This is a genomic window from Streptomyces sp. NPDC045021, assembly GCF_056432645.1.
In genome coordinates this window covers 1084445-1199787 of record NZ_JBWKIQ010000001.1, presented here as the reverse complement: position 1 = coordinate 1199787, position 115343 = coordinate 1084445, and the positions used below count along the sequence as shown (strand labels likewise).

85 protein-coding genes and 16 pseudogenes (1 of these 101 cut by a window edge) are annotated in these 115343 nt (G+C 68.7%); 55 read left to right on the top strand and 46 right to left on the bottom strand.

Annotated features, from left to right (window positions below; translation table 11 throughout):
- On the bottom strand, window positions 1-64 hold the 5' end (the start) of the coding sequence (locus AC07DC_RS05285; RefSeq protein WP_478911973.1) for a type 1 glutamine amidotransferase domain-containing protein. The gene continues 632 nt to the left of window position 1, outside the view; 64 of the gene's 696 nt are visible here — the first part of the coding sequence; it begins with the start codon at window positions 62-64; its stop codon lies beyond the left edge, outside the window.
- A gap of 402 nt (window positions 65-466) precedes the next feature.
- Entirely contained in the window at window positions 467-2236 is a 1770-nt protein-coding gene (locus AC07DC_RS05280) for an MOSC domain-containing protein (protein WP_478911971.1), read from the bottom strand.
- Window positions 2237-2996: 760 nt separating this feature from the next.
- Between AC07DC_RS05280 and AC07DC_RS05275 the strand changes: the two are divergent.
- The 4 genes and pseudogenes from AC07DC_RS05275 to AC07DC_RS05260 all read left to right on the top strand — a co-directional run.
- Window positions 2997-3282, top strand: a pseudogene (locus AC07DC_RS05275) (SDR family NAD(P)-dependent oxidoreductase); the annotation flags it as partial.
- 498 nt (window positions 3283-3780) lie between these two features.
- Window positions 3781-4398, top strand: coding sequence for a VOC family protein (locus AC07DC_RS05270; protein WP_478911969.1), 618 nt, complete (start codon window positions 3781-3783; stop codon window positions 4396-4398).
- A 322-nt stretch (window positions 4399-4720) separates the two neighbouring features.
- Window positions 4721-5176, top strand: a complete 456-nt coding sequence (locus tag AC07DC_RS05265; protein WP_478911967.1) for a universal stress protein — start codon at window positions 4721-4723, stop codon at window positions 5174-5176.
- 1244 nt (window positions 5177-6420) lie between these two features.
- Window positions 6421-8304 carry a putative Ig domain-containing protein gene (locus tag AC07DC_RS05260; protein ID WP_478911965.1) on the top strand — a complete coding sequence of 628 codons (1884 nt, stop codon included), beginning with the start codon at window positions 6421-6423 and terminating at the stop codon, window positions 8302-8304.
- A gap of 139 nt (window positions 8305-8443) precedes the next feature.
- Here AC07DC_RS05260 and AC07DC_RS05255 read toward each other — a convergent pair whose 3' ends face one another.
- Window positions 8444-8650, bottom strand: a complete 207-nt coding sequence (locus tag AC07DC_RS05255; protein ID WP_478911964.1) for a hypothetical protein — start codon at window positions 8648-8650, stop codon at window positions 8444-8446.
- 588 nt (window positions 8651-9238) lie between these two features.
- On the opposite strand from AC07DC_RS05255, the gene AC07DC_RS05250 reads away from it, so the two are divergent.
- Together AC07DC_RS05250 and AC07DC_RS05245 are read left to right on the top strand one after the other, a co-directional pair.
- Window positions 9239-9442, top strand: coding sequence for a helix-turn-helix domain-containing protein (locus AC07DC_RS05250; RefSeq protein ID WP_478911963.1), 204 nt, complete (start codon window positions 9239-9241; stop codon window positions 9440-9442).
- A 349-nt stretch (window positions 9443-9791) separates the two neighbouring features.
- Window positions 9792-10923, top strand: a pseudogene (locus tag AC07DC_RS05245) (YibE/F family protein); the annotation flags it as partial.
- A gap of 33 nt (window positions 10924-10956) precedes the next feature.
- Here the strand turns inward: AC07DC_RS05245 and AC07DC_RS05240 are convergent.
- Window positions 10957-11376 (bottom strand): hypothetical protein, encoded by a 420-nt coding sequence (locus tag AC07DC_RS05240; protein ID WP_478911961.1) that lies wholly within the window; start codon window positions 11374-11376, stop codon window positions 10957-10959.
- A 698-nt stretch (window positions 11377-12074) separates the two neighbouring features.
- Between AC07DC_RS05240 and fxlM the strand changes: the two genes are divergently transcribed.
- From fxlM to AC07DC_RS05225, 3 genes and pseudogenes are all read left to right on the top strand, one after another.
- Window positions 12075-14141, top strand: coding sequence for a methyltransferase, FxLD system (gene fxlM, locus AC07DC_RS05235; protein WP_478911960.1), 2067 nt, complete (start codon window positions 12075-12077; stop codon window positions 14139-14141).
- An 828-nt stretch (window positions 14142-14969) separates the two neighbouring features.
- Window positions 14970-15374 (top strand): CBS domain-containing protein, encoded by a 405-nt coding sequence (locus AC07DC_RS05230; RefSeq protein ID WP_478912618.1) that lies wholly within the window; start codon window positions 14970-14972, stop codon window positions 15372-15374.
- A 51-nt stretch (window positions 15375-15425) separates the two neighbouring features.
- Window positions 15426-15548 (top strand): annotated as a pseudogene (locus tag AC07DC_RS05225) (cation:proton antiporter); the annotation flags it as partial.
- Here AC07DC_RS05225 and AC07DC_RS05220 read toward each other — a convergent pair.
- The 6 genes and pseudogenes from AC07DC_RS05220 to AC07DC_RS05195 all read right to left on the bottom strand — a co-directional run.
- Window positions 15520-15831, bottom strand: a pseudogene (locus AC07DC_RS05220) (alpha-amylase family glycosyl hydrolase); the annotation flags it as partial. The pseudogenes AC07DC_RS05225 and AC07DC_RS05220 sit on opposite strands and share 29 nt — an antisense overlap.
- A gap of 206 nt (window positions 15832-16037) precedes the next feature.
- A pseudogene (locus AC07DC_RS05215) lies at window positions 16038-17084 on the bottom strand (IS110 family RNA-guided transposase); the annotation flags it as partial.
- A 238-nt stretch (window positions 17085-17322) separates the two neighbouring features.
- Window positions 17323-17546, bottom strand: a pseudogene (locus AC07DC_RS05210) (alpha-amylase family glycosyl hydrolase); the annotation flags it as partial.
- A 102-nt stretch (window positions 17547-17648) separates the two neighbouring features.
- Window positions 17649-18443 (bottom strand): ABC transporter permease, encoded by a 795-nt coding sequence (locus AC07DC_RS05205; RefSeq protein ID WP_478911958.1) that lies wholly within the window; start codon window positions 18441-18443, stop codon window positions 17649-17651.
- A complete protein-coding gene (locus tag AC07DC_RS05200) occupies window positions 18440-19378 on the bottom strand; it encodes an ATP-binding cassette domain-containing protein (protein ID WP_478911956.1) in 939 nt (312 codons plus the stop codon). Before AC07DC_RS05200 ends, AC07DC_RS05205 begins: the two co-directional genes overlap by 4 nt.
- The gene (locus tag AC07DC_RS05195) at window positions 19375-20532 is read right to left on the bottom strand and encodes a serine hydrolase domain-containing protein (RefSeq protein WP_478911954.1); all 1158 of its coding nucleotides are present in this window, start codon (window positions 20530-20532) and stop codon (window positions 19375-19377) included. Before AC07DC_RS05195 ends, AC07DC_RS05200 begins: the two co-directional genes overlap by 4 nt.
- A gap of 230 nt (window positions 20533-20762) precedes the next feature.
- On the opposite strand from AC07DC_RS05195, the gene AC07DC_RS05190 reads away from it, so the two are divergent.
- The 3 genes from AC07DC_RS05190 to AC07DC_RS05180 all read left to right on the top strand — a co-directional run bounded on the left by AC07DC_RS05190 (window position 20763) and on the right by AC07DC_RS05180 (window position 23273).
- Window positions 20763-21950: a sensor histidine kinase gene (locus tag AC07DC_RS05190; protein WP_478911952.1), complete on the top strand. Its 1188-nt coding sequence runs from the start codon at window positions 20763-20765 to the stop codon at window positions 21948-21950.
- Window positions 21947-22615 carry a response regulator gene (locus AC07DC_RS05185; protein WP_478911951.1) on the top strand — a complete coding sequence of 223 codons (669 nt, stop codon included), beginning with the start codon at window positions 21947-21949 and terminating at the stop codon, window positions 22613-22615. The genes AC07DC_RS05190 and AC07DC_RS05185 overlap by 4 nt, the downstream gene beginning before the upstream one ends.
- A gap of 331 nt (window positions 22616-22946) precedes the next feature.
- Window positions 22947-23273, top strand: a complete 327-nt coding sequence (locus AC07DC_RS05180) for a DUF6191 domain-containing protein (protein ID WP_478911949.1) — start codon at window positions 22947-22949, stop codon at window positions 23271-23273.
- 539 nt (window positions 23274-23812) lie between these two features.
- Here the strand turns inward: AC07DC_RS05180 and AC07DC_RS05175 are convergent.
- From AC07DC_RS05175 to AC07DC_RS05150, 6 genes and pseudogenes are all read right to left on the bottom strand, one after another.
- Window positions 23813-24298, bottom strand: a complete 486-nt coding sequence (locus AC07DC_RS05175; protein ID WP_478911947.1) for a terpene synthase family protein — start codon at window positions 24296-24298, stop codon at window positions 23813-23815.
- Window positions 24299-24393: 95 nt separating this feature from the next.
- A pseudogene (gene leuA / locus AC07DC_RS05170) lies at window positions 24394-26191 on the bottom strand (2-isopropylmalate synthase).
- Window positions 26192-26345: 154 nt separating this feature from the next.
- Entirely contained in the window at window positions 26346-27656 is a 1311-nt protein-coding gene (locus AC07DC_RS05165; RefSeq protein ID WP_478911945.1) for a benzoate/H(+) symporter BenE family transporter, read from the bottom strand.
- Window positions 27649-28242, bottom strand: coding sequence for a helix-turn-helix domain-containing protein (locus tag AC07DC_RS05160; RefSeq protein ID WP_478911943.1), 594 nt, complete (start codon window positions 28240-28242; stop codon window positions 27649-27651). Before AC07DC_RS05160 ends, AC07DC_RS05165 begins: the two co-directional genes overlap by 8 nt.
- Before the next feature lie 615 nt (window positions 28243-28857).
- The gene (locus tag AC07DC_RS05155) at window positions 28858-29496 is read right to left on the bottom strand and encodes a hypothetical protein (protein WP_478912659.1); all 639 of its coding nucleotides are present in this window, start codon (window positions 29494-29496) and stop codon (window positions 28858-28860) included.
- 333 nt (window positions 29497-29829) lie between these two features.
- Window positions 29830-30000: pseudogene (locus AC07DC_RS05150) on the bottom strand (helix-turn-helix transcriptional regulator); the annotation flags it as partial.
- A gap of 262 nt (window positions 30001-30262) precedes the next feature.
- Between AC07DC_RS05150 and AC07DC_RS05145 the strand changes: the two are divergent.
- The 3 genes from AC07DC_RS05145 to AC07DC_RS05135 all read left to right on the top strand — a co-directional run bounded on the left by AC07DC_RS05145 (window position 30263) and on the right by AC07DC_RS05135 (window position 32470).
- Window positions 30263-30796: a hypothetical protein gene (locus tag AC07DC_RS05145; RefSeq protein ID WP_478911942.1), complete on the top strand. Its 534-nt coding sequence runs from the start codon at window positions 30263-30265 to the stop codon at window positions 30794-30796.
- 634 nt (window positions 30797-31430) lie between these two features.
- Entirely contained in the window at window positions 31431-31748 is a 318-nt protein-coding gene (locus AC07DC_RS05140; protein ID WP_478911941.1) for a hypothetical protein, read from the top strand.
- Between the two features lie 380 nt (window positions 31749-32128).
- Window positions 32129-32470 carry an MmyB family transcriptional regulator gene (locus AC07DC_RS05135; RefSeq protein ID WP_478911939.1) on the top strand — a complete coding sequence of 114 codons (342 nt, stop codon included), beginning with the start codon at window positions 32129-32131 and terminating at the stop codon, window positions 32468-32470.
- Window positions 32471-32482: 12 nt separating this feature from the next.
- Here the strand turns inward: AC07DC_RS05135 and AC07DC_RS05130 are convergent, their stop codons facing one another.
- Window positions 32483-32671 (bottom strand): hypothetical protein, encoded by a 189-nt coding sequence (locus AC07DC_RS05130; RefSeq protein ID WP_478911937.1) that lies wholly within the window; start codon window positions 32669-32671, stop codon window positions 32483-32485.
- A 1344-nt stretch (window positions 32672-34015) separates the two neighbouring features.
- Here AC07DC_RS05130 and AC07DC_RS05125 point away from each other — a divergent pair.
- A complete protein-coding gene (locus AC07DC_RS05125) occupies window positions 34016-34426 on the top strand; it encodes a hypothetical protein (protein ID WP_478911935.1) in 411 nt (136 codons plus the stop codon).
- Between the two features lie 12 nt (window positions 34427-34438).
- Window positions 34439-34990, top strand: a complete 552-nt coding sequence (locus AC07DC_RS05120) for a BBE domain-containing protein (RefSeq protein WP_478911933.1) — start codon at window positions 34439-34441, stop codon at window positions 34988-34990.
- Between the two features lie 48 nt (window positions 34991-35038).
- Here the strand turns inward: AC07DC_RS05120 and AC07DC_RS05115 are convergent, their stop codons facing one another.
- Complete coding sequence (locus tag AC07DC_RS05115) at window positions 35039-35269, bottom strand: hypothetical protein (RefSeq protein WP_478911931.1); 231 nt, start codon at window positions 35267-35269, stop codon at window positions 35039-35041.
- A 109-nt stretch (window positions 35270-35378) separates the two neighbouring features.
- On the opposite strand from AC07DC_RS05115, the gene AC07DC_RS05110 reads away from it, so the two are divergent.
- The 3 genes from AC07DC_RS05110 (at window position 35379) to AC07DC_RS05100 (ending at window position 39380) form a co-directional block, all read left to right on the top strand.
- Window positions 35379-35711: a sortase domain-containing protein gene (locus AC07DC_RS05110; protein WP_478911930.1), complete on the top strand. Its 333-nt coding sequence runs from the start codon at window positions 35379-35381 to the stop codon at window positions 35709-35711.
- A gap of 199 nt (window positions 35712-35910) precedes the next feature.
- Window positions 35911-37029, top strand: coding sequence for an effector-associated domain 2-containing protein (locus AC07DC_RS05105; protein WP_478911928.1), 1119 nt, complete (start codon window positions 35911-35913; stop codon window positions 37027-37029).
- Window positions 37030-37604: 575 nt separating this feature from the next.
- Window positions 37605-39380: an aKG-HExxH-type peptide beta-hydroxylase gene (locus AC07DC_RS05100; RefSeq protein WP_478911926.1), complete on the top strand. Its 1776-nt coding sequence runs from the start codon at window positions 37605-37607 to the stop codon at window positions 39378-39380.
- On the opposite strand, the gene fxsT is transcribed toward AC07DC_RS05100, so the two are convergent.
- The 4 genes from fxsT to AC07DC_RS05080 form a co-directional block, all read right to left on the bottom strand.
- Window positions 39377-43831 (bottom strand): FxSxx-COOH system tetratricopeptide repeat protein, encoded by a 4455-nt coding sequence (fxsT, locus tag AC07DC_RS05095; RefSeq protein ID WP_478911924.1) that lies wholly within the window; start codon window positions 43829-43831, stop codon window positions 39377-39379. The genes AC07DC_RS05100 and fxsT overlap by 4 nt on opposite strands.
- Entirely contained in the window at window positions 43828-44670 is an 843-nt protein-coding gene (locus AC07DC_RS05090) for an AAA family ATPase (RefSeq protein WP_478911922.1), read from the bottom strand. Before AC07DC_RS05090 ends, fxsT begins: the two co-directional genes overlap by 4 nt.
- 203 nt (window positions 44671-44873) lie before the next feature.
- Window positions 44874-46469: a VMAP-C domain-containing protein gene (locus AC07DC_RS05085; RefSeq protein WP_478911921.1), complete on the bottom strand. Its 1596-nt coding sequence runs from the start codon at window positions 46467-46469 to the stop codon at window positions 44874-44876.
- Window positions 46470-46538: 69 nt separating this feature from the next.
- The gene (locus AC07DC_RS05080) at window positions 46539-47759 is read right to left on the bottom strand and encodes an alpha/beta fold hydrolase (RefSeq protein WP_478911919.1); all 1221 of its coding nucleotides are present in this window, start codon (window positions 47757-47759) and stop codon (window positions 46539-46541) included.
- 235 nt (window positions 47760-47994) lie between these two features.
- On the opposite strand from AC07DC_RS05080, the pseudogene AC07DC_RS05075 reads away from it, so the two are divergent.
- Window positions 47995-49081, top strand: a pseudogene (locus AC07DC_RS05075) (IS630 family transposase).
- A gap of 39 nt (window positions 49082-49120) precedes the next feature.
- On the opposite strand, the gene AC07DC_RS05070 reads toward AC07DC_RS05075, so the two are convergent.
- Window positions 49121-49603: a hypothetical protein gene (locus AC07DC_RS05070; RefSeq protein WP_478911917.1), complete on the bottom strand. Its 483-nt coding sequence runs from the start codon at window positions 49601-49603 to the stop codon at window positions 49121-49123.
- Window positions 49604-49809: 206 nt separating this feature from the next.
- Between AC07DC_RS05070 and AC07DC_RS05065 the strand changes: the two genes are divergently transcribed.
- Complete coding sequence (locus AC07DC_RS05065; RefSeq protein WP_478911915.1) at window positions 49810-50145, top strand: hypothetical protein; 336 nt, start codon at window positions 49810-49812, stop codon at window positions 50143-50145.
- Here the strand turns inward: AC07DC_RS05065 and AC07DC_RS05060 are convergent.
- The 3 genes from AC07DC_RS05060 to AC07DC_RS05050 are packed head-to-tail and all read right to left on the bottom strand — an operon-like array spanning window position 50126 to window position 51578.
- Window positions 50126-50683 carry a TIGR03086 family metal-binding protein gene (locus tag AC07DC_RS05060; RefSeq protein WP_478911913.1) on the bottom strand — a complete coding sequence of 186 codons (558 nt, stop codon included), beginning with the start codon at window positions 50681-50683 and terminating at the stop codon, window positions 50126-50128. The genes AC07DC_RS05065 and AC07DC_RS05060 overlap by 20 nt on opposite strands.
- Before the next feature lie 2 nt (window positions 50684-50685).
- Window positions 50686-51219, bottom strand: a complete 534-nt coding sequence (locus AC07DC_RS05055; RefSeq protein ID WP_478911911.1) for an SRPBCC family protein — start codon at window positions 51217-51219, stop codon at window positions 50686-50688.
- Window positions 51216-51578 (bottom strand): ArsR/SmtB family transcription factor, encoded by a 363-nt coding sequence (locus AC07DC_RS05050; protein ID WP_478911909.1) that lies wholly within the window; start codon window positions 51576-51578, stop codon window positions 51216-51218. Before AC07DC_RS05050 ends, AC07DC_RS05055 begins: the two co-directional genes overlap by 4 nt.
- 457 nt (window positions 51579-52035) lie before the next feature.
- On the opposite strand from AC07DC_RS05050, the gene AC07DC_RS05045 reads away from it, so the two are divergent.
- Window positions 52036-52569, top strand: coding sequence for a YbaK/EbsC family protein (locus AC07DC_RS05045; RefSeq protein WP_478911907.1), 534 nt, complete (start codon window positions 52036-52038; stop codon window positions 52567-52569).
- 1450 nt (window positions 52570-54019) lie between these two features.
- Here the strand turns inward: AC07DC_RS05045 and AC07DC_RS05040 are convergent.
- Window positions 54020-54409 carry a ribosomal protein L7/L12 gene (locus AC07DC_RS05040; RefSeq protein ID WP_478911905.1) on the bottom strand — a complete coding sequence of 130 codons (390 nt, stop codon included), beginning with the start codon at window positions 54407-54409 and terminating at the stop codon, window positions 54020-54022.
- 1071 nt (window positions 54410-55480) lie between these two features.
- A complete protein-coding gene (locus AC07DC_RS05035) occupies window positions 55481-56056 on the bottom strand; it encodes an integrase core domain-containing protein (protein WP_478911903.1) in 576 nt (191 codons plus the stop codon).
- 634 nt (window positions 56057-56690) lie between these two features.
- Between AC07DC_RS05035 and AC07DC_RS05030 the strand changes: the two genes are divergently transcribed.
- From AC07DC_RS05030 to AC07DC_RS04995, 8 genes and pseudogenes are all read left to right on the top strand, one after another.
- Window positions 56691-57317, top strand: a complete 627-nt coding sequence (locus AC07DC_RS05030; RefSeq protein ID WP_478911901.1) for an expansin EXLX1 family cellulose-binding protein — start codon at window positions 56691-56693, stop codon at window positions 57315-57317.
- 124 nt (window positions 57318-57441) lie between these two features.
- Window positions 57442-57972, top strand: coding sequence for a SigE family RNA polymerase sigma factor (locus tag AC07DC_RS05025; RefSeq protein WP_478911899.1), 531 nt, complete (start codon window positions 57442-57444; stop codon window positions 57970-57972).
- The gene (locus AC07DC_RS05020; RefSeq protein ID WP_478911897.1) at window positions 57969-58733 is read left to right on the top strand and encodes a hypothetical protein; all 765 of its coding nucleotides are present in this window, start codon (window positions 57969-57971) and stop codon (window positions 58731-58733) included. Before AC07DC_RS05025 ends, AC07DC_RS05020 begins: the two co-directional genes overlap by 4 nt.
- Before the next feature lie 218 nt (window positions 58734-58951).
- Window positions 58952-60496: a sigma-70 family RNA polymerase sigma factor gene (locus AC07DC_RS05015; protein WP_478911896.1), complete on the top strand. Its 1545-nt coding sequence runs from the start codon at window positions 58952-58954 to the stop codon at window positions 60494-60496.
- Between the two features lie 323 nt (window positions 60497-60819).
- Window positions 60820-61466 (top strand): annotated as a pseudogene (locus tag AC07DC_RS05010) (carbohydrate-binding protein); the annotation flags it as partial.
- A 460-nt stretch (window positions 61467-61926) separates the two neighbouring features.
- Complete coding sequence (locus AC07DC_RS05005) at window positions 61927-64296, top strand: non-reducing end alpha-L-arabinofuranosidase family hydrolase (RefSeq protein ID WP_478911894.1); 2370 nt, start codon at window positions 61927-61929, stop codon at window positions 64294-64296.
- Between the two features lie 885 nt (window positions 64297-65181).
- Entirely contained in the window at window positions 65182-67122 is a 1941-nt protein-coding gene (locus AC07DC_RS05000; protein ID WP_478911892.1) for a sensor histidine kinase, read from the top strand.
- Entirely contained in the window at window positions 67119-67481 is a 363-nt protein-coding gene (locus AC07DC_RS04995; RefSeq protein ID WP_478911891.1) for a DUF742 domain-containing protein, read from the top strand. Before AC07DC_RS05000 ends, AC07DC_RS04995 begins: the two co-directional genes overlap by 4 nt.
- A 424-nt stretch (window positions 67482-67905) precedes the next feature.
- Here the strand turns inward: AC07DC_RS04995 and AC07DC_RS04990 are convergent, their stop codons facing one another.
- Both AC07DC_RS04990 and dhaM read right to left on the bottom strand, forming a co-directional pair.
- Window positions 67906-68205, bottom strand: coding sequence for an HPr family phosphocarrier protein (locus AC07DC_RS04990; protein ID WP_478911889.1), 300 nt, complete (start codon window positions 68203-68205; stop codon window positions 67906-67908).
- A complete protein-coding gene (dhaM, locus tag AC07DC_RS04985) occupies window positions 68189-68581 on the bottom strand; it encodes a dihydroxyacetone kinase phosphoryl donor subunit DhaM (protein ID WP_478911887.1) in 393 nt (130 codons plus the stop codon). Before dhaM ends, AC07DC_RS04990 begins: the two co-directional genes overlap by 17 nt.
- Window positions 68582-68640: 59 nt before the next feature.
- Here dhaM and AC07DC_RS04980 point away from each other — a divergent pair, with 59 nt between their 5' ends.
- The 11 genes from AC07DC_RS04980 (at window position 68641) to AC07DC_RS04930 (ending at window position 80833) form a co-directional block, all read left to right on the top strand.
- Window positions 68641-69417, top strand: a complete 777-nt coding sequence (locus AC07DC_RS04980; protein ID WP_478911885.1) for an IclR family transcriptional regulator — start codon at window positions 68641-68643, stop codon at window positions 69415-69417.
- Window positions 69418-69796: 379 nt separating this feature from the next.
- Window positions 69797-70570, top strand: coding sequence for an MIP/aquaporin family protein (locus AC07DC_RS04975; RefSeq protein WP_478912616.1), 774 nt, complete (start codon window positions 69797-69799; stop codon window positions 70568-70570).
- On the top strand, window positions 70567-71565 hold the full coding sequence (dhaK, locus tag AC07DC_RS04970) for a dihydroxyacetone kinase subunit DhaK (RefSeq protein ID WP_478911883.1): 999 nt from the start codon (window positions 70567-70569) through the stop codon (window positions 71563-71565). Before AC07DC_RS04975 ends, dhaK (AC07DC_RS04970) begins: the two co-directional genes overlap by 4 nt.
- A gap of 167 nt (window positions 71566-71732) precedes the next feature.
- Entirely contained in the window at window positions 71733-72374 is a 642-nt protein-coding gene (gene dhaL, locus AC07DC_RS04965; RefSeq protein WP_478911881.1) for a dihydroxyacetone kinase subunit DhaL, read from the top strand.
- Window positions 72371-74053: a putative PEP-binding protein gene (locus AC07DC_RS04960; protein WP_478911879.1), complete on the top strand. Its 1683-nt coding sequence runs from the start codon at window positions 72371-72373 to the stop codon at window positions 74051-74053. Before dhaL (AC07DC_RS04965) ends, AC07DC_RS04960 begins: the two co-directional genes overlap by 4 nt.
- A gap of 184 nt (window positions 74054-74237) precedes the next feature.
- Window positions 74238-75230 carry a dihydroxyacetone kinase subunit DhaK gene (gene dhaK / locus AC07DC_RS04955; protein ID WP_478911877.1) on the top strand — a complete coding sequence of 331 codons (993 nt, stop codon included), beginning with the start codon at window positions 74238-74240 and terminating at the stop codon, window positions 75228-75230.
- A gap of 46 nt (window positions 75231-75276) precedes the next feature.
- Window positions 75277-75945 carry a dihydroxyacetone kinase subunit DhaL gene (gene dhaL, locus AC07DC_RS04950; RefSeq protein WP_478911875.1) on the top strand — a complete coding sequence of 223 codons (669 nt, stop codon included), beginning with the start codon at window positions 75277-75279 and terminating at the stop codon, window positions 75943-75945.
- Between the two features lie 252 nt (window positions 75946-76197).
- Entirely contained in the window at window positions 76198-78234 is a 2037-nt protein-coding gene (locus AC07DC_RS04945; RefSeq protein ID WP_478911873.1) for a sensor histidine kinase, read from the top strand.
- 137 nt (window positions 78235-78371) lie between these two features.
- The gene (locus AC07DC_RS04940; RefSeq protein ID WP_478911872.1) at window positions 78372-79349 is read left to right on the top strand and encodes an aldo/keto reductase; all 978 of its coding nucleotides are present in this window, start codon (window positions 78372-78374) and stop codon (window positions 79347-79349) included.
- 614 nt (window positions 79350-79963) lie between these two features.
- Window positions 79964-80437, top strand: a complete 474-nt coding sequence (locus tag AC07DC_RS04935) for a VOC family protein (protein ID WP_478911870.1) — start codon at window positions 79964-79966, stop codon at window positions 80435-80437.
- Between the two features lie 36 nt (window positions 80438-80473).
- Window positions 80474-80833 (top strand): UBP-type zinc finger domain-containing protein, encoded by a 360-nt coding sequence (locus AC07DC_RS04930; RefSeq protein ID WP_478911869.1) that lies wholly within the window; start codon window positions 80474-80476, stop codon window positions 80831-80833.
- A 34-nt stretch (window positions 80834-80867) separates the two neighbouring features.
- Here AC07DC_RS04930 and AC07DC_RS04925 read toward each other — a convergent pair whose 3' ends face one another.
- The 4 genes and pseudogenes from AC07DC_RS04925 to AC07DC_RS04910 form a co-directional block, all read right to left on the bottom strand.
- On the bottom strand, window positions 80868-81803 hold the full coding sequence (locus AC07DC_RS04925) for a DUF5996 family protein (RefSeq protein ID WP_478912614.1): 936 nt from the start codon (window positions 81801-81803) through the stop codon (window positions 80868-80870).
- Between the two features lie 660 nt (window positions 81804-82463).
- Entirely contained in the window at window positions 82464-83495 is a 1032-nt protein-coding gene (locus AC07DC_RS04920) for a right-handed parallel beta-helix repeat-containing protein (protein ID WP_478911867.1), read from the bottom strand.
- A gap of 217 nt (window positions 83496-83712) precedes the next feature.
- Window positions 83713-83832: pseudogene (locus AC07DC_RS04915) on the bottom strand (IS5/IS1182 family transposase); the annotation flags it as partial.
- 127 nt (window positions 83833-83959) lie between these two features.
- Window positions 83960-85096: an alpha/beta fold hydrolase gene (locus tag AC07DC_RS04910; protein ID WP_478911865.1), complete on the bottom strand. Its 1137-nt coding sequence runs from the start codon at window positions 85094-85096 to the stop codon at window positions 83960-83962.
- A 301-nt stretch (window positions 85097-85397) separates the two neighbouring features.
- On the opposite strand from AC07DC_RS04910, the gene AC07DC_RS04905 reads away from it, so the two are divergent.
- A complete protein-coding gene (locus AC07DC_RS04905) occupies window positions 85398-85547 on the top strand; it encodes a hypothetical protein (protein WP_478911863.1) in 150 nt (49 codons plus the stop codon).
- Between the two features lie 667 nt (window positions 85548-86214).
- Here the strand turns inward: AC07DC_RS04905 and AC07DC_RS04900 are convergent.
- The 4 genes and pseudogenes from AC07DC_RS04900 to AC07DC_RS04885 form a co-directional block, all read right to left on the bottom strand.
- Window positions 86215-88128, bottom strand: coding sequence for an autotransporter (locus AC07DC_RS04900; RefSeq protein WP_478911861.1), 1914 nt, complete (start codon window positions 88126-88128; stop codon window positions 86215-86217).
- 24 nt (window positions 88129-88152) lie between these two features.
- Window positions 88153-89856 carry a sigma-70 family RNA polymerase sigma factor gene (locus AC07DC_RS04895; protein WP_478911859.1) on the bottom strand — a complete coding sequence of 568 codons (1704 nt, stop codon included), beginning with the start codon at window positions 89854-89856 and terminating at the stop codon, window positions 88153-88155.
- Window positions 89857-89898: 42 nt separating this feature from the next.
- Window positions 89899-91275, bottom strand: a complete 1377-nt coding sequence (locus AC07DC_RS04890; RefSeq protein WP_478911857.1) for an alginate lyase family protein — start codon at window positions 91273-91275, stop codon at window positions 89899-89901.
- Between the two features lie 531 nt (window positions 91276-91806).
- Window positions 91807-91950 (bottom strand): annotated as a pseudogene (locus AC07DC_RS04885) (ATP-binding protein); the annotation flags it as partial.
- 133 nt (window positions 91951-92083) lie between these two features.
- Between AC07DC_RS04885 and AC07DC_RS04880 the strand changes: the two are divergent.
- From AC07DC_RS04880 to AC07DC_RS04860, 5 genes and pseudogenes are all read left to right on the top strand, one after another.
- Window positions 92084-92317: pseudogene (locus tag AC07DC_RS04880) on the top strand (GNAT family N-acetyltransferase); the annotation flags it as partial.
- 1124 nt (window positions 92318-93441) lie between these two features.
- On the top strand, window positions 93442-99669 hold the full coding sequence (locus tag AC07DC_RS04875; RefSeq protein ID WP_478912613.1) for an RHS repeat-associated core domain-containing protein: 6228 nt from the start codon (window positions 93442-93444) through the stop codon (window positions 99667-99669).
- Window positions 99670-99834: 165 nt separating this feature from the next.
- The gene (locus tag AC07DC_RS04870; protein ID WP_478911856.1) at window positions 99835-100386 is read left to right on the top strand and encodes a hypothetical protein; all 552 of its coding nucleotides are present in this window, start codon (window positions 99835-99837) and stop codon (window positions 100384-100386) included.
- Between the two features lie 230 nt (window positions 100387-100616).
- Window positions 100617-101402, top strand: a complete 786-nt coding sequence (locus AC07DC_RS04865) for an alpha/beta fold hydrolase (RefSeq protein ID WP_478911855.1) — start codon at window positions 100617-100619, stop codon at window positions 101400-101402.
- A 297-nt stretch (window positions 101403-101699) separates the two neighbouring features.
- Window positions 101700-102173 (top strand): hypothetical protein, encoded by a 474-nt coding sequence (locus AC07DC_RS04860; protein WP_478911854.1) that lies wholly within the window; start codon window positions 101700-101702, stop codon window positions 102171-102173.
- Between the two features lie 1773 nt (window positions 102174-103946).
- On the opposite strand, the gene AC07DC_RS04855 is transcribed toward AC07DC_RS04860, so the two are convergent.
- The 3 genes from AC07DC_RS04855 to AC07DC_RS04845 form a co-directional block, all read right to left on the bottom strand.
- Window positions 103947-104588, bottom strand: coding sequence for an LbetaH domain-containing protein (locus tag AC07DC_RS04855; RefSeq protein ID WP_478911853.1), 642 nt, complete (start codon window positions 104586-104588; stop codon window positions 103947-103949).
- A gap of 633 nt (window positions 104589-105221) precedes the next feature.
- Complete coding sequence (locus AC07DC_RS04850; RefSeq protein ID WP_478911851.1) at window positions 105222-105824, bottom strand: hypothetical protein; 603 nt, start codon at window positions 105822-105824, stop codon at window positions 105222-105224.
- A 94-nt stretch (window positions 105825-105918) separates the two neighbouring features.
- A complete protein-coding gene (locus AC07DC_RS04845; protein WP_478911849.1) occupies window positions 105919-106302 on the bottom strand; it encodes a DUF6928 family protein in 384 nt (127 codons plus the stop codon).
- 339 nt (window positions 106303-106641) lie between these two features.
- On the opposite strand from AC07DC_RS04845, the gene AC07DC_RS04840 reads away from it, so the two are divergent.
- Window positions 106642-108183, top strand: coding sequence for an APC family permease (locus AC07DC_RS04840; RefSeq protein WP_478911847.1), 1542 nt, complete (start codon window positions 106642-106644; stop codon window positions 108181-108183).
- Window positions 108184-108279: 96 nt separating this feature from the next.
- On the top strand, window positions 108280-109962 hold the full coding sequence (locus AC07DC_RS04835; protein ID WP_478911846.1) for a flavin monoamine oxidase family protein: 1683 nt from the start codon (window positions 108280-108282) through the stop codon (window positions 109960-109962).
- 122 nt (window positions 109963-110084) lie between these two features.
- On the opposite strand, the pseudogene AC07DC_RS04830 reads toward AC07DC_RS04835, so the two are convergent.
- The 3 genes and pseudogenes from AC07DC_RS04830 to AC07DC_RS04820 all read right to left on the bottom strand — a co-directional run.
- Window positions 110085-110246 (bottom strand): annotated as a pseudogene (locus AC07DC_RS04830) (ArsR/SmtB family transcription factor); the annotation flags it as partial.
- Between the two features lie 99 nt (window positions 110247-110345).
- On the bottom strand, window positions 110346-110759 hold the full coding sequence (locus AC07DC_RS04825; RefSeq protein WP_478911844.1) for an arsenate reductase ArsC: 414 nt from the start codon (window positions 110757-110759) through the stop codon (window positions 110346-110348).
- Window positions 110760-110795: 36 nt separating this feature from the next.
- Window positions 110796-111017: a hypothetical protein gene (locus tag AC07DC_RS04820; protein ID WP_478911842.1), complete on the bottom strand. Its 222-nt coding sequence runs from the start codon at window positions 111015-111017 to the stop codon at window positions 110796-110798.
- A gap of 30 nt (window positions 111018-111047) precedes the next feature.
- Between AC07DC_RS04820 and AC07DC_RS04815 the strand changes: the two genes are divergently transcribed.
- The 3 genes and pseudogenes from AC07DC_RS04815 to AC07DC_RS04805 all read left to right on the top strand — a co-directional run.
- Complete coding sequence (locus AC07DC_RS04815; protein WP_478911840.1) at window positions 111048-111362, top strand: ArsR/SmtB family transcription factor; 315 nt, start codon at window positions 111048-111050, stop codon at window positions 111360-111362.
- Between the two features lie 53 nt (window positions 111363-111415).
- Window positions 111416-112225: an aquaporin gene (locus AC07DC_RS04810; protein ID WP_478911838.1), complete on the top strand. Its 810-nt coding sequence runs from the start codon at window positions 111416-111418 to the stop codon at window positions 112223-112225.
- Window positions 112226-112239: 14 nt separating this feature from the next.
- Window positions 112240-112365, top strand: a pseudogene (locus AC07DC_RS04805) (NAD(P)-binding protein); the annotation flags it as partial.
- Between the two features lie 32 nt (window positions 112366-112397).
- On the opposite strand, the gene AC07DC_RS04800 reads toward AC07DC_RS04805, so the two are convergent.
- Window positions 112398-112757, bottom strand: a complete 360-nt coding sequence (locus tag AC07DC_RS04800; protein ID WP_478911836.1) for an ArsR/SmtB family transcription factor — start codon at window positions 112755-112757, stop codon at window positions 112398-112400.
- Window positions 112758-113005: 248 nt separating this feature from the next.
- On the opposite strand from AC07DC_RS04800, the gene AC07DC_RS04795 reads away from it, so the two are divergent.
- Window positions 113006-114367, top strand: coding sequence for an NAD(P)-binding domain-containing protein (locus tag AC07DC_RS04795; protein WP_478911834.1), 1362 nt, complete (start codon window positions 113006-113008; stop codon window positions 114365-114367).
- A gap of 56 nt (window positions 114368-114423) precedes the next feature.
- Window positions 114424-114894 carry an ArsI/CadI family heavy metal resistance metalloenzyme gene (locus tag AC07DC_RS04790; protein WP_478911832.1) on the top strand — a complete coding sequence of 157 codons (471 nt, stop codon included), beginning with the start codon at window positions 114424-114426 and terminating at the stop codon, window positions 114892-114894.
- A gap of 105 nt (window positions 114895-114999) precedes the next feature.
- Here the strand turns inward: AC07DC_RS04790 and AC07DC_RS04785 are convergent.
- Window positions 115000-115287, bottom strand: a pseudogene (locus tag AC07DC_RS04785) (fascin domain-containing protein); the annotation flags it as partial.
- Window positions 115288-115343 lie beyond the last annotated feature (56 nt).

Below are 115343 nucleotides of genomic sequence, written 5' to 3'. Positions count from 1 at the left end.
ACCTCGTGCCGTCCTTCAACACCCAGTAGGTGGCTCCGCTCACGATGAAAAGCACCTTGGCCATGGCAAAGATCTCCTCTCGGCCGCGTACCGGGGTTCGGTGGGATGACCTATGAAACCGACTCACCGCCGCCGGATATCCCCCTTGTGCCACTTTAGGCACGCCTGCGACCATGCGCACCCGGATGCTCTGTCCACTACAGCTGACCGTCTGGGTGGCGGTGGTGCATTCGTCGCTTCAGTATCGTTGTGCGCGCGAGGAGCCTCGGCGGCCTCGGATGCGGGTGGCCGTCGGCGGTGGTCGCCGAGCTGCAGTACGCGCCAGTTGGGCGTTGTAGCGAGGCGCGAGCATGGCAGTACCGGCGCGGGGGCAGCCCGCGGGTCGGCCCTGGCACGAGCACGGTGCGGCGCCGGGAACGGATACGGGCGCAGCAGCGTGACGCCCTTGGCTGCGGACGCAAGCCGGTCACATGTCCAGGACCAAGTCGCCAGGCGGCGTCGAACAACAGATGAGGGCGCTTCCCTCGGCGGGGAGGTCTACGGGCTCGGGGGAGTAGTCGACGTGGCCCGAAAGCAGCCCCGTCTCGCAGGTGTGACAGACCCCGGTGCGGCAGGACCATCGCACGGGCACGTCGCATGCCTCGGCGAGTTCGAGCAGAGTCCCGTAGTCACGGTGCCAGGGGACGGTCAGCCCGCTGCGAGCGAAGGACACTGACGGCCCCGCTTGTCCGCCGGGACGAGGGGCCGGCTGGTGCGGTGCCCCGGCGGATCCCGCCACCACACCGGGGGTGACGGCGGACGCGGCCCCGAAGATCTCGGTGTGGATACGCGAGGACGGCAGGCCGCAGGCCTCCAGGGCTTCGGACAAGTCCTGCATGAACGCGCCTGGACCGCAAAGGTAGGCGTCCGCGTTCGGAGGCAGCTCGAGGGCGCGGATCCGCTCGCCGCTGAGCCGCCCCGTCATCGTGTAGTCGATACCTGGGCGATCAACGCTGCGCGGACGGCTGTAGGAGACGAATGACCGGCCTGCGGGCAGCCGGGAGAGCAGCGCGTGCACTTCGTCGGCGAAGGGGTGGTTCTCGCCGTCTCGAGCCGCCTGCAGCCACCACACCGGGCGCCGTGAGGGTTTCGCAGCCAGAGCGTGCAGCATGGCCAGGACCGGAGTGGCGCCGACACCGGCGGACAGCAGCAGAACAGGAGTATCCGCGTCCGCCAGCAGGAACGTACCGCGCGGAGCGGCGACATCGAGAACATCGTCCACTTTCACGTGCTGAGAAAGGTAGGTGCTGGCGAGACCGTGCGGTTCCTGCTTGACACTGATGCGGTATGTCTCGGCACCCGGTCGGCCCGACAACGAGTAGTTCCGGATGACTGGGGAGGCCTGTGGGTCCGGCCGCATGCGGACTCCGAGGAACTGCCCCGGGAGCGCGGCTGGGAGCGGTTCACCGTCAACTGACGCCAGAGTGAGCGAGAAAATACTCGCGCTCTCCGGTTCGATGCGGACGACTTTGAGCGGGCGGAACCCGGGCCATGCCGGAGGCGGGCTGGTGGCGCTGAGCCCACTGTTGCCGCCGACGGCGCCAGGGCCGCGATCCGCGTCGTCGAGCAAGGCTCGCAGCGACGTCTTCCACCCAGGGCTCAGTGCTGGGATGCGCAAGGCGCGTTCGAGCTGCGGCCGGGCGTGACCGGGCAGGTAGAGCAGCGCGTCCATCTCTGCGACCGTCATCTCCTCGGGGCCGGAGACGACTTTTACGATCTCGTCTCCGGCCCGCACCTGCCCTTCTGTCAGCACGCGCAGGTAGAAGCCCGGGCGGCGGTGGGACACGAGTAGGGCGGGCATCTGAGGTTCTCCCAGCCGCAACCCCACCCGGTAGCACGTCACGCGGGGTTGTGTGACCTCGAAGAGCGCACCGCCGATCTCGTAGCGGTCGCCGATGCACACCTCGTCGTCGGCGAGTCCCTCCACCGTGAAGTTCTCGCCGAACTGGCCGTACGTGAAGTCGTCCCGCTTCAGGTGCTCCTGCCAGTGGCGGTAGGAGTCCAGCTGGTAGACCAGTACGGCACGTTGCTCGCCGCCATGCCCAGATAGGTCGCCTTGTCCGTCGCCGTCCAGATTGAGCCGCCGCACCATCAGAGGTCCGGCGACAGGGTGCTTCCAGATGCCGGTATGCGTGGTCCTGCCATGCCAGGCAACGTCTTTCGGCATGCCGACGTTCACGGCGATCAGAGTGGCCATACGATGTCCATTCTCTCGAGCGCAGCCGCCGTATGGGTGTGAAAGTCGACATTACGCCCGCGAGGCGCGTACATGCGCGGGTCTCGACTGGCCCGACTGGCGTTCGATGACCCCCAGTGGGCCTGCTCTCTGGAGTGCGGCTCGAAATCGCCCTGAGCTGAGCGGGGCGTGTGCCGTCGCGCGGCCATCGCCCGGTTGGCGCGCCCCTGCGGCGTCACGGGCACCTGCCCGCGGCGATGGAATGCGCCATCAAGGAGACCTCCTCGCACGGTTCAGCCGACTGCCGGCTTCAGCGGGCCCCAGGCGGTGACGAGGAGGGCCATCCGTATGCCGCACGGAACCCGCTAGCCGTATACCGCACGGAACCCGCTAGGCGTGGCGCACCGGTCCATACACATCGGCGAACGCCAGCACGTGCGCGACCACGACCGCGGATGCGCCGGACGGGTGATTTTTTGGGGTGTTGCTCGAGGGCAGTGACGGTGAGGGTCATCCAAGGGCGCAGAGGCAGGGTGCCCGGGACCTTCTCGTGGAGCTCGTCCTCTCGGGCCCGTCCCTGTCCCAGCAGCCCAGGCGTCCGAATGCGATCTCGGCGTGCGGCTGGCGTCGAACCCACAGACGCCGCCGACCCGGTCGGCGCGCGGTCTGGGCCGCGCGATCGCGACGCCGTTCGGTCCCCCTCACCGCGGCCGGCTCCGCCCTGCAGCCGCATACGCGTGCCTGCCGGACCTGTGCAGCTTCTCCCGCATCACCCAGCTCGCCGTCGAGCAGATGCTCGCTGACCAAGGGTGGACTCCAGTCCGCCACGAAGGCTCTCGCGATCGAGTACGCCGCTCGCGGGATCCGCAGCAACGCGATCTGCCCGGGTGTCATCAGGACGCCGATGCACCCCGAGTAGCACCACCCGGCCCTGGGCCGCACTGCATCCGGTTTGGGGCATGGGCGATGTCGACGACATCACCGACGCCATGCGGTATCTGGAGAACCCGCCCTTCGTGACCGGCGAGATTCTCCACGTCGACGGCGGTCAGAGTGCCGGCCACTGACGCCTCACCGCACGAGCCGTACTCCGCCACCGCACGACGCTACAGGCGTCCTCCGGCCTGTGCAGTTCCCCGAGGGTGCGGTCGCTTACCCGTACAAGCGGATCACGTCCCAGTCTGGGCCGGCGCAGGTCGGAGCCGCCGACTGAGGTTTCGGTCAGCGGACGGTGAGCGGGTTGCCCTGGCCCGCCGGGTTCGGGGGTGTACTCACCGGAGCCGTGCTCGGGCGAGGGCGGGGAGCCTGGCGTGCCCGGATGTCCTCCACGTCCCTGGGTCGAGGTTCCGTGGGACACCCGGGTGGTCGTCGTGACCAGGTGCTCTTTGCCCAAGCTCCTCCATCGTCACCCGGTCCGGGATCGGACTGACACGTGGGGCCGCTCGGGCCTGTGACCTTCTCTCGCCCACCTCGACCCATGCGATTTCCTGGGGTGCCCCGGCGACCGGGCCGTGCGAGTCTCGCCTTGTCGGCAGTTTCGGACGAGCGCAGGAGGCCCGCGGGGCATGGACATGAGACTCGAAGTCGTCGTGGTGCCGGTGGCCGATGTCGACCGGGCCAAGGACTTCTACACAGCGTTGGGTTGGCGGCTCGACGCCGACCTCGCCACCGACGAGAACTTCCGGGTGGTGCAGGTGACCCCGCCCGGCTCGCCGGCGTCGGTCATCTTCGGCACCTCGGTCACCTCCCAGACACCGGGCTCGGCTCAGGGACTCCACCTGATCGTCAACGCGATCGACGCCGCCCACGACCATCTCAAGCAACTCGGCGCCGACCCGAGCGAGGTGTTCCACGATGCAGGTGGCGTCTTCCACCACGCCGGAACCGACGCCCGCGTACCAGGCCCGGATCCGCGACGCAGCAGCTACGGCTCGTTCCTGTCATTCAGCGACCCGGACGGCAACGGCTGGATCCTGCAGGAGATCACCACCCGGCTCCCGGGACGAATGGACCCCACGGTCACCACCTTCTCCTCCTCGCCGGACCTCGCGGCCGCGCTGCGCCGCGCCACAACCGCACACGGCGAGCACGAGACCCGCACCGGTGCGCAGGATCCGAACTGGCCGGACTGGTACGCGGACTACATGGTGCGCGAGCAGGCCGGAACCGAGCTGCCTTCGTGAGCGCCTGCAGCGAGAAGTTCCCGAGGACCGGGGAGTCCAAGCGACGGCAAGGCACCGCACGTCACGGCCGCCAAAGCGCAGGAGACAGACGGATGAGCAGTGACTCCGACCCCATCGCGATCGGCGGCGGATCGCCTGCGCACGGCGTCCGCCGGACAACAGGGATGGGGAGTGATCGAGCGCAGAGCGTGCCCTCATCGCGGGCAGAGCACCTGCCTGGAGAGCGTCAACCGGTGCAGTGGCAGTCTCACCCGCTGCCGGAGGCAGTCGAAAGCACGCAGGACGAAGTGACGAACGTTCCCAACGGACACGGAGGTGCGCGATGAGCGACGCGGCCGTGGTAGACGCCGCACGGATCGTGGTCGGCGTCGATGGTTCCGAGCCCTCGAAAGCTGCCCTGCGGTGGGCCGTCCGGCAGGCTGAACTGTCCGGTGATGCGGTTGTGGCGGTGATCGCCTGGGACTTCCCGCGCAACTGGACCGGCTGGCCCCCGCCTGGGGACCTTTCGTTCGACTGGGAGGACAGCGCCCGCAAGATCCTCACCGAAGCCATCGATCAAGCCACCGGGCCCGATCATCCTGTCGAGATCCGTACCCGAGTTGTCCAGGGCCACCCGGCTGCCGTGCTGCTGAACGAAGCCGAGAACGCCGCGCTGCTGGTTGTGGGGAACCGCGGGCACGGCGGGTTCTCCGAAGCCCTGCTCGGCTCCGTCGGACAGCACCTCACTCAGCATGCCACCTGCCCTGTCCTCGTCGTCCGCGGCCCGCAACCCCGCTGAGGCGGACACGCGCTGATCAGAGGTCTGGACCGGCGAGGTGGCTGATTCAAATACGCGGGTCGTATCTTCCAGAGCCCCAGCATGCTGCACAGGACTGGGGGTCTTGAAGGGTCTTCCCCTTCCCATGGCAGACGCGGCACAGGTCTCCCTCTCGCCTCGGGGTTGAGGAGTCGCTCCACGTGGTCTCCCACTTCCAGAAGAGCCACACACCTACGACGATCAGCCCAATGACCACCAGGGGTTCCATATCCAGCAGGGAACCCCTCCCAGGGGCAGGCCGTCAACCTCCCTACCGCGAACGCCCCGGTGGCAGATCTGCAGGCCCATCAGCTGCGGCCAGGCGGTGCGGGCGTGTTCGGTCAGCCCAGCTCGGGCCGTGCGATATTCCCTGGGAGCTGCCGCCGACAGCACCCCACGCGCTGCCGACGGCAGGTTGGTGAGTCGGCACGAGTCCAGCACCGCGCATTCAAGGACCCCCTTGAGTGCTGCTGCATCCGCGCCGCTCCACCGCCTACGGACCGCCACCCCTTATCGGGCGTCATGAACTGCCTGTGCGGCAACGGCTTCGGGGTCCGTGGTGCCAGGGCAGGCCGATTCAAGGCGAGTACGTCCCCACAGACCCCGGGTACGCCCCCGCCCTAGGCTTCGGCCAAATGACATTCATTTTTATATAGCCATGGGCCTGCGCGACGGACCAAGGGAGGGTCAAGGTCCGGCAATGGATTCGGGAGGGCGGTCTGGTGGGGACTTCCTGGGTTGTGGGGCGACCTCAAGTGGTATCCCGGCGCGATTGGGAGCCGTCCGTGGATGTCCTGGGCGACGTTCGGTGTTGATGAATGTCTGGTGGGGGCGTCAGTCCGCGCGACCCGAACTTCGAAGCCGAACCAGATGGCTTTGAGGGGTGCTTGGGGCTCTCGGGGGTGGCAGGAATCCTCTTACTCTTTCTTTACTGGTGGACACCACTTCCTGGGGTGGCACCTCTGCCAACATGTCATGCGCACGGCATCGCGCCGTGGCTCCACATGGTCCTGATCTGATCCTGACCACCCCACGTCGCCGTCATACGAGGTGACTCGGGGCCGGAATCAGCAGGCGGCAGCACGTGCACAGCTCCCCCACCCCCACAGCGGCACGAGATCCGGCGCCTCCCCACGAGGGCAGCGTCGGTCGCCGTCCCCCCTCGCCAGGAGGCCAGTCCCTTGCGCACCTCTTCTCCCCCCATGTCCCGGCGCAGATTCAGAAGCATGGCGGTGGCCGTTTCCGCTGCCACGCTCATAGCGGGGGCCTTCGCGGTCGCCGCGCCCGAAGCGGTGGCCGCACAGCCCGCGCCCGAAGCGCCCGCCGCGCAGCCGGCGCAGAGCAATCCCGTTGCCAATCCGTACAGCCCCGCGCACGACCACGCGTACCGGCACGGTGCGGTGCCGACCCTGCAGCAGCACGCCAAGATGAAGACCTGGGCGGACTCCCAGGTTTCCCCGGCCGTCGCGACCGGACCGCAGACGCTGTCCTACGGTGGCGGGATCGACGGCATCGGTGTCCAGAGCGGTCACTCGAAGGTCTATCTGGTGTTCTACGGCACCCAGTGGGGCACGCAGGGCACCAACAGCAGCGGGGACGCCACCTTCTCCGGCGACTCGGCAGGAGCAGCGCCTGTCGCGCAGGAGATGTTCAAGGACATCGGTACCGGCAGTGAGCTGTGGTCGGCCGACCTGACTCAATGGTGCGACGGTCCGAACGTAGCGACCGGTGCGACGAGTTGTCCCTCGAATGCCAACTTCGTCCCGTATCAGAGCGGTGGCGTGCTGAGCGGTGTGTGGTACGACAACGCGGCTGCCTCGCCGAGTGCCGCCACAGGCCACCAGTTGGGTGTCGAGGCCGTGAAGGCCGCCAGTCACTTCGGGAACACCACGGCCGCGGCGAACCGGGACGCGTACTACGTGATCCTGTCACCGCATGGCACCAACCCGGACAGCTACCAGGGCCAGTACTGCGCCTGGCACGACTACAACGGTGACACCACCCTGACCGGCGGCGCGGTGCCCTCTACCGTCGGCAACGTCGCCTTCAGTAACCAGCCGTACAACATCGACTCGGGCGCGGGCTGCGGCGTCGGGTTCGTCAACTCCCCTGGCACCCTCGACGGCTGGACGATGACGCTCGGCCACGAGTGGCAGGAGATGATGTCGGACCAGAATCCGGCCGGCGGCTGGACCAACCACACCGGTAGTTCGTACGACGGCCAGGAGAACTCCGACGAGTGCGCCTGGATAGCGCCGGGTGCGACGGGCGGAGCGGCGAACGTCCGCATGGGCACCGGCACCTTCGCCGAGCAGGCCAGCTGGTCCAACGACACCAACGCGTGCGCCATCACTCACCCGATCGTCGGCGGAACCACGGGCAACACCGTCACCGTGAACAACCCCGGCAACCAGAGCAGCACCGTCGGCACAGCCGTGTCGCTGCAGGTGACGGGCTCCGACTCGGGCTCGGGCCAGACCCTTACCTACACCGCGACCGGCCTCCCGGCCGGGCTGAGCATCTCCTCCGGCGGTCTGATCACCGGCACGCCCACCACGAGCGGCACCTCTTCGGTCACCGTCACCGCCAAGGACAGCACAGGCGCCTCCGGCAGCACCTCGTTCAGCTGGACCGTCAGCAGCACCGGCGGTTGCGCCACCCCGGGCCAGAAGCTGGGCAACCCCGGCTTCGAGACCGGCACCGCCGCCCCCTGGACCGCCAGCTCCGGCGTGATCGACAACGCCGCCGGCGAAGCCGCGCACTCCGGCAGCTGGAAAGCCTGGATGAACGGCTACGGCAGCACCCACACCGACACCCTGTCCCAGTCGGTGACCATCCCGGCCGGCTGCGCCGCGACCTTCTCCTTCTACGCCCACATCGACACCGCGGAGACCACGACGACCACGGCCTACGACAAGCTGACCGTCCAGGTCGGCACCACCACCCTGGCCACATACTCCAACCTCAACGCGGCCAGCGGCTACACCCTCAGGTCCTTCAACCTGTCCAGCTACGCCGGACAGACAGTGACCCTCAAGTTCACCGGCACCGAGGACTCCAGCCTCAAGACGTCATTCGTCATCGACGACACCGCCCTGAACGCCTCCTGACACCACCTCATCACCAAGACTGTGGGGGCGCGTCCGTCAGGATGGGCCCCCACAGTCGCCGCACTACGGCACTACGGCACTACGCCACAGGAGGAAGCATGCGTCCTCGACCGGCTCTCCGACACACCCCGCCCTTCGTCTACGCTCTGCTCGCCCTCGCCCTCGCCCTGGCCGTCGGCACGGCCAGCGGCTGCTCGTCGACCAGCAGTCCCCCCGCCTCCAGCAGCCAGCCACCGGCGACTTCGGGGGCCACAACGACAGGATCAGCGTCCACCCCGAGCACGGTGACGCCGAAACCGATCACCCTCGACGAGCATGCCGAGGGCACCACCGTGCACGTACGCACCGGGACGACTGTGGTGATCCGACTGCACAACACCTACTGGTCAACCCCCGCCAGTTCCAACCCGCCCGTACTCGCCCCCGCTGGTGGTGGCGAAATCAGCCACAGTGCGACCTGCCCACCCGGCGGCGGCTGCGGCGAAACCTCAACCCACTTCATCGCACAGCAACCAGGCACCGCACACGTCACCGCCCACCGCAGCTCCTGCGGCGAAGCTAGGCGATGCCCACCGGGCCAAGGCAGCTACGACGTCACCGTGGCAGTCACCGGATGACACCGCGCTCCGCGAACCTGGGCCGTGATAGGCATCATTTCGGATCGAGGTGACCTACGGCCCTCCGAGCTCGCCGCATAGCTCCCGTACTGCGGCCTCGCCCTCCCTGCGAGCGTGATCACTCGTCCCTTTCATCGGCTGGCGCAAGAAGCGTACGCACGGGCCGGAAGATGGAACCTAACGGGGATGTGCCTGACCAGCAGTCGTGTCAGAGAACAATGAGGCCCGCCACGTCGGATGGAAGCGGCGGAAGTACTGACGGGACCCCGTCCGTTACGCGATGATTGCTCTCCGGATTCTGCGTCAAGGAGTTGGCCGTGATCAAGGGCAAGCAGGTCGTCGGCGTGCCACGCACCAAGCTGTCCGCCGAACTCAAGCATGACTACGAGGCGGGGTCTTCCATCAGGCAATTGGCCCAGGACGCTGGGCGTTCGTACGGCTTCATCCACCGCATGCTCGCTGACGCCGGTGTCACGTTGCGCGCACGCGGCGGCGCCACCCGCGTCAAGCGCGCAGGCTGACCCGGACACGGCTCGGTTCAACCCGTTGCGGGCGTTAACCGGGCGCCTGCGTATCTGCGCCCCGGTGTGACGTGCTGGTCCATGGTGGGCGGGCGCTGTTGGTGGCGCCCGCTCGGTCCTGCCCGAGGTCAAAACGCGACCGGGGCCATGTGGCTGCGCTTGCCCGGCGCGTTCCAGTAGCACTCCGATCGGCAGCGCTGATGCGGCTATCCCACTGAAGTCGATGGAGTGCGAACCGCCGCGGTGCTCTCGTTCCAGACCCGGAATTCAGCCAGCGGGACAACGAGACCGTCCAGCGCCTCGGATCACGGGTCTGGTCGGGGTCCGCGTCTCAGGCGCGCCGGTGAGGTTGCAGGCGTGGGCCGGTTTCTCTTGCGATGATCGGCCCGTGGACTCCCCTGAAGCTCATGTGCACAGCCACGGCCACGGACCGTGCCGCCGGTCTCCCAGCATCTGCGCAAGATCATCGCCGCCATCCTCGTCCCGTTCGCAGCGGCAGCGGTCGTGGGCCTGATCGTGCTGTGGCCTGGTGGGGCGCCCTCGCACCCCCGTACGGGTGCGGGTTTCGACCAGCAGACCCGGCAGGGCACAGTCGTCAAACTCCTCGACGTGACCTGCAAAGCGATCAACGCTGCACCCTCCACCGCCACAGGTCCCAACAGCGACAACTGCCAGAAGGCGACCATCGAGGTCGCCTCGGGCCCCGACAAGGGCACCACCTTCACCGAGATCGTCAGCACGACCAGACCCGCCGCTACACCCAGGGCCAGGGAGTCGTCCTGTCCTACGCCCCCAACGCCCCGCCAGGGCTGCGCTATTCGGTCACCGACGTGGACCGCGGGCTGCCGCTCGCTGTGCTGGCTGCGATCTTCGCGCTCGCCGTGATCGTCGTCGGGCGGATGCGCGGCGTCATGGCCCTGGTCGCGCTGGTCATCTCGTTCGCGATCCTGACCCTCTTCATCCTTCCGGCGATCCTGCACGGCGACAATCCGCTGCTGGTCGCCGTGGTCGGCGGCTCCGCGATCATGCTCGCCGCGCTGTACCTATGCCACGGTGTCAACGCCCGCACATCCGTGGCGGTCGTGGGCACCTTGTGCTCGCTGCTCCTGATCGGGTTCCTCGGCTCGGTCTTCCTCGACTGGGCCCACCTGACTGGCAACACTTCCGACGAGACCGGCCTCATCCACACCCTGTACCCCAACCTCGAGATCAAGGGCGTCCTCCTCGCAGGCATCATCATCGGCTCGCTCGGCGTCCTGGACGACGTCACGGTCACCCAGGTCGCGGCCGTGTGGGAACTGAAGGACGCCGAGCCCGGCGCGCACTGGCGGAAGCTCTACAGCGCCGGCATGCGGATCGGCTGTGACCACATCGCATCGGTCGTCAACGCCCTCGTGCTCGCGTACGCGGGCGCCGCCCTCCCACTGCTGCTGCTCTTCTCCATCGCCCGCAGTGGTGTCCTGAGAGTGGCGAGCAGTGAACGGGCACTGTCGCGGGACACGTGCCCTGTGCCATCACACTGCCCCATCACCTCGTTGTAGGGGAGCGCACATCCTCGTGCGGGAGCGCGCGTCGGTGATGGAGAAGCGGGAGACCTGTGAGACGTGGGAGCGTGAGGGGGAGAGTGAGACGGCGGCTGACAAGAGCACCGGGCATCCAGCCGACAACGCGGCCACGCCGGCCGGATCCGCGCTGCGCGGGGTGGTCGTCACATCGGTCTTCGGCGCGGTGGCGGCCACGACGGTGCGGGGGACGGCGACGCCGACGGCCAGGGCGAGAGGGCCGGCGGCCACGGCCGCCCACACCCCGATCCGGGCCATCGAGACCCGGCGGTGCGTTGCCCGCACCACGGCAGGTGCGGCCGCAGGGGAGCGCAGTTCTCGCGGGGTATCCGGAGATTCCGGCGATGGGCGGTTGCGGGTGAATGGCGGCATGCCGGGGCTCCCTGGAAAGAGGCGGTGGGGATGCCTCCAGAGAACCCGACGGACCTAACCACGAACGTAACCATGAAAGGGGGTCAGAAATCACGTTTCCGTAACGCCCCATGGTTGGTTGTCGACCAGGCGTGGTTAGTTGCCAGGAAGAAGCCTCTCCATGGCTGGTCAGGGGCTACTTGGCTTGCCCATCGGGCAGGTCTGCGTGCGCGCCGGGGGAGTGAGATCTGGAAAAGATTTTTGGAATTAACCATGGATCCGAGCGCGGTCGTCAGAGAACTAACCACGGATCGGATGGAAACTAACCACGAATCCACAAAAACTACCCATGGGATTCATGGAAGCTAACCATGGTTGACGAACTAACCACGGAGTCCGAAAGAACCAACACCGGGGTCTAGAGGTAACTGACCACGGCATCGGCCCAAGGAGCCACGGGCTGCATCGGCGCCTCCCACGGTGTGCAGACACGCGTGTCCCGTGCCACGCCGTAGGCGGCGCCATCCCGGGGTGCCATCGAACTTCGTGACCGGGGCGGTGGCCCGTGCGCGCCCCCGAGCCACTGCGCAGCGTCCGTTATGTTCCGCACGGCGCAACGGGCCTCTGCGCAACCGCCCTTTGCGCAGTGCCCGATTTGCTCCGCACTGCGCAATGCGCAGCCACTGCGCATTGCGCAATCGGCCCATGCGCACGGCGCGATGGCCGGCCTCGACGACGGCGTCACCAGGCTCGCCCACACCCGGCTCAAGGCCGCCCACGCCCGCATCGACACCGCACGGCGTCCCTCGCAGTACGAGTTCGACCTCACCCGCGGACTGACCGGCCTCGGCGCCTACCTCCTTCAACGCGACCCCGACGGCGACCTCGTCCGCCGGGTCCTGTCCTACCTGGTCCGGCTCACCGAGCCGGTGCCAGCCGCCGACGAGGCCGGGGCGGATGCACCAGGCTGGTGGACCCACGACAGTTCCGCCCACGTCCGCGATCCCGCCTTCGCCGCCGGCGAGGCCAACTTCGGTGTGGCGCATGGCTGTTCCGGACCTCTCGCATTCCTGGCCCTGGCCATGAGACGGAACGTCGTCGTCGAGGGACATGAGGCCGCCATCACCTGCATCAGCCGCTGGCTGGAGAACTGGGAACAGCAGGCTTCGGCGGGACCGTGGTGGCCCGAGCGGATCACCGTGAACGAACTCCCACCGGCCACCCCAGTCAGGACGGACCCCTGCGGGGTGCAGACGCTCATCACCGCCCAAGGCGACGCGCACGACAGCTCCCTCACCCAGTTGCCCGACTGGCCGGCCGCCTTCGAGGACGCCGGACGCACGCTCGCCGACCTGGCCCACCACGGGCAGCTCAGCCGGGGGCTGCGGGCCGTCCTCACCGACCATCTGCTGTTCACCTTCAACCGGCTCGGTATCTCCGCGACCCACCAGAACGTCCTGGCGACCGCTGCCACCCGCGTGATCTTCCACCGGGAACGCATACCCGGCGACCCCCACCGAAGCAGCCGAACCGACCCCGCCCACCCCACTACAGTCAGGCCAGTGACCATGCACTCCACCGACGCCCCGGCCCTCGACCCGCACGATCTGCGCGAGGCCCTCATCGCCAAGATCGACAGCATCGGGACCTTCCGCACCGACCGGGTCAGGGAAGCCTTCCGCGCCGTGCCCCGGCACGTCTTTCTGCCCGGCGTGGACCTGGCGACGGCCTATGCGCCCAAGCCCGTGGTGACCAAGCGAGCCGAGGACGGCACCGCTGTCTCCTCCGCCTCCAGCCCCAACATCGTCGCCAAGATGCTTGAGCAGCTCGACGTCCACCCGGGCCACCGCGTCCTGGAGATCGGTGCGGCCACCGGCATCAACGCCGCCCTCCTGGCGGAGCTCGTCGGCCCGACCGGCTCCGTGGTCACCATCGAACTCGACGAAGACCTCGCGGACGGCGCCCGTACCGGCCTGGCCGCCGCCGGATACGACCAGGTCGAGGTGATCTGCGGCGACGGCGCCCTCGGTGACCCCAGCAGCAAGATGTTCGACAGGATCATCGTCACCGCCGGGGCTTGGGACATCTCCGCCGCCTGGTGGCAGCAACTCTCCGTCGGCGGACGCATCGTCGTACCCCTGCGGCTGCACGGCAGCGGCCTGACCCGCTCGCTCGCCTTCGACCACACCGACGACGGCCTGATGCTCAGCACCAACGCCGCCGTGTGCGGGTTCGTGCCCATGCGGGGCGCCTCGGAGATGGGCGAACGACACGTCCGCCTCGCCGACGACGTCATCCTTAAGCTCGACGCCGACGACCTTCCCGACGAGCCCGCCCTTGCCCAGGCCCTCAGCCACCCCGCCCACGAGCAGTGGACCGACATCGAGGTCCGTCACGACGAACCGGCCGCTCACCTCGACCTTTGGCTCGCCACGATGAACAGCGGCCTCAGCTTCGGCCGGCTGTCCATCGGCTCCGCCGCCCGCGACCTCAACCTGGCCGACCCCGCTATCCGGTGGGCCGGAGCGGGCCTGTACGACGGTGGCACCCTCGTCTATCTGACCGCCCGCCCGGCCGGTGAGGACGCCAACGAACTCGGCCTCATCGCGCACGGCCCGAACAGCGGCAAGCTTGTCGGCCAGGTCACCGATCTCCTGCACCTTTGGAGCCGGAAACGACCCGCGCAGCCCGTCGTCTCTGCCTACCCCGCCGGTACACCCGCCGGCCAACTCGCCCCCGGTACCCGCATCACCCGGCCCGAGACCCAGCTGACCATCGGCTGGTGACCAAGCGCGAGGCAGCGGGACGGCCGAGCTTCGGTACATAAATGCTCGGTCGGTGAACGGGAGTTCTTACAGACACGGTGGCTTTTGGCTTCCGGCTGTTCGGGAGACTGCAACCACACTCGGCGGCCTGGTCGGGTCCGGGGATCTGTCGGGCGGTTGTGTACGCCTCGACCGCGAACCGGGCCAGCGCGGCCGAACCTTCGCACGTGATCGGCGGGGCGCACTGCGACTGCTGGCGGGAGATTTCCAGGACGGAGGCGCCGCGTCGGGCGCGCTCGATGTTGGTGTACTCCTGTTCCGGATCGACTTCGATCGTCTGCAATGCGGCTCCTCGGGCAGGTGAGCGTAAAGGCCGGCCTTCAGCCGTTCCGCTGTCGGTGGGTTGGTCCGCCGGTACGGGAGGGTTGCCGCCCACCCCGTTCCGACATGACTAACCACACTCCCTAAGTCGAGAGGGGTCCACTCCCAACACACGCGAACGGCAACATCTATTGCGACTTCCGTTGCGTCTTCTGTTGCGTCTTCTGTTGCGACATCTGTTGCATTGCTCCGGGCTGGGTCTCGTCGTTACCGCAGGTCAGCTGCCCATTTGCGAGGGGGTACTACGCTGACTTCCCCTCGGCTGTGCCCCCTTTTCTGTACCTGGTGTTGATGAGCGTTGATGGAGTGTGGGTGGGGCGGGTGGCGGCTGGCGGTCGGGTCATGGTCTGGCTGCGCTGGCTGAGGGTGGGCGTCGGCCGGTTGCCGCCGCGTCGGCAGGGGCGGCGACGCAGCACGGCAAAGGGCCCCGCACCGTGGGTGCGGGGCCCGTTGCTGGCCTGCTAGCGCCTGGGCAGCCAGACGGTCGCCACCGTCCTGGAGGACCTGCCGGATCCGCTTCCCGCCACCACCCGGCTCACGGACGCCGCCGGCCTGCTGAGCCTGTCCGACCTCGGGGTGCTGCCCGTGCTGGACTCCGGCGGCAATTGCCTGGGCACGCTCACCGCCCGCACCGTTGCCGAAGCCCTGGCCGAAGGAACGGGCGGTGAATCCGATGTCCCGTCCACCGCGGGCGAACTGGCCGAATTCCCTGGCCCCGTCACTGTCGACATGTTCCTGGCCACGGCCCTGCACGTGCTGGTGGCCGCTCCGGGCACCGGCCTGCCGGTCCTGGACCAGGACCACACCCAGTTGGTGGGATGGCTCACCCACCAAAGCGCCCTGCGCGCCCTGGGGCCACCGTCCCCGGCGTGAGGGAGCCAAGGGCCCGCTGCTCACCGGGTCCGCGGACCGTTCGGTGTCGCCCTGCTCATAGCGGTGTTGGTGTCCGGTCTCGCCGCCCGCTCCGTGCTGTCCACGTCTCTGCTGTTCCTGGTCGCCGGTGCCGCTGTGGGCGACGGTGCTCTGGGCCTGGTGCACATCGCCCCGGGAGGCGGCCGGGGCGGACGTGCGCCTCGGCGACGAAGACGCGGGGGTCGGGGTAGCTGTCGGCGATGGCGCGCCAGTTGCGGAAGATGTCGTGGACACCGTCGCGGTCCCAGTGCGGGTGGTTCTCCTGGTCCTCACTGGCGATGACGGAGAACTCTGTCAGGCCGAGGTTCGGGAGGGCCGGGTCCTTGGCCATGCCGTGGGCGACGTCGATGCGGAAGCCGTCGACTCCCAGGTCGAACCAGAAGCGCAGGACCGACTCGAACTCGGCTCGGACCTCGGGGATGCCCCTATGATCCGTCAAGCGCCTAGTGCTCTGGCCGGAAAGGTTTGCCTGGTTCGCGGCGGCCGGCGCGGTGCATCGCAAGGCGGAGGATCGTCCTCGTACCGGGCGTACTCGGACGACTCCGACAACGCAGCGAGGTGCCGTGCCGGGCGTCGCGAACCGGTGAACCTTTCCGGCCAGAGCACTAGGGAGGACGCTGCGGCCGCCGAGGGTCGGATGTGCCGGTAGAGCTCTCGTGCGACATAGCGTTTGAGGCAGCGGATAATCTCGCGCCTGAACATACCTTCGGCGGTGCGTCGTTGCAGGTAAGCCCGAGTGCGTTCGTCCCAACGAAGGCGGGACTGGACGATGCGGTAGAGAGCGGCGTTGGCCTGCCGATGGCCACCGCGGTTCAACCGTCGTCGCTGGGTCTTGCCGGAGGACTGCTCGACCGGCCTGACTCCGCACAGTGCTGCGAAGGATGCCTCGTCCGTGAGCCTATCGGGGTTGTCGCCCGCAGCGATGAGGAGGACCGCAGCACTGTCAGGGCCCACTCCCACCACGTCCAGGAGCTGCGGCCGACTGGACCGGACGGCCGTGGTAGTGCGCCGGGTCAGCTCTTTGATCTCCTGGGCGAGGTGCTGGATCCGGCGGGCAAGCAAGGACATCGTGAAGACAGCCTCGCCTCGGTCGTCGTCAAGTGCCGCGCAGGTGGCGATAAGAGCCGGGTTGGTCAGGCCGGTGAGCAGTTCGCGCAATTCCGGATCGACGACCAGAAGCACGGCCTTCAGCTGGTTCAGCGCCTGGGTGCGCGCCTTGACGGCCGATTCCTTGGCCAGCCGCAGGACCCGCATGTCCGCTGCGGGTCCGTCCGCGGTCTTCGGCGTGGTCGTCGCCCGTCCCGATAAGACGGCTCGTGCGGCCGCGTCCGCGTCGATGGCATCGGTCTTGCCGCGCTTGCGCCGAGTGGCGCGGTCAGGCTGATTGATCTCGACGACGTCGATGTTCTCTCGGCGCAAGACCCGGGTCAGGGCAACTCCGTAAGATCCGGTGCACTCGACGCCGGCGCGTCGGATGATGCCGAACGATCGTGCCCAGCAGATGAGCTGGCGGTAGCCGACGGCCGTGGTGGGGAACTCGCGGTGTGCGAGGGAGGCTCCCAAAGGGGTAATTGCTGCGGCGACGTGGATGTCCTTGTGGGTGTCGACCCCCAGGATCACGTCTTCGGCCAGGGCAGGATCGTGCTGCGTAGTGAGTGCGGGCTGGGGCATGCTGGTGACGGTCACAAGGCTCCTCGGACTCGGGCGGGTGGCCGACGCCGGTCCGGTGGGCGGTCAGAACTGTGATGGTGCTTTATGCAGCAAAGCCCCTATCGGGACACGCTCACCAGGCCTGCGGCAGCAATCGCCGCTGAGGACCGGAAGCCGACAGATCCTAAACAGGGCGCTTGCGGCCAGTTGTCCCACGGGTCAGGCTTCCGGTCCCCAGCGGCACACCATGATGCTCACAGTTGTCCCAGTTGAGGTCGGGCTGTTCGGGGGCGAAGAGGTGGAGGTACCACTGGACGTCCGGCGTGCGGGTCCAGGCGGGGCCGCCGAAGGCCGCGCGCCAGTCGTTGGGGGCTTGCTGCCGTCCTCCCCCCTCCCCTTGCGGAAGATGAACCACTCCCTTTCCGGGGATCTGGGCGCTGCCGCCAACGCCTGCTGGAACCAGGGGTGCTGGTCGGAGGTGTGGGGACGATGTCCAGGATCACCCGTAGGGCAGGGCAGGACGTTCATCCCGCTCGCCGTGGCGCCAGCCACCCTCCCGGGCGCGCACGGGCTCGCCCGAGGAGGTCAGGCGTCACGGGAGACGCGCCAGGCGCCGAGGCTGAGAAACACGATGAGGTATATCGCGAGGTCCAGGTAGGCCAGTCCGAGGGATGGCACGCGAAGTGCTGCCTTCCCCGCCGGTGCGTGTACCTGGCCGAGCACCTCCGCGGCGTTCGTGAGCAGCAGCCGGGAGGGCAGATACGACCAGCTCTCCAGGGCTCTGCCGACCGGGTAGAGGAGCCAGATCAAGCCGAACAGGGCCGCGACCGCTCCGGTGCTGTAGCGGATGATCGCGCCCAGTCCGAACCCGACCATCGCCACGACGAACAGGTAGAGGCCGGAGGAGGCCAGGGTTCGCAGCACGCCGGGGTCTGCGAGGCTCACATCCAGGTGCTTGCCCGACAGCATCAACTGGCCGAGGAAGAACGTCGCGAAGACCAACAGCTCCCCGAGGACCAGTGTGATGGCGCCGACGACGAGGGCCTTGGCCGCGAAGACGGTCCCGCGCCGCGGTACGGCGGTGAACGTCGCACGGATCATTCCCGTCCCGTACTCCGTGCTGATCGCGAGCACTCCGAGCACCCCGAAGGCGAGCTCGCCGAGCTGGAATCCGGCCAGGGAGTCGCCTACCGCGTCGAAGGAGGCTCGCTCCTGGGCGGTCATCGTGGCCCAGTTGCTCGCGACGGAGGAGGTGTCGACCATTCCCAGGACGACGGCGAAGAGGATCGCCCCGAGCATTGCAAGATAGGTCGAGCGGACCGAGCGCAGCTTGATCCATTCGGAGACGATGACGCCTGGCGGGATGGTGATCGCGGTCATCGGCGGTCGTGCCTTCCGTTGTCGGTGGTGGGGGTGGCCGCCCGGTACTCGACGGCGTCCTCGGTGAGCTTCATGTAGGCCTGTTCCAGCGAGGCCTGCCGTTGGGCCAACTCGTACACGGCGACCCCGTTCGCGGCGGCGAGCTGGCTGATGCTCTCGGGGGTGAGGCCGGTGACGGCGAGTCCGCCGTCGGGCTCGGGAACGACGCTGGCGCCCTTGGCCGTGAGCAGTTCGGCGAGATGGCCGCTCTGCGGGGACCGGACGAGCACGTCGTTGAGCGCGCTGGACTGGATGAAGTCGGCCATACCGGTGTCGGCGATCAGGCGACCACGGCCGATGACGATCAGATGGTCGGCGGTGAGCGCCATCTCGCTCATCAGGTGGCTGGAGACCAAGACCGTGCGGCCTTCGGCGGCCAGCGACTTCATCAGCCCGCGGATCCAGTGGATTGCCTCGGGGTCCAGCCCGTTGACCGGCTCGTCGAACATCAGGATCTCCGGGTCGCCCAGCAGCGCCGCGGCGATTCCCAGCCGCTGCTTCATGCCGAGCGAGAACCCGCGGATCCGTTTGCTGGCGACGCTCTGCATGCCGGTCCGTTCGAGAACCTCGCTGACACGGCTGCGCGGGAGGTCGTTGGTCACTGCGAGGCTTTCCAGGTGGCTCCTCGCGCTTCGGCCGCCGTGGACCGCGCCCGCGTCCAGCAGCGCCCCCACCACGCGCAGCGGCTTACGCAGGGATCGGTACGGCCGGCCGTTCACCAGGGCCCGCCCCTCGGCCGGGGTGTCCAGGCCCAGGATCATCCGCATGGTGGTCGACTTGCCGGCGCCGTTGGGGCCGAGGAAGCCGGTGACCCGCCCCGGAAGGACCTCGAAGGACAGGTGGTCGACGACCAGGGCCGATCCGTACCGTTTGGTGAGTTCTGCAGCTTTGATCATCGGTTCTCCTCGATCGGGGGAGTGGGCTTCGGCGCGCTGCAGGGCGGGACCGGCTTGCCGAGGGCGAGCGTGAAGGCGTTCTGGAGAAGCGGGTGGGGAGGGGCCGCCTGGTTCACGGTGCCGGTGATGGAGATCCGGCGGGTCGGCGAGTACATCTGGAACGCCCCCCAGGCGCCGTTGTGGAACCAGAACCTCTCCCCGCCGGCCCCGGTGCCTGTCTGGATGCCGAGCCCATAGGTCCCGCCGCTCTGCGGGGTGGTGGTCAGCATGGTGCGCAGGGTCGTGGGGTGCCGGAACACCGTGCCGCCGAACAGGCCGCGCATGAACGTGGTCAGGTCGGCGCTGGTGGAGACGAGGCCGCCGCCGCCGAAGGTGTCGAAGGTGGGGTTGAAGGAGCGGGTGTCCACGGTCCCCCAGTAGGGGTGCGACAGGGGGCCGCCGCGCGCCTTCTCCCAGTGCTCCAGATAGGTGTCCGTCATCCGCAGTGGATCGAGTATCAGGGAGCGGTAGGCGTGCGCGAGCGGCTTGCCGGTGACCCTTTCGATGATGAATCCGGCCAGGACGTATCCGGTGTCGGAGTAGTGGTAACCCGCGCCGGGCCGGGAGTACGGCGTGCCGTTGGTGATCGCCCACTCGACGAGTTCGCGCGGAGTCCAGGTCTTGTGCGGGTGGGCGAGCACGTCGTCCTGCCACCGGGGGTCGGTGGCGTAGTCGTACAGGCCCGCGGTGTGGTTCAGCAGCTGCCGGACGGTGATCCGCGAGCCGTAGGAGACTGCGTTCGCCACGTTGACGCGACTCACCAGGCCCGCGTCGAGGTACTTCCCGATCGGGTCGTCGAGTCGCAGCTCGTGCTGTTCGACGAGCTTGAGGACCACGGCGGCGGTGAACGTCTTGGTCAGGCTCGCGATACGGAAGGTGTCGGTCGCACGGAGATTCCGGCCGCCCGACGTGAACTTTCCGCTCGCGCCGTTGAAGTGCCTACGCGGCCCGGTGACGTCGAGGATCGCGCCGGGGACCGGTGGCTGGACGGCGGCATCGACGACGCACTGGAACCCGTGCCGCGGCGGCGTGGACGCGGCCGCTCCGGCCACCGTCGTGACACTGACACAGAGCGCGGCCCCGACGGCGACCACCGTTCTTGCGGACAGGCGCATCCGATACTCCCCTTTCGCGGTATTGGCGGCACTCTTCTCCACGACCTTCGTCCGGGAAGCGCGCCGTGCCCTCAGGCTGCCGGGCGTGCGGGGTCGCAGTCGTCTGCCCACAGGGCACTTTCAGCGCTCTCCCCAGAGGCCATGCGGCCGTGATCGGGAGCGGTCGTATGCCTGCGGGCATAGGCCGCCGGGCCGACGAATGACCCGGCGGACGCCGTTACCGTGGGCGTATGCACCTTGAGCCGCGCCCCCCGCTGATCAAACGGCTGCGCCCCAGCCACTGGCTGGCGCTGGACTACCTGGCCGCCGCCTTGTACGCCCTGTTCGCCCTGGCCATGCTGACTCACCACCAGAGCGCGGCCCGTCTGCCGCTGGCCCTGGCCGGGACCGGGCTCGTCGCCCTGCCGGTCGCGCTCCGGCGGCGCCACCCGCTCGCCGCGTACGGGGCGCTGCTGACGGCGCTGCTGGCGACTCCGGTGACGGAGGGGATGGGTGTGATGGCGATGTCCCCCCTGGCCTACGTCCTCTACCTGGTGGCGGTCGCTTGCTGCCGGCGTGCCGCGCTCGCCGCGCTCGCCGTCTCCCTGGCCGTACTGCCGGCGGTGATGCTCCCGGTCCACCCGGGCGCGGTCGTCCCCTTCGCGCTCGCCTTCATCACCGCCTGGACGGCCGGGTACGCGGTCGGCCAGCACCGCAGGTACGGAGAGGAACTCCTGCGGCACCGTTCCCGGCTCGCCGAGGCCGAACTGGACAAGGCCCGACGAGGCGTCGTCGAGGAGCGGATGCGGATCGCCCGCGAGCTCCATGACGTGGTCGCCCACAGCATGAGCGTGATCACCGTCCAGGCCGGGTTCGGCCATCTGGTCATCGACGACAAGCCCGCCGAGGCCCGCGCCGCATTGAGCGCCATCGAGACCACCGGCCGGGAAACCCTCGCGGAGATGCGGCGGCTGCTCGGAGTGCTCCGCGCGGAGGATCCCTGCCGTACGGCAGGGATTCCCGCGCTCGCCCCCGCCCCCCGGCTCGCCGACCTGGACCGGCTCCTCGCACAGACCGCCAAAGCGGGTGTGCGAGTCGATCTAACGATCACCGGCAGCCCCCGCAATCTGCCCGCCGGGATCGACCTGTCGGCCTACCGGATCGTGCAGGAGGCACTCACCAACGTCGTGAAGCACGCCGGCACTACCGCCGCCCGCACCACCATCGACTATCGGGAGGACGAACTCGCCATCGAGATCACCGACCACGGCCAGGGCTGTCCGGCCGGCTACGGCCACTCTTTCGGTCATGGCCTCATCGGCATGCAGGAGCGGGTGCACCTCTACGGCGGCCGGTTCCAGGCCGCGCCACTGCCAGAGCGCGGTTTCCAGGTCACCGCCCTGCTGCCCCTCACCGCGAGCGCGGAGAGCGCCGCATGACCATCCGGGTGGTGGTCGCCGATGACCAGACCCTCGTCCGGGCCGGCCTGTGCGGCATCGTCGAGACAGCACCCGACCTGACGGTGGTCGGCGAGGCCGGTACCGGCATCCAAGCAGTCGAACTGGCCCGCCGACAACGGCCCGACGTCGTCCTCATGGACGTCCGGATGCCCGACATGGACGGTCTCGAGGCGACCCGCCTGATCACCGCCGGTTCACCCGGACCAAGTGACGTACGGGTGCTCATGCTCACCACCTTCGACCTGGACGAGTATGTCTACGGAGCGCTGCGCCGCGGGGCCAGCGGTTTCCTGCTCAAGGACACCCCACCGCTGGAACTGCTCTCCGCCATCCGGGTCATCGCCGCCGGCGACGCGCTACTCGCCCCCGGCATCACCCGCCGGCTGATCGGGGAGTTCGCCGCCCGGCCCGCCACCTCGCCACCGCCGGGAGCCGACCTGCTGAAGGCGATCACCAAACGCGAGCGCGAAGTTCTCATCCTGGTCGCGGAAGGCCTCTCGAACACCGAGATCGCCGAGCGGCTGCACATCGGGCCCGGGACCGCCAAGTCGCACGTAGGCCATCTGCTGACCAAACTCGACGCCCGCGACCGGGTCCAGCTCGTGATCCTCGCCTACCGCACCGGCCTGGTCACCGCCGCCTGACCAACGGCCCCCGCGTGGAGGGCAGCAGCCGATGGCCTCTTCCACGACCAGCCCGGGCACCGATCCCCAGCAGCCAGACGTCCTGGGCGAAGGCAAAGTCCTGCTGGCCTGGGCCGGCTGCCCGTCCTGATTCTGCCGGCGAAGTTCGTGACCGACGCCATGGCCGACATCCCTGACAGCTTGCCGCCCGACCTCGCCTGATCAGGCTGCTTGGCCAGCCGCACGGACGCCACCGGCGATGGTGCTGCCGGAGGCCGGACGGAACGGGCGCCGGGGTGGTGCAGGCGCCCCGAAGCTGGCCGGACGTTCCTTCGGCGAGGAGGATGCGTGCATGGAACTCATCATCTTTCTGACGCTGCCGGGATTGGCGATTCTGCTGACGCTGGTCGCCTTCGTGGATCAGGTCATGCTGCGTTTGGGGCGCGCCGGGGCACTGCCGTGGCGCGGGGTCGGGCGCGAGGGCCAGGTGTCGGCGACCGGGTTCGAACAGCTGCACGCGACCTTCTCGGCCGGCAAGGAAGCCGAGATGGAGCAGCGCAAGACGACACTCATGCTGCGGGACGACGAGGGGGACGGTGCGCCGCCCCGGAGCCGGGTGGACCTGGACGCGGGGACGGCGCTCGTACGCCTCAGCCCACACGGACCGACCGGCGCCTGACGCGGCGCCCGGCGAGCCGCTCGCGGCGCGCCACGCCCGCTTGGACGAGAGTGACGCCGGTCCGGGTGGTGCGAGAATTGGGCAGGCCCGAGGGCCCGGGTGACCTCTGGGTGGGGATGCTGACCGCCAACACCATGACGATCAGCCGCGTTGTGCCTCCAGAGATGCCGGCTGTCCGCTTCTGCGGGAACTGTGCGACATCCCGTGACTCCAGCGACGGCCTGAGCGGTCGCCGGCGCTGCCAGTGGCGCTCGCGCCACTCATGGCCGTTCACCGCGAGGCGCCGACGCACAGGTCGGCCTGGGGTTGGTGGGGTCTGTACACCGAGAACCCGGGCCCTCCGACGGCGAGCGCGGCATTGTCCGGACCCACGTCGGTCACGCCTGACGATCAGCCAGGCTGGACGTGCGCTCCAGGTCGGCAGCGCGCAGGTTGGAACCGAGATGAGACCCGCCCGGTACGAGTGAACGCTTCGCAGGTGAAGGCACGGGGCCTTTTCCACGGTCGCCGGAGGCCTGCTATGAGGTGGAGCATGCCGCTCAGCGACACCTTGACTCGGGATTTTCACCGATGCCGCTGTTGGACTTGGGCAAGATCACTGCCGACCTGTCCCAACTGACCGGCATACTTCTGGTCGCGAGGGACCAGTCGTAGGTCACTCGCAACTGGCGGGTCATGGCTCTCAGATAGCGGTCGGTGCTCATACGCTCGTACGGGTCGCAGGACAGGCGCCCGAAGAGGCCAGGTATCCCGGCGGTAGTGCGCTGGAACTCCTTGGCGAGCTCGCTGACCCTGCGACGGATCTCTTCGATCACCTCGTGGCGGGGGCGACGACTTTCGGTCTCGAGGACGAGCACCAGGTTGTGCGTGTCGCCTCGGGTCTCCTCGTGCTCGACAGAGTGCACGTCGTTGCAGTGGACGAGAATGTCGATCTGCAGCTCGCTCAGTCGGCGCAGCGCCGGATCGGCCAGCACCCGTTCCGGCACCTCGTATCGACCGGTCCGTTCCGTGGCGTCGAGGTACACGTACGTCGCCCTCGGGAGGGCGGTCATGGCGCGGGGCCGCCCCATCGGAACGGCCCCGCGCTGCACTGCAACTGACGGCCGGTCAGGCCATTGGGTCAGGACTGGTCGCGGAAGCTCCGGTTGACCGCCGACACGACTGCCTTGAGAGAGGCGGTGACGATGCTGGAGTCCAGGCCCACACCCCAGAAAGTGCGCCCGTCGATCGAGGCCTCCACGTACGCGGCGGCGCGGGCGTCGCCGCCCGTGGACATCGCATGCTCCTGGAAGTCCCCGACCCGTACGTCGATGTCGAGCTCGCCGAGCGCCGACACGAAGGCGTCGATGGGGCCGTTGCCGATCCCGTCCATGGTCCGCTTCTCGTCGTCGAGCAGCACCTCCACCGAGAACGAGTTCTTTTCGTCGATGACGGTGGCCGACTGGTGGGACACCAGGGACATCCGGCCCCACGGCGTGATCTCCCCGTCCTGGCCGACGATCCCCGCCTCCGGGGCGTCGACGGGCAGGTACTCCTCGACGAACGCCTCCCACATCCGTGCCGGGGAGACCTCGCCCCCCTGATCGTCGGTGCGGTTCTGGACGGCCTGCGAGAACTCGATCTGGAGGCCGCGCGGCAGGTTCAGCTTGTGCTCGGACTTCATGATGTGGGCGATGCCGCCCTTGCCGGACTGAGAGTTGACCCGGATCACGGCCTCGTAGGAGCGGCCGACGTCCTTGGGGTCGATTGGCAGGTACGGAACAGCCCAGGTGAAGGCCTCCACCGGGGTGTCGGCGGCGGCCGCCGAGCGCTCCAGAGCCTCCAGGCCCTTCTTGATGGCGTCCTGGTGCGAGCCGGAGAAGGCCGTGTAGACCATGTCGCCGCCGTACGGGTGGCGCGGGTGCACCGGCAACTGGTTGCAGAACTCGACCGTGCGGCGGATGCCGTCGATGTCCGAGAAGTCGATCATCGGGTCGACGCCCTGGCTGAAGAGGTTCATGCCCAGGGTGACCAGACACACGTTGCCCGTGCGCTCGCCGTTGCCGAACAGGCAGCCCTCGATGCGGTCGGCGCCGGCCAGATAACCCAACTCGGCGGCTGCCACGGCGGTACCCCGGTTGTTGTGCGGGTGGACGGACAACACGACTGCGTCGCGCCGGTCCAGGTGGCGGTGCATCCACTCGATCGAGTCCGCGTACACGTTGGGGGTAGCCATCTCGACCGTGGCGGGCAGGTTGACGATGACCTTGCGGTCCGCGCTCGGCTGCCAGACATCGATGACCGCGTTGCAGATCTCGGCGGCGTAATCCAGCTCAGTGCCGGTGTAGGACTCGGGGGAATACTGGAAGCCGATGCCGGTGTCCGTCATGCGCTCGGCGAAATCGGCGCACAGCTGCGCGCCGTTCACCGCCAGCCCGGTGATCTGCTCGCGCTCCATGCCGAACACCACGCGCCGCTGGAGCGTCGAGGTGGAGTTGTAGAGGTGGATGATGGCGTGGTCTGGCGCCGCGCACCGCTTCGAACGTGCGCTCGATGAGGTGGCGGAGGGTCGGTACGAGCACCTGAATGGCGTCGTCCGGGATCCGGTCCTCGTCGATGAGCTGACGGACGAATTCGAAGTCGGTCTGACTGGCCGACGGGAAGCCGACCTCGATCTCCTTGTAGCCCATGGCGACGACGAGATCGAACATGCGCAGCTTCCGGTCGGCTCCCATCGGGTCGATGAGGGCCTGGTTGCCGTCCCGCAGGTCGACCGCGCACCACTGCGGCGCCTTGGTGATGGTCTTGCCGGGCCAGGTGCGGTCGGTCAACTGGACGCCCTGGAAGGGCAGGTATCGCCCGTAGGGCATCCCGGATGGCACCTGGAGCGGGAAGTCGGGGTAATTGCTGGTCGGCTGAACGGAGAACTGCGTGTTCATTCGTAACCGTTCCTCGGTGGTTTCGTCGCGGCGGCGGGCCGACTGTGTGGCGCCTGGCCGAACTCCGCGACGAGGAGGTCGAGCCCTAGAGGCCCTCGTCGCGGCAGATAAGGAGGAGGTCGGTGCGGTGTATGTCGCGCATAGTGATCCATCCTTACGGCCTAGTATCCTGGGACCGCTGAGCTGATGGACTGTCAACTCGTTGACTGGGCAAGGTAGGTGACGTGTTCGAAGATTCGAGGGCGGTAGCGTGGGACGGCACGGCGGATGGCCGCGGCCGGCGCGGTCGATGTCCGCGCATCGCCGCGATGGTCAGTGCCCCGGCCAGCAATCCCCAGAACGCCGAGCCGACGCCGAGCAGCGTCACACCGGACGCGGTGGCCAGGAAGGTGATGACGGCAGCCTCCCGGAAACCCTCGTCCGAGAGTGCGGAGGAAAGCGAGTTGCCGATGGCGCCGAGCAGCCCGACCCCGGCGATGCCGAGGATCAGGGCGGTGGGCAACGCGGCCAGTAGTGAGCCGACGGTCCCGCCGAAGACGCCCACGCACAGGTAGAACAGCCCGGCCCAGACTCCGGCCAGGTAGCGTCGGTCGCGGTCCTCGTGTGCTTCACGTCCCGTGCAGATGGCCGCTGTGATGGCCGCGAGGTTCAGGCCGAAGCAACCGAAGGGCGCGAGCAGCACGTTGGCGGCCCCGGTGCACGTGATCAGGGGCGACACCGGCACTCTTTCGTAACCGTCGCCCCGCAGGACCGCGACACCCGGCAGGTTCTGCGAGGCCATCGTCACCACGAACAGCGGCAGCGCGACGCTGACGGTCACCTGCCAGGAGAACGTCGGAGCCGTGAAGACCGGTTCGGCGAACGCGAAATGGATTTTGCCGGGCTGCAACGAGCCCTGCGCCGCCGCGACCGCGACCCCCACCGCGAGCGCCCCGAAGATCGCGTACCTAGGCAGCAGCCGTCGGCCCGTCAGGTAGACCGCGAAGATGGAGAACACGACGGCGAAGTGACCGTCCATGCTGCTGAACAGCCCCGTACCGAACCGGACGAGCACCCCTGCCAGCAGCCCCGCGGCCAACGGCACCGGTATCCGGCCCATAACCCGCTCGAACCAACCCGTCAGTCCACTGAGCAGAATCAGCACGGCCGAGACGAGGAAGGCTCCGATGGCCTGCGGCATCGTCACCCCGTCGAGCCCGGACGCGAGCAGGGCGGCACCCGGAGTGGACCAGGCTGTGACCACCGGCGCCCGGTAGCGCAGGGAGAGCCCGATGCAGGTCACTCCCATGCCGACACCGAGGGCCAGCATCCAGGAGGCGAGTTCGCGCGGGCCCGCTCCCGCTGCCTTGGCCGCGGTGAAGACGATCGCGGCGGAGCTGACGACTCCCACCAGCACCGCGATCAGGCCGGCGGCAACGGCGGAGGCCGGTGCGACCCGGCGTAACGTCCGATTGATGTCACTCACCGGGCCGGTCCTCACCGGAAGCGCCTGCCCGGGAAACCCGTATCTCGGAATGCGAGAGCGGGGCGCCCACGGTTGGGTAGCGCACGATCAGGACGGCCTCGACGTCTCCGGACGGCGCGCAGTACACATGGGGGACGTCGGCGGCCCAGTGGGCGTGTTCGCCGGCGCTCACCAGGCGGGGTGACGAGGCGTCGCCAACGCGCGCGGTGCCCGCCAGAACGACCAGGTGCTCCTCGGTGCCGGCAGCGTGGGCGGCGGACTCCTGGATCGCACCGGCGCGGATCCGCACCCGGTACACCTCGCTGGTTGCGGCCGGGTGCTCGAAGCGCTCGGTGAGGACCGCGTCCACGGCGCTGCCCGAGATGCAGGCTCCTGCTCCGGTACCCGTCAAGATGGAGCTGAGCGGGATGTGGAGCGCGGTCGTGAGCGCGTACAGGGTTTCCAGCGTGGGGTTGCGTTGGCCGCTCTCCAGCTCCGAGAGAGTGCCTTTGCCGACCTTTGACCGCCGGGCCAGTTCGGACAGCGACAGTCCCCGCTCGTTCCGCAGCTCCCTGATGCGGTGACCCACCTGGTCAGCCAGTTCCACGAATGCCCTCCCGCCTCTCGGTCTCGTTGACGACGGTGCCCACGAGACCTATCGTTCCATATTCAGAACGTTCCGTTTGCAGAACATGAACACTGATGCGTACATCCACCGGCTCCTAGGCACGAGATCACGCGGCCCGGAACCGCAGGCACTCGCCGAGCCGGCCCGAGAACCAAGGAAATGGCATGACGTCGCCGAACGGACCCTAAGCGCTTGGTTCAGCACGACGCTCCACACGTGCGCTCGAGAGTGGCGGCTACCGGCTGCCACCTGGTCGGAGTCGAGGGCGACCTTCCCGGTTCACCTGCCCGGCCCGGTCGACTGTGGCAGCGTGCTGCTCACCGCGAACAGGTGACGTTGGCGCCTGGTTCGTCCCCGGTCGTCCGGGCATGATTCCACCATGCCCGGCAGGGCGTTCAAGGAATCCGGTTCATCCCCGCGCCCCCGGGGCGGACGCCCTGCTGCCCACCTCCACGAACCCGATGGGCAGCTCATTCCCGGTCGTCCGGACCGGACTTCGCCGACTACCTGCGCAGCGGGCCGCGTGGGGGTAGGCCAGTGCATCGTGTCCGATACGGTCGGCCGGATCGCAGCGTACTGCGTCGGGCCCCGGGGCTATCGGAGGCTGACCAGTGCTGTTTCCCACTGGGCGTTGCTCGTGCCGGTGAGGCTGCAATCGTCAGAGTGGGCGGCGCGGCGGAAGGCGACGGTCAGCCGGTAGGAGGACAGTTGGAGCTCGGGTAGCCGCTGCCAGCCGGAGGTCAGCCGGGGCGCGGGGCCGCTGTTGCTTCCCACCGCGGCGAAGACAAGGTCTCCGGGCGTGCAGCCGTTGCTGATGCCTACGGTGATGGGGCGGCTGCTGTGGTTGTCGTACGGGCCGAAGCCTGCGGCTTGGCCTCGGGCCGCCGTGATGGCGTGGAATTCCTCGACGGCCACGAGGTATTTGCTTGCTTGCGGCCACGTGATGTGGAAGCCGTCGCCCGGTCGAACGGGTTTGCCTCCGAACGAGGCGAAGACCAGGGTGCGGTGACGGTACGCGTCGGTGACATCGGCGACCATCGCATAGCGGTTGCCTCGGGAGTCGGTGACGGCGACCGTGCCCGGGGTGGTGCTGGTGAGCATCAGCGCCACCACCACCGCATCGCCTGACTGTACGGGCCTGTCCACCCGCAGCGTTGTGCCCGTGGAGGAGATGATCTGGGCATCGGCGGCGACCCGGGCGACATAGCCCGATTCCGCGGAGGGCCGGGACACGGTGCCGCCAGGGCCGGGCCACAGAGCTGTGGCCAACGCTGTCAGACAGACGGCCACCCTTGTCGCCACGAAGACGGCCGCAGCTCGAGCCGTCCGGATGGAGGCAACCGGAGGCGGAGTGAGTGGACCCCGCGCTCGAGCTTCTCCCTCCGGCGAGGAGAGACCTGGCGGCTCGCTCTGGGCGGCTGACCCGCCAGGAACAACGGGCGTTGGCCCATAAGCGGTGCGTTCGACGGATGGGAGCGGGCCCCCAGCAGGCTCTGGGACGGACTGCGGTGCTACGTGACCGGCCAGGCGCATCAGTTCTTCATAGCCGATGCTGTCCAGCCGGAGCGCCTCGGCGAGCAGTTGGACCGACTCGCGGCGCGGCCTGGCGACCTTGCCGCGTTCCAGGTCGCCGATCGCCCGCACACTCAGCCCGGAACAATCGGCGAGCTGCTCCTGCGTCAGTCGTGCCTCAGTGCGCCGGGCATGTAAAGCCGCCCCGAACCCGTCCGCTTCCACCCTTGCCCCCCGGCATGGTCCCCACCCTGCATCAGCCGCGTACACCCTACCGGGCGCGCCCGGGAAACTGCCGATCCTTCTGCCGATTGAACTTCTGCCTGGTCAACGCCTGTCGCTTCATCAATGATCTGGCTGGCGCTGCAGAACCGCCGCCCCGCAAAACGAGGGGCGAAAGCAACGTCTCCGTCTCACTGGAAGCGATTCCCGCAAGATCTGAATCGACGGGTGGCCCCGGGGAGGCCGGGGCATCGAAGGAGGAAAGATGAAGATCGACTTCAAGTCCGCTGCGGTTGCCGGCGCACTGGCGCTGGCGACCGCAGCCACCACCACAATCGTGACAGCTTCACCGGCCCTCGCCAGCTACGGCTGCACCGGTGGCGACGGCTGCAACCACCAGACCGGCATCGCCTTCGACGACAGCCAGTACCTTGCCAACAAGAGTTGGTGGGGGCCGTTCACAGTCTTGAAGATGCAGACGGACGGCAACTTCGTCCTGTACTGCCAGGGCCAGGGCTCAAGTCGCGCGGTCTGGGCTTCAGGCATCAACGTCAACCCGCTCGCTGCCAAGGTGATCTTCCAGAGAAGCGGCAACATCTCCACCTGGCAGTACCACTACACCAACTACAACTACCCGGTGTGGGATGCGACATGGATCACCAAGACCGACTACCAGGGTTCCTGGCAGGCCGTCGTGCAGGCCGACGGAAATTTCGTCATCTACAACAACAACCGTGACCCGATTTGGTCATCCAACACCTACCACGCCTGCCCGGGAACTGGGGGTTACTGGGGGTGAGGACAGGGCTTGACTCCGGATCGTCGACACCGGTTGCCTTGCGGCCTTCGCCAGAGCAGCTGAACTTTTGTTCGTACGGCCCCCGGGATCAATCGAACCGTGGTCATCGGTGAGATTGATCATGGTCCCCAAGGCATCCTCTTCGGCTGTCGATCTTCAAAAACCCAACGTATGTTGAAGATCGCCGGGCGGGCCGCCGGGAGGGTCCCAGAGCCTTCAAGGACTCCTTCAAAAACGAGGGTGGTTCAACAACCCCCGACCACCGTCTTCTGACAGGATTCCGGGCGCGAGCACGCCACTTGAAGACACGCAGTTCGAACTCCTGATCGCCGAGCTCGCCGTCCTTACCGAGATCCGCATCGGATACGCACGGGTGTCCACCGGGGACAAAAGCTCGACCGCCAGCTCGACGCCCTCGCCGCGCGGTCGGCTGCCGCCGGATCTTCGCCGGATGGTGGAGCGCGGTCGGTCGCCCCCTCGACGAGGAGGCGCCAGCCACGGCACGGCACGCTGGCGCACGGGGGAGCTGACCACTTCCGGGTTTTCAGAAAGGGGTCGGCTGACGCCTGGAGCGCTTCACTGATCGCCGCGCACGGAAACATCACGCGGCGACCTGATCGAAGGGATGAACCACATGCGAATGAAGAGGATGGCCAGCACCCTTGCCGCCGCGACCCTGGCCCTGGCCGGGCTCGGGATCGCGACGGCCCCGGCGGCGAACGCCACCACCCGCGTCAGCTGTAGTTACGCCGGACACATGGCCGTGCTGGGCGGGGTGCAGTGCTTCGGCTCTACCTGGGATTACAACTGGATAGAGGTCGACGGCTGGGGCCAGCTCTGCCCCAAGAACGGCGGCACCGTCCAGATCCAATTCAGCGGCAACAACTACGTCAACAACTACTGGGACAGGTGTTCGCCCTGGGGAAACATCTACCAATTCAACGTCGTCTAAAGGCGCAAACCTGGCCGCCGTCCATGTCGACTGGTGTGTTTCCTCGCCCCGGCCAGCTCTAGCCGGACCGGGGACGTCGAGCCTTGCGGAATGATGTGGCCCAGTGGCCTGTTCCGGTCCCGTAGGCGCGGAACCGGCCACCCGCGACCGGCGGACCCCCGCTCGGGGGTCCGCCGGTCGCGGCGGTTTGCGTTACGTAACGGCCCCGGGGACGGCCCACCTGACCGCCCGTTGTGGCGGAGGCATAGTTGCCCGAGTAGTGCTTCATGCCGTGCACCGAGCGAACCCGGCGCCACGGCTCCGATTCGTCGAAGTCCATCAATCGAAGTCGCGTGCAAGGGAGTTGACGAGTCGATCCGTCCACGTCCCGGATCGACGCCGTGGGGCTCGTGTGCCTGGTCCGGCCCGTTCTTGCCGGGCGAAGCCCCCATGACCGCCAGCTCGCCGACCTCGTCGGCGAACTCACGCTGAAGTCACCGGAGTTCTCCACGTGGTGGAACGATCACAGGGTGCTGCGCCGGACCCACGGCGCCAAGCACTACCATCACCCCCTGGTCGGCGAGCTGCACTTCTCCTACGAGTCCTTCCAAGTGCCTGGTGACACGGACCAGACGCTGTGCGTCTACAACGTCGAACCCGCCTCCGACACCATCCGAGCCCTGCAGCTCCTCACCGGCTGGACAGCCCCACAGCCGACGGGGACGCCGGAACGAGGTGCGTAGAGGGCCGGGCCGCTACAGCTCGCGGTTCCGGCCGAGCTCAGCTCCTCGCCTCCCTGCTGACAGGACGGCAGTGACGCCGCTCCCGACGGCCATCGCCAGCGCGTCCACGACGAGCGAGGCGCGATGGTGGTCGGCCATCGAGTAGCCGACGACCTTGAGAGGCTTTCCAGCGCGCCGGCAGAAGTCGCAGGGGCGGAACAACCGAGAACACCACAGTGTTCATCATCACCAAAGTCATCACCATTCCAGCTTCCGCACCGCCGCGAAGTGGGGACTTGGGGGCGTGGCGGTCGGAGCCGCCGGTGCCGCGTGCTTCTTCGGCGGTTGCGAAATCGTCGCGGCGGGGTTGGGATTGGGTGCTCTGGGATCCTGGGCCTTCTCGTGGTGACCTGACCCCCGGCCGTTCGCGACAGATGCGGAAGTGAACCAGTATGGCCAAATACAGATGGCGCACAAGGGCGAGAGGCGTCCTCCCCTTCACATTCGGACGGCTCTTCCCTAAGGGCTCGAAGGACTGCGGTGCGCATGAGTGGTATCGGCACGACGAGTTCGAGTACCTGTGCTATCACTGCGCCGTGGGCGTGAGGCCAGCCACCAAGGCAGACGGGCACGCGCCGATCCCCGATTCTCCGGACCGTCTGTGACACGCGAGAAAACCAGTCTGTCCTCTGTCTTGGTGAGATGACGGGCAGGCGCTAGTTGCAATGTCGCAACCGGGGCGACGGACATCCACAAAGGCTGTCCGCCGCCCCGGTTTCATCTCATGGGCGAGCCGGCTGGAGCGGGTTAGGGTCCAGCGGCCCCATATACCCGCGGGTAGATCCCGGCGGGGCGCCGGCGAAGCGCTGGCATTTGAAGCAGTCCTTTCGGGGCTCGGCGTTCTCCCGGTCCTTCGAGACGGTGCAACGCCCACTCGTACGAAGAGCGTCCCGACGTGCCCGTGCAGGAATTCAGTCGGAGCCCGGTGGCGGCGATGGCGGTGCCGACGTCGCCGCGGTGACGGCCCGTTGAACCCAGGTGCCCTCGTCAGCGCGAGGCGGGGCACTGTTCCTCCCGCCCACCGCCGCACCCGGCATATCCGGTGTAGGAACAACAGAGATGGCAGCCCATGACCGTGCGTAACGTCAGGTTCAAGCTGGCTTTTTCCCAGATCAACTGTAGGGGCTGCACCATCAAGCGCATCCGGGGCATCGCGTGCGCCGACTGCGGCAGACAACCCGAGCCGTGGGAAGTGAACACGGCCAGTCTCGCGCGTCGGCAGGCTGCTGTGAGGACGCAGGCGATGCTGTCACGGCAGGTCGTCCCAGCCTTGGAATGCACCGACGCCGTCGAGTTCCTGCATGCCGACACCTTTGCGCGCCTCGACGCTTGGAGGGACCGCTTCCTCGAAGCAGCGGCGGCGGCAGCTGAAGGAAGCGCGCAGGGGGCGCGAGACCTTGAGAAGAGCGTGTCGGACTTCATCGAACTGCGTGCCATGGTGCTCGGCGCTGACGAAAGGCGCTGCGCCGTGGCCAGGTTCTCCTCAGGGGTACCTGTGGCGGCTTCGTGCTCGCGGAAGTCGAGGGCATCCGCATCCTGGAGGGCGGTCGGGGTATCGGGTCCACCGTGGACCGGAAGAGGGAAGGCCGTTCGCAGACCTTCCACACCGTCACCCCCGACAGCGAGAGCGACCTGTTCGGCGGCCTGCTGGGCGGCAAGTGCAACTTCGGGATCGTGACCGCACTGACTTTCGGCCTGTTCCCCTGCCCGCAGCTGTTCGCCGGCGGCCTGTTCTTCGACGGCGCACGCGCGGCCGAGGTCCTGCACGCCTACGCTGCCTGGGCCGCCACGGTCCCCGAAAGCGTGACATCCTCGGTGGTGCTGCTGCGGCTGCCCGCCCTGCCGTTCGTGCCGGAGTTCCTGCGCGACCGCTTTGTCGTCCACATCCGCGTCGCCGCGATCGGGACCGCTGCCTAGGGCGAGGCGCTGGTGGCCCCGCTGCGCGCGGTCGGCCCGATCCTGGACACGCTCGCCGACCTGCCCGACGAGGACTTCGCCGGCATCCATGCGGATCCGGTCGATCCCATGCCGTTCCTGGAACGCAGCGCCATGCTGCGCGGCCTGCCCCAGCAGGCCGTGGACGCGCTGGTCGCCGCTGCTGGCCCTGATGCCGACTGCCCGGTCCAGATGGTCGAACTGCGGCACCTCGGAGGAGCCCAGAGTCGACCGTCGAGGGTGCCCAACGCCGTCGGGAACCGCGACGCGGCCTTCAGCCTGTGGATCCTCGCCGCAGGACCCCCGCGGTATGCCCCGGCGCAGATGCGCTACGTGGACGGCCTGTTCGCGCAGCTCGCGCCCTGGACCACGGGCTGCACTTACATCAACTCCGTCTCGCCGGACGAGGGTCCCGCGGCGATCCAGACCGCGTACACGCCGACCGATTACCTGCGCCTTCGATCGCTGAAGGACACCTACGACCCGCACAACCTCTTCCGCCACAACCAGAACATCACCCCGGCCAGGGACAGCATTCCCTCCTAGCCCATGCCCGGCTCCCCGCCCCGCTCACGTCCCCAAGGGCCGCATCCGTCAACGGCGGCCGGAAACAAGGGAAGCCATGCGCGTGGGACCGATGACTCCACGGTCGCGGTCGGCCTCAAGGCGGCGGGCCGCCTCCACGAAAGCCGTGACAGCAGGCCGCTCGTGCGGGCCAGGCCAGATGTCCGCAGTGACCACGTCGGTCGGCTCCTTGGGCACCACGGAGAAGAAGACCTTCAGGTCAAAGGCGGTGGCCAGCAGCGTGTTCGGCGGCCACCGCACCCGGCGCTCCCACCCAGGTGGTCATCTCCTCGCTCGGAGTGGACAGTTCCCTGATGCGGCTCGGGCTAACGCCGACCGGACCGTGCAGGTCCCCCCGCCCGAACAGGGCATGACCGCCGGTTGGTACAGCGACAGCGCCGTACCCGGCGAGCGCGGCGCTTCCGTCGTTATCGGCCACAACGACACCCGGTTCGGCAAAGCCGTCTTCCAGGATCTCCAGAAGATCAAGAAGGGTGCCGACATCACCATCCGCGGGGCGGGCGGGAGGAGCACCCACTTCACCGTGACCGCCTCCCGGACGGTCAGCAAGAAGGCCTTCCCCACGGAGCAGGTCTACGTACCCCCCCCGTCCCCACCCTCCGCCTCCTCACCGGTGACGGCTCGATGGACGGCCCAGGGCCACCCCGTTGACAACCTCATCGTCTACGCCGCCCTCGCCTGAGCCCGGAAGATCCGGCCGGGGATCCCGAAGAACCCCCGCCGCCCGAACCCGGCTGCGCTGCCGACCGGGAATGCTCCAGCCGTACGGGCGGGACGAACCGGCCTCGACCCGCCCGTCGCCCGCAACCCGCTGCCCGGAAATCCCGTACGGCACAGGCCGGTTGGTTCACAGTGGCAGGGGGCGAAGAGGGGAGACACGGATGCGGGCGCTTGTGGTCGGGGTGGAGTCGTACGAGGCGGGGTCGGCGTGGAGCCTCGACGGGCCGGTGCATGACGCGCTCGGGTATGTGCGCTGGCTGCGGGACCTCGGCCTACGGGACGAGGAGTTGACGCTGCTGCTGTCCCCGCTGGAGCGCAACCGCGAACTCGCGGACGGTGCCGGGCTGCCGTACCGGCCCGCCGACCGGGACACCGTCCACCGGGTGCTGACCCGGGAGCTGGCGGTCGAGCGCAGCGACTGGCTGTTCGTCGCCTGGTCCGGACACGGCCTCATCGACGCGGAACAGAGCCGCCGGCTGCTGTTCGCCGATGCGGTGCAGCGGGATCTGCGCAGTCTGGACCTGGAGGCGGCCCTCGCCCTGTACCGCTCGGACGGCGCGCCCGGACATCCCCGCCAGCTCTGGCTGTTCGACGCCTGCCAGACCTACGCCGACCCGGCGGCGACGGCCGGGGCGCTGCCGCCCGATCCCCTTCCCCGTGCCACCCCGCGCCAACAGGCCGACCAGTACATCCTGTTCGCCTGCGGTCCCGGCCGGACGACCCGCAACGGGCTGCGCTCCGGCGTCTTCAGCGCCGAGGCGTTGCGGCTGCTGTGCGAGCACCCCGAATGGCGCCGCTCCCCCCAGCCGCTCGCCGGGGCGCTGCGCGACCGGTTCGGGACCAGCACCTCGCTCTGGTTCGAGGGGGACGGGGAGGCCCGCAGAACCCGGGGCAACCACCCGGAGCCCCCGCCCTCGTCCCCCGCCCCGGCCCACACCGCTCCCGGGTGTCCCGCGCCGCGGAAAAAACTTGTTTTGGCCGATAGGCGCCGTCTGCACGACGCGCTGGCGGCCGTCGGGGTATTGGGGCACCCGGAGTCGCGGAGCCAGGTGATCGGGCTGCTTCCGGACGAGATAGCCGGAAGTGTCGCCAGATCAGGGGTGATGCGCCTGGAAATCCTGGCTCTCGTGGAAACCTGCCTGGCGTTCGGAGACGGTCTGACGCACTTGTGGGCGGCGGTGTCCCTGGTGGATCCGGGGACAGCGGCGCTCGACGGACTGCTGGAGGTGCTCCGGGATTATCCGGAGTGGTTCACTCCGCCGCCGTCGAACGGGAGTTGACGCCCCGGAATTCAGCCACCTCGTGACGGGCGGGCATCCAGGCTGCCCGGTACGGGATGTTTCCAGAGGTGCGTGCTTGGGACATCATGTAAGGGCGGATCAAAACCGCACGGATCCCCGGGGGAGGTCTACGGCAGTGGAGAAGCCGGAATCCGCCATCACGTCGGACCTGCCCGATCTCACGGGCACGTCCCTTGACGAGTTGCGCGCTCAGCCTGGCGACCGCAAGGCGGCTGCCAAGAAGCGGCTCCTTGAGGACGTCGGTCGGCCTACCAGAAGTGCGTCCACCGGTGGGGCGAACAGCTGGGCCTTCTGATGCCCCGCTCCGGTCCCCCTGCAGAGGGAAGGTATGCGCCCTGAGTCGCCGCCACGAATCGGAGTCGCCGCACGAACCAGAGCCGCCGCATGCACATGAGCCGCCGCATTCGACAGAAGCGCCGCACGAGTCGGAGTCGCGTCATTCACTGACACCCCGGCAGTTCCATGAACTCGCCGCCGGCGAAGGCAGCACCGCCACCCTCACCGCCCTCGCGCACGCCGAGTTCAGCCACCGCCTGCTGCTCTTCGACCTGCTGATGGACGCCCTTACCCCGCTGACCGGGGTGACCGGCCCCCTCCCGGCCGCCCAGCGCGCCTGGGATCTGCTGGCCGCAGCCCAGCGGCGGAACCCGGCCGCTGTCGAGGAGCTGCTCCTCCTTCCCGAGACCGGCCTCTGGTTGAACCGGCTTCTCGCCCGGCTGCGCACCACCCGCACCGGCGACGCCCCGCTGTGGGCCGAGACCGGGCATCTGCACGCCCTCGCCGCCACCGCCGCCGCACGGGCGGACCTCGCCTTTTCGTTCCGCGTCCCGGCCCACCGGGGCAGCGTCTGGCTGCCCACGCTGGGACTGGCCCAGCTCTCCACGGCGCACCGGCACCAGTACCCGTGGGACACGGCCGAGGTGCGATCCGGCGGCGGGCGGCTGAGCGTCACCAGCCGGTACGGACAGCTGCGGCTGCCTGCCCGCCTGGACCGCCCGGCGGAGGGCTGGCAGCATCTGCGCCGGCTGTCCCTCGTCCCTGGCGGCACGCACCGCATTCCGGTCGACGACCTGGGCGCCCACCGGATCGCGCCGCTGCCCGCCGGTGCCCCCAAGCGACTGTCGCAGAGCGCCTACGCCTCCTGGACCGGACTGCTGCAGCAGGCGTACGAGCTGCTGACCACCGTCGACCCGCCGACCGCCGACGCCGCCGCGCTGCTGCGCTCGTTCCAGCCAATGCCCGCCCACGAACCCTTCCGGGTGCGCAGTGTCACCAGTGGGCACGGCGTCGGCGGAATCGCGTCCTCACTGCCCGGGTCGGTGGCGGTCTGTGCGGCCACGCTGGTGCACGAGCTCCAGCACAGCAAGCTCAACACGCTGATGCATCTCAGCCCGCTGTACGAGCCGCCGCCGGCGGACGCGGCGCAGCCGGAGCGGCTCTACTACGCCCCCTGGCGCGACGATCCACGGCCGCTCGGCGGGATGGTCCAGGGCGCCTACGCGTTCACCGCGGTGGCACGGTTCTGGCAGGCTTCCGCGCTGCGCCCCGGATGCCCGGACAGCGGTCCCACCGGCTCCGGTGATCACAGCATGTTCGAAAGCGCCCTGTGGCTCGATCAGCTGGCGCGGACGCTGCCGGGGCTGCTGGCCGACCCCGCGCTGTTCCCGGTGGGGCGCGCCGCGTTACAGGACCTGCTCAGCACCGTCGGCCGGCTGCGGAAACGATCCGGCGACCGCCCCGAGGAGGCACTGGGCCGCCGGATGGCCGCCGATCACCGGGCGTCGTGGCGGGTAGCACACGTCCTGCCCCATCCCGCGGACGTGGCCCGGCTGACCGCCGCCTGGTGCGCGGCACGGGACCGACCGCCCGCGCTGCCGCCGCGCCGGCCCCCGCCGGTGCGGGACTCCGGGGCGCGGCACCTCGACGCGCGCACCGTGCTCGTACGGATCGGCCTCACCGACCCCGCGGCCCTCGACAAGATGCGGGACAGCCCCGGCGACACCGTTCCCGGGATCAGCGGGGCCCGCCGGGCGGACCTGCTCTGGGCCTGCGCCGAACCCGCCGCAGCCTTGCGGCTGTACATCGAGGACATCAACAGCGCCGCGGCCCGGCCCGGAGCGTGGAGCGGGCTGCGGCTCGCCCTGGCGGATGCCGGCCGGGCACCCGATGCCGTCGGTGCCCTGGCGGCGGCGCCTGAACTCGCCGCCGCCGTGCACCGTGCGATACGAACGGCCGCGGGCCGTCCGCCGGAGCCGGTCGCGCTGGCCCGCTGGCTGAGCCGGGCGACACCGGCGGACCCGGCTGCCGAGGGGCCCTCCGGCTCGTCCTAGATCGACATGGGGTCGATATCGCAGTTCGCCCGCCGCCAGGCGAGGGTGTCCCGGCAGGCCGGGTGGTCCGGCCCCAGCTTCTCCTTGATGTCGTCGAGCGCCTTGCGGTGAGCTTCCTCCGCCTCCCCGGTCCGGCCCAGCGCCCGCAGGTCGGACGCCGTGTTGCCACGCAACACCAGCACCGTGGGGTGGTCCTCACCGAGTGCCTCGATGAGCAACGGCAGTGTCCGCTGGTCGAGTTCGAGCGCCGCAGCCGCCTCACCCTGGGCGAACAGGTCGTTGGCGAGGTTGACCGCGCAGACCAACGGGTGCGGATGCCTGTCACCCAGCGGCTTCCGGAACCGGGCGATGGCCGACTCGTTGAGCTTTCGCGCCTGGTCCACCCGATTGAGCAGCCGCATCGTGATCGCCGTGTTGGCGTCGGCCGCCACGGTGTGCGGATGGTCCTTGCCGAACACCTCGGCGTACAACGCCCTGGTCCGCTCCCCCAGACTCAGCGATTCCTGCAGCTCGCCGTTCTGCCGCAGGTCGATGGACAGGTTGAGCGAGGCCTGCAGAGCGTCCGGGTTGCGCTCGCCGTACCGCTCGGTCAGGGCGTCCCGGGCGATCCTGCTGTTGGCCTCGGCGGCCGTGTGGTGACCCGCTTTGCGCTGGGCGAGCCCGAGCCGGGACACCGCCCGCAGCGTGGACGGGTGCAGGTCGCCGAAGGTCTCGCGGAAGGTGTCGACCGCTTCCTCGCAGGCCTTCTCCGACATCGCGTATTCGCCGAGCTCCTGACGGTCCAGGTTGAACGACGCCTCGGAGTCGAGGGTGGTGGGCGCATCGGCGCCGAACACCTGCACCTTGGTGCGCCAGCTGCCCTCGTCCAGGTCCCGTGCCCGGTGGAAGAGGCCGTTGACGCGCAGGGTGACGGCGAGGTTGTGGGCGTGCAGCAACGTCTCCGGGTCCTCGTCACCGTACGACCGGACGGCCCTGCCGTAGACGTCCTCGTCGAACTCCAGCGCACCGCGGAAGTCACCGCGCGCCCTGCGGTCGCCGGACACCTGGCCCTTGACACGCAGGTACTCCTCCTCCGCGTCCGGACCGGCCGTCTCCAGCGTGGCGAGCATGCGCTCGCCGAGGTTGGCGGCTTCGGCGTAGCGGCCCATCGACCACATGACGAACCGCAGATGACGGCCGAGGATCAGGCTCTGCTGGTCGTCGTCGCCGAAGAGCCGGCACCAGTTGTCGTAGGTCTCGCCGGCGAAGTCCAGCGCCGCCTCGTGATCTCCCCAGTAGAAGAGATATTCCGCGATGTTGTACACCATCTGGCGCACATTGCGGTTGGGCGACCGGGCCGCCTGGGAGGCGATGACATGCGGATAGAGCTCACCGAAGCGCGGCCAGCTCTGCGGGGCACGCGGGTCGCTGGGGGCGTTCGCCGTGAGCAGCAGATGCGCGCCGTGCCGGAATTTACGGCGCTGCTCCTCCGTCATGCGTGCTTCGAGCACCGCCTGGACCAGCCGGTGCATCTGGATCGAATTGGTGCGGTGATCGATCTTCGCCAGGGAGTACCGGCTGATCTCGCGGATGGCCCGGCTCAGCCGGATCGGGTCGGTGAAGATCCGGTCCAGGTCGGGGGCGATCGGTTCGGAGGCGGCGTTGGAGAAGAACTGCCGGGAAATCGGTTCGGGTGCGAAGTAGGCGCAGAGTTCGAGGAGTTGAATGGCGCCGGCGTTCTTCCCCTCGACATGGTCGAGGGACACGTTCCACGCGGTGGCGACGGTCTTCTCGTACTGCGTCGGCGGCGATACCGCCATCAGTTCCGCGCTTTTCTCCTTGAACACCCGCAGATATTCAGCCGGCGGCATACCGGTCTCGGCACGCCACGCCGATGCCTGCTCCACCGCGAGCGGCAGGTCACCGAGGACGGCGGCGAGCATGTCCGCGTCTTCGGTGGACAGGTCCGGATTACGGCGCCGGAGCAGCTGAATACTCTCTTCGCGTTCGAACACATCGACTTCCAGCGGGTGCGCCAACGTGTTCCACTGAGGGTTCCGAGATGTCACGATTACGGAGCCTACCGGTCCGCCCTCGGGAGTGCTCGGGAAGTATTCCTGGACGGCCGACGGGCTCTCTGCGTTGTCGAACACCAGGAGCCAGTTGCCGTACGGGTTCCCGGTGCGCAGAGCCTCCAGCACGGCCGGGACTGCGGTAATTGCCTCGGCGCTCACCGGGAGATGCAGACGCCGGGCCAGTTCGACAAACGCCTGCTGAATTTGCGTGGGCCGCTCGGCGGGAATCCACCAGACAACTTCGTACTCTGCGGCGTGCCGGTATACGTATTCCAGGGCCAGCTGTGATTTCCCGACGCCGCCCATTCCGTGGAGAGCATGGGGAAGCACTGCGGTCGGGCCTTCCCGCAGGCCGTGTTCCAAATTGATCAGCAGCTCTTCCCGCCCGGTGAATACCAGATTCCTCGGGGGCATGTTGCCCCAGACGGCGGGCATGGCCGGCCGCGCGCCGCCTCCGGCCGGGTGTTGCAGGGCCAGGCTGTGTGCCGGGGCGGGGACCGTACTCACTAGTGGGCCTCCAGACATGGGAGTGGTGCCATTGGTGTTGTCGGGGAGTGTCTCATCGGCGGGCTCCATTGCAGCGGTGCCACCGGCCGGGGTAACGGGCGTGTCCTGGCCCCTCGGAGGGACGGTTTCGACATGCTGGGCGATATGCTCGCCGAGTCGTCGGGCGCGGTGCAGGTGAACTCCGGAAATCGCCTGCAACGCGGCGTGCTCGGCCTGGCGGAAACGGAGATTGTCGGCCGTGGGCTCGACGGATTCCATGGCCTGGGTATGGCGCGGTTCATTAATTTCACCATGCAAATAGTCAAGAAGTTCACGCGCCGCCTCATTGCGGGGCGCTAAAAATTCAGCTGCCTTCTTCAGAGCCCGCTCCGTGGCCGTCCTGCTTCCTGCGGCGAGCAATTCCTCACGGACTCCGTCCACAAAGAGATACGAATGGCCGGCACAACCCGGCAGAGGTTCGACCAACGGGCTGATGAGCAGCTCCGCGAGATGCGCGCGCGACGCCTGCGGCATGGTGTGGCGCTGCACCTCCGTCATCGTCTCCAGGTCGAGCTGCACCGCGGCCAGCCGGGTGGCCAGCGCGAACGCGTCGAGCGAGGCGCGGGTGCGGAACCTCGCCACCAGCTCGGCAGGCGTCTGCCGCCGGGCGGGGACCGGCGGGGGCGGCGGCACCGGCCGCGTGCTGGTGAGGACCGCCGCCATGTCCGCCCAGCGCAGGGTCGTCCCGGAGACGAAGCGGGCCCAGGGGCCGAGCCACGCGGCGCCGATTTCCAGCACCGGGACCGGCACGACCCGGTCGGGGTGGCCGGTCAGCAACGACGCCGCCAGCGGCTCGGCGGCCTGCCAGTGCACCTGCCCGTTGGCCGACCAGGGTCCCGCGGCACGCAACCGGGTCCGTACTGGGAAGAGCCCGGTGTGGTGCCACAGCCGCTGTGGCAGCATCTGCAGCACCACCACGGGCTGGCACTTCCCCCACGCCGCGGCCAGCTGCTGCGCGGCCCCGGAACGCCAGGCGGGCGCGGCACCGTCCGTCAGCAGGAACACGATCCGTCGGCCCGTCGGATCGGTGAGGGTACGCGCCGGGCGGGGGCGGGCATCCGTCCCGGGGCCGCGCAGCACCGCCCGTCCGGCGTCGGCGGTGTCGAGCGACATCACCTCCAGGTCGCGCAGTCCGCCGTACCGGCGCAGCACCGAGCGGAAGCGCTCGATGCCGGACCGCCACAGGACCATGTGCGGGGCGTTGTCCACGACGAGGACCGCGCTCCAGTGCCGTTCCGGTTCGGGCACGAGCACCGGCGGCAGATGGGAAGCGACCGCGATGCGCTCGGCCGTGGCGGGCTCGTCGATGACCTGGGAGTGGGCGGAGTCGAGGAAGGTTCGCAACGGGCGCAGCGCACGGCCCAGGGCGAGGTGGTCCGGTCCGCGCCGCCGGTTGGCCGCGGGCCGGCCGGCCGGAGTCCCGGGCGCGGCGGGTTCCCGGGCATCGCCGGGCACGGGCGCGTCCCCCGTGCCGGACCCGCCGTACTGCGGGCCGTTATCGCCCACGGGGGCCGGCGAGGATCCGGCGGCGGGTGTCTGCTGCTCCGGTCCCAGGTCCTGTTCCCCCTCCGGCTCCTCCTCCAGCTCCTTCTGCTGATCCTGCTCCGGGGCGTTGTCCGGGTCGTCGTCGGGCAGCCGGCCGTGCGGGGGCCGCGGCCCGGCGTCCGCGGTCTGCTCCTGCGCCGGGCGCTCCCCGCCGGCGAGCCAGGGGTGATGGGCGGCCAGCCACAACGAATCGGCGACCTCCCACGGATACAGCTCCGCGAGGAGCAGCCGCCGGCTGTCGGACGGTCCGGCCGGCCCGTCCCGGCCGTGCCGGGCACCGCCGGCCGCCGGAGATTCCGCGGTCACGAGGTATCCGCCCCTTCACCGCCCAGCGGGTGCCAAATTGCGGCAAGGACCGACTGCCATTCCTTCGCATCGGAACCGTCCTGGCGGTAGAGGCCCGAGGTCGCCAAATGCGCCGCATTCAGCAACTGATCGGCCGCGAGTCCGCCCACCCGGGCACTTCGCCGGAGAAATTCCTGGATCAACTCCTCCTGTGCGGTGCCGAGCAGGTCACCGAAATGCCCCGACACGAGTTCCGCCAAGGCTTCCGCATCCGGATCCGGAATATCGAGTCGCAGACAGCGCCGCATAAATGCCTCGGGGAACTCCCGTTCACCATTGGACGTCATGACGATCACCGGGAAGGAATGGGCTCTGACCAGTCCCTCCCGGACCACCGCGGTGCCGCCAGGATCAGCCGTATGGACGCTCACGGTTCCTTCCGTCTGCTTCACCCGGACGAGTGGTGGCACCTCGAACCAGGCGTCCTCGAAGAGGGTCAGCAGATCACTTGGAAGGTCGGCGTCGCACTTGTCGATCTCGTCGATGAGGACGACCCGCGGCAACCGGTAGGGGAGCAGCCCGGTGCCCAGCGGGCCCAGCTGCACAAAGTTCCCGACGCTGGGGTGCCCGCCGGGTTCCTCGCCGTCCCGGCTGTCCTGGGTGGTCTGCGCGCGCCCGATGGCGTCGTATTCGTACAGCCCGGAGGCCAGCGTGGTCCGGCTGGTCACCGGCCAGTGCAGCACCCGTCCAAGCCGCAGCTCCCGGGCGATGCGGTAGGCGAGCCCGGATTTGCCCACGCCCGGCCGACCGGTGATCAGCAGCGGCCTGCGGAGCAGCAGCGCGGCGTTGACCAGCCGCACCTCCTCTGCGCGCGGGGTACGCGGCCGTCCGGGCGGGCCCAGCCGGCGGTCGGCCTCGTCGTCGGCGGGCGGCTCCGGCATGGTGACCGCGCCGCGGAAGCTGCGCCAGGGCGGACCCTCGGGCCAGCTCCGTTCCTCGTACGGCATGTCCGGTAACAGCTCTCCGGTTCCCCGGTAGAGCGGCCCGCCGTAGTGCGCCGCGTTCACTCGGCCCCCCCTAAGAACGTGGCGGGAGCGCTCTGCCCGCCCTCGAGAAGATGTTCGGGATCGTCCCAGATCATGCTCAACGACCGGATGGCGTCAACGTCCCGGTCGTGTATCGCGCTTGCCTCACTTGCGGCGGTGGCATGGACGGCAACATCGGATTTCCACTGTTGTGCACGCTCGGGGAGACCCGCCAGCCCTTCATTGGCCAAGCTCTCACGGATCATGCTGCGAAACACCTCCGACGCGGGGTCGTCGCGGTGATACACCACTATGGGTACCCCGAGGTCGAGGGCGAGACTCATCTCCCGCAACCCCAACTCGCTGTCACGGTGCGGCGGCCGGCTGAGCACCAGGCCGACCACATCGTCGTCCCGCCCGATCTTCGCGTCCAGCCGGGCGAGGTGTTCGGCGTCCGTCAGCCCCTCCGGATCGCATTCATGCACCAGTCCCGGCCCCTCGCCGACGCTCCAGTGCGCCCAGCGGGCCCGCCATGCGTTGTGGAAGGCGAGACGCTGCACCCGCTCCAGACTGTGCAGCCGGATCTCCCGGTAGCGGCTCAGCAGGGAGTTGGGGAAGCCCAGCGACGGATCACGGTCCCACCACTCCACGGGCTCGTTGAGAAGCTCCGCCGGGAGGAAGATCTCCAGGGCGGCGTTCTCGGCGCGGGAGTGACGTAAATGAGTCATATGGGTGAGAAACTCTGCCATAGCCGACGGTAGTTGGGTTCGCGTTACAGCTTCTCGGGGCTCGGTGCGGGAGTCCTGGTGTAGTGCGTTGGACTCGGCATACTTCACACAGGCGGAGAGGTAGTAGCGCTGCGCTCGACCGGTCCGGCGTCTGCCCACCCCTCCGTGCGGCGTGCGGTCCGGCTCGACCTTGACATAGGTCCTGATCAGCGGCCTGACGGGGGGAGCCGGCTGCGGGTGGCCGGCGGGCCCGGCCTCCGGGGCGGCGGGGCCGTCGCCAAGGGCGGTCCGCAGTGCCGCGAGCGGCTCCAGCAGATGCCACTCCTGCGAGAAGTGATCGTTCCAGGCGCGCAGCTCCCCCAGGCCCGAGGCAACTTCGGGGCAGTGTGCCAAGTGCTCCAGGAAGGCCATGGCGGGCAGCAGCCCGCTCGGACGGCCGTTCTGGTCGGCGAGATGCACAAAGGCCTGCCACGGGGTGGCGCAGTGTTCGGGCAACGACACCAGGCCGTCCGTGGCCCGGTCCACCAACGCCCCGAGCTCGGCCATCTGGACTTCCAGCACCCGGCGCAACGGCCGCCAGTCGGGCCCGGGGAACGCCAGCCGCGCCTTCCACTCGGCCAGCAGCAGTTGCAGCGGAGGTTCCAGCGCGGGCGTCACCAGGCAGGTGGCCTCCACCAGCCGGTCCATACCGTCGTCCAGCGCCGCGCAGGCGTACACGACACTGACGAATTCCTGCCGCGGTACAGCGAAATTGACGGCGGTCAGGCCGGGGATGTGCAGATGGATCATCTGGCGCCACAGGTCCCGGCTGCTGTCGTTGATGAGCCGCACCGCCGGATCTTCCAGAGCCTTGATCACCGCGCGCAGGACCCGATGCTGTACGGCATCAAACCCTCCCGTGGCCACGCGCGTCCCCCCTCGCACCGTGACATGTGCCCGAACCACGATGAAGGCCCAGATTAAGGGCTTCCCCGATCAACCGGGAAGCGTTTCGGAAAGCGCCCGGTAGAAATGGTCATTGGCCCAGTACGCGCTGTGCGCCGCGGAGACCGGCTGCCGGTTGTCCACCGGCAGATCGGTGATCCGCGGGTCATGGCCGAAGGCCTCGGCAGCGAGGTAGGAGAGCAGGTCACGGCGGTCGTAGACATTGAGCCACCGGGGAAACGTCTCCGGCAGCACGGTTCCGTACGGAAGGGACGGCAGCGCGTCCAGTTCGTACAGCAGCGGCGCCTGCGAACCGACCGTCACCAGCATCTCCACCGCTACGTCCGGCCGCGGGCCGGCCAGCAGGTCCACGGCGATGATCCCGCCGAGACTGTGGCCGAGTACGACGACCGGCCCATGGTCGGGCAGCGCGCGGATGGTGTCGGCCACCAGGTCACGTACCGCCTGACCGCGCGTCAGATAGCTCACGATGTCGCCCAGGAAGCCCACCGAACGACCACTGAGCGCGGCCCGCCGGGAGACCACCAGCCGGGAGCCCAGCGAGCGCTCGAAGAGCCGGGCGGAGAACCCGAGCGCCGAGACCAGCGCCTCGCTCAACCCCCTTACATCACCGCCCAGTTCGCTCGTGCAGACCTCCACCAGATCGTCCCGCGCCGCGACCGGCACGGCGCCGGCCTCCCGGGCCGGGTGCGCCAGCGCCCAGGCCGTCAGCGCCCGCGCGATCAGCCGGGGCAGCGCGTCCCCCTCGGCGGGCGCCGCGACCAGCGCCCGCCGCAGCTCAGGAGCGGCCAGCAGCGCCGCGACCGCGCCGGCCACCGAGGGTTCGGGACCGACGGCGGCCCAGGCCCCGCGCACCGCTGCCGACGTCTCCAGCCCCGCCAGTAACGCCAGCAGTTCATCGCCGCCGGACGCCACACCTGGCGTGAAACCGACGGGGCCGCCGCTGGACGGGCGCTCCGCGAGCGCGTAGACGCCGAGCTCGGCGAACGGATCGGCGTACAGCATCGCCCAGCGCGCCCGGTCCTCGTCCTCCCCGGGGCCGCCGGACTCCTGCGCTTTCCGCCCGCCAGCCGCTGCCGCGTACTCCGGATACCCGGGAATCGAAACGCCGCCGGCCCGCAGATACGACCCCAGCGCGGACCCCCAGTCGCACGGCTCCACCCGCACATCGGGCCGGACCCGCACGAGACGGGCGCGTATCGCCTCCAGCGCAACGGTGTAGGACGGCTCGCGAACCCCCGTGCCATGCACGAACAAAACCGTGACCACGCTGTCCGACCCCCTCGAACTCACCTGGCGCACCAGTGGTTCGGCCAGGATATCGACGGCCGAGGCTGTCTGGTGGGAAGGCACAATCCCAACCCCCGAAAGTCGGGGCGGCCATTGCGCCTTCCCACCACAGACGGGGTTACTGACTTCGGCGGTTTGAGGTGGTTGGCCAGTTTCTGTGGCTGACTGATGGTCATATGCGCGGTATGCCGTCTCTATGCGGTATGCGGATGGAGGCGGGTTGACGGCGATGGGCCGTCAACGCCGTGAGGCGGTGCGGTTGGAGGCCGCCGGGTTGTTCGCCGAGGGGATCAGTCCTCTCGAGGTGGGCCGCCGGCTGCGGGTGAGCTCGAAGTCGGCCTACCAGTGGCAACAGGCCTGGCGTCAGGGCGGTGCTGCGGCGCTGGCCTCGTGCGGACCGGTCGGGCAGCGCTGCAAGCTGTCGGTGCGGTGCGGTGCCAGGAGAAGCTGGCCGGGTACCTCGAGGAGGGGCCGGCCGCACACGGTTGGGACCAGGACCAGGTCTGGACCGGCGCGCGGGTGGCCACGCTGATCGGCAGGAAGTTCCACGTCTCCTACAGCGTCTCGGGGTCCACCCGGCTGATGCGCAGGCTCGGCTTCACCCCGCAGATGCCGACGCGGCAGGCCGCGGAACGCGACGAGCAGGCCGTCACGGCGTGGAAGGAGGCGACCTGGGAGCAGGTAAAACCACCCGGGCGGCCTGCCGGGGCTGGATCTGCTTCGAGGACGAAGCCGGGTTCACCCGCCGGCCGCCGACCGGACGCACCTGGGGACGGCACGGGATCACCCCGGTCGTGAAAGTCAGCGGTCGCGGCTCGGGGAGGGTCTCGGTCGCCGGGCTGCTCGCGATGCGCCCGGGCTCGCGAACCCACCTGTGCCACCGGCTGCGGCGCCACACCGGGCGCAAGGGCGAGCGCCGCAGCCTGTCCGAACGCGACTACATCGACCTGATCGACGGAATGCACCAGCTGGCCAAAGCGCCGCTCGTGCTCGTGTGGGACCGGCTGAACACCCACGTCTCCCACACCATGCGCGATCTGATCAACGCGCGCGACTGGCTGACGGTGTGCACGCTGCCCGCCTACGCACCGGAGCTGAACGCGGTCGAATACCTGTGGGCCCACGTGAAACGCAGCCTCGCGAACCTCGCCAGCGTCGCCCTCGGCCGCCTCGAAACCTGAGTCCGCAACCGACTCAAACAACTGCAGTACCGCCCCGACATCCTCAACGGCTTCATCGCCGCGACCGGACTCTCCCTCGACCTCCCACCACCGTCACCCTGAAACGCCGAAGTCAGTATCCGTGTGAACGGACAGAACCAGTCAGTGTGAGGCGCCGACGATACTGACCCAGACAGGGAAGGGCGCGGTCTCTGGTTCGATCTCGGACTGCTTCGAGTGGCTCTGCGCATCGTCCAGATCTGCCCAGGCGATGACACCTGGCTCACTTTCGGTCAGAAACCCCTCGACCACCGGACCGAGATCGTCGCAAGCCACATACGTACCGCTAAAAGGCAATGCGTCCGGGGGCACAGAAGCAGTCGAGCACCGGAGCTGCCCGGCCTGCTCGTCGTGCCACACATAGAACGTCGCCACCCCGGGAAAGCCCAGCTCGCGAACGCGGCCCCGGATGGCTAGAGCAGTCCGCTCGAAGGCAGCCACCACCTCGGAAACGGACAGCGATTCCCTGTCCCCGTCCGCCGCACTCAGCCACCAGGTGTTGGTCTCCCACTCCACCCGCCGGTCGGTCGGCTCAAGCACCAGGGGCTCGTCCGCTACCTCAGAGATCCACGTCAACAGCACCACAGCAGTATCCCTGCCCGGACGTCAACAACCACCATAAGAAACGATGTCCAAGTCGCCCCTCAACGGCACTGCCTGCCCCTGAACACCTGACCGATCGAGCCCAACTCCAGTCACTTCAGCACCAAACGAGACGACCTCAAAGGCGCTTGACCGGCACCGCGAATATATGTGGTCGGCATCACTGACCACGGCGACCCTTCGTCCCGTTGCCTGACCGGCCGGGCCTTACCCACTCATTGATCGACCCCGACCCCGGTGGTCGCCCCAACCGCACGGTCGTCGTGGCGGAGTCCGCGGGCCTGGCGGCGGGGCTGCTGCTCCTGGTCGAGGCCCTGGACATGGACGGCTACCACGTCTTCCACGCCGCCCGCGTCGACCTGCTCCGCCGCCTCAGCCGCACGACGGCGGCGGCACAAGCGCACGACAGGCGGCGGAACACACCGACGACGACGCCGAGCGGGTGTACCTGCACCGCACCAGCGATGTCCTGCGCTGACCCCGCCGACGGTGTCTTCCGGCTCGTCAGGGCTTGCGGCCGATGAAGGCGAGCAAGCGAGTCCGGACATCGGCTCCCTCCGGCACCTTGACCCGCGGCCCGTACTGCCCGCTCGCTCGGAGCACATCGTCGAGCGGCAGCATCCCGTCGAGCAACTGGGCGCATTTGGCGGGATCGAGGTTTTCGTCCTGGCCGGTGGCCCGTGCCAGGTCCCAGGTGTGCATGAAGACATCAGGGGTGTAGAACTGGTCGACCGCCTGGGCCAGTGGGATCTCTCCGATGTGCGGGTTCGACAGCAGCTTGTGTGCGGTGGCTGGATCGTCGAGGAGGGCCTGCACTCCATCGCGGTGCACCACCCAGGCGGCCACCGGGTCGTCGTCCACCGAGGGCCCTTTCGGCAGTTCGACCCCGGCGCCGGCTTTCAGGAAGGCGGGGAACCACTCGACGAGGTGACGGACAACGTCCCGGGCAGCCCACCCCTCGCAGGGCGCCGGGTTGTCCCATGCCTCTGGATCCGTGCCGCGTACGCGGTCGGTGAATACGCGTGCCACGGTGCGGTGCTCATCGGCTGCTGTTCTCGTCACGATCAAGATCCCGTCTCGGTGTGTCGGTCGACGCCGTTGCCCTGTTGGCCGCCGAGCAGCTCGTCAAGCCGCTCGTGGCCATCGCGGACGCCGTAATCCATGCCGCTCTTGAGCATCGAATCGCGGGCTTCGATGGAGTCCATGAGCGACTTGCCGGTGACCAGGGTGCGACCACCGAGGTCCTCGAAGACGGCCGTCTCCAGGCTGACGCCGTCCGGAAAGCCCTCGTAGGTGAAGGTCTGCACGATCCGTTCGTTGGGGCGCACCTCGTGGAACACTCCGTGGAAGCCGTACTCGGTTCCGTCGTCGTCGCGATGCACATAGCGATAGGAGCCACCGCTGCGCGCGTCGTACTGGTCGATCCGCATCGTGAGCCGACGAGGGCCGAGCCACTGGACGACCAGATCGGGGTCGGTGTACGCCCGGAACACGCGATCCGGCGGAGCGTCGAACTCTCGGATGATCAGGATGGTGGGCAGATCGGGGTCGGCCACGATCCGCGTCTCGTTGCCGTGGTGCGTGTCGGTGGTGCTCATGATGCCGCCTCTTTCGTCGGGGTGCCCGTCGCCGGCTGCTCGCCCATCTGTTCAAGGAGGGCATCGAGACGGCGGAAACGGTCCTCCGCCTCGCGCCGATAACGCTCGATCCACTTCGTCATCAGGTCGAAGACCTTTGTCTCGAGGTGGCAGGGCCGCCGCTGGGCGTCTCTGCTGCGACTGACCAGACCTGCGTCCTCCAGGACCTTGATGTGCTTGGACACGGCCTGCACCGTGACGTCGTACGGCTCGGCCAGTTCGTTGACCGTGGCGTCCCCGGCGGCGAGCCGGGCCACGATGTCGCGCCGAGTGGGGTCGGCCAGTGCGGAGAACACCAGCGACAGCCGGTCGTCGGGCACCTAGCACCTCTCATACTCAACCAATTGGTTAAATAACCATAGGGTCGGAGTCCTGGCTTGTCAACCAATCGGTTGAATAGTGGCGTGCCGTCCGCGCGGCGAGAGGGTCCGTTCCGGAGGTCGGAGCGAGCGACACGGTGACCGATCAGGCGAGGGCACCGACCTGCATCGGATCGGGAGAGCCGGCCCCGTCTTGAGGAAGATGCGGTCGACCGCTTCGCGCACGGTCGGGTCGTCCCAGTCCGAATGCGGGATGCGCACGCGAGTGGGGGAGACCTCGCACATGCTCGTCGTTGCCGGGCGGGCCGCAGCGACCGCGAACACTGTCGCGAGCGAGCCGGGGTGTGCCGCAGTTCGAGTGGACCGCGTGACCCCGCAGCCGTCTGCCCGATCCGACCGTTGCGCCAGGCGTTTTCGGCTTTGCCGACAACCAATCGGATTCCGCGATGGTTTGGGGATGAGCGACACATTGATCCAAGCTGCGCCCGCCGACCGCACGGCGCGTGCTCGCCTCCTCGACCTTCTCACCCACCACGGCGCCCGCTTCCGGCAGATCGAGCACGCCCCTGAAGGCAGAACCGACGTGGTGAGCGCCCTGCGCGGGCACCCGGTGGGGCAGGCAGCGAAGTGCATCGTTGTGCGAGTGAAGGTGACCAAGAAGAGTTCTCACTACGTCCTGGCCGTGGTGCCCGGTGACCGCCGGGTCAACCTGGGCAGGATCCAGGAGCTGTGGGAGGCTCGGCACGCGTCCTTCGCCGACCGCGCCACCGCTGAGCGCCTGTCCGGTTGTGTCAGCGGCGCCATCGTGCCTTTCGCCTTCGATCCGGCGCTGGAACTCGTCGTCGACCCGGCTCTGCTGGAACACGAAGAGATCTTCTTCAACGCAGCCGATCTGAACCTGTCCGTGGCACTGGACGTGAGCGACTACCTACGGATCGCAGAGCCCCGCACCGAGGCCATCGCGGAGAACGCTGTTGCTCTCGCCGACTGAGCCCCGGCCTGCCGTTCTGTCCCCTTCCCATGGGGGTGCAGCGGCAGGCGCTGCACCGGCCGTCAGGACGTGCGGATGCCCGCAGGGTCGGCATCCGTCCGAAAAGACCTCTCCCCCGAACCGGGGGAGAGGGGCCTGCGCCTGGCTGTGGTCACGGGGACGTTCGTCTTGGCGTAGCGGATCGGGTAGAGAACCCGGCCAGAGATCACCATGACGGTGCGGGCTTGCAGTCGTACGGGCACGGCGCCGCCCGGCGAATCCAGACTCGCGGACAGCTCCTCGTATTGCAACGGCGTGCCTCGTCGGACACTTCCGAACAGGTCGCCGGCGCTGAGCAGGACCTGGTGTGGCAGCACGCCACCGGCACGACCGATGCTGGGGTGCCGCTCAACTGCGCTGGCCGGATGGGCTGTCCGCGTGGCCGTTGCCTCGGGTGCCGTTCAGTGGGGGAGGAGGGCATGCCCGAATCCGTGGAAGTACTCGATTTCTCGCAGACGGCGCCTACCTGCAGCCAATCACTGCTCCCCACTCGCCGAAGGGATAGACCGGCGTTCCGCGACGCGGTGGTCACACCTACTACCTGCTCCTTGCCGGCCTGAGCAACTCTGGTGGGTCGGCCTTGAGGGTGCCAAAATGTAGGACGAAGAGGAGTCGGGGATGCCTCAGGTTCGTGACCGTGTAGGGGTCGAAACGTGAGACTCCTTTACTCGGCCGAGTGGGCTTTGTGGTGACCTCGAATAACATCCCGGAGCACGCCGCTCCCCGGCCTAAATGCTGGGGGTCAAGGGGTCGCAGGTTCAAATCCTGTCGTCCCGACCAGCGTTTTCGCAGGTCGGAGGCCGTTTTCGCAGAAATGCGAAGGCGGTCTTTTCCGCGTTTCGGGGTCGGGTGGTCGCAGTGGTGGTCGCAGTGCGGTGTCCCCTAGGCCCGGCCGGCAGCGGTGGGTTCAATCGGCTCTGGGCGGCGTGGTCTTCAGGATGCTCCTGCGGTTGTGGCGGTGCGTATTGCTGCAGGCCAGGCTTTCGCACCAGCGCGGGGAACCGCTGATGTTCAGCCCGCTGGCATGGACACCTGCGTAGTCCTGGCGCCCAGGCATCCGACTGCGAGTAGCGGGACCTGCCGCGCGGGGTGGAGGCCACTGACTTGGAGCTGCGACGACGATCCCGCCTGGCACAGGTCGTAGAGACCGCCCATGGGCGTCCACTTGGTACAGGGAAGTGGCGTAGTGCCAGGTCGAGGCCTTGTGGTCCAGGAGCGGTGGTCTTGTTGGTGAGACGTGTGTGAGAGGTGAGGACCCGCCGGATGCATCCGGCGGGTCTCCGCCGTCAAGCTTGGGGAACTGCAGTAGGTGGTGCCTCGTTCCGGCTCCCCACACGGCTCTGAGCCTCACGGAAGCGGAAGTCGTAGCCGATCCACGGGAAACGTCATCAGCTTGTATGCCGCCGCGGTGTCAGCGGGTGGGGCGGTCACCTGTGACCAGAGGCCCGTATGTGGTGCAGAAGTCGCAGTCACAAGTGATGAGGGAGTTCGCGCGGCAGTGGGCGGCCGGCCAGAAGCGGGACGCACAGGGGCTCGGGTCGAGCAGTCTGCCGTCGCCGGGCATTGTCCGGTCGCACCAGGTGCATTGGGCCGTCGCATGTACACCGGCCTGCTGCAGCCGCCGTACTGCATCGGTGGCCGCGTCGAACGGGATGCCCTTCAAAACCGTCGCGGGCGCACTCTTCAGAAGGAGCTTGCTATGAAACAGGCTAAGCCCGGTCAGTGCCCTGACCGCGCGCAGAGCATCTTCTCCACCGTCGCCCGATTCGGTCAGCCGCACCGTGAACGCCGGATCCTCCACGAACACACCTCCTTCAGTGACGGGGCGCTCGATTCTCAGTATCTCGACGGATAGAGCATGCATCCTGCGGATTTCGGACGATCGCCGGGGCACGACGTCCCCGTCATCGGCGATCTTTGACGCCGCAGCGACCGTGGGGACAGACTTTCTCTACTAGATCAAGGCAACTCGCTCCCCTCGCCGCGGCCCGTAGCTCCGGGCCTCTCAGGGTCTGCAGGGCAGTCTTCTCTCAGGGAGAGAAAGGGCCGCGCACAGCGCGGCGGCGCCGGCCGTCGCCCGGCGCGGCCTCGCCTCCATGTCTGCGCCACCGGCTGGCCGCGCCAGTCGCCGTCCGCGCCCACAAGGCGGGGAACCACAGGTCCGGGCTGGGGCAAGGGCGGTTGCGCGGATTGCCAGCCGAGAGGGCACGGACAGCCTCCGGCGGGGCGCTCCGGACTCTGGGATGGAAGCAAGGGCCGTCGTGGCAAGGCATCCAAGGCGGCACAGCAGGCATGGGGTTGCTGGCTGCTTGACTCCATCAACTCAGTGCAGGTCTCTGGGATAGTCGATGCATGGATCGAACACCTGACCCTCTCGACGAGACGTCACCCCTAACAACTGAGGAGTACGAGGGTATACAGGCCGCTGTCTCAGCTGGGGCAGGGCGTCGGCCCGGCGGGCAGTCGTGCACACTCAACTCCCTGCTCGCGGAGTGGAGCGGTGTCGTGAAGGGTATGCAGGAAGGCTATTCATGGTGCGCGCCAGAGCTTGCCAATGACATCTGGTGCCGGAGCGCGCTGGGCAGAGTCTGGCCGCTCCTGCCCCCACGAGTGCAGGCGATTCGCGGGCCAGAGCTCAACAGGCTCGATGATCGGTTTCGTGCGGCCACGATTGCGTGGCCCGACCGAGAGGAAGAGCCAGGCCAGTGGTGGATGTGGCGCATTCCGCGAATTCTCGAAGCTGTTCCTGGAGAGCCACGTTGGCAAGGGTGGCCAATGGGCTGGGACGTCATGCCGTTTCCTAAACCGGAGACCGTCGAGGTCGTTGAGTAAGCACTCGACCCTGTGGGGCTCATCTATTCGTCGCTGCAGATCAAGCGGCGTAGCGGTACTCGTTGATCGCACCTTCGAGTACGCGGGTGCGCAGCAGTCGGCGGTTGTGGATCTTGATGGCTGTTGGCGTCTGTTGTGAGGCGTCGGGCGGTAGTTGTGCTCGGGATCGCTGCGGTCTGTGCCGGTTGTAGTGGTCCGCGAAGTCGGCGAGGACTCTCGTGGCGTGGGACGTGTTCGTGATCAGGACGTGGTCGAGGGCTTCGCGGCGTACGGTTCCGATCACCCGTTCGCAGTCGGCGTCCATCTTGGGCACGTGCGGCGCACTGAGCAGGACTTCTGCGTCCTCGCCGGTGAAGACGGAGTCGAAGGAGGCGGTGTACTTCGTGTTCCGATCGCGGAGCAGAAACCGGATTTGTCCGCCGCGATCGGCCAGTGCGTTGGTGAACTCGCGGGCCTGTTGGACTGCCCACTGTCGTCTGGGGTGCGCGGTCACGGGCGTGAGGTGCAGTCGGCGGGTGGCGTGTTCCAGGAAGGCCATGGCGTAGAGGCGTTGGCCCAGCGCCGTGTCGATGTGGAAGAAGTCCGCTGTCACGATGCCCTCGGCCGGGGCGGTCAAGAGTTCTGTCCAGCTCGGCCCGTGACGCCTTGGTGCCGGGTCGATCCCGGCCGCGTGGAGGATGTTCCACACTGTGCCCGACGCCATTGGATGCCCCAGCCGCGCCGGCTCGCCCTGGATGCGCCGAGGCCCCCACCGTGTCATCCGTCCGTTGTGCGTGCGCAGCGCCACTCCCGGCTGGGGGGCGGGCAGCCGGTCCGCGCCGTCCAGCCCACGGGCCAGGAGCGACATCGCCGCGAAGCGGCAACCATTTCGCCTTCTGCGGCAACTGAGTGCTGCAACGTTGACTCGATCTACCAATTGGATGGTCATGAGGGCTCTGAAGCACGCCGCTCCGCAGTCCCCGCGCAGACGCGGGCTGACAGTGGGCATTCCGTTGGCGCTGGTCGCTGTCGTAGTTCTCGCCTGTCTGGCCCTTGCGTTCCTCCCCGAGAGCGACGCCGACGCCGGGCGTCCCGCTGCCGCGTCCGTCGGCGCCACTTCGGCCGACGTCCCGTCTGCGGTCGGATCCCCGGCTGCGGCGGCAGCTGCCACGACCACAGCGGCACAGCCGTCGGTAACGGGCACCCCAAAGCCGTCAGCCAGCGGTACTCCGCAGCCCTCGGCCACCAGCGCCCCACGCACGACGTCCGCCGTGGCGTCGTTGGCGGGGCGGATCAAGCCCGCGGTCGCCTACCACGGTGTCGCGACCGCATATGACGCGGGTGACGGCTCCGGCGCCTGCCTGTACAACCCCTCCAGCGATCACATGATCGCGGCGATGAACCACACCGACTACGAGTCGTCCAAGGCATGCGGCGCGTATGTGCTCGTCCGCGCCGCCAACGGGGCCTCCATCACGGTACGGATCGTCAACGAATGCCCGTTGCCCTGTGCACCTGGGCAACTCGATCTCAGTCACCAGGCCTTCGCCAAGCTGGCGGATCTCTCACTCGGCCGGCTCCCGATCACGTGGACGCTGTTGAGCCCTCGCTCCTTGGGCACGATCTCCATCCGTTACAAGGCTGGGTCCACCCGTTGGTGGTGCGGCATCCAGGTGATCGGTCACCGGAACCCGGTAGCGGTACTGGAGGTCCGCACCACCGCCGGCTGGCGGCAGTTGCGGCGTACCGACTACAACTTCTTCCTCTCCACCGACGGCAGCGGGTGCGGTGGGGCGATCAGGGTCACCGACATCTATCGAGAACAACTGACCGTCGAAGGGATCGCGCTGAAGGCGGACGTCGTGCAACCCACACGCGTCCAGTTCGCCCGGCATTAACCGCGACACCCACCCGCCGTCACGGCCCGGCCCCGGGTGCCTGCCGACCGGATTCGTGATGTCCGCTGATACGCTGCGGCGTCATGTTAACGCTCACATTGCAACGAGAGGGCGACCGAGGGAGATGTTCCTCGATGACGCGTCCACGGAGTTCCACGACTTCTTTGAACGCCACTACGCCGAACTGGCCCGTTTCGCCCACCTCCTGACCGGCGAGACGGACGCGGCCGACGACCTTGCTGCGGACGCCCTGATTGCCCTGTGGCAGCGCTGGGACCGGCTTCGCAAGGCTGACCACCCCCTCGCCTACAGCCGCGGCGTGGTGGCCAACATGGCGCGCCAACGGATCCGCAGCGCGGTTCGCGAGCGACGCCGGACCGCGCTGTTCTGGTCCCGCAGCCCGGAGCAGGTGCAGGGTCCGGACGTGGCGGCCGTGCTCGACGTACGCGCGGCGCTCGCCCGGCTGCCGTTCCGCAAGCGGGCATGCGTGGTCCTGCGCCACGCCTTCGACCTGTCGGAGAAGGACACCGCGGAGGCTCTGGGGATATCGGTCGGTACGGTGAAGAGCCAGACGTCCAAGGGAATGGCGGAGCTGGAACGGGTACTGGGCGCGGAAACGACCGGGGCACTGTCGACCGGGAGGAGAATTCGGTGAACGAGGAGACCACCCGGCGCCTGCGCGAGGCCGCCGAGGCCCACCAGCCCGACCGCGCGAGGATCCTGGCCCGCGTGGAACGCGGCGCAACCGGCACTGTCGCCCCTCACCGCAGACGCTCGATCGCGAGGTCGTGGCCCAAGGCCGGGCTCGCCGGCCTCGCTGCCGCCGCGATCCTGGCGACCGGCGGCCTCGCCGTCGCCGACATCGTCCGAACCCCCTCGCCGTCGCACACCCCCGCCGCTCCCGCCGCCCCGTCCCCGACCGCCACCCCCAGTCCCACGCCCTCTGCTCATGCCACCACCGCTCCCGCTCCGAGCACAACTCCGAGCAGCTCGCGCCCGACTCCGTCGGCCGGCACTCGGGTCGAGAACGGGCCGCTGTGGTCGGAAGGCTCGATCGATCCGGCCAGCAGCGTCTACTGGGCCCAGAACAACCTCACCCTGAGGACCATTCAGCAGCTCACCTCGCTCACCGTCGAACTGCGCGTCGCGCAGACCGGTGGCGTGCGGAGCACCGGCGCCTGGCGGACCCTGCCCAGTGACGACTTCACCGTCACCGTCCAGCAGGTCGGCGGTGCACTGGTCTACCGCTGGGTGCTCAAGCCGGGACGTACCGTGCCGCCCGGGCAGCACGAATTCGCCGGCCAGTACAACCACGCCACCGGCATGCGCAATGCCACGCGCGACAGCTACCGCGTTGACGCACGGGCTTCGGCAGGCTCCAGCGCGGTCTGGGGAGGTTTCACTACAACACGTTGAATCGCTCCGGGCGCCTGGGAGCAGCCCGCCGCTCCCGCCCGCCCAGGGCTCCGAAGAGCTGGGGAGCGGCCGTTGACCTCTTCGGCCAGATCATCCTTTGCGGTGCTTGGCCAGGGCGGCGACGTACGTCGGAACGTGAAAAGAAGTTGTGCGGAACACGAGGGCATCGTCGCCGCGGCTCCCGCTGCACGGTGCAGTTTTCCCCTGAGGGAGTGGGAATGAGGCTCACGGATGCGGACCACGCGGGGCTGGTTGTCGCGGCGCAGGCCGGTGACGATCGGGCGTGCGAGGAGCTGATCGCCGCGTATCTGCCGTTGCTCTACAACATCGTCGGGCGAGCGCTGAGCGGACATGCCGACGTCGACGACGTCGTCCAGGAAACCCTGCTGCGCGTGGTGCGCGACCTGCCTGCCCTGCGTGCCCCGGAGAGCTTCAGGTCCTGGCTGGTGTCGATCACGCTCCGCCAGATCAGTACCCACCGGCACCGGCAACGCGCCTTCGCCGGCCGGACCGCGGTCATCGACGAGGCACGCCAGATACCGGACGCCGGCCCCGAACCTGAGGACGTGACGATTCTGCGTCTGCATGTGTCGGACGAGCGCCGTCAGGTTGTCGAAGCCGGCCGGTGGCTCGACCCGGACCATCGGGTGCTGCTTTCGCTGTGGTGGCAGGAATGCGCCGGCTCGCTGAGCCGTGACGATATCGCCATAGCGACGAGGCTCACGGTCGCCCACGTCGGAGTGAGCCTGCAACGCATGCGCGAGCAGCTGGAACTGAGCCGGACGATCGTCGCCGCGCTGGAGGCCGACCCGCGCTGTCCGCAGTTGGACGAGACCGTCGTCGATTGGGTCGGTCTCCGTACATCGGTGTGGCGCAAGCGGATCGCGCGGCACGCCCGCGGCTGCCCGGAATGCACGGCGACGACGACAGAACGGGTTCCGGCCGACCTACTGATCCTCAGCCTCGCGCCGCTGGCGGTCCCGGCCGGGCTCATCGCCGCGCTGGCCGCCAAGGGCCTGCTGTCGGGTACGGCCGCGAGCGCCGCCGGGCTGGCCACGGCACACGTCGCCGTCGGCACGGCGACGGGGGGAGGCAGTCTGCACAGCTCGCTGATCGGCAAACTCCACGCGATGACCGCTCATCCGCTGGCGGGCCTCGCCACCGGCGCGGTGCTCATCGCCGGGACCGCCACCTACGCGACCTGGCCCGAACCGGCGCATCGGGTGCCCGGCGTCATCGCCGCTCCCACAGGCGGCAATCCCACGCCGATCCCATCGCGCACCACCACGCCGGCCGGACCGTCCCCAGTGAGTCCATCCGCAGGCACTGTTCCGCTGGGCGCACAGTCGCTGGAGTCCGTGGACGAGCCCGCCCTGTACCTCACATATGCCAGCGACTTCGCGACGCTCGGCCCAGTCTCCGCGTCCAGCAGCGCGCAGACACGGCAGCGGGTCACCTTCTCGGTCATCCGGGGGCTGGCCGACACGCGGTGCATCACCTTCCGCGCCGCCGACGGCCGCTATCTGCGCCATCGTGACCTGCGGCTACGGCTGAGCACCAACGACGGCAGCGAACTGTTCCGTGAAGACGCCACCTTCTGTCCGCACCCCGGGGCGGTCGCCGGGTCGGTAACTCTGCACGCGCACAACTATCCCGGATCGATCCTTCGCCACCGCGAAGGTGGCATCTGGCTCGATGGCTCCGACGGCACTCGGGCCTTCGCCGGCCAGGCTTCCTTCATCATGCGCAAGGCCTGGGCTTGAGAACAGCTCCCGGAGCATTGTGGACCGAGTCGCGTAGTGAAAGCCGGTGATCCTGCACGATCCTGCACCACGCCGTTCTCAACCGGGCGGTGAGCCGAGTGCTGCGCCGAATCCAGCTTCGACCCATATTCATTGACGGCTGCCTCGCCGTGCCGGCCTGAAGGCTGATCACCGCAACCGCTTGGGCTCCGAGCCGCGCGAGTGTGTCCTGCGGCGTTTCTTTGGCCCACAGGCCGATGGCCGCGAAGGACTTCGCCCAGCTCGGTGTCCTTTCGGGCCCGAGGCCGTCGACACCAAGGGCACCAGCGTCACCCGGACGCTGGCAGACCACGCCTGCGGCCGGTCCGTATGTTTGGAACAACGCCCAGGTGGTGGGTGGCGGTTACGTCGACGGGCTGGTGTTCAACCCGCGCGAGAAGGGTCTGCCGTACGCGCGCACCGACATGGGCGGCGCCTACCGCTGGGACGCCGCGGCCGAGCAGTGGATCCCGCTGACCGACTGGGTCGACGAGAAGGACCGGAACCTGCTGGGCATCGATTCACTGGCCACCGACCCCGTCGACCCCCCCGGCTCTACGTCGCGTCGGGCACCTACACCAACGACTGGGCCGGCAACGCCGAGCTCCTGCGCTCCACGGACCGGGGCCGCACCTTCCAGCGCACCGCTCTGCCTTTCAAGTTGGGCGCCAACGAACATGGCCGCGGGGCGGGCGAGCGGCTGGCGATCAACCCCGCAGACAACGGCACCCTGCTGCTGGGCCGTGGCGGCTCGCAGGACGGCGCCTACTCCGCCGACGGCGGCAGCAGCTGGAACAGCTTCAAGTCGGAGCCGGTGGGCAGCGCCGACAGCGGCCAGGTCGCGCTCTCGGCGGACGACTCCGCGATCGTCTGGACCGAGGAGGGTCAGGCGCCGTACCGCTCGACCGACCAGGGGGCGAGCTGGTCGAAGGTCAACGGCCTGTGCAGCGGCGCCGTGAGGCGTGGGCCGCGTTGCGAGCGACCACTGACCCCCCTCGGGCTCAGCTGACCAGCACCGACCCGAGATCACCAAACTCCGCAATCGCCCTGGACCAGACCGCGGGGCTTGACGTAACGCTTTTTGCCTGCGAAATGCATCACTGAGCAATCGTCCGGACGGCGCGACTTTTCTGTTACGAGACCGCGAGTTCGGAGGCCTCCACTTCGTGGGGTGCCTTTCCCGCCGCTCACCATGACGTGCCGGTGTGGCAGGTTCCCCGACTTCCCCCGTTGACGTATCCCCTGAAGAAAGCCTCTCCGATGACGCGACACACCCACGAACCCCGGGCAACCGGTACGCAGGGACGGCCCCACGTCCTGCACCGCACCCACCCCGCGGCGGATCAGGCCGTACCGGCCGATGCGCACACGATCACGGAACCCAGGGCGACCCGCGGCCCCCGAGGAGAATCATGAAGGGCCTGCACCGGCTCGGCCGGCGTCGCCGGACAGTGACGATAGGACTGTCGGCCGCGGCGGTGGTGGTGGCCGGTGTCGTGACGCTGCTCCCCTCCGCTGGAGCCGCAAACCTGGGTACGCAGGCGGCCCCCTCGGGCAGGTACTTCGGCACGGCTGTGGCTGCCGGCAGGCTCGGCGACTCGACGTACGCCGCGATCTCGGACCGGGAGTTCAACATGATCACCCCGGAGAACGAGATGAAGTGGGACACCATCGAACCGTCCCGCGGCAAATTCAACTTCGGCCCCGCCGACCAGATCCTCAACCATGCCATGGCACACGGCCAGCGCATGCGCGGCCACACCACGGTCTGGCACTCGCAGCTCCCGTCCTGGGTCAGCTCCATCGGCGACGCGAACACGCTGCGCAGCGTGATGAACAACCACATCACCACCGAGATGACCCACTACAAAGGCAAGATCTACGCCTGGGACGTGGTGAACGAGGCGTTCGCCGACGGATCCACCCAGCACCGCAGCTCGGTGTTCCAGAACGTGCTGGGCAACGGCTTCATCGAGGAAGCGTTCCGCACCGCCCGGGCGGCCGACTCCTCGGCCAAGCTCTGCTACAACGACTACAACATCGAGAACTGGTCGGACGCCAAGACCCAGGGCGTGTACAGCATGGTCCGGGACTTCAAGTCCCGCGGCGTCCCGATCGACTGCGTCGGGTTCCAGAGCCACTTCGGCACCGGCGGCCCGCCGCCCAGCTTCCGAACCACCTTGTCCAACTTCGCCGCCTTGGGCGTTGACGTCCAGATCACCGAACTGGACATCGCCCAGGCGTCGCCAACGAACTACGCGAACACGGTCAACGCCTGCCTGTCCGTGACCCGGTGCACCGGCATCACGGTATGGGGCATCCGTGACCGCGACTCCTGGCGCAGCGGCGACAGCCCCCTGCTGTTCGACAACAGCGGCAACCCCAAGGCCGCCTACACCGCCGTCATGAACGCCCTCAATGCAGCCCCCGGTCCGACCCCGGGCGGGACGGGCTCTGAGACCGGCACCGGAGAGATCAAGGGCGTCCCCTCCGGCCGTTGTATCGACATCAACGGCTCCACCACCGCCAACGGCACCCAGGCGCAGCTGTGGGACTGCAGCGGACAGACCAACCAGCGCTGGACCTACACCGCCGGCAAGCAACTGATGATCTACGGCAACAAGTGCCTGGACGCTCTGGCCAAGGGCACCAGCAACGGCACCGCGGTGGTCATCTGGGACTGCAACGGCGGCACCAACCAGCAGTGGAACATCAACACCAACGGCACGATCGCCGGCGTCCAGTCCGGGCTGTGCCTCGATGCCGTCGGCGCGGCCACCGCCAACGGCACCAAGATCCAGCTGTACTCCTGCGGGTCCGGGAGCAACCAGAAGTGGACCGGCCCGTCCGGGACGTCGACCCCTTCGCCGACGGGCGGCCCGTGTGCTCTTCCGTCGACCTACCGCTGGTCGTCGACTGGTGCGTTGGCGCAGCCGGCGAACGGGTGGGCCTCACTGAAGGACTTCACCAATGTGGTGTACAACGGCAAGCACGTGGTCTACGCGTCGAACGTATCGGGATCGTCGTACGGCTCGATGGCGTTCAGGCCCTTCACGAACTGGTCGGACATGGCGTCGGCCGGCCAGAACGGGATGAGCCAGTCCACGGTGGCGCCCACGCTGTTCTACTTCGCGCCCAAGAACATCTGGGTGCTGGCGTACCAGTGGGGTGCGTGGCCCTTCATCTACCGCACCTCGAGCGATCCCACCAACCCCAACGGCTGGTCCGCGCCGCAGCCGCTGTTCACCGGCGGCATCCCGGGCGCCGCCCCGATCGATCAGACGCTGATCGCCGACGACCAGAACATGTACCTGTTCTTCGCCGGTGACAACGGCAGCATCTACCGGGCGAGCATGCCGATCGGGAACTTCCCCGGCAACTTCGGCTCGTCGTACACGACGGTCATGAGCGACACGGTGAAGAACCTGTTCGAGGCGCCGCAGGTCTACAAGGTCCAGGGCCAGAACCAGTACCTCATGATCGTTGAGGCTCGGGGTGCCAGTGAGCAGCGCTACTTCCGCTCGTTCACAGCCACCAGCCTGAACGGTTCCTGGACCCCGCAGGCCGCCACCGAGAGCAACCCCTTCGCGGGCAAGGCCAACAGCGGCGCCACCTGGACCAACGACATCAGCCACGGTGATCTGGTCCGCAACAACCCCGACCAGACCATGACCATCGACCCCTGCAACCTGCAACTCCTCTACCAGGGCAAGTCGCCCACCGCCGGCGGCCCCTACGACCAACTGCCGTACCGGCCGGGCGTCCTTACCCTGCAGCGCTAAACGCCTGATCCACGGTGATCGCGATTTGATGCGCTCTACCGGCGCATCAGACGAGCGGTTTACGGCGTGGCTAACTCCACCAGCTGATACTCCGGTCCGACTTCGCGATCTCGCGTCGGACCGGGCAGGAACGGAACGGCCACCGCGTGATCGAAGGGGGTTGTGTGGACTCCCGAAGATCGCGCGGTGGCCGCGGGGCCGCCGCGCCCCAGCCGCCGCGCGGCGCTGGCCCCCATTCCTCGTCAGCGGCGGATCCAGCAGAGTAAGGGTGGACCGGACGTTCGGCGTTGAAGGGTGTGAACCCGTCGTCCACGCTCATGGGAGCTGCGCCGACGAGGGCGGCGGCGGGAGCCTGGTCGATCCCGTCCAGGGAAGGGCCCGTAGAGCGATTCGTGGTCCAGGTCTTCGTGCACGTTCTCACGGAACGAGCCCAGCGCCTCCTGGACACCATCATCCAGCAGCCCGTGGATGTCGAGGGTCGCCTCGGTGGTCTCCAGGAGAAGCCGGAGCAGCAGTTCCTCGGCGACGCTACTGAGTTGCGAGAAGCCCGGTCGGCACAGGCGACCGGTCAGGTCGACGGCGGCGACCAGCAGCCTGCGCGCGAACAGCGGCGTATACAGGTGGGCGAACTGGGCTGGCAGCCCCCTGGACCCCAGACATGCTCGGCGCCGGTCACACCCTCACCTGGGCAAGAGAGGAGGTTACCGGCGGGCTACGGAACGCCGACTGGTCCATTTCCCGTTTCTCCCCGGGCAGTTGGGCCAAGTCGGAGCGAGCCGGAAACCTCGGGGTAATCACGGTTCCCTAGGCTCGGCGGGGCCGCATTTGGCATCGCATCCCGAACGACCGCCCATGTCCGGCCGCTGCCTAGGGAAAGCCGCAACCGTGCCCAAGCAACCACGACGCCTGGCCGCCCTGACGGCGCGGGCGCTCCCCCGTACGATCCGCGGCAGGCTGCCGCTGCTGCTGGCGTTGCCCACCTGCGCCCTTGTGGTGGTCGCCACGGTGGGAACGGTCGCGCAGTCCAGCCGCTACGTGGAGGCCGGGCGCACCGGCGACCAGGTTGCGCTGGTGCTGGGCACCGAGGAGCTGGTGCATGAGCTGCAGCGGGAGCGCGGGTTGACCGCCGGGTTACTGGGCGGTGACGAGAGCTTCCGCAGCACGATGGTCACCCAGCGCATGGCGTCCAACCGGACGCGTACCGCGCTCGACCGGCAGCTCGCGGGCAGCCCTCCGGCTGCCGGCGTCGTACGCGACGCGCTGGCCCGACTCGACGACCTGGGCACCGTACGCGGCGAGGCAAACACCGGCAGCGCGACTCGCGCCGATGTGCTCGCCTTCTACACCCGGGCCATCACCGCGCTCAGCGGTGCCGCCTTCAGCGGTGGCACGACGCCGGCGGACCCTCAGCTCATCAGCGACCTCGGTACCTTGCGCAAACTCGCGGACGCAGCCGAGGCCGCCGCCCTGGAGCGCGGCACGCTCAACGGCATCCTGGCCGCCGGATCCTTCCACGACCGCGACTACCCGACGTTCATCAAGCTGCTCGGCAGCAAGGAGGACGCCCTTGGCGAGGTGCCGCGCACCGCGAACCCGACGCAGACGCACGCCCTGGACGCCGCGCTGCGAAGCCAGTCCGCCGTCGCGGTCGCGGGCATGGAACAGCGCGTGCTGACCGCGTACGACGCCAAGAAGCTGCCGCTCACCCCTGCCGACTGGTGGCAGCCCGCCACCGCATTGGTGGACGCCCTGCACCAGGTGCAGGTCCGGGTCGCCGACGACAGCCGCGCCCGAGCCGACCAGTTGCGCAGCGACGCGCTGCGCCTGCTCCTCTTGGAGGCGGCCCTGGCCCTGCTGGCTGCGGGCGGGGCGGTCGTGCTGGGGCTGGTGGCCACTCGGTCCATCCTGCGTCCCCTGCACGCCCTGGCCGAACAGGCCCACTGGCTGGCCGAGCAGACGCTGCCCCAGGCAGTGGCGCGGGTGCAGGAGGAGCCGGGCGGGGCGGATCCAGCCGAGCTCGCCGAGAGCCTGACCGGCTCCGAGCTGGCAGCGCGCGGCGATGAGATCGCCAAGGTGGCGGGCGCGCTGGTCCGGGTCGCGGACACCGCGTTGCAACTCGCCGTCGAACAGAGTGTGTTGCAGCGCAATAGCACCAAGTCGCTCGCCAGCCTGGGCCGGCGCAATCAAGAACTGGTGAGCCGTCAGCTGAGCTTCCTCAGCTCACTGGAACACAATGAGAACGACCCGGGGATCCTTGCCAACCTCTTCGAGCTGGACCACCTGGCCACCCGGATGCGCCGCAACGCCGAGAGCCTGCTGGTCCTGGCCGGGGAGCGCAGCCCACGCCGCTGGGCGCGACCTGTGCCCATGGGCGACGTCCTGCGGTCCGCGCTCGGCGAGGTGGATGACTACCACCGGGTGCTGCTGCGCCACTCCGACCAAGCGCTGCTCGACGGCGGCGCGGTGAGCGAGGTGTCCCACCTGCTGGCCGAGCTGATCGAGAACGCCCTGGCCGCGTCGTCGCCGGGGACGGACGTGGAAATCTACGCCCGGGGGCACGGGGCCGACTACCTGGTCGTCATCGTGGACCACGGCGCCGGGCTCCCCGATGCGGCGCTCGCGACGGCGAACCGGCGCCTGTCCGGCCAGGAGAACTTCCTGGTGGGCGGCACCCAGCTGCTCGGCCACTACGTCGTCGGCCGGCTGGCCGCCAGACTCGGCGCCCGCGCCTGGCTGGCGCCCTCGCCGGTGGCCGGGGTGACCGCCTCCATACTGCTGCCCGGCCGGCTGCTGACCGGCCAGGCCGATCTGGCCGCCACGCGATGAACCCGCAGGACGAGGTCTTCGAGACCGGGGAGGTGGTCCGGCCGTTCATCGTGACCCGCGGCCGGACCCGCCCGGTCCACAGCCAACTGCGCCTGGAGACCCTGGTATCAGCGCTTCCCGCAGCCCTGGCCGCGCCGCTGGACTTCGAGCGCCGCGCGATCGTGGAGCTCTGCCAGTACCCGCGCTCGCTGGCCGAGATCGCCGCGCTGCTCCCGGCCCCGCTGGGGGTGGCCCGGGTCCTGGTCGCCGATCTGTCCGTGGAGCGCCACGTCCAGGTTCATGACCACCTCAACGAGCACGACGACAGAGCCTCCGTCGCCCTGCTGGAACGGATCAGGGACGGATTGCTGCGACTGTGACGGACGCGGGAAGCCGAGGAGTGGGATGAGCGTGGGTGCCTGTTGTCAGAACGGGCCTTGGCCTGGCTCGACGGCAGGCCAGGGCGGCTTCGGCCGCTGACCTCGGGCATCGACGGCCGCAACATTGCCGGGGGCAGCGCGTGAGCGATCGCGTTGGTGATCAGTTCCGAGATCACCAGGATGGCGTCGTCCGCTGTCTCCGTGGGCAGCCCAGCGGGCCAGGACCGTGCGTGCGCGGCGGCGCACGGTGGAGACGGTCTCAGGGATGTGCGGCAGCGGGAGTATGTGCTCGGTCCGCGGGTGCGGTGGCACGCTGGTGTCAGGCGTGGTCATGGCCGGAGTGGTCATCTTCGACCACCTCCACTTGTCTCGGCTTCTTGTATGGGAAGCGGCGGCTCGTTCTGTGCCGTGGCGGGTGGCCGGGTTATTCGGCGGTGGCGAGGATGTCGGCCAACGCCGTGACGGCCTGTTCGGCGTCGGGGCCTTCGGCGCGGACGGTCACGGTGCTTCCGGCGGTGGCGCCCAGGCCCATCACGGCGAGGACGCCGGTCGGGTTGACGGTGCGGCCGCCGTGCTCCAGCTGTATCGCGCTGGCGTACCCGGCTGCGGCGCGGGCGAGTTGGCCTGCCGGGCGGGCGTGCAGGTTGGCGGGCAGGACGACGGCGATCTCGTGATTCGCCGTGGTCGTGGCGGTTGTGGTGGTGGCGTCAGAACTTGAGGACATGACGGGCCTCCTTGGCGGCGTTGGCGACGGTCTTGAGATCAGCGCCGGATGCGGCGGTAACGACGGCCGCGACGGCTCCTTCGACGAACGGTGCGTCGACGATCGTTACGTCGGTGCGGGGATGGTCTTCCAGGACGGTGCGGGCTGTGAGGACCGAGCTGCCGAGGTCGGGGATGACGACGACGCCGCCCCCGTGATCGGCTTCCCGGATCGCTGCGAGGACGAGGTCGTAGCTGGTGCCGATCCGGCCGTCGTCGGTTCCTCCGGCGGTGGCGAGGGGAACGTGGTCGGAGCCGATCTGCTGCACCAGCAGGCGAAGGCCCGCGGCGAGCTCGGCGCTGTGGGACACGAGTACGATGCCGACAGGGTTGCTCATGAACAACAACGCTATATCTCGGAACGCTGTTCATCAATACTGAACAAGGAGAATTTTCGATGGTGCAAGCGGTGCAGCGTGCGGTGCAGATCTTGCGGGAGCTCGCGTCCACCGGGCCCCGGCTGGGTGTGACCGAGCTGGCCGACCGCCTGGGCGTGGCCAAACCCACCGTCCACGCGCTGTTGCGCACGCTGGAGGCCGAGGGGCTGGTGGTCCAGGACCGGGACAGCTCGAAGTACCAGCTCGGCCCGGACCTGGTGCAGCTGGGCAACGCCTACCTCGACACCCAGGAGCTGCGCACCCGCTCGCTGACCTGGGCGGACCAGCTCGCCACCCGGACGAACGAGGCGGTGTGGGTGGCCGTACTCACCGGCGACCACATCCTGGTGGTGCACCACGCCTTCCGGCCCGAGGGCGCCGTGCAGATCCTCGAAGTGGGAGCCAGCATCCCGTGGAGCACCTGCGCCCTGGGCAAGGCCATCGTGGCCTTCGCCGCGGTCCCCGAGCGGGAGCGGCTGCTCGTGGGCGAGGCGGCGGTGCTCACCGGCGCCAGCATCACCGACCCGGAGGAGCTGGCCGGCCAGCTGAAGGAGGTTCTCCGGACGGGGTACGCGATCGAGGACCAGGAGTCCGCCATCGGGGACGCGGGCATCGCCTCCCCTGTCTTCGACCGCTCCGGCGAGGTGCTGGGCGCCATCGGCATTGTCGGCCCCGTTGAGCGTCTGCTGGCCGAACCGGCACGTCAGGAGCTCGCGGTCGCGGTCCGTGAGACAGCCCGCAATCTTTCGCGCGACCTCGGCGCCCCGAGGGGCGCCGCCCGCATGGCAGGCGCCTGACCGGCGCGATCCGCACCTGTCGGCCTCACGGGCACCTGACCTGCATACTCCGCATCCACCTGTAGTCCGGCGGCGAGGTCGCCGTTCCACCTCCTGCCCCTCCGCCCAGGCCCCTCGGCACGTCGCCGTGGGGCCTTCTGCGTGTCCGCGGTGCGCACGATCGTCGCCGAACCTCTTGACAGGCGTGAAACGTGGGCTTAACTTCCGGAACAACGTTCATCAATACCGAACGTACTACCGGATTCCGCTGGATATCCGATTCCCCTGAGCCGGCCGCCAGGTTGCCCGACCCTGACCACCTCGCGGCCCCCTCCCTTCACAGCCCGCTCACGCGGAGGAGGTGAGACGCCCACGTCGCCGCTCGGCACTGGGCGCCATCATGGAAGAAAACTCTTACTCACAGAAGCTTGTGGCCGAGATGCTGGGCACCGCGGTGCTGGTGTTCATCGGTGTCGGTTCGGTCCCCGCAACGCTCATCGTCGGCGGCGCCGCGCCATTCACCATGGCGCAGCTGGGAATGATCTCGCTGGCTTTCGCCACCGCCGTCATCGCCATGGTCTACGCGATCGGCCATATCTCCGGCTGCCAGATCAACCCGGCCATCACCCTCGCGCTGGCCGTCACGAAGAAGATGCCCTGGCGGGACGTCCCCGGCTACATCGCGGCCCAGGTGGTCGGTGCTGTGCTGGGATCGCTTGCGATCGTCGGGGTGCTGGGGAAGAAGGCGGTCGACGTGGGCCTCGGTATCGCCGCCTACGGCACCGGTGTCGGTGCCGGGCAGGCTTTCTTCGCCGAAGCGGTGGGCACGTTCATCCTCGCGTTCATCGTCTTCGGTGCCATCGACCGGCGCGCGGCCGGCGGCTTCGCCGGTCTGGCCATCGGCCTGGGCGTGTTCGCGATCATCATTCCGGTGGCGCCCGCCACTGCGGCGTCCATCAACCCGGCCAGGACACTTGGCCCGATGATCACCGGCGAGCTGTTCAATGGCACGGTCCACTGGGAGCAACTGCCTGTCTACCTGGCTGCCGAGGTGATCGGCGCGGTTGCCGCAGGCGTCCTCTACACCGCGCTCAACGCCCACCGCCAAGCCGCCACAACCACGGCCGGGAACCGGGTTGTTGAGCCCGTCAATACCGAAGGAGCCCTGTCGTGAAGAAGCTCATCAACGCCCCCGAGGCGGTGTTGGACGAGGTCCTGGCAGGGATCGCCGCCGCCCACCCCGAACTGAAAGTCGACGCGGAGAACAGGGTGATCGCCCGCGCGGGCGGCACCGGGACGGGCAAAGTCGCCCTCATTTCCGGCGGCGGTTCCGGGCACGAGCCCCTGCACGGTGGCTTCGTGGGCCTGGGCATGCTGGACGCCGCCTGCCCCGGAGAGGTGTTCACCTCTCCCGTGCCCGGCCAGATGCTGACCGCGGCCCAGGCCGTCGACGGCGGTGCGGGCGTGCTGTTCATCGTGAAGAACTACACGGGCGACGTCCTCAACTTCCAGATGGCCGCCGAACTGGCCGCCGAGGAAGGCATAACGGTCGAGACCGTGCTGGTCGACGACGATGTCGCGGTTCAGGACTCCACCTGGACCGCCGGGCGCCGCGGCACCGGAGCCACCGTCTTCGTCGAGAAGATCGCCGGCGCTCTCGCCGAGAAGGGCGCGGACCTCGCCGCGGTGGCGGAGATGGGCAAGCGGGTCAACGCCGCCTCCCGGTCCTTCGCGGTCGCCCTGACCGCATGCACCACACCCGGCTCGGGCAAGCCCGGTTTCGACCTGCCCGAGGACGAGATCGAAGTCGGCGTCGGCATCCACGGCGAACCCGGCCGCAGCAGAGAAAAGCTCCGCCCGGCCAAGGAGATCGTGGCCACCGCCCTGGACGCGATCCTCGCCGACCAGCCGCTCACCGCGGGGGACGAGACCATCGTCATGGTCAACGGCCTGGGCGGTACGCCGCTCATCGAGCTGTATGTGGTCTTCCACGAGGTCGCGGCCGCACTGGCGGACAAGGGTGTGGCCATCGCCCGCAATCTCGTCGGCAACTATGTGACCAGCCTGGACATGGCCGGTGTTTCCATCACCGTGTGCAAGGCCGACACCGACATGCTGTCCCTATGGGACGCACCCGTAAACACCCCAGCCCTGCGCTGGGGCGCCTGAACCGAGCCGGGGGCCGGACCGCGCGATACGCGAGGGCCGGGTGGGGGCCTTCCCGCGCCGGCTCACCCGACCGCCCCCGCGTCCGCCCCCGCCCCCGGCTCACCCAACCGCCCCTCCGCGTCCGCCGCTTCCGGAACCCCCAAGCGTCAACCCACCGCGTATCAACCATGAACGGAGACCCCGTGGACATCGACCTCGCCCGCACTTGGGTGCAGGCCATCGCCGCCGCCGTCGACAAGCACAAGGACCACCTCACCCAGCTGGACTCGGCCATCGGCGACGCCGACCACGGCGTCAACATGAAACGCGGCTTCTCCGCCGTCACCACGGCCCTGGCCGACTACCAACCGGACACTGTCGGGGCCGTGCTGGTCAAGACGGGCACCACACTCATCTCCAGCGTCGGGGGTGCCTCCGGCCCTCTCTACGGCGGCGCCTTCCGCGCCATGGGCAAGGCCCTTGACGCACCCACCGCCGACACGCAGCAGTTCGCGACCGCGCTGGCTGTCGGCCTGGAGAGCGTTCAGAAGCTCGGCGCGGCCGCACCCGGCGACAAGACAATGATCGACGCATATGCTCCCGCGCTGGCCGCCTTCCAGCAGCACGCCGGCGCCGGAGCCGACTTCGCCGCCGCGGCCCTGGCCGCCGCCGACGCCGCTGAGGACGGCATGCGCGCGACCACCCCCATGCAGGCACGCAAGGGCCGAGCCTCCTACCTCGGCACCCGCAGCATCGGCCACCAGGACCCCGGCGCCACCTCCACCGCCCTCATCTTCCGCGCACTCGCCGAAGTGGTGGCTACCCGATGAACCGCCACACCTACTCCGGGCACACCGCCGCACCCGGCATAGCCCTGGGGTTCCTCCACCGCACCGACCGCCCGCTCACCCGAGCCGTGCTCCCTCAGCGCACCGGTGGCGACGCCGCACAGCAGATCGCCGACGCTTTCGACACCGTCGCCGCTCGCCTGCGCGACCTGTCCACCTCGCTGCGTGAACGGGGCAACGACGAAGAGGCGGACATCATGGAGGTCAACAGCTACATCGCGCAGGACCACGATCTGCTCGAACAGGCCATCAAGCGAGCGCACCAAGGGCAGCCGGTACCTGTCGCCGTCCGGCAGGCCATCGACACCTATGCCCGGACCATCGCCGGCCTTGACGACCCGACCCTGGCCGATCGCGCCGCCGACGTACGGCAAGTCGGCCGCCGCGTCCTGGCCCACCTGCACGGCGACACCGGCCCCGCACCCGACCAACCCCTCGTCCTTGTCGCCCACGAAATCGGCGCGGCAGACCTGCTGGAACCCGGCCAAACGGTCACCGCCGCCATCTCCGTCACCGGCGGCCCCAACTCCCACGCCGCGATCGTCGCCCGCTCACAGGGCATCCCCCTCCTGCTGGCCGTCGACGCCGCCCTTCTCGACCTGCCGGACGGGCAGGAAATCCTCCTCGACACAAACCAGGCCACCGCCGTCGCCCACCCCAACGACGACGAGCGCGCGAGCGCGCTGCATGCCATGGACGCCGCCCGCACTCGCCGCCTCGCCCTCGCCGAAGAGCGCCACCTGCCCGCACAGACACTGGACCACCACCACGTGGGGCTGCGGGCCAACGTGGCAACCCCGGCCGAGGCCCGCGCAGCCCTCGCGGCCAACGCCGACGGCGTCGGCCTGCTCCGCACCGAACTGCCCTTCCTCAACCACCCTGCCTGGCCCACCCGCAACCAGCACGCGGCCACCCTGGTCCCCATCATGCGCGCACTCGCCGGACGGACCGTCACCGCCCGCACCCTCGACTTCGCCGACGACAAACTCCCGCCGTTCCTGTCCCGCATCCAGGGCGCGCGGATCGGCCGCGGCCTGCCGCTCATGCTGGCCCAACCCGATGCCTTCGCCGATCAGTTCCGCAGCCTGCTCGGCGCGGGCACCGATACCGACCTGCGCATCATGATCCCGATGGTCGCCGGCGTCGACGAACTGCGCGCCTGCCGACGCCTTCTCCAGGCCGCGGCCGACGAAGCCGGTGTCCCGCCCCCGCCCCTGGGCATCATGGTGGAACTCCCCGAAGCCGTCGCCGCAGCCGACGACCTCGCCCGCGAAGCCGCATTCCTCTCCATCGGCAGCAACGACCTCACCTGCCAGATCCTGGGCCTGGACCGGCGCGACCCCACCGCCACCCCCGCCATGGCAGCACACCCCGCCGTCCTCAACGCCATCGCCCAAGTCGTCACCGCCGCCCACCGCCACCACCGCCAGGTCTCCGTCTGCGGCGACGCCGCCGCACATCTCCTCGTCACCCCCCTCCTCATCGGCCTCGGCTGCGACACCCTCTCCGTGGCACCAGCCGCCCTCGACGAAGTACGCGCCCGCATCCGCCGCCTGCGCCATGACACCTGCGCCTCCCTGGCGGTCATCGCCCTCACCCGCGAAACCCCCGAAGAGGTCTGGAGGCTCGTCGAGCAGTGCTGCCAGCCGTCACTGCCCTGACCCGAGCCGCGCACACGGCGCGATCAGTCGAGCGTGGGCAGGTCCGACCGGACCCGGCCCATCAAAGGGCCTGTGTGACGCGCAAGATGACGCCCTGACAAATCCCGCGTCAAATCCCGCTGACCCATGCCATTTTGATGGATTTCTGCTGATGTTCCTATCAAGTCGAAAAGGGGTCTGAACCGTGAAGAAGCTCATCAACTCGCCCGATGAAGTGCTTGCCGATGCTCTCGTCGGCGTGGCCGCCGCGCACCCCTCACTGACGGTCAACACGTCCGACCGCTACATCATCCGCGCGGGCAGGCCGACCGCCGGAAAGGTAGGCCTGGTGTCAGGTGGCGGGTCCGGACACGAGCCGCTGCACAGCGGGTTCGTCGGGTACGGGATGCTGGATGCGGCCTGTCCCGGTGAGGTGTTCACATCTCCCGTGCCGGACCAGATCCTCGCCGCCACGCGGGCCGTTGACGGCGGGGCGGGGGTGCTGCACATCGTGAAGAACTACACCGGCGACGTGCTGAACTTCCAGATGGCCGCCGACTTGGCCGCCGACGACGGCGTGTGGGTGGAGGGCGTCGTGGTCAATGACGATGTCGCCGTGGAGAACAGTACGTGGACGGCCGGCCGACGGGGTACCGGGGCGACCGTGTTCGTGGAGAAGATCGTCGGTGCGGCTGCCGAGCTCGGTGCGGACCTGGCCTCGGCCGCGGCTTTGGGCCGGGCGGTCAACGACCGGTCCCGTTCGTTCGGGGTGGCGCTCACGCCGTGCACGCTGCCCGAGTCGGGCAAGCCCGGCTTCGAGCTGGGCGAGGACGAGATCGAGCTGGGCGTCGGCATCCACGGCGAGCCCGGTCGCGCCCGCGGCAGGCTCGTCTCTGCCAAGGAGATCGTCGGTGTCGCGTTGGACGCCATCCACGCCGACATGCCGCTCTCAGGCGACGTGCTCGTGATGGTCAACGGCCTGGGCGGCACCCCACTGATCGAGCTGTACGTGGTGTACGCCGCGGTTGCGGAGTGGCTCGCCGGCCATGGCGTGTGGATCACCCGCAACCTGGTCGGCAACTACATCACCAGCCTGGAGATGGCCGGCTGCACGATCACGGTGTGCCGGCTCACGCCGCAGCTCACCCATCTGTGGGATGTCCCCGTCGAGACCCCCGCGCTGCGTTGGGGACGCTGAGCGGCCTCGGACACCGCTACGGACACCACGAGGGAGAAGGACGACCATGGACGCGAGCACGTTCCGGGCCTGGATCCACGAGGCGGCCCGATTGATGGTCGACAACACCGACCGTCTGACCAGCCTCGACTCCGCTATCGGCGACTCCGACCACGGCATCAACATGCGCCGTGGCCTGCAGGCGGCGGTGGCGATGCTGGACGAAACCGACCCGCCCACCCCCGGTGCGGTGCTCGCCACCGTCGGCCGGGCATTGATCAGCAAGACCGGCGGGGCCTCGGGACCGCTGTACGGCACCGGTTTCCGGCAGGCCGCGCGGACCCTGGGCGAGGAACCTGACGTATCTGCGGCACAACTTGGGGCGGCCTTGGCGGCTGCCCTCGCGGGCATCCAGCGGATCGGCGCAGCGCTCGAGGGCGACAAGACGATGATCGACGCCCTCGGCCCGGCCGTGACCGCCTACCAGGCCGTCATCGACACCGGCGGCGACCTGAGCAACGCCACCCGCGCGGCATCCGACGCCGCCGTGCGGGGCCTGCAGCAGACCGTCGGCATGCAGGCTCGGAAGGGCCGCGCGAGCTATCTCGGCGCACGCACCATCGGTCACGAGGACCCCGGCGCAGCGTCGACCGTGCTCATTCTCTCCGCCCTCGCGACTGTCACCGCGGCGAGCGGGCGGAGGAGCGAGCGGCCAGACACAGAGGCGGCGTCATGAGGGTGGCGCGCCCGCGCCCCTGAAGCGCGCACGTTCATTGGCGGGAAGAAGGTGCGAAGGCAAGTGCAAACACAACCCGCGGTGCATCGCCACGGCACGGAACCAGTGCCGACGCCGCAGGCGAGAGGCAACGATTCCGACAACGGCAGTACCGAACCGGACCATACCGATCCCGACCCCGCGCGCGCAGGTGGAGGGCGTCGCCCGCGCCGGAGCAGTAACCAGAAGGGGCTCGCCCCGGGTGACTGGAGTGTGCGCACCCAGCTGCTGGCCGCAGTGCTCATCCCGATCATCACCGTGCTCGTACTCGGCGGTCTGCGGATCGGCTCGGCGGTGCAGAACGCACAGGACCTCGACAACGTCCATCAGCTCGTTCGTACCGTCGACAAGGGCACGGGGCTGTTGCAGGAGCTCGAGGATGAACGCGATCTCACCGCGCTCTACCTCGCGGCCGGGCGTACGGGCGACATGAGCCGGCTGGACACTCAGCGCTCCCAGGTGGACGCGGCGCTCGCCCGGGTCCGTGCCGAGGCCACCCGAGTCCACTGCGGGACGAACCCCGCCCTGGACGCCCGGCTTGCGGTGCTCGACGCCTCTGGCGGGAAGGCGACGTCATTGCGCCACGCGGTAGACCACACGAAAATGCTCTCGCTATCCGTGGTCAACGCATACACGGCATTGATCGCCGAGCTCACCGACGCCCTCGACCTTCTCACGCCGGACGTCGCCCACCAGACCCTCGCCGTCGGGGCCCGTGCCCTCCAGACCTTCGCACAGGCCACGGAGCAGGCCTCCCGGCAACGCGCGCTGCTCGGCGGGGCACTGACCAAGGGTCACTTTGATGCGAGCGAGGCCGAGAGCCTGACCCTCGCCAGTCGGCAGCAACAGGCCTTGATCGGCGAGTTCCGGTCCGGTGCGCCGCCGGCCCAGCGTCAGTTCTACGAGCGCACCGTCACCGGAAGCGACGTCGACAGGGCCGAGATACTCATGAAACAGGCGCTCACCCGGCAGGGCACCAGCAGCCTCCGCCTCGACGCCGGCGAGTGGTTCGACACCATGACGAGCAAGCTCGAGCTGATGCGTCTGGTCGAGAAGCGGCTCGTCGGATCCGTCGAAGACGAGAGCTCGCGCGAGCAGCACCAGGCCGAGCGCTGGGTGTTCATCGCCTCACTCGTCATGCTGTTGATCATCCTGCTCACGTTCGGCGTGACGCACGTCGCCCTGCAGTCGATTGTCGGCCCGCTGCACACCCTGCGTGCCTCCGCGCTCGTTATCACCGAACGCCACTTGCCGGAGGTCGTCCGGCTGCTGCGTAGCTCCAGCGACGCGCGACTGGAGGCAATCAAGGCCGGGCCCATGGGTATCGACTCGAACGACGAGATCGGCGGTATCGCGGGCGCGTTCGACGACGTCCATCGTGACTCCGTACGGCTGGCGTTCGAGCAAGCGCAGCTGCGAGGCCGCATCAACGCGATGTTCGTCAATCTCTCGCAGCGCAGCCAGATCCTCGTGGAACGGCAGCTGGAGCTGATCGACCATCTGGAGAACGGCGAGCAGGACCCCGACCTGCTCGCCAGCCTCTTCCAGCTCGACCACCTGGCCACCCGCATGCGCCGCAATGGGGAGAACCTGCTCGTCCTCGCGGGCGAGGAGGCAGGCCGCCGCTGGAGCGCCCCAGTACGGCTCGTGGATGTGCTCCGGGCCGCCACCGGCGAGGTCGAGCAGTACCGGCGTGTGCAGCTACGCGGATTGGTAACCGCGGACATCGACGGCCGGGCAGCGAACGACATCGTTCACCTCATCGCGGAGCTGCTGGAGAACGCGGCCACGTTCTCCTCGCCGGACACCGAGGTGCTCGTCACGTGCCGGCTGCTGTCCGGCGGCGGTGCGAAGGTCGAAATCCAGGACAGTGGCATCGGCATGAGCGCAAAGGACCTTGAGGAGGCCAACGACAGGCTCCTGAATCCACCAGTCGTCGACGTCTCGGTGGCACGGCGCATGGGCGTGTTCGTCGTCGGCCGGCTATCCGGCCGCCACGACATCCGCGTACAGCTCCGCAGGTCATCCCCCCGCGGCATCACAGCAGTGGTCATGCTTCCCCAGAACCTGGTCCGGGAACACGGAGATCACATGGATCCTCCCGGACTGTCCGCCAGGCACAACTCCGAAGGACGCCTCACCGGCTGGCGCAACTACGACACGACCGAGCAGCTCAACGACGTGCCGGCCAAACGCGCGTACCGGACACGCCGTCACGACGCCCGCTCGGTCGGCAAGGAGAACACATGACCGGCTGAGCCAGGCCGCACCGAACCTCAGCGGCGTGACAGTGTTGACCTGGCCCGATGCTGGGTGAAGCCTGCCGCTCTCGCGTCTACTGGAAACAACCGTCACGCCAGATCATGCGATCCCGGAGGACACGCCGTATGCACCTTGAACGCCTCATCGCCTCGCCGATCCCGCCCTTCGGTCTGGGCCTGGCCGCCGTCGGCCGTCCCGGCTATATCAATCTGGGTCGTGACGCAGACCTGCCCGCAGACCGCTCGGCCACCGTTCTGCGCGGCCATGCCCACCGGCTGCTTGACGCGGCCTACGCCCGGGGCGTGCGGTACTTCGACGCAGCCCGCTCCTACGGCCGGGCCGAGGAGTTCCTCGCCACTTGGCTGGAGGCCCGCCCCGATGCACGGGATGTGGTGATCGGCAGCAAGTGGGGCTACACCTACACCGCCGACTGGCGCACGGACGCCGAGGTGCACGAGGTCAAGCACCACAGCACCGCGACGTACGACCGCCAGCTCGCGGAGACGCGTGCGCTGCTGGGCACCCGGCTCGACCTCTACCAGATCCACTCGGTCACCCCGGACAGCCCGGCGCTGACCGACTCCGCATTGCACGACCGGCTGGGCAGACTCGCCGCAGAGGGGGTGACCATCGGACTGTCCACCAGCGGCCCGGCACAGGCGGAAGCCATCCGGGCCGCGCTGGAGATCACGATGGACGGCGAACCGCTCTTCGGCAGCGTGCAGGCCACCTACAACCTCATGGAGCCGTCAGCGGGGCAGGCGCTGGCCGAGGCGCACGCCACCGGGCGCACGGTGATCGTCAAGGAGGCCATGGCCAACGGACGCCTGGCCGGTCGGCACGCCACGGGGCCGGACACCGTCATGCTGCGCGAGATCGCGCAGGAGGCCGGCGTGCCGTGCGACGCCGTGGCTCTGGGCGCGGTCGCCGCGCGGCCCTGGGCGGACATCGTCCTCTCCGGCGCAGCCACGATCGAGCAACTCACCAGTAACCTCTTGGCGGCGGACCTGCGCCTCAATCCCGATCAGTTGGAACGGCTGGCCGGGCTGGCCGAGTCAGCGGAAGCCTACTGGGCGCACAGATCGCGGCTGGCCTGGGCGTGAGGTCCGGGCCGGGACCCCGCCCCCAGCCGTACGCCCACATCCCGAGAACTGCGCATCCGCACCGTGTGTGTCCAACCCGACCGTCCGGAGGGGCACCCGGGTCCAGCTGTCGAGGATCCGCGAGACGAAGTGAGACACACACCTGCCGACAGCGGGGAGGAACGAACTCCGAGGCGGACGCCCGCTTACGAGGAGCGTGCTGACCGCTTCGAGCGGCTCCCATCAATTGTCGGCGCTGGAGCCTGACATGGAGGAACAGGCCGTATAGCCAGTTTGCGAGTTTGAGCCACGGCTCCTCGGTCTGCCGCTGTAACGGCAGACGAGCAGACCCGCGACCATGGTGGCTGCGGCATTGACCCGCTGCTGCGTGGACGAGCGCCGTTGGGTGGTCAGCTCCGCGTGGTCGAAAAGGGCTTGGCGTCGGGTGGGAAGGGGGCCTCGTGGGCATCGGCTCGACGGGACGGGACGGGACGGGACGGGACGGTGCTCTGGTCGGTGCCGTGAGGGCATTTCCTGGTGGCAGCAGCGCCAGAGCGACAGCAGAGCCCGGTAAGACCGGCTCTTCGTCGAAGGGTGGGAATGCCGTGCGGCCGCTCGCGCCATACGCTCGGCATATGTCCGATTTCATCTCTGAAGGCGCGTCGGCCGAGGACCTTCCCGCACCGGCCGAGGGCCTGCTGCTCACGCACTTCCTCACGGTCAGCGACGTCCCCCGCTCGCGGGCGTTCTACGCCGACGTACTGGGTGGAAGGGTGGTGCTGGATGAGAACCCCTGCATCATCAAGGTCGCCAACAGCTGGATCATCATGAACCCCGGCGGCGGGCCCACCGACGACAAACCCGACGTCGTCCTGCGCACGCCGGAGGACCCCCATACCGTCTCCAGCTTCCTGAACGTACGGGTAGCGAACATCCACGGGTTCTACGCGGCGGCCCGCGCCAAGGGAGCCGAGTTCCTCACCCCGCCCATCGACCGGCGCGCCGAGCTGCGCTGCTATATGCGCGACCCGGACGGCTATCTCATCGAGGTAGGACAGGCCACGGGCCTGCTGAAGGGCATCCTGGCACGCACCGGAACCGGCACCTGACCGCGGAACGGCGCCTCACGAGAGAGGTTCTCCCTCATGGCACACCAGCAGATCCCAGGCCTCGATCCGACCGCAATGCCCAGCGGAACCGGGTGCGTGGAGTGCTTGGCGGGGGACGGACCGGGGTGGTGGTTCCACCTGCGGCGCTGCGCTGCCTGCGGTCACATCGGATGCTGCGACACCTCGCCCGCGCAGCATGGCACGAAACACGCGCGCGAGGCCGGACACCCTCTGCTGACCAGCTTCGAACCGGGTGAGGACTGGTTCTGGAACATCGAGACCGATCAGTACTACGAGGGGCCGGAGCTGGCCCCGCCCACCGCGCACCCGGCTTCGCAGTCCACTCCGGGCCCCCAGGACAAGGTCCCTGCGGACTGGGAGCGGCAGCTCCACTGACCGCGCTCGATCGTTGGGCTCTCCGGTCCGGGAGTCAGATCTGCCGCAACGGGTCCGTGATGCCTCCGGGGCACGCGAGCGCCGCGATGTCCCATCCGGCGCGTCCGGCCCCGGCCCGGTAGGCGCTTTCGTAGAAGGCGAGGACGGCGGCACGGGGATCGGTCTCGACGCGGGCCGCGTCGTAGCGCAACACGGCCAGGTGGCTGGCGCCGCGCGCGACCCACTGCGCGGACGCAGGGCTGAGCGCCTCCCCGGCCAGGTCGGCGGGCTCGGGGGCAGTGTAGGAGTAGAAGGCGGGCTCGGTGAAGGTTTCGTCGCCGAACCAGAAGCCGAAGCTGATCACTTCGCGGGAGTACGCCTCCCGGGTGACGGGGTCGGTCTGCGGGGGCTGGTCGATCCGTCGCCCGGAGAACCGGCTGTGAGCGATGTCGAAGGTATGCCAGAAGTGGTGCACCGGACTGTGCTTTCCCGAGTAGCCCGCCGCGAACTCCTCCAGCACGCACGCCACCTGGCTCAGGATCCGCCAGTAGCGGTTGGCGGCCACGGGATCGTAGGTCGCGTGCTCGGTGTCCTCGGCGAACGGCCGGCCGGCGTCGGGCAGGTCGAAGGGCCTGGGAATGGCGATGTCCACCCGGACCCCCAGTGCGGCCAGAGCGGCCAGGGTCGCGTCGTGGAAGGACGCGACGGACTGGCCCGGAAGTGGGAAGGATCGCTCTTCGCCGTCCAGCGTCGCGACGACGAGCCGGTGGTCGACGAAGTCGAAGTCGATCGTGAAGATCGGGTTCCCGTCGGCCTGCCCCATCGGACGCGTGGTGATGCCGCGCCCCGTGAGATGAAACGGGACGTTCCACCAGTGGTTGCACCGGGCGCTCGCCGCGAGACGGATCTTGCCGACGATCTGCGCGAAGCGGTGCAGCGTCTCCTTGGTATCTCGCCACTCCATCAGCGGCATCGGCGGGAACAGGTCCATCATGCTCCCATGATGAGCCCGCAGGCGGCGTCCGGCACCCGCGCCGGGGGGCGGAGAGCGTGGTTGTGTCCTCCCAAAGGAACTGCACCCATCACCGTTCGCGCTCATGCTGGTCGACGGTGGAGCTGCGGAGCCGACGGGCTCGTGGCCCCGGCAGGGCCCCGGGTGTGAACGGTCCGGAGGCGCTGATCGGGCGGCCGGGCTGGCCTCCGGGAAAGAGCCAGGGCGAGTCCGTTCGACTGAGGGCGGCATTGCTGTGGCGAACCTCAACCTGCTGAAGGGCCAGGTCAGCGACGGATGCGGGTAGGTCCACCGGAACGGCGCCGAGGCGGATGCGGACCGCTCCGCGAGACGGCCGTCAGAGGATGTTGCCGCGCGGCCTGGTCCTGGTAGTGCGTGATGTCCTTGCCGCGGCTACGCCGGCGAAGGACTCGCTGGAGGTGCCAAGTCGCGTACCGGTGCAGGTATTTCCGTTTCTCGGCCGTCGCATGGGAGGTGACGAGGTCCTTCGCGTGCGCTGTTCGAGGCGGACCATCTGCTCGTCGCGTTTCGGCAGGGCGCCGGTGGCTCCTGTGCTGTTACAAGTGGCTCTTCAAACTGACCATGTAGGACGCGATCTTGAGCCTGTGCGTTAGGGCCAGAGAAGCGTCCCGGCTTTGATCAGAGGGGCGTCATTGGTTTCCGTCCACTCCTTGCGACCCTTGATGCCTGGATGCAGACCTCGTGGGCTGCGAGGATGGCGAGGTTCGGCACAAAGCTGGACACATAGGGGTGGACCTGTGCGAGGTTGCCCCGGACGGTGGAGGCGACGTCCGCGATGGACACCTCGATCGAGGGCGCGTCGGGGAAGCTGCCGTGCAGGAGGAAGACACCCCCGCCTTTGGCGAACAGGGGTGCGGCAACCGGGGTCGGTCCGGTTCGGAATCCGCTGCTGTTCCCCGTGATCCGGCAGCCCGCGTCCACCGTCACCCGGATGCTGCGCACCTCGAAGACGTCGTGCTGGATCGTGGTCCACATGTCAGGGAAACCTGCCATGTCGCCTTCGGTGTCCGCGTACACCAGCAGGCTCCCGCCGGGATGATCGCTGGTGATGTTGCCCGTCGGCCCGCCTGGCGATGTTCCGATCAAGGTTTTCGTCAATGCGACGTCCGCGTTGCGGACCGAGATACCGCCTCCTCCCGCCGTTGCCACAGGAACGGAGGGTTTCGCGGGCCTGTTGAACTTGAAGCCGCCGAAGCTGATGGATGAGGCCGGCCGGGCGGTGGATATCTGCACGCCCGGTCTTGTGCCGCACACGTTGTGGTCGACGACGCAGTTGGTGAAGGACCCCGAAGAGCCCATCGACAGGCGGACGCCGCCGCCCGCGCTGTTGCCGTCGATCCGGCAGTCGGCGACCGAGATGTGCGACAGCACGGAGCAGTAGATGCCTCCTCCGTCGTCACCGCACTCGTTGCGTGTGATTGTGGAGGCCTTCACGGTGACCGACCGGCTGCGGGCCGCGTTGATCTCGGCTTCGTTCCAGGCGTCCCATCGGCCTAGCGCGAGTGCTGTAGCGGCGAACACGTAGAAGAACTGCCGAAAGAGCCGCTCCGGATCCTTATAACCGTTGCTCACGAACAGCATCAGCCGGCGCACGTTGTCGGTGATGACGGGGGGCTGCGTGGGGTCGATCAGCCATTGCGCGAACTGCATCAGTTCGATTTGGGCTGGGGACCGATACCGACGCCAGAGCGGCGCGCACCGCCGCCGCCTTGCTCCTGAGGAATTTGATCAGTTCGAGTTCACTCAGGTCCCGGGGCAGCTTGCCCGGGAGGGAGATCTCCGCCCCGATTCCGCCGGGCGGCCATTTCACCCAAGTGGCTCCGCACGGCGGGACCGAGTTCAGGGTGCGGCGGCCCGGGTCGGCCGGCAACTGTGTGATGTCGTTGCGATTCCTGCCGGTCAGCGACACCGCAAGCGGGATGCCCTGGCTGTTGGTGAGGGCGTCGTGCTTGCTGCCCGGACGCGTGCAGTCGACCGGGCTGGGCCCGCTGGCCTCGGTCTCGGCGTCGGGTGGATCTTTTCAGCCGTCGTCGGCAATCCAACAGGGCCTTGCTCGGATCACCCTTCGCGTTTCTGATCACCCGCCGGGCGACCTGTCGCGTGACAGCGTGAGGCTAGGGTGTCGGGTTGATGTTGCCGTTCTGGTCCATGTCGAAGACGCCGTGGGTCTTGCCGTCGACCTTGGTGTGCTTGAGCCAGTGCTTCGACAGGTTGTGCAGGTTGTTGTGCTGCCCTTCCCAGGGCATTGAGTGGCCGGCGCACTCCACCGTGACCAGGAGCTTGTGAGACCCCGTGATGGCGTCGTAGAGCGCGGGGACGTGGAAGTCGAGCGCCTTGATGGCGCTGGGTGGTGTGGTGTTGGCGGTCTTGTCGTGCTCGCCGTGCACGATGAGCACGGGCACGCTTCCGCCCAGGACGCCGCCCTGGCCCGCGGTGCTGTTGTTCCAGCCCCACGTCACGAAATTCCGGAACCGGCTGACGCCGACGGGCTTTCCGGACGGCAGGACCTTTCCCCAGGTACGGCCGATCGGGTCGTTGTCCATGAGGGCGCTCCACACGACGTCGACCATGCCGGGTTCGCGCTGGTTCGTACAGTGCACCTCGTTGGTCCATGCCTGTTCGAAGCCCGTGAGGGTGAGCACGTTGGTGGGGAAGCCGGGCGCCGGCAGCGTCGGCGGGTTCGAGGGGCCCAGCGGCGGGAAGATCGGCGCGAGCAGGAACAGGCTCTCCACCTTCCCCGGATTCTTGATCGCGTATGGGCCCATGGCGAAGGCGGCCGCCGACCAGCCGATGAGGGCGACCTTCGCGACGTTGCACGTGCTCCGGATGTACTCGACCACGGTGCTGAGTTCGTCCTGGTCGCTCTGGGAGTTGGTCAGTACGAAGGGGTAGCTCGGGGCGCACGGGCTCGTCAGCGGGGGAGTAACGGCGGCGTGCTGCCCGGGATTGACGTTGCACGGGTCGTCCATCCGGGGACGGGGTGACCGGCCCATGCCCTGGAGGTCCAACATGAAGACGTCGTAACCGGCTTTGGCCAGTGCCTCAGCCCAACCGTACGAGGTGTGCTGAAGATCGAAACCGGCCAGCACTGGAACGCTCCTGCCGTGCAGCATGAGGACGACCTTGCGGGCCGCAGGAGCACCGGAGGGTGTGCCGTCGCGCTCCCGTACGAAGAGTTCGACCGGTTGGCCCTTCGTGGCGGGGACGGTCGAGGTGTGGGGGACCAAGTGGTCGGTCATGGTGACAGCCATGGGGGATCCTTCCGGAAAGCCCGGTAGCAGACGGGGGACTCGTCCAGGCCAGCGTCAGGGAGGCGGGCACTTACCGCCACTGGAGAACTGCTGTCCGAAACCATCGGGCGTCGCTTCAGGCGAGGGCCATGGGATGCTCCCGCATGCCGGCTCGGCGTGCTGGGGCATCGCGATACACAAGGCTTCGGTCCCGATCACACACGGAATTGACGCGGCATTTGGAGCACGCAGGTGCGGGCTGGGCGGGTGATTGGGGCCACCACGTGGTGATCACCAATGCGAATCGTGGGACTCCAAAGCTGTGAAGGACGAACTGCGCTCGCTGCGCGACACGCTGGACCGGGTCTCCCAACCTGTCGGTGCCACGGGCCGTGATGAAGAAGTCGAAGGCGACAAGCTGGGGGCGATGGCGCCTGCCGTTGTCCCCAGTCGTTGGGCTGTTTGGCTGTGAAGGTATCCATGCGCCGACAGCGCGACGATCCCTTGTGTCCGTACCGGACAAGTCGTCAAGAGCTGTTATCAAACCTTCGAATCGTTGGTGTTCGTGTGGCTGTCGGATCGCTCGTTGGTGATGACCCCGTGGTGTGTCCGTGGGGCAGGTGTCAGGGGTAGGTCTTAGGGGCGTGATGCCCGTGAGTCGGATCAAAACTGCTGGACAGGAGCCATCCCACGCAAGTCCCCCGTGGACGGGGGTCAGACTTCGCTTCCGTCCAGGGCATTGCCCGGGATCCAGAAGCCCTGAATACCGGCGGTCACGCGGCGGGGCAGGTGGATGGTGGCGATCCGGCTGGGGGTCAAGGGGTCGCAGGTTCAAATCCTGTCGTCCCGACGGTGCGACCAGCGGGTTTGTCGGCAACGACGTCCGCTGGATGCGTTGGTGGTACACGTGATGGCCCGGCGACGGCGAGCCGCCACCAAAGATCATCCTTCGCGGCGGTACTCGTGGTCAGTGGAGGAAGCCGTCCACGGCCTCGCAGGCCACATGATCAACATGTAGTAGATGGTGAACGCCCGGAACACGGGGTGAGCGCGCACAGCAGGGCTACAGCTACAGGACCTCCTGGACGTCCGAGGCATCCAAGTTCTTGCGAGACGAGGGTCGTGCGCCAGCGCCAGCGTCAGCGGCCGTGGCGGGCGGAGCGGCGGGCACGGGCACGGGTACGACTGCGAGTGGCGGCGCACACCGCCGCTGCCACGGCGAACGCGGCGGCCAGGCCCGCGGCCGTCCACACGGCCGGTGAGCTGCTGCCGCCGGCCTTGGCGGCGGGAGCGGACGGGGTGGAGGTGGGTTCGCCGACCGCGGCCGGGGACGCGCCGGGCGACGCCTTGGCCGCGCGAGAGACCTGGGCGCTGGTGGTGGTGGCGGTGAGCACCGTGCTGCCGCCTGCAGCGTGGGTGACGGTGAAGGCGGCTGCGCCGAAGGTGACACGGTTCCCCTTGATGGCTCCGAGGTGGGCACCGCCGGCCACGATGATCTTCGCTCCCTTGACGACGGAGAGTTTTCGAACCGTCAGGTTCCGGGCCGCGGTCAGGTCCAGGACGGCCGTGGGGGAGGTGAGGGCGACCTCGCCGGAGGTCGCCAGGCTCGTGCCGGCCACTCGCAGTGTGCCGTTGTCTACCGAGGTCCGGCCGGTGTAGTCGGCGGTGGTGAGGGTGGTGGTGGCGGTTCCCGACTGGGTGAGGGAGCCGCTGCCGGAGACCGGCGGCAGGGTGATGGAGGTCTTGGTGTTGCGGATCACCAGCGTGCCGTCGTCCACGACCTTGTCCAGGGCGCCCTTCGTGAACAGGCCGCCGTCACCTCCGGCCGCGCCGCTGCCCAGGTGCAGGGTGGCGTGCCGCTCGATTGTGGTGGATCCGTCGTAGAACTGGACTGCGGCGAAGGTGACGTCGTTGCCGCGGGTGCCCTTGATGACGATGTCCCCGGCCCCGGGAGTGCTGAGGGTGTCGTGGTACTGGCCGCCGCCGATGGGCGCGCCGAGGGTGACGGGTCCGTCGTAGTCGAAGGTGAGACGCGAACGCTGCCGCTTGGCGTGCAGGTTGATGTACTCGGTCTGGGCGTTCCCCGGCATGAATATCTCGTGGGTGGTGCCGTCTCCCCACTGGACGTCCGCGCCCTCGATGTTCGTGCCGCGGGTGTTGACCCGGTGCGCTACGGTCCGCCGGTTCAGGCCGGGATCGCTCAACGACGGGTCGGTGTCCCCGCCCTGGTCGCTCCAGCTGTAGGAGCCGGTCAGGATCACTTTGCTGCCGGGCCGGGAGTGCACGTTGATGTCGCTGCCGTATTCCCGGTTGTAGAAGTGCTGCGGCTGGACGACGGTCTGGCCGGGCGGGGTGTCGATGATCCATGAGCCCTGGTTGAGGATCTTGCGGGCGTTGGGCAGGGCCGCCGTGCAGTTGACGGAGGCGAAGTTCATGCCGGTGCCGTTGTCCAGCACCCCGGAGAAGGGGTTGGTGCCGCAGATGTCGAGCGTGCCCCACATGTTCCTGGGCTGGGTGACCAGGCCGCTGCCGCTGATGATGCCGAGGTTGAAGACCCGGGTCAGGGACAGCCGGAGGGTGCCGTCCACCCGGATGTTGTCCTGGTTCTGCTGGTAGCCGGGCGTGTTGTAGGGAAACGCGCCGATCAGGCCGGTGGCGGCGCCGGTTCCGTACTGGAGGGTCGCCCCCGCGTCGACGGTAACGGCGGGTGGGTCCGGGTTGCTGATCACGGTGTACGGGTGATTGCCGCCGCGGACGGTCACCTGCTGGTGTCGGCGCGAGCCGGGCAGGGTGAAGGTGCTGTCCCTGGACAGGACGAGGGTGCCCGTGCCCGACAGGCGCAGGGAGCCCGTGCCGCTGATCATCCCGGTGTAGGTGTGCGTGCCCGCCGGGACGCGGATGACGGCGTCGCCGCTCAGCACGACATCGCGGTTCGCGAGGACGGCGGCGGTGATGTCACCGCTCGCGGCCACCGCGGGAGTCGTGAGCAGCGGGGGCGTGAGTGTAACGGCCACGAGGGCCGCCGCCACCGGCAGGCGCCAGGATCGCGTCATGGGGAATTGCTCCTAGGGTGCGGGTCAGTGTGCGGTCGGTACGCCCCGGCGCGCGGCGCCGTCGGCAACTGGCCGGTCGGTGACCCGGGAGTGCTGTGGCACGTCGGCCGGGTCCGTGGGGTCGGCTCGGGTGAGGTACTGCGGTACGGGTGCGGTGTCGTTGCCGGTGTCACGGACCAGGCCGTAGCGGAGCAGGCCCGCGCCGGGGTCGGGGCGGGCGGTGAGGTCGGCCGTGATCTGCTGCCAGGCCGAGGGCTGGACGAAAAGGTTGTAGTCCGCGCCGCGCTCGTTCTGGTGGAGGGTGACGGTGCCGTCGAGCCAGAAGTACTCGTTCTGCCACATCCGCTGGGTTTCGGCCGGCAGCACCGTGCGGCCGGTGGCCGGGCCGCCCATCCACGTGGTGCCGTCCGCCGACCCGGACTGTACGTCGTCCATCCGCCGGCCGCCGCCGGACGCCACGTGGAAGAGCTTGCCCCTGAGCCCGGTCCAGGTGGGCATGACGAGGCTTCCGGCGCGTTCGCCGGGCAGGATCTGCCAGCGGACCCGGACGTAGCCCGTGCCGCTGAAGGTGACACGCTCGCCGCGGTGGGCCAGACCGGTCGGCGGCGCACCTGACAGGGTCAGGCCGCGCTCGGCGCGTCGGGGCAGGGTTCGGGGCGGGTCGTTCGGGTCAGGCGCCTGGTCCAGCGCGTCCACCACCGTGCCGTACAGCTCGGTGTGCGGGGTAGGCGGGGGTGTCGTGGACGGAGCAGGTGGGGCGGGTGCCGTGCGGGCCGGCGGGCGTACGGTGCTGGTCACGGGCGGCGGCGCGGCCCGCTCGGGCGGGCCGGACTGCTGCCGGACCGCGACGTACGCGCCGCCCGCGGCCAGCACCGACCCCGCCGTGACCGCCACCACCGGCTTGGTCAGTAGGCCCGCTACCTTGGCCGACCAGGCGACCGGGGCGGCGGCAGCTGCGGTCTTGGCGCCCATGACGAGGGAGACCGCGAAGCCGGTCGGTACCGGCACCAGGGCGAGTCCGACCAGCAGCCGGTCGGCGGGAACGAGGCCCTCGGCGGGCCCGCCGCAGCGCGGGCAGCCTCTGATGTGCCGGGCCAGCCGCTTGCGCCAGACCGAGTCGGTCGTGCCCTCCCAGTGTTCGGTCAGCCGCAGCAGATCCCCGCAGGAGGAGTCCAGGGCGCGGACGATGCCACGGGCAGTCTCCAGCCGCACCTTCATCCGCTGAACCCGCACTGCGGCGTGCTGCCGGCTGACCCCGACCGCCGCGGCGAGCTCCCGCCGGGTCAGCTCGCCCGCCACCTCCAGCCACCACAGGGACAGCAGTTGCCGGTCCTCGTCGTCCAGCCAGCGCGCGGCCTCGGCGACCTCCCGACGCTGCCCCTCCAACTGGAGCCGCAGCACCGTCAGCCCGGCGAAGTCCCCGGCCGGGCCGTCGTGCTCGGCCAACTCCCGCCCGTCCGTACGGCGCCGGGCCCGCTGGCGGACCTGGCGCATGGCGATGGCGACCAACCAGGACCGGAAGCTGTCCGGGTCGCGCAGCGAACCGAGCTGGTCGACGGCGCGAATCATGGTCTCCTGCACGACGTCGTCCACGTCGGCGTGGCCGTTGAGCGCCCTGCCGACGATGTTGTAGACGAGCGGCAGCCAGCCGGCAACGAGCTGGTCCAATGCCTGCCGGTCACCGGCCTGCGCGGCGGTCACTGTGCCCGCCCATTGCCGCTCGCCCACCCTGGCCCCTTCTCCCGTCCTTGTCACCTCAGGTGCCCGACGCTACTTGGCGTACATCAGGGTGCCGAACCCGAGCTGGTCGAAGCCGCCGCTGTCGGGGCCGTAGTCCCCGCCGCCGCCATCGGGCCGCGCCTTCTTCGCCATCGCCGTGATGTACGGGACGGACAGTCCGCGGCGGCCCGCGTAATGGAAGTGGAGAATGTCCCAGACCGGGCGGAGCTGCCCGCGGGAGGCGTCGGAGATCACGGTCTGCTCGTTGTACTTGCCCCTGGTTCCGTTGCGCCAGGCGAACGTCGTGAACGGTACGCTGCCGCCGAGGTTGTACCCGGCGACGTACTGGGCGGCCTTCATGAAGCGGTTGTCGTCGTAGCCGTACAGGTCCACGCCCTGGCTCCAGGCCATTTCGCAGATCGCGCCCATCTGTCCGATGCCCATCATCGTGTGGCCCTGGTCGCGGCCGGACTCCTGCCACTGGGCCAGGTCCCTCGATGGGTAGACGAAGGGAATCGCGTGGGGGATGGAGCCGTTGCCCGGGCCGTGCTTCATGTAGTCGGCGGCCTGGTCGAACATCGCCCGGTCGTCGCAGAGGATGCCGGTCGCCATGATCGAGGCGGTGTTGCACAGGTCCCAGTTCGCCCAGTAGTTGGTGATGACCGCGCCGTTGTGGCGGGTCAGGAAGTCCTCGTTCACCGGGCGGAAGACGGTGCGCATCATCGTTTGGAAGCGGGACAGGTCGAATCCGGAGTAGCCCCGCATCAGCTCGGCGGCGTTGGCGAACTGCCAGCCGTAGAGTCCGGCGGCGAGGAACCGGTCGGCGTTGCCCGTGATGGTGGTGAGCGTCGCCGACCAGGCGTTGAGGATGTCGCGGGCGGTGTCGCCGTTGACCCTGGTACCGGCGATCTTCCAGCGCAGGGCGTTCTGGTAGGCGGCGTGGATGTCGTTGTAGAGGGTGGTGTAGTTCTGGCCGGAGCCGCCGCCGCGGACGACGGTGGCCTGCGGGTTGGCCTTCCAGCCGCTTTGGGCGTGCCGGTTGGCGCTCAGTCGCTTCCAACCGGCCAGCCAGGGGTTGTCCCCCCTGGCGACCGCCACCTTGGCGCGGTCGATGTCGCCGTCGGTGTGCAGCATGCCGGGGTGCGCGAAGGTGAAGGCCCCCGTCCCGGCCCTGCCGGCCCCGCCGGAACCCGGGGTGGCGGTGGTGCGGGTGGGGGTGGGCTTCGTGGCGGAAGCGACCGCGGGGGTGGTGGTGCTCCCGGGGGATCCCGCAGTGACGGTGGTTGCCCGGGTCGGTGCGGCTCCGGTCTCGCCGCCGCCGCTCAACGCGGCCGCCGCGGCGCCGCCCAGGCCGCCCGCGACGGCGACTCCCGCGCCGATCCGCAGGATGCCTCGGCGGCTCACCCGGTGCCTTTTGTGCTCTGCCATCTTTTCGTTCGCTCCCGTGTGGTGGGGTGGTCCTGTGCCATCGCGCCTTGCCGTAGCGCCCTGCGAGGCATGGAGACGCACGAGAGGCATGCGCGATAACAGTTTTTTGGTGTTCTCCGCGCGCCGGGCGGCCCGCCCCACCCGGCAAAGACGGCATCAAGGACCGTCGTCCACTACAACGGCACCCCCCTGCGCCGCCCCGGAGCCGACCGCGTGGGCGGGACGCTCCGTCCGGATCACCGGCACGGACGCCCGGGAACTCGGCGGCGCGGGCCCTCGCATCGAAGGCACCGCGGCCTTCACCGGCACCTACGAGGGCAAGAAGGTCGCCGGAACGAACTACGTCGAGACGGTCGGCACCTGGCCGGCCGCCGAGCGCCCGCGGCCGGTTCGCGGCGAGCGTCCGTCGCGGACCAGCCGCAGGATCCCATCGAACCGACACAGTCTGTGCGTGCGTGGCCCAGTGCCTCGGCGGCTGCTGCCTTCAGGTGGGATGGGCGGGCGGGGGACGACTTCGGCGCGCCAGGGCCATCAGGCGGTGGGGAGGGTCTGCTCGGCCCAGATCGTCTTGCCGGTGTGCGTCTGGCGGGTGCCCCAGCCCTGCGTGAGCTGGGCGACCAGGAGCAGGCCGCGGCCGCCTTCGTCGAAGGTACGGGCCCGTCGCCGGTGCGGGGCGGGCCGCGCCCACCGGGCGTCGTCCGGATCGACAGGCAGCCGGAAACGAGTCCGAGTTCATCCAACAAGCGGTCGAACAGCTCGGGTGCTTCGGTCTCCTCGTTCTCTCCCAGGCCGGCGAGGAGTGGAATCCATGTTCCTGCCCGCGGTGTGGGGGTACGGGTACGCCGCCGAGGCGTGCGCAGCGGCGCTCGACTGGTTCGCCGACGCGCTTCCCGGCGAGCCAGTAGTGCTCACCACCCAGACCGCCAACGCGCGCTCGATGCGCCTCGCGGCGAAGCTGGGGTTCACCGAGGTGGAACGGTTCGAGGAATGGGGCGCCGAGCAGTGGTTCGGTGTGTGGTCCCCGGTCACGCCGTCCGGTTGATTTCGGGCGCGACAGCGTCGTGGATGCACGTGGCCACCTGATCGATTGTCGGCCTCGGCGAACGCCCAGTCCACGATGCGCCAGTTACGAGCGGACGTTGCAGGTCCTGTGGTCCCTTCGGTACGCGCGAAGGGGCCGAGCGGTTCCCCCAGCGCGACGAGCCACGAAGCCGCGCCACGCCGTCACTCGCTTGGTTACGGCATGCTTCCCAGCCGCCCGGAAGGCGGCCGGCTGCGCCTTCTGACTAAAGTGCCATCAGCTCCTGGTGGGAGCGAGCGGAGGCCCGCTGGAGGAGTGCGGGCGCCGGACAACCTTCGACCTGGGACGCAGCCTGTGCGGTACGACGACGAGCCGGTCTTCAAACGAAGCAACTGGGGAACCAGCCGCTACTACTACAACCCTCGTAACCCCGTCGGACTTGCCCTGATCGTCATCAGCCTGCTTGTCGCCGCGACGATGTTGATCCTCATGGCCAATCGGGCGGGACCGTTCAAACCATCGCCTGCCCAGGCACCGTGGAGCCCGCCACCGTACGACTACTCCTGGCCGCCACCTTCAGCCGGCCCCACACCCTGACCGGCGCTGCCGCCGGTCACTGAGGCGCCCGAGGGTCGCTGAGTGCACCCGCCGGGTGATCGGGCAATAGTGGGCGGACCCGACAGCAGCGGGTACGCAGCCCCGCACAGCATCCAGCCCGGCAGTAGGGGCCCCCGGACGGACCCGGTCGACAGGCCCCCGGACGGACCCGGTCGCCTGTCGACCGGCTAGACCGGCTCGACCGGCCGTCGGTGCAGGTGGCGGCCGCCTCGGTCCGGTGGGTGGGAGGTCTGCCGGGAGCCTGTCGGGTCTTCGCTGCGCCCGTGGGACGGCGCCGATCTCGCCGATCTCACGGATGGATAAAGATTGCCGTTGTAGGGGTTCCTTAAAGATCAACAAGTCCCGTTTGGGGGAACGCGGCATCTTTTTTGCCTCGCTACGGTGCGCGTGAGTGGTCCAATTCCTGGGCCGTGCACGGACTGTAGGGGAACATGAGAGTCAGAGGGATGCGTGCTTGGCGCGGGAGCGCCCGGCCCACTCCGGGGGGCACCTGGACGCGGCGTATCGCCGTGTCCGTGGCGGTCGCGATGACCGTCACGATGCTGGACGGCGCCGGCGCCGGTGCCGCGATGGCCGCGTCGCAGAAGACCGCTGCGCAGAAGACGACCGGTAAATTTGCCACGACCGCGGCGGACCTGCCGTCCGCGCGGATCGCGGCGCGATTGTCCGGCAAGCAGGTCGAGGCGCTGTCGGAGCGGACGGAGACGTCCACGACGTGGGTGAACGCGAACGGGTCGCTGACCACGGAGTTGTCGGCCGGGCCGATCCGTTTTCAGGACAACGGACAGTGGCGCCCGGTCGATCTGGACCTGGTCCGGAACAGCGACGGCAGTGTCGCGCCCAAGGCCCATCCCCGGGGCCTGAAGCTGGCCGGCGGGAGCGGCACGACAGCCCGCTCGCTGGCCGAGGCGGGCAGCGCGCCCGCACGGGACCTGGTCACCCTCGGCGAGGGTGACCAGCAGATCGCCCTGCAGTGGAAGGGCGGACTTCCCAAGCCCACCCTCAGCGGCACCCGCGCCACCTACGTCAACGCCATCCCCGGCGCCAACGTCGTGGTCGAGGCCACCCGGACCGGGTTCGAGCAGTTCGTCGACATCGTCCAGAAGCCGGCGCGCGACGGGTACACCTACACGTTGCCGCTGAAGACCAAGGGCCTGACGGTCAAGCAACTGGCCGACGGAAGCCTGCAGTTCACCGACGGCAAGAACAGCAAGCAGGCCGTGATGCCGGCCCCCGTCATGTGGGACGCGAAGGTCGATCCGCTCTCCGGAGAGCACACCCACCAGGCGCCGGTGGCGTTGAAGGTCGTACAGCAGAAGGGTTCGGTGGATCTGGTCTTCACCCCGGATCCGAAGTTCCTGGCGGATCCCGCGACGAAGTTTCCGGTGACGGTGGACCCGTCCACCGCGACGCTCGGCAACGTCTTCGACACCTACGTCCAGCAGGGCGTCACCGTCGACGAGTCCGCCGACACCGAGCTGGACCTGGGTAACCCCGGTACGACCAACACCGACGGCACTCCGCGCACCGCGCGGTCCTTCATTCACTGGAACACCGCGCCGATCGCGGACGCCCTGGTCTCCAGCGCCAAGCTGAGCTTGTGGGACTTCCACTCCGGCAACCCCGACTGCCTGGCGTATCCGTGGGAGGTGTGGTCGGCGAACCCGGCGTCCACGGCGAGCCGCTGGACGAACCAGCCGACCATGACGACCAAGTACGCCACCTCCACCGAGACCAAGGGCAACCCGGCGTGCACGTCCGCTCCGGACGGGTGGATCAACGCCGATGTCACGAACCTGACGCAGGTCTGGGCGTCGGCGAAGGCCGCCACCTCGGTCATGGGCCTGCGGGCCTCCAGCGAGACCGTTCTGCCGCAGTGGAAGCGGGTGAACTCCGCCAACGCCGCCGCCAACCCGCCGAAGCTGACGGTCACCTACAACTACCGGCCGCGCACCGGCACCGACCAGCAGGCCGGGCCGCCGTTCTTCAAGGACACCGCCGGCACCTGGCAGGTCAACACCTTGACCCCCACGCTGCGCGACACCTTCGTCGACCCGAACAACGACAAGGTCGACGGCACCTTCCAGATCTTCGACAACGCCACCGGCACCCAGGTCGGCAACGTCCTGGTGTCGCCGTTCGTGGCGTCGGGGCAGCCGGCTTCGGTCACCGTGCCGGCGGGGCTGCTGACCAACGGCAAGACGTACAAGTTCCGTACCTCGCCCTATGACGGCACCAGCTACAACACCGGCTGGTCCGCCTACGCGTACTTCACCGTCGACACGTCCGCGCCCTCCGCACCGGTCTCCGTCACCTCCACCGACTACCCGAGCAACGCGTGGGTCAAGGGTGTCGGCCAGGCCGGCCACTTCACGGTCACGCCGCCCGCCGGCGACCAGAACGGCATCGAGTGGACGCTGGACGGGGTGACGTGGACGAAGGTCGCCACGGGCGGCACCACCACGCCGGTGACGATCACCGCGGCGCCGGACAAGGCCGGCACCAACACCCTGACGGTGCGCAGCACCGACAAGGCGGAGAACCAGTCCAGCTGGATGCCCTACACCTTCCACGTGGGTCCGGGCGGCGTCACCAGCCCGGATGAGGGGACCCGCACCGCCGCCCGCGTCCCGCTGGCCGCGGAGGCCGACGGCGCGAAGTTCACCGACGTCAGCTTCTCCTGGCGCCGCGGTGACGCGGACACCTGGACCACCGTCCCCGCCGGGGACGTCACCAACGGCGGACAGGCCCTGACCGCCTGGCCGGTCGCCCTCACCGCCGGCAAGAGCCCGAACCTGACGTGGAACGCCACCTCCACGGTCACCCCCGACGGCGCGGTCCAGCTGCGGGCCGACTTCACCGGACCGGCCGCCGCCACCGGTTCCTCCGACCCGGTCGGGGTCGTGGTGGACCGCAACGCCGACGGTGCGGCGAGCCAGAACATCGGGCCCGGCTCGGTCAACCTGCTCACCGGCGACTACACCCTGTCCTCCACCGATGCTTCGGCGTTCAGCATGTCGGTGGATCGCACCGCCTCCTCGCGGTCCCCGCAGGCCGGCGCGGAGCAGGACGGACAGGCCCCCATCTTCGGTAAGGAATGGCTCTCCGGGACGGTCGCCCAGGCGGTCGACTCCGATTACACCGAGCTCCGCAAGACCTCGGCGACCTCCCTCGACGTGGTCTCCGGTGACGGGTCGGCGACCACGTTCACGGCCAACGCCGCGCAGAACGGCTGGGTGCCCGAACGCGGGTCGGAGAACCTGACGCTGAAGGGCGCCTTCGCCTCCGGGGACTTCACCCTGTCCGACACCGCCGGGACGGTGACCACCTTCCACAAGGTCGCCGCCGCGGCCACGACATGGACGCTGTCGACCGCGCTGTCCGGCGGTCTGGCCGACTCGACCACCCAGGTCGTCTCCGAGGCCGTCACCGTCGGCGACAAGACCCTCGCCCGGCCCAAGCGCGTCATCTCCGCGACCAGCGCCACCACGCTGGCCGCGTGCGAGACGGACCCGTCCACCAAGGGCTGCCGGGTGCTGGAGTTCACCTACGCGACCGCCACCACCGCGACCGCCGCGGTGTTCGGTGACACCAAGGACCAGGTCTCCTCGATCCGCCTGTGGGCCACGGCGCCCGGCGCGGGTGCCGCCAGTGCGACCACCGTCGCAAGCTATGTCTACGACGATGCCGGCCGGCTGCGCGAGGTGTGGGACCCGCGCATCTCCCCGGCGCTGAAGACCGCCTACGCCTACGACGCCGCGGGCCGGGTCACCACCCTGACCCCGCCGGGACAGCTGCCGTGGACGTTCAGCTACGGCCAGGCCGGCTCCAACCCGGCCGCCGGTGACGGGATGCTCCTCAAGCTCTCCCGCGCCACCCTGACCCCGGGCAGCGCGAGCCAGACCAACGGAACCGCCACCAGCAGCATCGTCTACGGCGTCCCGCTGTCCGGGACCACCGCGCCGGAGAACCTGGGAGCGGCTGCCACCGCATCGTGGGGCCAGACCGACACCCCGACCGACGCGACCGCGATCTTCCCCGCCGACCAGGTCCCCGCCGGCAACGACGGCGCGAGCCTGACGGCCGGCGACTACCAGCGGGCCGGCATCCTCTATCTCGATTCCTCCGGCCGCCAGGTCAACCAGGCCTCGCCTGGCCACCATCTCGACGTCACCGAGTACGACCGCTTCGGCCACACCGTCCGCACGCTGACCGCGGCCAACCGCGAACTCGCCCTGGGCGGCACCACCGCGCAGCAGACCCAGCTGACGGATCTGGGCATCAACGCCCTGCCCTCCGCCGAGCGGGCCCAGTTGCTGTCGTCCACGTCGGTCTACGACGCCGGCGGCACCCGCGAGACCGACGCCTACGGGCCGCTGCACCGCATCACCCTGGCGGCCAATCTGACCAGCGGAGCCACCACCGTCGCGGCCGCGGGCAGCCAGCTCATGGCGCGCGCCCACACCCTGAAGGAGTACGACACCGGCCGTCCCACCGACGGCACCGCGTTCGTCGAGGACCAGGTCACCAAGACCACCGTCGGGGCGCAGCCGCGGTCCTGGCCCGGGCTGCTGGCCGACCCGCGCGCCACCGCCACCACCTACGACTGGGTCAAGGGGCTGGCGACCAGCACCATCACCGACCCCGGTGGTCTGGCCATCACGACCACCACGGCCTACGACAGCCAGGGCCAGGTGATCAAGAGCACCCAGCCCGCCTCGACCGGGACCGACGCCGGGGCGAGCGTGGTCACCTACTACACCGGCACCGGCACCGGCCCCTGCGGTGCGAAGCCGGAGTGGGCGGACGCCGTCTGCCAGGTCACCCCGGCGGCAGCGATCACCGGGGGCGGCTCCAACCCGGCCCAATTGGCCACCAAGACCATGGAGTACGGCCTGTACGGGCAGGCCACCAAGGTCATCGAGTCCGCCAACGGCGTCACCCGCACCACCACCAACGGTTATGACACGGCCGGGCGCGTGACGACCATCACCGTGGCCGGCGGCATCGGGGCGGCCGTGCTCGCGGGCACCACGACGTACGACCCGGCTACCGGCAAGCCCACCCAGCAGACCACCACCGGCGGCACGATCACCAAGGCGTTCGACCAACTCGGTCGCGAAATGGCGTACACCGACGCCGACGCGGGCACGACCACGACGCAGTACGACGCCCTGGACCGGCCCACCACGGTGACCGACAACGTGCCGTCCACCACCACCTACACCTACGACCCCGCCATCGACCCGCGCGGCGTGGCCACCTCGGTCGCCGACTCGATCGCCGGGACCTTCACCGCCCGCTACGACGCGGACGGCACCCTGGCCACCCAGGGCCTGCCCGGCGGCTACACCATGACGCAGGAACAGGACCCCGCGGGCACCGCCACCAGCCGCATCTACACCCGCAACAGCGACTCCAGCGTTCTGGTCGCCGACAGCATCACCCAGACCGTGCACGGGCAACGGGCCACCCACGCCGGCACCCCCGGCATCACCGCCTCGCAGACCTACGCCTACGACGCGGCCGGGCGCCTGACCCAGGCCCAGGACACCAGCACGGACGCGGTGTGCACCACCCGCACCTACACCTTCGACAAGAACACCAACCGCAAGTCCCTGGCCTCGGCCACCGCGGCCGTCAACGCCGACTGCACCACGAGCGGCGCCACGACCACCAACGCCACGTACGACAGCGCGGACCGGCAGGTCGATGCCGGCTACGTCTACGACGCCCTCGGCCGCACCACCGCCCTGCCCGGCACCACGCTGGCGTACTACGCCAACGACCTGGTGCAGCAGCAGACCGCCGGCACCCAGCGCCAGACCTGGACCCTGGACCCCGCCCAGCGCTTCCGCGCCTGGACCACGGAGACCAACACCGCCGGCACCTGGGCCCAGACCGGCTCCAAGATCAACCACTACGGGGCCGACGGCGACACCCCCCGGTGGATCGTGGAGAACACCTCCTCCGGTGCGCTGACCCGCAACGTCGAGGGACCCGACGGCAACCTGGCCGCCACCACCACCAAGACCGGCGGCGTCATCCTGCAACTCGCCAACCTGCACGGCGACATCACCTTGCAGCTGCCCGCCGACACCGCGGTCGCCCCCACGGTGCTGGACGCCGACGAGTACGGCAACCCGCGCACGGGTCAGCCGGCCACCCGCTACGGCTGGCTCGGCGGCGCGCAGCGCTCCGCTGAGACGCCCACCGGGGTCACGCTCATGGGCGCCCGCCTTTACAACGCGGCCACCGGGCGTTTCCTGTCCGTGGACCCGGTCCACGGAGGCAGCGCCAACGCCTACGAATACGGCAACGGCGACCCCGTCAACCAGTACGACCTCGACGGGCGCATGTCGGCCAAGGCATGGGCCGAGGCAAAGGCCTGCTGGTCCGTCGGCTGGGGCGGGTGCCAGGTGGTGCTGTGGATTTCCCGTGTGCTCAGCTGGCAACTCACCGGCAACAAGGGCAGGAACAACGCGGTCCGGCACTTCATGTGGCAGTCCTCCCTCACCTGGATCTTCGGGGCAAGCGCCGCGAAGCGGCTGGGAGACGCCCACGAGGTGGGCGAGAAGTGCACCCCGAAACACTGCGACACGGGCATCGACCAGCACAACAACCGGGTAGCACGCACCTTCGTCGGCAGTTCCTGGAACCGTCGGCAGATGAATTACTACAATTCCCGGAACCAGCTCTGGTCGTACCTCTACGCCGTCGGCAACTACCTCTTCAACCACCACTACCTGTGGTGACGTCGCCCGACACCACAGCCTGACCTGACACCGCACCACCCGGGCTCCGGCCCACGCCGCTGATCCGGCGTGGGCCGGAGCCCACCTCTCCGCCTCACCTGACCGCCCTGCCTCCCCGCCCACCCCTCCGCCCCACCGCGACACTCACCACTCACCGGAGCCCTCGTGCCCTTGCGCCTCCCGCCCCGCCGCACGATCGCCCTGGCCCTGGCGACCGCCCTGCTCGCCCCGCTCGCTTCGGGACTCGCCGGCTGCGCCATGATGAGCTCGGACAAGAACTGCGACGGATCCGAGCAGCGGCTGAAGGAACTGGCCGCCCTCACGATCCTCGACAGCCGCCCACCCCATACCGCGGTACCGAAGGACTTCGGCAGCGTCACCACCGGGTGCGACGACGGCAGCAGCGGCGACGCCTGGCTCAGCGCCTATCGGGTGTATTCCTATCTCGGATCCAGAGCAGACCTGTTCGACTACTACCGACGGGTCGCGGCAGCGGACCACTGGACCGAGCAGAAGAACACCACACCGGTAGCCGCGCCCCCCGAGGTGGAAGGCATCTGCTTCACCAAAGGCGGCGACGGTGACGCGATCCTGCTGACGGTCGACTTCCGGACCGAGTCCCTCGGGCCCACCCCCGTCGACTTCGGGACCGGAACCGGCTACAAGATATCCGCCGAGTCGGCGATCGACGGCGCGAAGAGCGACTGCTGGGAATGAGCCGCGAGGGCATGTCATCCGGCAGGAGCGACCCGCCCTTCGGACCGTCGGAGACCTGCCCGGCCGAACGCCGAGAGACCGGGCAGTCACCGTCTGCGCCGGAGCACCAACGCTGACATCATCCCTTCGACTTTCGACCATTTGGCAGGGTTGTGAGGTTCGCTTCGTCGGGTGGGTTCTGCTGCCGATGGATGCGCCGTTGATGGCGGCGGTGTGATCGAATCGGAGGTATGACGATCGAGCTGATCCCCGTCTCCGGTGGAAGCCACATCTGGGCCGAGAAGGCCGGGGACGGCCCTCCGCTGGTCCTGCTCCATGGATCGGTCCACGACAGTCGCCTGTGGAACGGCGTGTTCGCCGAGTTGGCGCGGCACCACACCGTGGTCCGGTATGACGCCAGGGGCCTGGGACGCTCGTCGCCCCCGACCGCGCCGTTCCGCTATGAAGACGACCTGCTGGCGGTCCTGGACCGATTCGGCCTCCAGGCCGCGGGTCTCGTCGGCTTGAGCATGGGAGGCGAGGTCGCACTCGACTTCGCCCTGGAACACCCCGAGCGGGTCCGGTCGCTGACGTTGATCGCGGCATCCGCCGGCGGGCACGAGTGGCCCCAGAACCTTGAGATGGACGCCTACGTCGCGGCGCATCGCGGTTCGGACGCCCGCCGCATCGCCGAGTTGGAGCTCGCGATCTGGGCGAGCCTGAGTGATCGGGCCCCGGGGTTCGACCTCGCCGAACCCATGGTGCGGGAGAACGCCGAAATCAGTGCCGCCGCCGAGAAGGGACACGTGCTCTCCCTCGACGAGGACGCCGTCGGCCGCTTGGACCGGATCACGGCACCGACGCTGGTGATCGTCGGCGATCACGACCACCCGGAGATCGGCGTCATCGCCGGAATCCTCACCGACGGCATCCCCGGCGCGCGGCTGGAGGTGATCGCAGACGCAGATCACTACCTGCCACTGCGGGCTCCCGGCCGGCTTCTCGAACTCCTCCTCGCCGAAGCCCTGTCTCAGTAGCTTGTTTTGGCATGGAACCGGCTCTGCGCGGTCTCCCGTTCCGGCCGGCACACGCCTTCCTCTGCCGCCGAGAAGACGGCCGGTCTCGTGTCGATCTGTGAGCTGTCCATCCCAGGCGCATGGTCGTGCCCGTCCTGTGCCCGACGGAGAACCGGCCAATCATGCCACTAGATCGCCGTTTTAGCAGGTCAAGGCCGGATCCTGCACTTCCTGCACTCTGATGAGCGGTGATTCCAAGCTGAGGCTCCGGCCGCCCAGCCGTGCCTGGGCCGTAGGGTCACCCCAAAGGGGGGACAGATGACGTCTCTAGCGATCACATGGACGTTGTTCAGCCGCGGCTGGATTTGCGTCAAGGTGGCCGACGATCACGGTGAGGCAGAGGCCGTCGCCTCTTACGTCACTGACGGTCCCGAGCAGTTCCTCTATGCCGTTATCAGGATCGTTCTTGGCGACGCAGACACACGTGCCGAGTTGTATGGAGAGCCACAGGTGTACCGGTGGTATTTCCACCGAGATGGATCTGTGGTGGATGTTCGCCTGGTCCTGACCGACGACGACCGGGCGCCGGACCGTTCCGGGACGGTTCTTTGGTCAGGCAGTTACACCGTCACGGCGCTCGCACGGTCAGCCGTCCGGGCCTTCGACCGGATTGATCACGAGCAAGGCGAAGCGTCCTATGAGTCCCAATGGGGCCGGCCGTTTCCCCGAACCGAACTTGAAGTCCTGCGAACCGCGATGCGGGCGCATCAGCGGGTCATATCGAGTCCTTGACGCCGCGCATCCCGCCTGTCCAGTCCGACGAGGAATTCGATCAAGAAGACCTCGGTTACCAGAACGAGAACCAACCCGAGCTGGACCTGTGACTGCCCTCGATGCGACGCGAACTCACCGTCGCAGGTCCTCTCCTGCGAAGAGCGACTCGCCGCCGCATCGCAGCCCAACGCGAGGGGCGCCACAGCTGACCGTGTTGACCCGCTTCATCCACTCGGGGCAGGGGTGAGCGTGCCCCCAGTTGCCGGAAAGTGCACGCCGCCCGCCCTTGACGTCACGGACTCACGCATGAGGTGATCTCCACGGAGATCAGCCATACCGAGGGGGACACGATCCGTTACTACGCCGCAGCGCAGCAGGATTCACCATCGCCGAGCCATCTGTTCCTCATAGCGGCAGGGTTCCTACTGGCGGGGTCCTACCTCATCTACAGGCACCGCCAGTGGAAAGGGGAACAACTTCCCATCGACCGACCAACACACAACGTGTCCGTCGCGCAGAAGGCCTACCTCGTGTGCGGATGGGTGTGCACCGTCTTTGGAACCATCTCTCTGATCACTGCGATAGGCGTGGCAGTAACCACCTGACCGGAAGCGCCACATGCGTGCCCGCCACGTGGCCGGTCGGGCGGGGACGTCGGGGACTCACGGGGAACGTCGGTCACGGCGCAGCTCAGCACCAGGTCAGGGACTTCCCAGGCCAGTCCGCATCCACGTCACGTCTTCCAAACTAGGGCCCGTGAGTCAGTATGATCAGCACATGACGCTGCAAGGGGCAGATGCCCCGTAGATCCCCGCACGAGCTTCGGACTGCACGGCCCGATATTCGAAGCCTGGGTTCGATCAGTACGCTGCTCATTGGCAGCTGTCCTGGGCCACCGGCGTGCACAGCGGTACACGCGTATCTCTTCGTCGATGGCCTCGACATGATCTCGCGTAGCGACAGCAGGGCGGTCGGCTTGCACCCGAGGCACCTTCTCCGGGCTGGCGGCCCCCTGTACCCGACGGCCGCTGCTCGAAGCGTGAGCCTGGCATCTCATGGGCAGTCCGGATCGGACCTGGACGAACTTCACATCCGCGTGCAGCTACGAGGCGAGACGGTTGTCTGGACCGACTTGATGTACCCGGGCCTCGAACACGAGGCCATCGTGGAAGTGCGCTTCCATCTGGGACAGTACGTGGGCGAAATAGAGCGTGCGTACTCCTCATGGAGATCCTTGCCGACTGAGTGAAGTCGATTGCGGTGGGACCACTTTGGGACCGCACGCCAGGCACGGCGCCGAACAACGCCAGTGCAGGTGAACAGGTGATCGTGCCGGCAAGCCATCCTGACCTGCGGAAACCCATGACTCGCCGTTGGGGGGGGTCAAGTTTGGCGACGGCGCCTCAAGGCACCCGTTCGTATGGAGGCGGGCGGAGCTGCATGCTGGGGGTACTTCACTGAGGTGAAACTGGGATGTTTCATGGACTCAAGTCGCTACCACGCAATGGGCACTCGGATAGGAGAGATGGACATGTCACGACGATGGAAGATCGCGATCATCGTGTTGACGGCGGGGATCGCTGCCTTGGTCTTGGTCTTGCTCTACGGGCCCTCCTGGTTCCTTGCCTGGGCGGACAACCCGGGCAAGTAGGGCGCGTGCATCGGTGCGCAGCAGTACGGCAGCGAAGTAGAGCAACTGTGGCGGCTGTAGGTGGCCATGAACAACCGTCAGCGTCTCATTGACCAGGCCGGAAGGCTTCAGCGAAGGCCTGTACTCGGTCCCCACTCAACTCAAGAGTTCGGGGCAAGGGGGTGGTAGGCCCGCTGTCGTTCTACGAGAGCCGAGCCGAAATCACCAGCCCCGTTGATGACTTCTCCGGCGCCGAGCCGAATGTTTTGGGCGCGGCCGAACCCTTTGAGGACGGCCCCGCGTCGGTCGGGGTCGGGATGAGCGTGCGTTGCGCCATCGGCCAGGGATACCGACCGGGCCGAGATTGGACCGAGGATCTGGCAGCCCCTGCCGACCCGGCTGCGACCGAGAAGCTCAGCACCGTTCATGATCCGGACACCGTCACCGATCGAGACCTCGGAGTCTGCGGTCGTTGACTTGATCTGGGCACCGCCTTCTCCGATCACGGACCTGTCTCCGATCGTGATGCTTCCGCCCGCACTCGCAGCGATGCGCGTCCCGCCGTGGAAAACGTTGTCGCCACCGATGACGCAGTGACTTTCGTCGTCGCATTCGATGACCACACCCGGATAGAAGAGATTGCCAGGGCCCAACGTGACCTGCTTGGACAGGATCACCGAAAACGGGTCGAGTACGACAGTGCCGCTGTCGGCGAGCTCCAGCAGTTCGGCCGGTGTCAGGAAGCCCAACGCACCTCTCATCCGGTCGAATTCATCCCATAGCGACGCCATTCTCGTGATCACCCGACCAATGATTGGTCCCTCTTGGCGCCGTGTCCAGTCATCGAGATTGACGCGCCCCGATCGACCTACTGAGAGCGGGCCGCGACCTCACTCGTGTGCCTGGAAGGTCCCGAGGGTCCGCGGACAGCTGTGCGTGGGGCCAAAGCACTCGTTCTCATTACGCTCTCGAGATCGTTATCTGGGGCCAGCGAAGGCGTTCCTCTGAGGGGGTCAAGAGACTTGTTCAGATCCGGGGTGGACGTACGGCAAGATGGGGGTGTTTCTTCCATAGCCGTGCAGATCGCCGGCGAGGCCCAGGCCTCAAGTGGCAGCTTCGGCAAGCCCATCGAGCGATTGTGAGGACTCGGCGGGCCGGCTGGGTGCGTTCGCGCTCACGGACCGGTTCGGCTCGAAGGGGGCAGGATGTCTGCATACGGCCGCGCGGGAAGCGAGTGGGATTTGCTGAGGATCTCTTCGAAGGTGACCGTGCCAGTCCCGTGCCGCATAGGGCGTTAAGCGACGGTCAACAGGAGGGCTGACACCACGTCGCAAGGCTTGACGTCAGCTCCTCTTTTGGGTGGTCGCGGCGGCAAGTTCCTCTGGATCAGCGGTGATTCCCGAGCTCAGAGCGCGACCCGCCGTCGTTTCTTGGGGTTAGAGGAGATCACGCCAGAATGGAACCGTTGCTCTTGGGTCCCAGCTCTCGTCAACGGCGCCCCGTGCCTCGTCGAATTCTCGGTAGATGTAATCGACGAGGTCTAGCCCGTAGTAGATGATGTCGGTCTGCCACATCGAGAGCACAGGATGTCCGGAGCTTCCCCGGCCGGCGGGGAGGTATCGATGGGCATACACCGGCACGAGCACCGGAACATCAGCAAGTTGTCCCCGTGCGGTGGCCAGGGCGGCAGCGTCGTGGATCGGACGCTCACCCCATGCGTCGTACCAGAACCCGTTGTGCTCAACACTGAGGAGAACGCCCTCGACCGGCCAGTCGAACTGTTGTCGCAGACTGTCCAGGTCGCCCCCACGCCACTCGGGCCAGGGTCTGGACCATGTCTGTCCCTCCTCGGGAGGCACATTGACTGGCAGGCCAGCCGCAAGGAAAGCACGGTGATCGTCCGCGAACTCGAACCCGTACTCCCGCTCGATGCGCGCGAACTCGGCGTCTGTCAGCCCCGGCTCGAACTCAAAAAGACCTGTCTGCGCCAAGCGCAGTGCGGCCTGCGCGCCCAGGACTGCCCCCTCATTGCTGATCACTGTCGCACGCTAGCGCCGACCCGGGCCCGCTGTCGCCGGAGTTACGCACGGGCTCCCCTCGGTTTCCATCTCATTCAGCTCCGTTCGCGGCCGTTCAGAGGAGGCCGAGGCCGATCGGCCGACCGCCTATGAACCCAGGTGGGGAGCACCGAATCAGGTGCGGCGTCAATGGTGTCCGCGTCGACGTCGTCGGCTCGGGACGGCCTTCCTGGATGAATCCGCACAGCGCACGCAGTGCGTCCTCGCCGAGTTCCAGAGGGTGGAAGGGCGGTGCGTACGGCTCCTCTTCCTTTCCCGGCCAGGGAATGACCTCCGCGGGACGGTCCCCGGCGCGGTAGGGCCGCTCGAAGGCGAGCGGCTCGCCGATGTTCTCGACGATCCCGCTGCCCGGCGACAGGCTCAGGGATCGGATGGGGGAATCGCGGTAGAGGCGCCGCTGGATCCTGGTCACGGCCAGCAGCCGTTCAGTGCAGGCCATCCGGCCACCGTCTCGGGGGCGCCAATCGGTTGCTCGACGGCTCCCCTCACGCTCAGCACATCCACATCTTCTTGATGGTGTCGTTGTCGCCGGGGGAGGCGGGGAAGGTGACCGGAGCGAGCAGCCGGGGTGTCGGCTCGTCCGGTTCCTGTGTCCGAGGCCGTAACAGACTGACACGGCGGTAACCAAAAGGTTCACAGCCTGCCGGTTATGGCCTGCGTAGCCCCACCTCCAAGCTGACACCTGCGCCTTACGTGTTCGACGTGGCCACGGGAATCTCTGCTCCGCATCTGCGCACCCTCCCGGCCACGTCATCATCTCCCGTTCAGGAGGTCGGCAATGACTCAGGTTTCCACCAGCGACAGCGGACAGGCGGTCGCGGGTCCCGCTTCCCCCGAACAACCGGCCGGCGCCGGTCAGGTGCAGCGGCTCAAGGCCAACTCGGTGGGCTTGGTCGGCGTGTTGTTCATGGCTCTGGCCACCGCGGCTCCGGTCACGGCGATGGCCGGCAACCTGCCGATCGTCATCGGTTCCGGCAACGGAGCAGGCGCCCCGGCCGGCTTCATCTTCGTGACTGCCGTACTCGTTCTGTTCGCTGTCGGCTATGTGGCGATGGCCCGTCACATCACTGCCGCCGGTGCCTTCTACGGCTATATATCGCACGGGCTGGGACGGATCGCGGGCATGGCCTCCGGCCTGGTCGCCGTGCTGGCCTATGTGGTCTTCGAGGCATCCCTGGTCGGTATCTTCGCCTCGTTCGCCGAGACCGCGGTCAAAGCCCAACTCGACGTCGATCTGCCGTGGATCGTCTATGCCGCGCTGATGGTCGTCGTCACAGCGGTCCTGTCCTACTTCGACCTGGACATCGCGGCCAAGGTGCTCGCCTTCTTCCTCGTCTGCGAGGTGCTGATCCTCTCCGTCCTCGCCTTCTCCATCCTCTTCCACGGAGGAGGCCCCGACGGCCTGGTGGTCTCCTCGGTCAACCCGGCCAGAGCCTTCGCCGGACCGTCCGCCGGCCTCGGGCTGTTCTTCTGCTTCTGGTCGTGGGTCGGCTTCGAGTCCACCGCGATGTACGGGGAGGAGTCCCGCAACCCCAAGCGGATCATTCCCAAGGCCACCCTGCTCGCTGTGGTCGGCCTCGGAGTGCTCTACACCTTTGTCTCCTGGATGGTGATCGCGGGCAGCGGCCCCGACGCGGCGATCAAGCAGGCGGGCTCCTTCGATGTCTTCTCCGCACCGCTCGAGCAGTACCTCGGGCACTGGTCGGTGAGCTTGTTCCAGTGGCTGGCCTGCAGCAGCGCCTTCGCCTGCGGGCTTGCCTTCCACCAGTGCGCGTCGCGCTACCTGTACGCGATCGGCCGCGAGGGCTTCATCCATCCCGCGCTCGGCCGTACTCATGCCAAGCACGGCTCGCCGCACATCGCATCCTTCGTGCAGACGGGCATCGCGGCGGCGATCATCGGGGGGTTCTGGGCCGCGGGCAAGGACCCGTACGTCCACCTCTACACACTGATGGCCATTCTGGGCACCCTCGCGCTGCTGATCGTCCAGTCGCTGTGCTCGTTCTCGGTGATCGCCTACTTCCGCAAGCACCACCCTGAGTCCCGCCACTGGTTCCGCACCCTGCTCGCGCCCGCCCTCGGCGGCCTGGGCATGCTCGCAGCGGTGTACCTGCTCGTCGCGAACCTGGACACCGCGGCCGGCGACGCCTCCAAGACACTGGTCTTCAAGCTCATCCCCTGGATCGTGGCCGTCGTCTTCGCCACCGGCCTCGGCATCGGCCTGTACATGAAGAACCGACGTCCCGAGCGCTACGAGATCATGGGCCGGATCATTCTTGAGGACGCCCAGGAACGCGCCCAGGAACGCACCGCCCCCTGACCGCCGACGACGGTCCCGCCACCTCGCAGCGGACCGCCCCCGCGATCCCCCCGCACGTGCTGACCATCTCCGAGAATGGCGAAGGGAACACCTCCCATGGCACGCACCGCTCCGATGAAGGCCCTGCAGAAGCTCGTCGAGGAACATGCCACAGCACGCCGCCTGCAGCTGCCCGTGGACGCGTTGCGCGGTCTGCGCGCCGAGGCGGCGTCCGACCCGCACTCGGTTGGTCGCCGGGAACTGCTGCGCTGGGCCGGCGCGGCCGGCGTGACAGTCGCCGCCGCCGGCTCCGGCGTGCTCGCGACTGCCGACCGTGCCCACGCCGAGACGACGGCCGTCGCCACGAAGCCGTCCTACCGCGCTGCCCGGGTCGCAGTGATCGGCGCGGGCATCTCCGGGCTCACCGCCGCCCTCACCCTTGCCGACGCCGGCGTGCCGTGCACGGTCTACGAGGCCAACCTGACCCGGGTCGGCGGCAGGATGTACTCCGAACACAGTTACTGGGCGAACGGCCAGACCTCCGAGTACGGGGGCGAGCTGATCGACACCGGCCACAAGAAGATCCTTGAACTCTGCCGCCGGTTCGGCCTCGACACCGTCGACTTCGCCGGCTCCGGACCCAACGGAGCCGACGACGTTCTGTGGTTCGACAATGCCTACTACTCACGCTCGCAGGCCGACGACGACTTCAAAGCCGTCTACCAGGCACTGCACACCGACCTCACTTCAGCCGGCGAGGTCACCTGGAACCGGACCACGGCCGCCGGCACCGCGTTGGACAACCTGTCGCTGTACGACTGGATCGAGACCCGGGTACCGGGCGGCCATTCCTCCCCGCTCGGGCAGTTCATCGACGTCGCGTACAACGTGGAGTACGGCGCCGACACCCAGAACCAGTCCTCGCTCGCCCTGGTCCTGCTCATGGGCTACCAGCCCAACCCCGGAAGCTTCAACATGTGGGGGCTGTCCAACGAGCGCTACCACATCGCCGGCGGCAACGACCAACTCCCGAAAGCCATCACAGCGGCACTACCGCCCGGCACCGTGCAGATGGGCTGGAAACTACTCGCGGTACGGGCCAACACCGATGGCACCCAGACACTCACCTTCGACAACAACGACACCACCAGAACCCTCACCGCGGACCAGACCGTCCTCACCGTCCCGCTGCCGATCCTGCAGCAGCTGGACACCAGCCGGGCGAACTTCGATCCGCTCATGGTCAACCTGCTGCGGGACGCCAGAATGGGCTACTGCACCAAACTCAACATGCAGTTCACCACCCGCACCTGGGACGGCGCCGGGCCCTGGCCAGGAGTTGCCGAAGGCAGCTGCTTCACCGACCTTCCCTTCCAGCAGATCTGGGACACCACCCAAGGCCAGCCGGGCAGCAGCGGCATCCTCATCCAGTACGGCGGCGGCTCCCTGGCCCACGCGCTCAACCCGCCGACACCCTTCGCCTCCGACACCACCAGCTACGTCAAGAACCTGGCAACCTCCGTCCTCACCGATGTCGACAAGATCTTTCCCGGTACCAAGGCCCGCTGGAACGGAAAAGCACTGCTGTCCGCCTGGCACAAGAACCCGTACGCGCTCGGCGCGTACTCCTGCTGGCCGGTCGGCTACCTCCACCGCTACGCCGGCTACGAAGGCACCCGGCAGGGGAACATCCACATCGGTGGTGAACACTGCTCCTACGACTTCCAGGGCTACATGAACGGCGGCGCTGTGGAAGGCGAGCGGGCGGCTGATGAGGTTCTGGGGGACCTCATCACCTGATCCCGGCGCACTACTCCTCGGAGTGGTTGTGCTCGGCGGTATCAGCCGGCCGGCGACGATCCGTCAATGCCGCCGGATGGACCGCTCCCGTACCGAAGCGTGCGATGACGACCCGCTGCGGCTCAAGCTCGGTCGGTGGCGCCGAGCAACTGCGACATGGCGGTCAGGGTCGGGGGGTCGACCCGGTAGTAGACCCACGTTCCCCGTCGTTCGGAGGTGAGGAGCCCCGCCTCGCGGAGCTTCTTGGGGTGATGGCTGACGGTCGGCCGGGAGACGCCGACGTCCTGACGGGGGCGGCGCAGGCGGTGCAGAGGGCGGCGGTGTACCCGGCGGGGCCAGATCCCATGACGATGACCTCGCGGATGCCGGCGCTCATGCGGGACTCAGGCCTGCTGCGCCGCGTCGATCTCGGCGATCAGATCCTCAATGCGGGTCTTGATCTCGTCCCGGATGGGGCGGACGGACTCGACGCCCTGACCGGCCGGGTCCTCGAGCTTCCAGTCCAGGTACCGCTTGCCGGGGAAGACCGGGCAGACGTCGCCGCAGCCCATGGTGATGCACACGTCGGAAGCCTGGACCGCGTCCACGGTCAGGACTTTGGGGGTCTCGGCCGCGATGTCGATGCCGACTTCCTTCATCGCCTCGACGACGGCCGGGTTCACGGTGTCGGCCGGAGCGGACCCGGCGGAGCGGACCTCGATGCGGTCTCCGGCCAGGTGAGTCAGCCACGCGGCGGCCATCTGGGAGCGGCCGGCGTTGTGAACACAGACGAACAGGACGGACGGCTTCTCAGACACGGTCTTCTCGTTCTTTCTGTCGGCGAACAGCGAGGGTCAGGCGGTGGCGAGGAGCTCGGCGAGCAGGGCTGTGGTGCGTACGTCGAGGTCGTCGCGGATCCCGTAGCCCTCCTCCCATGTCGCGCCGGCAGGGTCGGGGACCGGCGGGCAGGCGGGTGTCCGGAACGACGCGAGGTGCGGGAGCGGGCACGGGCCCTCCAACGCAAAGGGCAGGGCGGACCGGGGCTTCGGGGCCGCGAACCGAGCAGGCGCTGGCATCAGCGCCCACTGATGTGACAGTATCAGCACATGATGACGTCAGTCGACACTGACCTGATGCGGGTTCTCGCGGACCCGCTCAGGCTGCAGATCGTGACCCTCCTCGCCCACGAGACCCTGTGCACCACGCATCTGGTGGAGGAGACGGGCGCCAGACAGACCAACCTCTCCAACCACCTCAAGGTGCTGCGCGACGCGGGCGTCGTCGAGACCGAACCTTGCGGCCGGTTCACGTATTACAAGGTGCGGCCGGACGTCATCGAAGCCCTGGCCGGTTCCTTTGCCGAGCTCGCCGCCACGGCTCGCGCCACTGCCGAGGGCAACCTCAAGCGTTCCTGCCCTTGATCCCTGCCCCTGATCTCCATTCCTGTTCCTGCTTCCTGTTCCGAGGAGTCCTGTTGAGCGCCACCGAGGCCGGCGTCGTGACCGCGGCGGAATCGTCGCCGATAGCCGGCGCCGGCCCCCAGTCCGCCCCGGGCGCCGCTCCGCCCCGCATTCCTCTGGCACACCGGGCAGCAGCCGAACTGGTCGGCACCGCCGCCCTCGTGGCCGTGGTCGTCGGCTCCGGCATCCAGGCCACCCAGCTCAGCAAGGACGTGGGCCTGCAGCTGCTGGCCAACTCCACCGCCACCGTCTTCGGCCTCGGCATTTTGATCCTGCTGCTCGGCCCGGTCTCCGGCGCCCACTTCAACCCCGCCGTGACCCTCGCCGAGTGGTGGAACGCACGGCGCGGTGGCGCAGGTGTGACCGGCCGCGAGGTCGCCGTGTACCTCCCCGCGCAGGTGGCCGGGGCGATCGGCGGCGCGATCCTGGCGGACGCGATGTTCGGCGAACCGCTCGTGAAGTGGTCCACGCACGACCGCTCGACCGGGCACCTGCTGCTGGGTGAGGTCGTGGCCACCGCCGGACTCATCCTGCTGATCTTCGGTCTGGCCCGCACCGACCGACTGCGCTTCGCGCCCGTCGCGGTCGCCTCCTATATCGGCGCCGCCTACTGGTTCACCTCTTCGACGTCGTTCGCCAATCCGGCGGTGACGATCGGCCGCGCGTTCACCGACACCTTCGCCGGGATCGCCCCGGGTTCGGTGGCCGGCTTTGTCGGCGCCCAGCTCGCCGGCGCCGTCGTGGGCCTGGCCCTGGTCGCGCTCGTCTTCGGCCGGACCGGTTCCGCCGCTGCGGCAGCCACCAGCGCAGCGGGAGCTGAATGACCGACGCCACGTAGGTGGTGGTGATCGGCGGTGGCCAAGCGGAGCTCGCCGCCGGTTACCACCTGCGCCGCCTGGGCGTCGACTTCGTCATCCTCGACGCCCAGGCGACCCCGGGCGGCGCCTGGCGGCACGCCTGGGACGGGTCACGTCCACACGTCGGCCATGTGAAGTGTCAGTGGCTGGGCGCCAGTGCCCCGGACAAGGCGACCAGCACGGAGGGCGCGACGCGGTAGTAGACCCAGGTCCCGCGCCGCTCGGAGGTGAGCAGGCCCGCCTCGCGGAGCTTCTTCAGGTGATGGCTGACCGTGGGTTGCGAGACCCCCACGTCGGAGATGTCGCAGACGCAGGCTTCCCCGCCCTCGTGCGAAGCGATGAGGGAGAACAGTCGCAGTCGGACCGGGTCGCCGAGCGCCTTGAACATCGCGGCGGTCCGTACCGCCTCGTCCGCGGTCAGCGCCTGCTGTGTCAGCGGCGGGCAGCACGGCGCAACCGGCTGCAGAACCGGCAACTCAACAACCTCTAGATTCGACATGTGTCTATGTTGACACTCGTCGAAGCCAGTGGCAAGCTTCACTACATCGACAGACGTCGAAACAGGGAGGGTGCGATGCCGTCGCAGCGGACCCGCTTCCGATCCACTCGTTCCTTCAGCGCCGTGCGACGCACCGCTGGGGTCCCGTTCTGTGACGACTGCTCGCAGGTGTGCGACAGAGCCTGTGGCGCTGATTCCCTCCGCGACCGCATCCGCAGCTCGCTGCTGCCCAGAAAGGCCCAGCCATCATGAGTACGACCACCGCACTTCCCGTAGTCGTCATCGGAGCCGGTCCCGTCGGGCTGGCCGCCGCTGCCCAGCTCCTGGAGCGCGGGCTGGAACCGCTGGTGCTGGAGGCCGGGACCGGCGCGGGCAGTGCGGTGCGCGAGTGGGGGCACGTGCGACTGTTCTCCACCTGGAGCGAAGTCGTCGACCCTTCGGCCGAGAAGCTGCTCGCACCCACCGGCTGGGTCCACCCTGACGGCACTACCTACCCCTCCGGCGCCGACTGGGCCGAGAAGTACCTGCAGCCGCTGGCCGACGCTCTCGGGGAGAGGGTCCGGTACGACGCCCGGGTGACCGGAGTATCCAGGGCTGGACGAGACCGCGTCGTGGACGCGGAACGTGACGAGCAGCCCTTCACCGTGTACATCGCGGGAGCCGACGGGGCGGAGGAGCGGATCACCGCCCGTGCCGTCATTGACGCCTCCGGTACCTGGTCGACTCCCAGCCCGCTGGGCGGTGACGGCCTGCCGGCGCTCGGCGAGCGGGCTGCCGCCGACCGCATCGCCTACCGGGTCCCCGACCTCGCCGACCCGGAGGTACGCACCCGATATGCCGGTAAGCGCACCGCCGTGATCGGCTCCGGTGCCTCCGCCTTCACTGCCCTGGCCTACCTGGTGGACCTCGCCGAGCAGGCTCCAGGCACTCACGCGGTGTGGATTCTGCGGCGCGGCCTCAGCGGCAGCACCTTCGGCGGCGGCGAAGCCGATCAGCTCCCCGCCCGCGGCGCCCTCGGCCTGCGGGCGAAGGTTGCCGTCGAGGCCGGCCACGCGGGCGCCGTCACCGGATTCCGTACGGCCGCGGTGGTGCGTGACGGCGAGGAGCGACTCGTGCTGATCGGGGAGGACGGCACCCGGCTGGAGCCGGTCGACGAGATCATCGGCCTGACCGGTCTGCGCCCGGACCTGTCGTTCGTCGACGAACTACGCCTCGGCCTGGACGAGCGCCTGCAGGCGCCCGTCGGGCTGGCGCCGCTGATCGACCCCAACGTCCACTCGTGCGGCACCGTCTACCCGCACGGCGTCAAGGAGCTCTCCCACCCCGAGGCCGGGGTCTACCTGGTCGGCATGAAGTCCTATGGCCGGGCGCCGACGTTCCTGGCGATGACCGGCTACGAGCAGGTCCGCTCCATCGCCGCGTCCCTCGCCGGCGACCACGAGGCCGCCGAACGCATCGAGTTGACGCTGCCCGAGACCGGAGTGTGCGGCGGAGCGGGCCTCTTCGACGAAGCCGAGGCCCCCACCGACGGCGGAGGCTGCTGCTCGGCCCCGGCCACCCTGCAGATCGGCACCGGCGCCCAGGTGGCCGTAGCGTCCGGCGGCTGCTGACCCATCTGACCCATCTGACCCAACACCCACCACACCCACCTTTCAGGAGGCTCGTCATGTCCCGTGTACAGCTCGCCCTCCGTGTCCCCGATCTGCAGGCGTCCATCGCCTTCTACACCAAGCTCTTCGGTGCCGAACCGGCCAAGCTCCGCGACGGCTACGCCAACTTCGCCATCGCCGAGCCCCCGCTCAAGCTCGTCCTGATCGAGGGCAAGGACGGCGAGGAAACCCGCATGGACCACCTCGGCGTCGAAGTCGACACCACCGAAGCCGTCCACGCCGCCACCAGCCGCCTCAGCGACGCGGGCCTGGCCACCGACGTCGAGGACGACACCACCTGTTGCTACGCGCTGCAGGACAAGGTCTGGGTCCACGGCCCCGGACAGGAGCCCTGGGAGGTCTATGTGGTCAAAGCCGACGCCGACACTCTGACCAGGTCGGAGGGCAGCAGCTGCTGCGCAACACCGACCGCCACAGAGGCCGACGCGCCGGAACCCGTCGCGGCCTCCGCCACCAGCTGCTGCTGACCTCGCGGTGACCGACGTTCACACCAGCGGGGATGCGACCGGCACCAGGATCCGGTCGCATCCCTGCACCGCGCTGCCCGCCCGGACGATCACGCGGCTCGGCACTCACACGGTGGCTTGGTCGAACTGCTCCCAGGGGCCGACGGAGGTGCGGTTCGCGATGAGCGGGTCGGCGCCGGAGTTCTCGGCGGTCACATAGTCGTTGTTGGCCTTGGAGCGCAGGGAGATCGTCCTGAGTGCGGGTGCGGGCGCGGTGCTGATGACCAGCCAGGTCGGGCGGATGGCCGTGAGCGCCATCTGGCCCTTGAGCATGCGGCCGCCGTCGCCGGTCAGGCGCAGGTAGTAGTCGGAGGAGCAGGCGGTGCCGTCCTCGTCCAGGGCGGCGAAACCGGAGTCGGTCCGCTCTCCAAGCTGCTGCCGAGGCCAGGCCGGGCCGGGCCATGATGCCC

Coding starts and splice junctions, on each gene's coding strand:
- AC07DC_RS05280 (WP_478911971.1), bottom strand. CDS start 2,236: ATGGCCACTCTGATCGCCGTGAACGTCGGCATGCCGAAAGACGTTGCC.
- AC07DC_RS05270 (WP_478911969.1), top strand. CDS start 3,781: ATGGACATGAGACTCGAAGTCGTCGTGGTGCCGGTGGCCGATGTCGAC.
- AC07DC_RS05265 (WP_478911967.1), top strand. CDS start 4,721: ATGAGCGACGCGGCCGTGGTAGACGCCGCACGGATCGTGGTCGGCGTC.
- AC07DC_RS05260 (WP_478911965.1), top strand. CDS start 6,421: ATGGCGGTGGCCGTTTCCGCTGCCACGCTCATAGCGGGGGCCTTCGCG.
- AC07DC_RS05240 (WP_478911961.1), bottom strand. CDS start 11,376: ATGCCGCCATTCACCCGCAACCGCCCATCGCCGGAATCTCCGGATACC.
- fxlM (WP_478911960.1), top strand. CDS start 12,075: ATGGCCGGCCTCGACGACGGCGTCACCAGGCTCGCCCACACCCGGCTC.
- AC07DC_RS05205 (WP_478911958.1), bottom strand. CDS start 18,443: ATGACCGCGATCACCATCCCGCCAGGCGTCATCGTCTCCGAATGGATC.
- AC07DC_RS05200 (WP_478911956.1), bottom strand. CDS start 19,378: ATGATCAAAGCTGCAGAACTCACCAAACGGTACGGATCGGCCCTGGTC.
- AC07DC_RS05195 (WP_478911954.1), bottom strand. CDS start 20,532: ATGCGCCTGTCCGCAAGAACGGTGGTCGCCGTCGGGGCCGCGCTCTGT.
- AC07DC_RS05190 (WP_478911952.1), top strand. CDS start 20,763: ATGCACCTTGAGCCGCGCCCCCCGCTGATCAAACGGCTGCGCCCCAGC.
- AC07DC_RS05185 (WP_478911951.1), top strand. CDS start 21,947: ATGACCATCCGGGTGGTGGTCGCCGATGACCAGACCCTCGTCCGGGCC.
- AC07DC_RS05180 (WP_478911949.1), top strand. CDS start 22,947: ATGGAACTCATCATCTTTCTGACGCTGCCGGGATTGGCGATTCTGCTG.
- AC07DC_RS05145 (WP_478911942.1), top strand. CDS start 30,263: ATGAAGATCGACTTCAAGTCCGCTGCGGTTGCCGGCGCACTGGCGCTG.
- AC07DC_RS05140 (WP_478911941.1), top strand. CDS start 31,431: ATGCGAATGAAGAGGATGGCCAGCACCCTTGCCGCCGCGACCCTGGCC.
- AC07DC_RS05110 (WP_478911930.1), top strand. CDS start 35,379: ATGACCGCCGGTTGGTACAGCGACAGCGCCGTACCCGGCGAGCGCGGC.
- AC07DC_RS05105 (WP_478911928.1), top strand. CDS start 35,911: ATGCGGGCGCTTGTGGTCGGGGTGGAGTCGTACGAGGCGGGGTCGGCG.
- AC07DC_RS05100 (WP_478911926.1), top strand. CDS start 37,605: ATGGACGCCCTTACCCCGCTGACCGGGGTGACCGGCCCCCTCCCGGCC.
- AC07DC_RS05055 (WP_478911911.1), bottom strand. CDS start 51,219: ATGAGCACCACCGACACGCACCACGGCAACGAGACGCGGATCGTGGCC.
- AC07DC_RS05045 (WP_478911907.1), top strand. CDS start 52,036: ATGAGCGACACATTGATCCAAGCTGCGCCCGCCGACCGCACGGCGCGT.
- AC07DC_RS05025 (WP_478911899.1), top strand. CDS start 57,442: ATGTTCCTCGATGACGCGTCCACGGAGTTCCACGACTTCTTTGAACGC.
- AC07DC_RS05015 (WP_478911896.1), top strand. CDS start 58,952: ATGAGGCTCACGGATGCGGACCACGCGGGGCTGGTTGTCGCGGCGCAG.
- AC07DC_RS05005 (WP_478911894.1), top strand. CDS start 61,927: ATGAAGGGCCTGCACCGGCTCGGCCGGCGTCGCCGGACAGTGACGATA.
- AC07DC_RS04995 (WP_478911891.1), top strand. CDS start 67,119: ATGAACCCGCAGGACGAGGTCTTCGAGACCGGGGAGGTGGTCCGGCCG.
- AC07DC_RS04990 (WP_478911889.1), bottom strand. CDS start 68,205: ATGTCCTCAAGTTCTGACGCCACCACCACAACCGCCACGACCACGGCG.
- dhaM (WP_478911887.1), bottom strand. CDS start 68,581: ATGAGCAACCCTGTCGGCATCGTACTCGTGTCCCACAGCGCCGAGCTC.
- AC07DC_RS04980 (WP_478911885.1), top strand. CDS start 68,641: ATGGTGCAAGCGGTGCAGCGTGCGGTGCAGATCTTGCGGGAGCTCGCG.
- AC07DC_RS04975 (WP_478912616.1), top strand. CDS start 69,797: ATGGAAGAAAACTCTTACTCACAGAAGCTTGTGGCCGAGATGCTGGGC.
- dhaL (WP_478911881.1), top strand. CDS start 71,733: ATGAACGGAGACCCCGTGGACATCGACCTCGCCCGCACTTGGGTGCAG.
- AC07DC_RS04960 (WP_478911879.1), top strand. CDS start 72,371: ATGAACCGCCACACCTACTCCGGGCACACCGCCGCACCCGGCATAGCC.
- dhaL (WP_478911875.1), top strand. CDS start 75,277: ATGGACGCGAGCACGTTCCGGGCCTGGATCCACGAGGCGGCCCGATTG.
- AC07DC_RS04940 (WP_478911872.1), top strand. CDS start 78,372: ATGCACCTTGAACGCCTCATCGCCTCGCCGATCCCGCCCTTCGGTCTG.
- AC07DC_RS04935 (WP_478911870.1), top strand. CDS start 79,964: ATGTCCGATTTCATCTCTGAAGGCGCGTCGGCCGAGGACCTTCCCGCA.
- AC07DC_RS04930 (WP_478911869.1), top strand. CDS start 80,474: ATGGCACACCAGCAGATCCCAGGCCTCGATCCGACCGCAATGCCCAGC.
- AC07DC_RS04925 (WP_478912614.1), bottom strand. CDS start 81,803: ATGGACCTGTTCCCGCCGATGCCGCTGATGGAGTGGCGAGATACCAAG.
- AC07DC_RS04920 (WP_478911867.1), bottom strand. CDS start 83,495: ATGCAGTTCGCGCAATGGCTGATCGACCCCACGCAGCCCCCCGTCATC.
- AC07DC_RS04910 (WP_478911865.1), bottom strand. CDS start 85,096: ATGGCTGTCACCATGACCGACCACTTGGTCCCCCACACCTCGACCGTC.
- AC07DC_RS04900 (WP_478911861.1), bottom strand. CDS start 88,128: ATGACGCGATCCTGGCGCCTGCCGGTGGCGGCGGCCCTCGTGGCCGTT.
- AC07DC_RS04890 (WP_478911857.1), bottom strand. CDS start 91,275: ATGGCAGAGCACAAAAGGCACCGGGTGAGCCGCCGAGGCATCCTGCGG.
- AC07DC_RS04875 (WP_478912613.1), top strand. CDS start 93,442: ATGACCGTCACGATGCTGGACGGCGCCGGCGCCGGTGCCGCGATGGCC.
- AC07DC_RS04865 (WP_478911855.1), top strand. CDS start 100,617: ATGACGATCGAGCTGATCCCCGTCTCCGGTGGAAGCCACATCTGGGCC.
- AC07DC_RS04860 (WP_478911854.1), top strand. CDS start 101,700: ATGACGTCTCTAGCGATCACATGGACGTTGTTCAGCCGCGGCTGGATT.
- AC07DC_RS04845 (WP_478911849.1), bottom strand. CDS start 106,302: ATGGCCTGCACTGAACGGCTGCTGGCCGTGACCAGGATCCAGCGGCGC.
- AC07DC_RS04840 (WP_478911847.1), top strand. CDS start 106,642: ATGACTCAGGTTTCCACCAGCGACAGCGGACAGGCGGTCGCGGGTCCC.
- AC07DC_RS04835 (WP_478911846.1), top strand. CDS start 108,280: ATGGCACGCACCGCTCCGATGAAGGCCCTGCAGAAGCTCGTCGAGGAA.
- AC07DC_RS04820 (WP_478911842.1), bottom strand. CDS start 111,017: ATGCCAGCGCCTGCTCGGTTCGCGGCCCCGAAGCCCCGGTCCGCCCTG.
- AC07DC_RS04815 (WP_478911840.1), top strand. CDS start 111,048: ATGATGACGTCAGTCGACACTGACCTGATGCGGGTTCTCGCGGACCCG.
- AC07DC_RS04800 (WP_478911836.1), bottom strand. CDS start 112,757: ATGTCGAATCTAGAGGTTGTTGAGTTGCCGGTTCTGCAGCCGGTTGCG.
- AC07DC_RS04795 (WP_478911834.1), top strand. CDS start 113,006: ATGAGTACGACCACCGCACTTCCCGTAGTCGTCATCGGAGCCGGTCCC.
- AC07DC_RS04790 (WP_478911832.1), top strand. CDS start 114,424: ATGTCCCGTGTACAGCTCGCCCTCCGTGTCCCCGATCTGCAGGCGTCC.